The organism is Extibacter muris (assembly GCF_004345005.1).
Lineage (GTDB): Bacteria > Bacillota > Clostridia > Lachnospirales > Lachnospiraceae > Extibacter > Extibacter muris.
On sequence record NZ_SMMX01000001.1, the window covers coordinates 115,343 to 230,685 of the forward strand.

The following is a 115,343-nucleotide window of genomic DNA, read 5'->3' on the forward strand; positions in this document are numbered from 1 at the left end:
ACGAAGAAGAGATAAGGATATAACGATGCCAATAAATAAGAATAGAAAAGAAGGAAAAAAGAAAAGTTTATCACCTCAAAAAAGCAAAAATAGTGTAAATGAACTACAAATAAGAAAAACAACATCTAAAGGGAAAATTATTTATGGTGAGGAAGGTATAGAGGGTACAAGGGGAAGATTGAGTCGAAGATTCACAGTTACTAAATCAGATATAGGTTCTATGGTTTCAATAGATGGTAATATTAAAAGTTTGATGGTTCATGAAAGTGGCGAAGTTAGGATATACTTGAAAGAAGAGCGGTTAGCCAATATAGAAGTTCTTATAGGAGGTGTATATAAAGCTAATAATCCTCAATTATTTGAACGACTATATATCTTGAAAAAATATATACAAGAAAATATTGTAAAACGAGATCTACGTTTTGTGGGAGCGGGTCTTGTCACAGAATATAGTAATCGGCTAGTATTAGAGTTACAGGCGAGTGGAAGTTTTAGGATAGATGGAAAAATTTTATCAAAAATGCTTTATGATGAGACATTAAAGCAAATGGCAATATAATTAAAAAATATTCATTCATCCTCAAATATAGTTTCATTCATCTCTGGAAAATCCAATAATTCAGATACAGTCATTCCCAAACCGAGAGCCAGCTTATGCAAGGTTTTCAGTTTGGGATTTTTTGTCTTTCCAGACATGATATTTTCCACCGTAGACTGCGTAATACCGGATAAGGTAGCCAGTTTATTTATGGTGATTTTTTTCTCTTTACATAGGCGTGTAAGTCTTAAAATAATAACATCTGAATATGTCATGGGGATTCTCCTAAATGGTCTAAAAAACTACTCAAAGTATAGAATCAAACAAAAATAAATGTTAATGGTATACCGTTGAGAGTTGTATATATTAATGTTCTGCGGTTATTATTCATCCTCAAAAGCAGTCTCATTCATTTCTGGGAAGTCAAGTAGTTCAGAAACGGTCATATCCAATCCCACAGCTAATTTATGAAGTGTTTTTAATTTAGGGTTCTTTGTCTTGCCTTTCATCAGATTGTCTACGGTAGACTGTGTGATACCAGACAGTGTGGCAAGTCGGTTTATTGTGATTTCCCTTTCTGAACATAACTCTGTTAATCGTTTAATAATAGCGTCTGAATATGTCATTTTAGTCCATCTCCTTAACTTTGTACGGTTAAGACGAGTATAGGAGCTTTCAAACTGAAAGGTTAATGGTACACGGTTGACAAGGGAAATAAACTGTGATAAATTAACGGTGTAACATTAATGAGAGGGGGATGTAATGGATTTCACAAAAGAAATATTCAAGCGTGCAACTATAAGAGGGGTAGCAGACTATTTATTATATGGTCTTAGTCCAGAGGAAGATAACAGAAGCTATGAAGAAAGACTGGATGACACTTATCTTGAATATGAAAAACTGGCATTACAGTGCGATAAAGATAAACAGTTTGAGTTACTTAATCTCGCAAATGCTATGGCAAGTGAGAGCGCAAGTGTTTATGCGGAAATAGGCATACAGGCAGGTATCCTGCTTATGAAAGACATGATTCAGAATATAACTGGTAAGCAAAGAGACCATAAAGCAAATCAAGAAATAGAACAGAGGGAGAAACAAATGAGCAGAATTACAGATTTATTGAAACTGGCAGCAGACAGCATGAAAAATCGCACATTAACGGAATTGCTGGAAAAGGACACCGAATATCTGAAAAGGCTGGAAGAAGAGAAAAAGGCATTGAAGGCAGTGGATGGGCTAGAATTGACAGAAGAGCAGAGAAACGTCGTGGATACACTTATTGCCAGAAAAGAAGAACGAGAATATGATTATCACATAAATTCTTATATGGCGGATATGTTAGATGCCTATGAGGTTTTAAAGGAGTTTAATTTAACGAACGAGTAGTATGTAGTGTAGGTTTGCAAATACCTTTGCAGTCTTTCACCTTATCCTCTTGATTACTCTTCACAGGAAAGGGAAAAGCCTTGTCAAGAACTAGCCGCGTGAGCGGTGCGGAGCATTCTTGACAAGGCTTTTTGCTTTCCTGTAGCTTTCGGGAGGAGGATAAGGGAAATTAGTCAAAATCGTCTGGATAGTCTAATTCAGAAGAAATCTTTCCTTCTTCATCCGTAGCCATCGTCTTGATGATTTCTTTTGCATAAGGATTCACATGCTTATGACCTTCAATCGTTTCACCAAAAATATCAAAGCAAAGGTAATCGTCATATCTGTCCAAAAGCTTTTGAAATTTCTGGTACTGAATGAGTTTTTTCAAGGGATAAAGGTCTGCGGCACTTCGTTTCTCTGAATGAACATAATCGGAGATATATTCCTGTAGTTTTTTTAATTCATATTCAAGCCATTTCTCTTCATCCAGTGGATTGTCATATTGACCGTGGGCAAGTTCTACGTTCAGCCGCTCTTCACAATCCAGAAAACCTAGAATATCGGATTCTATATGGGAGGTGCTTTTTAGTTCTCCGGCAAGAAGTTCATTTGGGGTAACACCTAATGCTTCTGTCAATTTTTCCAATGTTTCAAAAGTGGGATAGTTAATTCCACGTTCAATCTTGGACAGACTTTGCAGATTGATTCCAATCTGGTCGGAAAGTTCCTGCTGTGTTAATCCTTTTAACTTTCGGATTAGTTGAATGTTATGTCCTAACAGTCGATAATTCATAAAAACTCCTTTCAGCCTATTAGACTTAATAAATATAAAAAAACCATAAATAATATTGACAAATAAGTGCAGTGGCGTTAATATCAAATAGAAATGATTGATTAAGCGTAACGGCGTTAATTATCTGCTTACATAAGCATTATAACATGAGGGGATTTAATTCTAAAAGCATTATTTAATCCTTTTGGAGTGGGAAACTAAGGTTCCTGCCATTCTCCGCTGTGCCGAAGGCGGAAAGCGGAGAATGGGCAGGAAGGAACGCTGCAGGCGTTCCGGCAGGGCGTAGAAGTAACACCGCCCTGCATATACAGGATTGATAATTCAAAAACAGCCAGAAATCAACGTTTGCAGATGTTTGAAAGGTGTACTAACCAGCGCACCAGAAAGGAGAGGATAGGCAATCGCAAAACGTGACAATGTGAGTATCAAGATTGATTACATCAGCATTGTATTTGATTCTGCCAGGGCAGAAGAGGTCATTCGGAGGGTGCTGGAACTCCCGATAGATATTTTTACGAAGTATCCGGCAAAGGTCAAACACAAGTCATATCAGAGCTTATATCAGACAGGAAGCATTAAAGTGTTCGGGGATTCCAAACAGACAGAAGATAATCCAGATGGGACAGGATGTTATCTTGTATTAAGCGGTATGGGATGTGACGAAATTTTCCGTATATTAGATATGCACGGTTATTCCTTTGGGGATTTATTCCGGCATTGCGAAAGGTTATATGGCAGCAAATTCCGGTTTACAAGGCTGGATATAGCAATAGATGACAGGAACGAAACGCCATTTTTTACACCAGAGCAGATAAAGCGGAAATGTGAAAGGGAAGAGTTTATTGGAAACAGCAACAGTTATCGGTTTGTAGAGAGCAGTTATACGGAGAAGGATACCGCTAAAACAGTGTATATCGGGGCGGGGAAATCCAATCTGTCCTATCGCTTCTATGACAAGGATAAGGAAGTCAGTATGAAGTATCAGAAGCCATATGAAGAGATCGGGAGCTGGAAACGGACGGAGATACAGTTGCGTGAAGATAAGGCGCATACCTTTGCTATGCTTTTTAAAGATAATCCTTTGGAATTGGGAAAACTGGCATTTGACCTCTTGGCAGGAAATTTAAGATTCATTGTACCAGACAAGAAACAGAGTAACAGAAGCCGCTGGAAAACGTGCCAGTTTTGGAATCGTTTTCTGGGGGCAGTCGAACCTTTACAATTACATACGGAAACTCCCCGGAGTACCCTTCTGGAAACCCAGAGGTGGCTTAAAGAAGGCGGCGTATTGTCTGCGGTAAAGGGATTCTGTTTTCTGGAAGAACACGAAGCATTAGGTGGTCTGGAACGGATAGAGGATATGCTGAGATATGTAAAATACAGCCCGGCACTTGGAAATAAGATGATTGGGCATTTAAGCAGGATTAATAGAGAAGATTTAATACCATACATACAGGACGATATGAAGAAAGGGGGAGTTTCTTGAAACCAGAGACTCACAGAAAATATAAGACATACACCACCGAAAATGGTGTGGAAATAAATATACCGGCAGGGAATGAAGCCGATATGGAACAACAGCAGAGTTATCAGAGGTTTATCAATGTGCTGTCTAATATTGTAACAAAATATGTGGCAGAAGAGAAGTGCGATAAGAAATAGAATCTACAACGGTCAGTTTCCCATAAGGGCTGACCGTTTTTAAAACATGAAAGGAGTACAGGAAAATGTATCAGACAAGAACAGGAAAGACATGTGTTATCTATATCCGGGTAAGCAGTGAACGACAGGTGAAAGGATATAGTCTTGATGGACAGAAACGGTATCTGACCTAATGTGCAGAGCGGCAGGGAATGAAAGTGCTGGCAGTTTATGTGGAAGAGGGAAAAAGCGGAAAGAGCATAGAGGGAAGGACAGCATTTCAGACAATGCTTGACGAGATTAAACGGGGGGCTTTGCAGACAGATTATGTACTTGTGTATAAACTATCAAGGTTTGGGAGGAACGCAAGGGATGTTTTGAATTCGCTTGAGTTTATTATGCAGTATGGCGTACATCTGATGTGCGTGGAGGATGGACTGGATTCTTCTACATCAATGGGAAAGATGATGATAACCATACTTGGGGCAGTAGCAGAATTGGAGAGGGAAAATATCATAGCACAAAGCCTGTTAGGAAGAGAAGAAAAGGCAAAATCCGGGGGATGGAATGGAGGATTTGCACCTTATGGCTATGATTTGAAAGAGGGGAAGTTAATGCCAGAGGAAGGAGAAGCAGAGGTTGTGAAGATGATTTTCGACCTGTTTTTGAATAAAGGGATGGGATATTCTACAATAGCCCGGTTTCTGAATCAGAATGGATATACAAGAGAGCCAGCCCCTAATGCGGTCAATCCTAAATTCAATGACTGGAAAGCAGACCAGATAAAGCGGATTCTGGATAACCCACTGTATACCGGCAGGATCGCATGGGGCAGGAGAAGGACGGAGAAGGTACAAGGTTCAAACAACGAACAGCGTCTTGTAAAACAGGAAGAATTTGTAATGAGTGAGAAGAAAAGCCACGAAGCGTTAGTGTCGGAAGATGATTTTCAGAAAGTACAGGAAATTCGGAAAGTGATGAAAGAAAAATCATGGGGAAATCATAACATCAGCCAGAGCAGAGCGCATTTGCTGTCCGGGATTGCACGCTGTCCGCAATGTGGTTCTGCAATGAACGTGGACTGTAACCAGTGGACTAATAAAGACGGTACGTTCCGGGAAACATTCACCTATGTATGCAGTCATTATAAACGGGCTTTAGGAACAAAACAGTGCCGGAGAAATGGAATATCAGCGGAAAGGCTAGAACGGGAGGTGCTGGAATATACGAAGAAACTTCTGCGGAATCCTAAGTTTGCCCGTGACATTAAGGCGAAAATAGGCGTTGCTGTAGATGTGACGAAGATACAGGAAGAGATAAAGAACTATGAGAAGGAGTTGAAAAGGCTGGCTAGAAGCAGGATGAATCTCGAACAGGATATAGATAATCTGTCAGACGATATGTATGCGGAAAGAAAGCGGAATGAGTTCAACCGCAGGCTGGATAAAATATACAATCAGATTTATGAAACGGAGGATAGGATAGAAGGGTGCAAAAGGAGGATTGTTATAGCAGAGCAGGAGTCTTTGAATGTGGAAATGATTTATAAGATTCTGCTGTCCTTTGATGAAATCTATGATAAAATGGATGACAGGGAGAAACGGGAGCTGATTAAATGCATGATAAAGGAAATCAAGCTGTATATGCCGGAAGAACAGAAGGAACAGGGACATGCGGTGAAGAGTATTGTGTATTCCTTCCCGATTGAAGAAGATGTGATTCAGTCTTTACGGGTGAAAGAAACACACGTTGAAACTATCGCGTTACTTCAGAAGAGCAACCGAAAATCCAAACCTGATACTTATGTGAAATTAAGTTTGGATATGGAAGATTATTACAGGATTATGGATGCAGAGGGAAACGCCCCTGGATGCAATTGCAGAGAGGGCAAAGAAATATCAGCCGAAACCGAAAATCACATATAAAATGATACAAGAGTATGTGGAAAGAAACTATGGGGTTAAAGTACATACTGCGTACATTGCAGAGGTGAAACGATCTCTGGGATTAACAAAGTATGATGCATCTAATGCCGTAGAAGAATTGAAGCAACCAAGAAAGCATCCGCCAAAAGAAAAAGTGGAAGCTATAAAAGAGGCAATTAAATACTTTGAGGTGATTTGATGGAAGAAAGTATATTCAAATTGCAGAACAGATTAATCAACTGCATAAGAAAGCTTATGATACCTATCTGCCATTAGTTGATGATGTATGTAGGCGGGATGTATCAGAAAAGGAATTATCATATTTGCTTGACTATTTGTTGGATTTTGCCTGTGATGATAAAATATTGGGTTTATATAAAAAGGTGTGCAGAAGGTATTTGTATACTTATCCGAGTTGTATTAAGTTTTATATTGATGTATATCGGGAGATGTGGGAAGATGAAAATGATTGTTCGGAAGGATTTTTAGAAAGGAACAAGGATAAGGGCGTTTGAGAACGATATGATAGCAGGAGGAATAATGGGAAAAATAATCAAGGACACAATTCATGCAAATGGAATCGATATTGGAATTTATACACAGGATTTTGAAAACCCTCGAATTCGAGGGGTTTAGAAAGCAGGCGGGAGCAAACGCATTTACAATGTCACCTAAGAAGTGGATAGAATCTACAGGAGCAATTGGCATTGTTTCAAAGGCAGGACGGTATGGCGGAACATATGCTCATAGTGATATTGCGATGTCCTTTGCAACTTGGATTTCACCTGAATTCCAGCTATATATTATGAAAGATTACAGGAGATTAAAGACAGATGAAAATAGTCGTCTATCTCTGAATTGGAATTTAAACAGAGAAATTTCCAAATTAAATTACAGGATACATACAGATGCAATTAAAGAAAATCTGATTCCACCAGAATTAACATCGGTACAGGTGGCATATACCTATGCCAATGAAGCAGATATGCTGAATGTTGTTTTATTTGGAAAGACAGCGGAACAGTGGAAAGATGAAAACACAATGGAAAAAGGTAATATGCGGGATGCGGCAACGTTAAACCAGTTATTGGTACTGGCAAATTTGGAAAGCTATAATGCTGTTTTAATTAATCAGGGTAAGAATCAGAAAGAGCGGATGGAACTGCTTCGACAGTTAGCGGTACAGCAATTGCAGACGTTGGAAGCAGTAAGCTTGAATAATTTGCCGAAATTAGAAGTGGAGATAAATAAGAATTAAATAGGCATAATGTAATGGATTTTAGTATTAGAAATATTAGTTGAATACGATAATATAAAAAATTCGGTAAATGATAAAAAGGATAATAGATAAGGAGCATCAAATATATGTTGCACTCAAACGAAAGAATGGATGTAATAACTCAATATATGACATCATATGAAGAAAAAATTAAAATGGCAAATAAAAACGGATTATTTGATGCTGCTAAAATGTTTGAGTTATTTGCTGTTGAAGTATGTAATGTTTGGTTTGGACAGAAGTTTAGCAATCTGAACGTTGAGACAGCAATCTATCCATATGTAGATTTGATATCAGAAAATAGAGAACTTTTAGTAATAATAGTCTTGATAAGATAAAAGAATATAGTGGCGCTAATCAAATTGGGAGTGTTTCATTTACTGTTAAAGATAATTTGATTACTACAAATGATATTATAACCAGAGCACCTAGATTTGCAAAGATAAGGTACAGCACATCAGTATTGAAGCAAGATAAAATTGAATATTTCATAGACTATGGAACGCATAAAATCAGCGTTCCTTTTCTATTTCCAGCCGTTCCTAGTGGACGGTAACCGCCAAATAATACCGCGGTAAAATTTAAAATTACTCCACCCTTTTGCGAGTTGGAGTAATTCACTATAATTCACATGCGATCTTTGATAGATTGGAGTTTTTCACTCCAGGGTGCCAGATCCGCCAGCTGTTCATCGGTCATCTCTTTATCTGGCCGGTGCTCCAGCAGAAATTTAAGATATCCGTAACTATTCAGCCCATGTGCCTTTGCCATCTCAACCATTGTGTAGACCACTGCGCTGGCATTCGCTCCGTCAACGGAACTGCTGAACAGCCAGTTCTTACGACCAACTGCGAAGGGGCGGATCGCATTCTCGCTGAGATTGTTCGTAAAGCTGCAGCGCTCGTCTTCCAGATAGGTCTCTGCAGTATCACGCCGGTTGAGAACGTAATTCACCGCTTTATCCATCCGGGTATTCCGGACCGGCCTCTGCTGATTGAGCCACGACCAGAAAGCCTCCAGAACAGGTTTTTCCTTCTCGAGACGCAGCTGTTTCCTTTTTTCAAAATCACTGGGATATTTTTGGTTAATGGAGTCCTCAATGGCGAATAAACGGTTGCAGTACTGGACTCCCTGTACTGCCGGCTGGCTGTAGTCATACTGCTTTCCTTTGGGGACGGCGTCGATAAAGTATCGGCGGATATGCGCCCAGCAGGAACAGCGTCTGATTCCCGGGAGATTGTTGTAGCCCTGATAGCCGTCAGTTTCCAGATATCCATGGTAGCCTTCCAGAAACTCCTTTGCATGTCTGCCGCTTCTGGTCGGGGAATAGCCATACGGGATGATCGCCGGAAGCCCGTCCTCGCCGCTGCGGAACAGCCACATGAATGACTGGGTCTGGGCCCTGCGTCCTTCCTCATTCAGCACCTGGACTCTTGTTTCATCTGCCATCGCAAACTCTCGTTTCAGAAGCTCCCGATGAAAGTAATCATACATTGGCTGAAAATAGTTCTGCGAACAGTAGATAATCCAGTTGGCAAGAGTGGTGCGGCTGATCTGGGCACCATACTGTTTCCAGTCTTTCTCCTGCCGGTAAAGGGGAAGCCCATTGGCATACTTCTGATACATGGTCCATGCAACGGCAGAAGCCGAGGCAGGGCCTTTCCCAACCAGAGCCGCCGGGACCTGGGACTTTACGATCACGGGTTTTTCCGTATCACCGAGTCCTTCCTTGCAGGATGGGCATCCGTAACTCTGTCTGTAGTATTCGATCACTTTACAGGTGGCAGGAATGAATTCCCGTTCCCGGCGGACATACTCCTCGCCGACCAGGACCATCTGCGTACCACAGACCGGGCAGATCTGCTCTTCTTCCGGGAGAGGTATCACTACTTTTTCAACCTTCAGGCCTTTGAAGAGCTCTTCATGCGTTGCCTTCTTTTTGCGGGTATGCTCCCGGATTACCGTTTCTTCTTCCAGCAGGGATGGATCCTGTTCCACTTCCGCTTCATCGAAGAGATTCTGTTGTCCCGGAATATCATCGGATCTTCTTTCGCTGGAAGAGCCGTGTTTTTAGTTGTGATACTGTATCTTTCAGCTCTCTGAGCTGGATATCTTTCGCACTGGAAGCCATCGTTTCCCTCCTCGGATTTGATACCTTTATTATACCAGAAACGGGGCTTTTGCTAAAGAAGAATGGCTCCTGAAAAACGCCGAATTCACAGGGGATTTCAGGATTTTTCTGTGCAGGATTTTTGCTGAAATCCAGATGGTTTTTTACTCTGCCTTGAGGGCTTTTGGCTGGCCAATATCAATCCCCGACATCAGCCAGTCGAACTCCCTCCAGGATAGATCCCGTACCTCAGACTGCTTTCTGGGCCATTGATAGCCGCCGCGGACAGACAACCGCTTATAGATCAGAACGAAGCCGTCAGGTTCCCGGAACAAGGCTTTGATCCTGTCCCGTCTTCTTCCACAGAAAAGGAAGAGAGTACTGGACGATGGATCCATCTTAAGCTGGTCTTCGATAACGGCGCAGAGCCCGTCAATGGATTTCCGCATATCTGTGTAGCCGCAGACGATGTAGATCTTCTCGAGCCCGGAAATGTCACCTAACATGAGAGCTCCTGGAGCAGGCGGAATGCCCTGGCCAGCAGGACAGGGTCTGCATCATTGCTGATGCGGACCGTGATATCCTTCATAGCAACTTCAATCGTATGTGAATTGTCAAGGTACGATTTTTTGCATCTGTGATGCTGTATGTCGTTCCGAAATGTAATCCGGAACAATGTCAATAGGGACCACGTCCTGTTTCGGGCGGGGGACATCAAGATGTCCGTAATTCGGTGGTGGGGCCTGATCCGCTGCCGCTTTCCGGCACCGGCTGACCCAGTTATAAAAGGTGCTTACTGCAATGTCGTTCTCACGGCACCAGTCAGCATCTGACATGCCGCTCTGGCGGCATTCATTGATAAGCCGGATTTGTTCCCTCATCGGAACACGGGCTTTGCGAGTACTAGCCATAACCTATCCTCCGTAATTGTAGTGAAATAGTCTAAATATCTTTCGACTACAATTATACGGGAAATCTTTGGATTAGGAAATCCGCAGGAATATTTGGCGCTTACTATGGAACAGTCTATATGCTCTATTTTTATCACCTATTTTTACACATTCAATATGATATGCCCAATAATTCTGGTAAATAATAAGCTGAGAGCTCAATAATTCTTTAAATGCTAATGTCATTGTTCATAGAAAAATTTATCATTTTCTTAAGGGAAGTATTAGCAGCCCTGCTCATTTTTCAAGACAATTTGTTATTCTGCTTATAGAAGTTGTCGATATAAGGCGCGATATATGAAAGAAAACAATAGCTATTATAGCAAAATATCCCTCGCTAAAATATTATCAATGCTATAATCAAGGTGTTGTGCACAAAAAAACACTAAAGGAGTCAAGAAAAAAATGAAATTAAAAAAAATAATATCTATTGGTGTTGTAGCATCTATGATAGCTTCAATGGCTGTTGGATGTTCTGGCTCGACAAAAGAAACATCTGAAAATGAACAAACTAGGGAAACAACATCTATTAAAATTTCGGCTATTAATACAGTTAGCTGGGCACCAGTATTTATCGCTGAATCAGAAAAATTCTTTGAAGAAGAAGGTCTGGATGTCGAATTTACCACACCGGGCGGTCCGAAAGGCTTCCAGGCAATGCAGGCCGGAGACTGCGAATTCAGCATGCTTTCCCAGGAGCCACTGTTGATTGCACAGGAACAGGGAATGCAATCAAAGATTATTGCTACTATGCTCAAAAGCAGAATTTACGGATTGGTATCCAAAAAAGATATTACAAACATTTCACAGTTAAAAGGCGAAGCTATTTATGGAAGTGATGCAGGATCTGCTCCATATACATTTACCTGTAGCGTACTAGAGGAGGCTGGATTAGACCCAATGAACGATGTTTCTTTTATTCAGATTGCTGATCAGAATGCGGGTATGCAGGCACTTATAAATGGTGAGGTGGCTGCTGCATTTGTAAATATGTCCAATCTCCCGGTTATGGGTGATTTTGAATACAATATACTTGCCGATACCACACAATCAGATCAGTGTGAGAAATATCTGGGATCCTCGGATTTTCCAGCAGAGATGATCTGTACTACAACTGAGTATGCAAAAGAGAATCCAGAAGTGTGCCAGAAGGTAGTTAATGCTATAGTAAAAGCGCAGGCATGGATTTCTGAACATTCAGATGACGAGGTGGCTACGTCCCTGAAGCCATCTTTTGGAGATTTAGATGAAGAGATTATTTCAGAAGAAATTGGTTGGGTAAGGGATAAGTTCTCATCAGATGGTATGATTTCAGAAGATGGTGAAAAAGCGGTTGTAGATATGTGTGTGAAATCGGGACTGATCAAAGAAGCTATTGCATATGACGATGTAGTAGATATGTCATTTGTAAAGGCTGTTAAATAATTAAATGAGGATCAGCTATGAGCTACATTGAACTTAAAAATATCGAAAAATCATTTGAAAATAAAGAAGTACTAAAAGATGTAAGCCTATCTATAGAGAAAGGTGAATTTGTCACCTTTCTCGGTTCCTCAGGGTGTGGTAAAACGACTTTGTTACGTTGCCTTGTAGGACTTGAAAATGTAGACAGTGGATCTATATATTTGGATGGGCAAGATATTACTCATGTTTCGGCGCAGATGCGAGGCGTCAGCATGATATTTCAACAATATTGTTTATTCCCCACGATGAACTTGTTTGATAACGTATCGTTTGGGCTTAGAATGAAAAAAATTCCTCGAAAGGAAATTGAGGAACGTGTAAATGATGTGATGACTATAGTCGATATGCAGGATCATCTTGATAAATATCCATATCAATTATCTGGGGGAGAGCAGCAGAGAGCAGCATTGGCGAGAGGATTGATTATGAATCCTAAGGTATTATTACTTGATGAACCTTTTAGCGCAATTGATGCTAAATTAAGAAAAGAATTGCAATTATATCTTAAAAAAATTCATCGTAAATTGAATATGACGTCTGTATTTGTAACCCATGACCAGGAAGAGGCCATGAGAATGTCGGATACAATTCATCTTTTTCACGATGGCGTATTAGAACAAACAGGAAAGCCAAATGATATCTATCTTCATCCAAACTCTGTGTACGCAGCTGGTTTTATCGGAAGCTACAATTTAATACCTGAAGAATTATTAAGCAAAACAAACAAGAAAACCTGTCGACGGTATGCAATCAGGCCAGAAGTGATTGAGATGTCTAAAAAAGTATATGTGCAAAGTGATGAATATGAATATTTAGAAGGGATTATCACAAATCAGATAGCACAAGGCTCTGTTGCCAGAACCGTAATAACAATAAATAGTAATATTGAAATTAGCGCAGACAGTATAAGTCAAGAGAATTTTTCTTATCAAATTGGTGAGTACGTGTATCTTAGAGTGCCCAAAAAAGATATAGTAAAACTTTCGAGGTAATTGAATATGGAAGAATACAAATTATTAATGGATAATTTGCATATTTTATTAAATTTGAAGCGCAAAATTGTAGGCGTAAAATTAGTTTACTCTAAGAAAGAATTTGAAGAATATGCTGGAGTAGAACTAAAAAAACCAATGGCATATTGTGTGGCAGTAAAAGCAGCAACTGAGGGACATGCTATAAAGCTATCCAGAAAAACTGGTGGATGTATGGGAAGTAATCGTGCCTTGGGATTAACTGCCTGCAGCAAGGATTTTAAGACTGGGAAATCAGGTTATCGGTTAGGATTATATAAAGACGAGTCAATTGCAGCTAGTGTGGCAAGTGTCGAGCCGATATGCGAAAATAAAACATATGGAGTGATTGTAAAGCCATTAGATATGTATGAAAAAGCTCCTGATGTAGTGTTGATATTTGCTAACACACGGGAAAGCATGAGGATTATGCAAGGATATACATATATGAAAGGTTTGGCAAAAAACCTAAGCATGTCAGGAAATCAAGCTGTTTGTGTGGAGGCGACAGTGACACCGCTAAAAACACAGGATATAAATGTATCCCTTTTGTGTTCTGGCACAAGATATAATGCAACTTGGTGTGAGGATGAATTTTTGACAGGTATTCCGTTTGACATGATCCCGGAAATCATTAGGGGATTAAAAGGAACCGTAAATGCAGTTGAAGAAGATTCTAGAAAACATGAAATTGAAGCAAGGCTTTCAAGAATAAGAAGTTTAGATTTTGAGATAAATTATGGGAAGACATATTATAAAACATGAAAAAAAGAAGAAAAATAATAATGGGTTAGCATTAGGAATAAGATGTTTTTTGATAATGATATTACTTATTATTTGGCAGCTGATTGCCGGAAATAATGTTAAAATAGCATTTTATACAAGTTATCCATCAGAAATTTTTCTGGACTTATTAGAGTTCGCAAAAACAGGAAGTATATGGAAACACATATTTACAACGGTAAAAGAAGCATATCTCGGATTGCTTTACGGTACGGTAATTGGCGTAGGATTGGGAGTTCTGTTTAGCCAGTTCCGTATATTCGGAAAAATATTCGTTCCTATCATATCTGTATTTCAGAGCATTCCGCAGTTGACGCTGGCACCACTATATATACTATGGTTTGGGCTTGGACTTACTTCAAAAGTAGTTCTAGCTGGTTTGATGGTATTCTTTAATGTATTTTTTTCAACCTATAATGCGATAAAAAACATTGATCAAAAGTTAATAGAGTCGGCGACTCTTTTGGGAGCAAATAAAACACAGATTTTATGGCACATTGTAATTCCATCGAGTATGCCTTGGATTATGTCCGGGGTAAAAATTGGATCTAACGTATGCGTGGTTGGAGCAATCATTGGAGAATATATTGGGGCATCCAGTGGTCTAGGCTGGATGGTTACATACGCTTCTTCGTTCTTCCAGATAAAGAGGGTCATGGCATGTATTTTTATATTAATGGTAATAGGTTTGATCGTGTCCTGGATATTAGAACAAATTGAAAATTATCTCCTTCGATGGAGAAATGAAACAAACTTAAACGTGAAGAAATAGCGAAAAATACCCTGTCCGAGTGTGCGAGTGAGAGTGAGAGAGGCTCGGTTTTCACGGGAGTATAAATGTACTGGCCTTGTTTGCCGATGCCGCTACAGTCCCGTCATCGCCAAGTATAATCGCTTTGATATTGGTAGCTCCACAATCCATCCCTAATACATAGTTATCTGCATTACTCAGGCCAGTTCTTATATCAATTATAAGCTGACAGGAAGAATGACATCGGATATTGACCAGGCAACCCGGACACAGTGCTTAGATATCCGGACGATGAGCTGGCCCAAAGAAATCGGAGATGTCATTGGAGTAAATTTGGATGAAATGCTGCCGGAATTAAAACTGGTAGATGAAATCATCGGCTTTGTCACAGAAGAAGCAGTGAAAGAGACCGGCCTGCGGGAAGGGATACCGGTCATCATACACATATCTGAATGAATTGGCATTGGAATCAAAGGCCGGGGCCAATGGCTTATTTTTCTTCCCGTATCTGCTGGGAGAACGGGCACCCTTGTGGAATGATTATGCCAGAGGCATGTTCATTGGTTTGGGGATGGACACGACCCGGGCAGTATTGGAAGGAACAGCTTTTGCACTCCGTCATGTTGTGGAAACTGTGAAAGAAGCGGGAGCTTCTGCAGAATGTCTGCGCATATGCGGCGGAGGGGCTAAGAGCAGGACCTGGTGCCAGATCAAGGCATCTATGCTGCATATGCCTGTTCATGTACTGGATGACAGATCAGGAGATGTTCCCGTCGGGGATGCGCTGCTCGTGGGGCGCAAAGTGGGGGTGTTCCCGGATATGACAGAAGCGGCTGAAAAGATTATAAAAGTAAAAGAGATTATCGAACCGGTAAAAGAGTGGGAAGAAGCATATGACCAGCTATATCCTTACTATGTAGAGATGTACCGGCATCTGGACCAGGATTTGAAACAATTAAAAAAGACAGTCAGCCAATTATAGGTTCACTGTCCTTTCATATGACCCTGATTTTATTCCGCGTCATCCAGTGACATAAGGGAATCGAAATCAGGGTTTGTCGTTCTCTTGTAGGATAAATAACTTGCACCGACACGCATGGTGTTCAAAAGATTGATGATCTCCTTGATGGACAGAAATTCATCATCTGCATCAGCGGTCAGCCAGGTACTGGCAGAAAGGAAATGAAGTTCAAGGAAAATCTTTACGAAATGCTCTCTAAGTGCATCATGAGGCATGCCATCTTCATCCATCATATGGTTGATATGGTCTGTAAGAGTCACTTTGATTCTTTTCACGAAATAGGTATCTCCATTTTTGCGGTCCAGCATCCTTGCCATCGGCTTGCGGAACTTCTTGCAGAAACGAAACCATTGCCGCAGCGTCTCAGGAGGCGTATAGTCGAACTTCTCCTCAAATAATTCAGGCGGCGTATGGCTGCGGATATGGCTTTTTATAAACACAGCACGGCGCTCAAGGTCCTCTAACATCGGTCTTTCGATTTCTTCCATCAGATTATAGATATCATCAAAGTACTGATAGAATGTTCCACGGGTGATTTCTGCCTTGCTGCAGATTTCTTTGACAGATATCTTATCCCACTTTTTTTCTGGAATCATATCGAGGTAACAATCTATAATTTTCTCACGGGTTTTTGAAGCCTTGCTGATTTTTGCGGGTTTGGCTGTTTTGATATCCGGAGTAGACATAGAACCCCCCTTTCTTTGTGGAAAAAGAATAAATTAAAGATACATTTTTTGAAAAAGTGTATGAATTGAACAAAAAAAATAAAAGTGTTCTATTCTTTCAAGATATTATTTTGTAAGATGATTATATCAAAAATATCCCAGGGAAATTATAGCACAGAGAACAGCAGATGTTCAATAGGTGCACTTTTTATTTTTGAAAACGGATCCGAAATTCAATTCAGAATACGAAAGGATAGAGTAGAGCATGGACACAAAAACGAAAAGAGGATATGGGAAAGGCTGGCTGCTGATTCTATATGCATTTTTAGGATACTTCACAGCGACAGCAGTAGGAAGCGCAATGAATGCTGCATCTGGAACTTTGGCAGACTTAAGAGGATGGAATGCAGCCGTACTTACAAGTTTAATATCATTAGGCAGCATTGCTAATATCGTAGCAGGATTTGTACTTGGTAAATTATCTTCTAAGTATTCAGCTAAAAAATTAAGTTTAATCTGCTTTGGAATCTATGTAGCCGTGATGCTAGGCTTAGGAGCAACATCAAACTTTATGGTATTTGCCATCTGCCTGATTCTTGCAAACGGGATTTCAAATGGTATTGGCTACCAGTTGTCACCGGTATTGATTTCAAGATGGTTTCCGAAGAGAAAAGGTATTATCATGGGACTTGTAACTATGGGTATCCCACTCTGCTCAGGCGTGGCTACAATGATCTATCAGGCAGGATATGGAGCCATGGGCTCTATTGGAGGATTCCTCCCGTTTATCATTATTGCAGTTGCGGCGGCAATCATCTTGATTGTATTTCTCTCAGATAATCCTGCAGACAGAGGATTTGCACCTGATAATGGCATTAAAGTAGAAGGAGCTAAGGAAGAAGCAGTTAACAAAGACAGCATATGGACAACTTCCAAATTGCTTCGCACACCACAGGTATGGGTTCATGGTATCACATTAGGCACTCAGCTGTTATTTGCGTCAGGCCTTATGGTGCAATTGTTCCCAAGACTTCTGGAGATTGGCTTTGATGAAGGGACAGCGAGCATGATGATGCTTGCATCAGGTCTGCTGGCACTCCCTGGGTCTTACCTCTGTGGAGTCCTGGATTCCAAGATCGGGGCACGTAAGGCAGCCTATTCCTCTTTCATATTCGGAATCCTAGCAATGGTGCTTAACTTAACCGGAACAACAGCCGGCGTGTGGATTTCTCTCGTATGTATCGGTATGGTTGTGGGAGGGGCTGCTAACTGGCCTGCATCCCTCTGCATCGAAGAGTTTGGTGACAGCTTTGCCAATGGATATGGAATTATCCAGCCGATCATACAGGTAGTCGGCGCTATCGGACCTGCTTTCTTTGCGGCATTCTATGGGATTACAGGAAGCTACCGCATTCCATATATCTGTGGAGCGGTATTGATGCTGGTGGGCCTGATTTGCTTCAAGCTGTTTGCAAAAGAAGGATTTGTGAAAGCAGAAGAGGAAAAGTGCGCAGCGAAATAAGAATTTGGCCGCGGCAGATAATTGTAGATTTAGTGGAAGGCAAAGCGGAGGCGAGGCAAGGGGCGTTTGTCCCTTGCCTCCTTTTCTGGCTTTCGGCATCTGCCCGCTGATAAATGCCTTCTGCTGCTGTATGTTTGTGAGCGGCCCAATGCATTTTATTTTGTACCTGTTTAAAAAACGTAATCGAACTTTCAGCCTTTGGATCATAATCAATGCTGGTTGCATATATTTCCAAAACCTTTCTCCAAAATACTTTTTCTGAAGAACGGATGTCACGGATACGATATAGTAACTCGTCAAAATAGTTTCCGCCCCCAAGGTTTTTAATACGGTCATCATCCAGTGCAAATCCCTTTTTCATATATTCCTTCAAAATGGAGCCGTCTGGTCACGTTTGATTTCAATTTACTGGTTTCCTAATGTTTCTTCGAGAAGAACTCTAATAATTCAGCCCTGGTACGCTCTTTTCGGAAATAGTCCAGGTTGTCATGGTCTACATAGATTTCCTGCAGCAATTTCAGAAGCAGAGGCTCCTCGGAAGGGGCAAAACAGGCCATGATGATGACACGTATCTTGCTGGAATTCCAAAGGATTTGGTGCCTTAATGTGGCAACAGAAAGCTGTGTTTTTTTCGCGGGCACCAAAGAATAGAGAAACAGTGCACCCGGCTGAAAGCCATAAGTGTAAGTCGATTCTCTTCTTAGCATATCTTCCGTGAACTTCTGTGATACCAGCCCCTCCTGAATAAAATCATCAGACATGGATTCGATGATGGAGAACTGGCTGGCTTCGCTTATGTTCTCATGCCAATATGCATCAGGCAAAAGGCTTGATAAGGATTGGGCCTGATTCTTAAATAGGAATTTGAGGCAAGTATCAGACACAAGTTTCTGAATACGTATATAGTCCTCCGGAAGCATGTCGGGAGAAATGCGCAAAACCTGTGTGGCTGGATTGTCCGTAATCTGTTTCTTGACGGTAGTCAGGACCAGATCCGTATTTCGGAAATTATGGGCACTTCTCGCATTTACCGGCAGGAGAGCGGTAATGTTCAGGTAATTGCCAAAAGCGCCAAGTGTCTTTTGCTTGATTGCCCAAATAGCGGTTAGATTCAAGTGGCAGCAGATGACCGTACGTATGCGGTTCTCCGGGTGGTTGGCCCAGTACCCTTCGATGGCTCCGGAGATGCAAAGAGCCAGATAAAGCAGCTCTGTCTCATCTAAATAGTAGCCCAGGTATTTTAAAGCAATTGGCTGTATGAGATACGCAATCTCGGATTCCATCAGAAGATTCCGGCGGAGAAGATTGGCATTACCCTGGGCATTCAAGATATGGCCGGGCATTCTCAAGTAGCGCAGATACTGTATCAGCGTAATATAAAAATCTTCGTCTGTGGAAAAATCGATATGGAACATGGAATCGATCAGCTTCAGATAGCAGTCTGTCATTTCAATCAGGAGGGAATCGAAGTGGCTCGTGATAGTATGAAACGTCAATTCCTCTGCATTTAACAGATGGCTGTTACACAAATGCTGATAAATGGCATCCTTTTCCTGGTCAGGAAACACACAGGAAAAAGCTTCTTCCATAGAGTCAAAGATATCCTTGCATAACGAGGAGATCGTATCGTCTTTATCAGCCGGTGAAGGAACTTCGGCCAATACATGTCCTGATAACATGCGGTAGTACATAATCGCGAGTGACAGATTCAGGGTAACCAGATTTGCATCCTCAATCTGAAAATGATGATGATATAACTGTCTGGCCGTTATCTGCATGATCAGATCCATAATCTCTGCATCCAGGAACTGGTAGCTGTAGTATGCATTTCCTGTGGCATTATAATCCCAGTCACTCTGGAACAGCCGATTCAGAATGGCACGGCGTTTGGACTCGTCAGGTTCAAATTCCCAGGTGTCGTCAACGTGGTTCAACTTGATATAAGGGTCGGAAAGCATATAGAGCCGTTTTAAAGTTGCAATATCATTACTTAACGTGGTTTTGCTCACATACATCTCATCTTCCAGATCATATTGATCCAAAGGCACATCTGACAGACATAATTGAAACGTCAGATAGCGGATACGGTCTTCTCTTGTCAAGAACAGATCATCCGTTTTGAACTGTTCCAGAAAGGACGGCAAATCCGGGCACTCTAAAAGATACCCCTTGCTTCGTTCTGCCGATATCCTTGCCCCGCAGGTGGTAAGCGCATGGTTTATTTCCACAATGTCACTCCGGATAGTACGGGGAGAGACGCCCAGCTGTTTGGCCAGGGCTTTCCCTGTGACATGAGAGGTCTGGTTCTGTATGAGATTGAGCAGTTTGCGCTGCCTTAAAGACAAAGTAATCGTTTCCATAATAACGCTCCTTTTTTTCCGATGTGCTTGACATTAATTCTAGCAGAAACCATTTCCTCTTTAAAGAGGAAAAAGTGGATTTGAGACAGAGCGCGAAAATAGTTACCATTGCATTAGGAACAAAATGACAGGAAAAAGGAGAAAGAAACATGGCATTTGAATTTTTTGTAAAGAGTGATATTACATTTGGCAGGAATTCTGTAAACGAGCTGCCGAAGCTCATAAAAGGGTACAAGGCTAAAAAGGTAATGCTTGTCTATGATGCAGGTGTGAAATTCGCGGGTATTGCAGATACCGTGCTACATAGCTTAAATGAGGCAGATGTGGAAATCGTGGTTTTTGATAAAGTTATCCCGAATCCGACGAACGAGATTGTTGAAAAGGCAGCCGTAATAGCCAAGGAAGAAGAGGTGGATGCCTTTGTGGCTGTCGGAGGAGGCAGCAGTATAGATCTTGCAAAAGCAATTGACGTCCTGATGACCAATCCCGGGCCAATCGGACGATATGGCGGAATCGGCATGGTGGAACATGACTTGCTCCCGCTCATCGCAATTCCGACTACAGCCGGAACTTCCAGCGAGATTACCAATGTCAGCGCCCTGATTGATACGGAAAAGGTCATCAAATATGTCGTTATCGATAATAAGCTGGTGCCCTCCAAGGTCATCATCGATCCGGAATTCACCAAAACGATGCCTGCATCCGTAACCGCTTCTACCGGCATGGATGCAATTACACATGCAGTGGAAAGCTATATCTCCAATATGGCAACTCCTCTGACCGAATACAATTCCCTGCAGGGGCTGAAAATCATCTATCACAACCTGCCCAAAGCAGTAAAAGACGGTTCCGACATGGAGGCGAGGGAGCAGATGATGTTAGGCTGTGTCATCACGGGATTCGGGTTCTCGAATGCCAACCTTGGGCTGGTACATGGAATCGCCCATACCTTGAGCGCCCATTTCCAACTGGCACACGGAATGGCAAATGCAACGGTGCTTCCATATGTAATGGCTTTTAATGCCAAGAGCTGTCCCGAGAAAATGGTGGAGCTTGCAAAGGCCATTGACCTGCCGGTTACCGGCGATATAGACACGGATAAATATCTTCTTTCTGAGGAACTTCTGAAACTGACGAAAGAGTTAGGCATAAAGACATTATCCGAGCAGGGCATTACGGAGGAAGATTTTGAAATGGTTGCAGACGATGTCCTGAATGAGCCTGTGCTTGGATTCAATCCAAGACAGAATGTTACGAAAGAAGATGTCCTGGCTATTTTAAAGAAAGCGTATTGATCAAATAGAGAGGAATACAGACATTGAATAACACACAGAAAACTAAAATCATTCTTGCGATTGTAGCAATTTCATTCATACAGGGTCTGCAATACTGTGTCTCGCCGGTATTGGGACAGATACAGGAGCATTATCTGGATATCAATGTATCACTGGTACAGATGCTGATTACCGCTCCGGCATTGCTTTCCATGATCGTTGCATTAATCTCCGGTGGCTTAGTGGTGAAGATCAGTAAGAAAAAATTGCTTCTATTTGCAGCACTTGTCGCCGGCGTCACAGGATTTCTGCCGTATCTTGCAGACAGCTTCTGGCTGTTGTTCATCTCAAGGACACTGTACGGAATCGCGCTGGGACTGGCCTGCACCTTGAATACGGCCGTTGTAGCGGAGTTCTTTGAAGGGGATGAGCGTGTATCCGTCATGGGGATACAGGCGGCAAGCATCGGCGTCGGGATGGTCATCATCACCACGTTAGGCGGAAAGTTAGGAAGCCCTGGTTTTACTTATTCTTATCTTACGAATATCATAGGATTCCTTTCTTTTCTTGTCCTTGCGGCTATGCTTCCGGATACCGGAGTTTCCAAAGTCACTCAGACAGAAAAGATACGCTTGAATAAGCGGGTGTTCCAGGTTGCATTTTTGGGGTTTTTGGAATTCTTGTTCTTGATTACATTTACAACGAATATCGCAATGCACATAAGCGGTGCACTTGCGGGAGATAGTTCCGTATCAGGGATCCTGACCGGTGTCTTTTCCGGGGCCCAGATCGTGATGGGACTGGCGCTCGGATATGTTACGAAGGTGACCGGGAACGCAACACTTCCGGTAGCGATGCTAAGCTTCGTGGCAGGAGCGGCCCTTTTGATCCTGTTTCCGTCTAACCTGCCAATTCTCCTGGCCGCAGCGGCTCTCTGCGGATTTTCCCAGGGGATGTTCATTCCACAGGCGATGGTGGACGTTGCGAATGCCGTAAGACCGGTTGCCACAGCCATGGCTTCTGCCTGCTTTACCTGTGCCATGTGCTTTGGGCAGTTGGTATCACCCAGTGTCCTGAATGCCATATCGCGGTTCATTTACGGTAAAGTAAGCACTTCCAATGTATATACGATTGCAGGAATCGGAATGGCAGCCTCAGCGGCAGCCGGATTCTTGATGATGAAGACACCAGGGTCAAAAAGTCCTGCGTTTCATGGCACCATGGAAAAGCAGAGCTTGGGACCCGCAAAACATAAGAAAGTGGAGGAAATACAATGAAAAAAACAGTAGCATTATGCACATCCATTCCGGAAAAGCAGATGGAGATGATCAAGGAACAGTGCGACATCACAATCTGCGGAGAATTAAAGCACGGCAAAGGAAACGTCACTGAGGACATGACCCGGGAAGAATGTATGGGACATGAGATCGTAGTGTTAGGAGATGAGTATGCAGGGGCAGACACTATAAAAGCCTGGGCCAAATCCGGGATGCAATTCATGGGAGTTGCGAAAGGAACACCCGCGACGGTTGATCATGATGCCATTCAGGATGCGGGACTAGAGCTGTCTTACACACCGGGAAGAAACCGTGTGGCAGTGGCGGAATTCAACATGGGTCTGATGATTGCAGCGGCACGGAACCTGACGCTTAGCTGTACCGGACTTTCTAAAGGGGAGCATACAGGCCCGGTCAAGGAGAATCTCTATGATGTACCGGATGTAAAGAACGTTACATTCGGACCATTGGATGAGAACCATCCATTTACAGATTATGGTATTGGTTTTGAATTGTACGGGAAAAAACTTGGTATCGCAGGATATGGTGCCATCGGACGTGAGGTAGCAGTAAGGGCAAAGGCATTTGGAATGGAAATCTTAGCGTACGATCCCTATATGCCGGCGGAAAAAATTGAGGCAGACGGAGCAACGGCAGTGAATCTTGATATCATGTTAGCGGAAAGTGATATGGTCAGCATCCATCTTCCGGTTCTTCCATCCACCAAAGCAATCGTGAACAAAGATTGGTTTTCTAAGATGAAGCCGACGGCTTATCTGATCAATACTGCAAGAGCCGCGGTCATCCATCAGCAGGATTTGGTAGAGGCGCTTCAGAATCAGGAAATCGGCGGTGCTGCTATCGACGTTTATTGGGAAGAGCCGGTACCGGCCAACCACCCTTTGCTCTCTATGAGGAATGTCGTATGCACCCCACATATGGCAGGACTTACAACGGACGTTGACAACTGGTCAGGAACCATGATGGGGGACGAAGTGCTTGCATACTTGAAGGATGAGCCAAGAAAATATATTTGGAAGGTAAGAAAATAAAGGAGAAAAGCCATGGCAAAGAACTGCTGTAAAGGGAAAGAAAAGTATTCACATTTATTTGAACCGATCAGAATTGGCAACATACGGTTAAAAAACAGGATCATCGCAGCGCCTACCAGCCCAAGCATGATTACAACAGAAGGTCATTTTACACCGGAGATGATTGCGTACCTGGAAGAAAAAGCAAAAGGCGGTGTCAGTGTCGTCACTTATGGAGAGGCAATCGTACATTCCGCAACCGGGAAGTCGCACAACAAACAATTGCAGTTAGATTCTTTTGGCGTCAAGCAGGGAATGGCCCAGGCCGCAAGAGCTATCCATAACTGCGGGGCTTATGCCAATATTCAGCTGTCCCACGGCGGAATGTACGGCGGTCTGGAAAGTGTAGGCGGAGACCAGGACCGCCCGTCTGTTGCCTATGGGCCAAGCAAGATGAGCATGCCGGCAGGTGAAGTAGAGGAGATGCCAAAAGAACTGATTTTTGAAATCGTAGAGTCCTATAAGACCGGTGCGAAGCTCTGTAAGGACTGTGGATTCGATATGGTTCAGTTCCATGCGGCACATGGCTGGCTGTTCTCACAATTTTTATCGCCTGTATTCAACAAGAGAACAGATGAATTCGGAGGCTCATTAGAGAACCGTGCAAGATTTATGCTGATGGCACTTGATGCTGTCAGAGAAGGGGTCGGCCCCCGTTTCCCGATTGAAATCCGCCTCTCAGGAGATGACCTTACGGAAAACGGGCTCCGGATGGAGGACTGTGTCAAAGTTGCGAAGATGGCGGAAGATAAGGTTGATTTGTTTAACGTATCCTGTGGAAACCATGAAGACCCGGAGATGTTCTGCCGGACACATCCGTCCGCATTTTATCCACGCGGGGTCAATGTCTATCTTGCCGCTGAAATCAAGAAACATGTAAAGAAACCAGTTGCATGTGTAGGGTCCCTCAATGACCCGGCGCAGATGGAGCAGATTCTTTCAGACGGGCAGGCAGATATTGTTGAAATCGGACGCGCACTTCTCGCAGACCCATATCTGGCACAGAAAGCATTGGAAGATAAGGCAGATGACATCACACCATGCCTGCGCTGTTATGAATGTTTTGGGGAGACATCCAAAAGTGAGACTGTCAAATGTACCGTCAATCCAACCATGGGACAGCAGCTTCCGGAAAAGTACGGGAGAAAAGAGCCAGAAGCCCTGAAGAAAGTCTTAATTGCAGGCGGCGGCCCGGCAGGAATGCAGGCGGCAATTACGTTAGCCGGAAGAGGGCATGATGTGACAATCGTAGAAAAATCCGGTAAATTAGGCGGAAATCTGCACCCTGCTGGAGCGCCTTATTTTAAAGAGGATATTATAAAGTTTGAGCATGTATTAGAAGAACGTGTGGCAAAATCCGGCGTAAAAGTCATTCTGAATACAGAAGTGACACCAGAGTATGTCAGGGGATTTGATCCGGATGCCTTATTTGTGGCGATTGGTTCAAACGAATTGTGTCCGCCCATTAAGGGAATAGACCTGCCACATGTCATCATGGCGATTGATGCAGAACTGCACCCGGAAAAGCTTGGAAAGAAAGTGGCGATTATGGGCGGCGGCCTTGTGGGCAGCGAAGCTGCGGTATCTTTCAGCCACGAAGGGAAAGCATGCGCCATTATCGAGATGAAGCCATCCGTTGCAGAGGAAGTGAATTCCTTCTACCGGGGCGGATTGATGGCAGAAGTAGAGAAGTCGGCAGATATCTACGTTAATACGAAAGTAAAAGAAATCAGGCCAGACGGCGTCTTATGTGAGTCACATGGAGAAGCATTTGTCGTAGAGGCCGATTCCGTTGTATGCGCACTGGGATTCCGCTCCCCGTACGAGAAGGTGGATGCGCTCTGTGAGTGCGTAGATGAATACTATATCGTAGGGGACTGCAGCAATGTGGGCCAGATCTATCAGGCGACCAATCAGGCATATTATGCAGCACTGAGAGTCTGAATTCTATCTGAAAAAGGAGGACCATACATAAATGAGCATTTTGGAACAGATTTATGCAAAGGCAAAATCAAATCCTCAGAGAGTTGCTTTCCCGGAAGCGGAAAATGAAAAGATGATGCAGGCAGCTTATGAGACAGGGAAAGAGGGGCTGGTCATACCAATCCTGGTCGGTGACGGGACAGAAATAAAAGCGTTATGCAGAGAAAGAGGATATGAGGAAGAAGTATTCGACATAATCGATATGAAGGAAGAGTCATATCGGGCGGAATTGATAGCCGCTTACGTTTCTCTTCCGGGGACGCTACTGAAGGAAAGAGCCGTGGGCAGACGTATGGAGAGTCCATTGTATTACGCGATGGTGATGCAGGCTGTCGGAGCGGTGGATGTTACATTCGCGGGAATCGATAATACCACAGGGGATGTATTGATTGCCGGGCAGACCATCATCGGATTAAAGCCGGGAATCAGCACTATTTCTAGTATCGGCCTCTGTGATATCCCGGGTTTTGAAGGAAGTGAGGGGTCGCTATTGGCAGTTGGCGACAGCGCGGTGTGTACGAATCCAACCGCAGAGCAGCTTGCGGATATTGCAGTCTCTGCCTGTGAGACCGTAAAGAGCTTACTCGACTGGGAGCCGAGATGTGCAATGATCAGCTATTCGACTCTGGGAAGCGGACAGGGCGAACTGATTGATAAAGTGGTAGAAGCACTTCACATTGCCAAGGAGAAGAGGCCGGATTTAAAGATAGACGGAGAATTCCAACTGGACGCGGCAATCAAGCCGGAGGTCGCGGCTAAGAAGGTTCTAAGAGAAAGCGATGTTGCCGGTAAAGCGAACATACTGATCTGGCCGGACTTAAATGTAGGTAACACATCGGTAAAACTGATTCAGACCTTTGGCCATGCTAATGCATACGGGCCTATGCTACAGGGCTTCAACAAAGTGGTGTGCGACTGCTCAAGAGGAGCACCGGTGTCCGAGATTAAAGGGAATATAGTAATCAGCGCGGTACGCGCAGCAGGAAGTAAGTAAGATTCAGGATGGGGGAAGGCTTTATGATCAGATGTATGGAAATGCTTTATGACATGTTTGAAACATCACAGGCAGAATGTATCAAAGGGTTTGGACATTCTCTGACAGAACGCAGCGACATGACCCGCTATGACAATATCATCTACGGGCCTGATCCAGCCTTTCATACACTGGATATCTACCGTCCTAAGAATCGGGAGGGTGAGAGGATTCCTGTTATCATCAACGTACATGGCGGCGGATGGATCTACGGGTCAAAGGAAGGGTATCAGTATTATTGCATGACATTGGCAGAGAAAGGTTATGCAGTCATCAATATGAATTACCGGCTTGCCCCAGAGTTCCATTTCCCATCGCCTGCCCTGGACTTGAATTTCCTGATACAGTGGCTGATGGAGCATGCAGAAGCCTATCAGTTGAATCTGGAGCGCATCTATGGCGTGGGAGATTCTGCAGGTGCCCATACGCTTGGGCTGTATGCTGCTATATGTACCAATGAAGAATATGCAAAGAAATTCTCCTTTGTGGTTCCTAAGAAAAATGTGTTTGCTGCAATTGCACTAAATAGTGGCGTGTATCTCTCCTGTATGGAGGAAGAGAAAACAGATCTCACGAGAATCCTGGTGTCAGAGTACCTGGGCGCCGCGAAGCCGGAAAGTATAGTGCTGTTTGACTATATGCAGTATGTGGATGAACGATATCCGGCCACATTCATCATGACTGCAGAACATGACTTCGTGAAAATGCAGAGCATACGATTTGCAGAACGTCTTTCGGAAAAATCAGTGAACTGCGTGTTTCGTCTGTATGCCAGCAGAAAGCACAAGCTGGGACATGCCTTTCATTGTGACCTCAGGCTTCCGGAAGCTCTGGCTTGTAACCAGGAAGAGACAGCCTTTTTTGAAACTCTTTTTCATGAATAAGAAAGAGGATTTCTTATGGTGGACAAGGCGAAAATAATCATTGCAGATACGCGGCAGCTCCAGGGGAAAGAAGAAGTAATCCTTCCGCAGATTGCGCCATGCTACGCGATGAAGTACAGGAGCACTAAGATATGCCGGGATGCCAGGCAGGAATTAGCGGCAGGGTATTTGCTTAGCAAGCATCTGGGAGTCACCAGGGATGAACAGCTTACATATAATGCCTGTCATAAGCCGCGGCTGGCATCGGGCACGGCATGTTTCAACCTTTCTCACAGTGGGAACCTGGTAGTGCTTGCCATTGCCGGATGTGAAGTCGGTGTTGATATAGAAAAGATTATGGATGTTCATGAAGCGACAGTAAAAAAGATGTTTTGTGAAAAGCAGCAGGAAGAGCTGCTTCAACTGGAAGGAAGAGCAAAAAATGAAAGATTCACAGAGCTGTGGACAACGTATGAGGCTATGCTCAAATTAAAAGGCACCGGGTTTGAAGACAGCTGGGATAAGATAAAAGCACCAGTTGCGTGTCATCTGCATACCACGAAAATTGATGATTATTTTCTTTCCTGTGCGACGGAAAACCAAACACATTTTGAAATACTGTTCTGGCATATCGATACCTGGCATAATACAATGAAATCAATGAAAAAACAGTAAATGGAGGAAATAAATCATGACAAGAGAAGAAGTAATCGCAAAGATGATTGAGTACGCCGCAATGGCATTTAAAGTGGATGCTGCGACGATCGATGAGAATACGGATATTGCACAGGAGCTGGGAACTGCATCTACTCAGAGGGTCGCAATGAGTGCTTCCATCGAAAACGATTTTGATGTGATGATTCCGGTGGCAAGATTCGGAAACTACAAGACAATCGGAGACTTGGCAGACTTCGTTATGGAAGAGATGTAAGGGGTGATATTGTGGTTCATAATGTAAAAATCGGTAAAAACATGAGAAGCGTGTCCATCGTTGGAATCGGCGCAACGCCATTCTTCAATGGTATAAGCAATCCTCAGTATAAAGGCCTTACCAATGGCGAGTTGTTCGGATATGCGGCATTGGATGCAATGAAAGATGCACAGGTAGAGCCGAGAGATGTACAGTATTTCTTCCACGGCTCAGCAAATCCGCATGTATTAAACGGATGTATTACACCGAACCTCCAGGTTGCCGACTGGTTCGGCATGAGAGGAAAAGGTTCCATCTCCCACTCGGAAGGATGCTGTACCGGATATATCGCACTGGAAGAGGCTGTATTTGCAGTGGCAAGCGGTGCCTATGAAGTGGTGCTTACCGGATGCAGTGAACAGGGTACCGGCATGCCTGACGGCAATACACCGGATCACATACGTACCGCTCTGACAACAGAAGTGCTGTTCCCCGATTTGGATTCTATCTTTGACCGTGCCTATGGCAGATACCTTGGCGGCGGACCGGGGATGAACCATGATGACTGGATCAACTTCTACGCAAAAGAGAACGGATTGACTCCGGACCAGGTTGACGATGTACTGAACCATCAGGCCTATCATTTCAGACGGGCAGCCGAATTGTGTCCTCGTGCGATTCGCAGGACCCCATATGAGAAGCTGGCCGAAGAGGCAGGATATGAGGATGTCTGGGATTATATGAAGTCCCCAAACAATCCAAAGATGACACAGTATCTAAGGACTTCCAGCGACTCCTGTGTAGCGGACGGCGCGGCCTGCTGTATCGTAGTGCCGACTGAAATCGCCCATCAGTTTACAGACAAGCCGATTGAAGTATTGGCAACAGGCGCCTCTGTATTAGATGCCATCGTACCGCATCTGGAGAAGAAAGCAACGGCAGAAGCAGCACGCCAGGTATATGAGGCTACAGGGCTTACCGCAGATGATATGGATCTGTTATATGTCAATGACTTTATCGGTTCCTCTGCCTTCCTTGCAGCAGAAGAGATCGGATATCTGCCGAAAGGTGAAGGCTGGAAATATGCTCTTGACGGACGGCTGGCATATGACGGAGACAAACCAATGAACACCAATGGCGGACGGACTTCTTACGGACATGCATTTGCCGCATCCGGAATGGCGGATGTATTTGAAGCAGTTGTCCAGATGCGTGGAGAGGCCGGGGAACGCCAGATTAAGAAAATGCCAAAGCATACGTTCTTAAGAGGATTCGGTGGAGCGCAGAATGTCCGTGCAACCATTTTAAGAGCGAACTTTTAAGGGAGATGGATGATGGATCAGAATAGAATCAGTACAGAAGAGTTTTGGAATCCGGAACATGTGGTAGAAAAGTTCTGGAATGGCTTAAAAGAAGGCACCATTTACGCAAAGAAGTGTAAAGAGTGCGGGGCAATCGAATTTCCGCCTCATCACGCCTGCAACGCCTGTGGCTACCATGATACAGAGTGGACGACACTTACCGGAAAAGGGATGTTAAAGACATTTGTATTTACCGGTGCATTAAATGCCAGACTCGAGCTGGAAGATATGGGATTAAAGTATGTGTGCGGGGAAGTGCAGTTTGAGGAAGGGCCGGAGATGAACGCGGTCATTCTTGGAATCAGCAAGAAGAAGGCCAGAGAGATAACAGATCATCTTCCGGTAAGGGTCCGCCCGGTATTCTATGATATGGGAAGATACACGACACTTTTCTTTGAACTTGACGAATAATCCGGAAAGGGATGGAGGACAGCAATGGACAGATTAAATGTATTGTTAGTGACCGGGCTATTGACAGCAGAACATCAGGGACGGGCCATAACAGGACGGCTAAGGGAACTGCTGGAAGCAACGGGACGCTTTCAGGTTGCGATTGTAGAGGAATTCCGCAATATCACACCGGATTATCTAGAACCGTATGATGTGATTTTCGTAGACTATGACGGGAAGACATGGCCGACCGATAAGGCAAGGCGGTTCGGGGAGAAGAGCGAACAGGCAGTGTATGAGTTCGTGTCAAAGGGAAAAGGAATTGTATTTTACCATTCGTCCATATGGGTCGACGAGGACTGGCCGGATGAATGGAGGAAACTGCTTGGCGGCTATTGCTCTATGGAACAGGGCTGCAGACGTTGTCCTAAGGATGATCACTTTGTTGAGACCATGGATGAGAATCATCCGATTACAAAAGGAATTGACAAGAAATGGATGAATGTATTCGACGACCTGTTCACGCAGCTCATCATTCATCCGGAGGCCAGGATGCATGTCCTGTCAGCAATCTATGACGATGTTGAAAATTATAGGATCCCTGGTTTCCCGCCGCCGCACCATCCGGTAGAGATTCCGGACGGTAAATTAGAGAATATGGCAGGCGTTAATGCATATACGCCGGTTATCTGGACCAATGAGTATGTCAGGGGCCGTGTGTTCGCCACTTCCATTGGACATTGGGAGGCGCTTGACCGGTTCAATTTTATCACAATGCTGGTGCGTGGCGTGGAATGGGCCGCTACAGGCGAAGTGACATTGGAGAAACCAGACAGGTCAGGAGATAACCGCTTAAAGCTGTTTCCGTACTATGATAATGCCAGGGTCAAAAAGTAATGCGTTTCATGCGGGCATGAAAAAGCATGACTTTGGGACCCGTAAAAACATGAGAAAGTAGCCCGAAAAGGAGCAAAAATGGAAACATTTAAAATCTTTACAGTCAATCCCGGATCAACATCCACGAAAATTGCGCTATTTGAAGGTGGAAAAGAATTATTTTCCGGAAATGTAAGCCACGATGCCAGGAAACTGGCAGAGTATGCAACGATTTCTGACCAGTTTGCATACCGGAAGGAGACGATTGATACCCTCCTTATAGAAAACAAGATTTCTCTTGACCAGGTGGATGCATTCGTCGGACGTGGCGGCGGCCTGCTGGCGATGGATGGGGGAACCTACGAGATTGATGACCTTGTACTGGACCATGCGACACGCGGAGCAAATGGGGTTCAGCACCCGGCCATGCTCGGGCCGCAGATTGCTTATGAATATGCGAAGTCCTATCATGCGAAAGCGTTTGTAGTAAATCCACCGGACGTAGATGAATTACAGGACTTGGCAAGAATGACAGGAATTAAGGGCGTGTATCGTGTGATTCACCTGCATGCATTGAACCTGAAAGAAACGGCAATCCGCCATGCAGCAAGTTTAGGCAGGAAATATGAAGACTGCAATTTTATCGTATGCCATATTGGAGGGGGCATTTCGGTATCTGCACATCGGAACGGAAAGATGATTGACGGCTTCGATATTGTCGGAGGGGAAGGCCCTATGGCACCGACCAGATGCGGCAGCATCAGTGTTGCCGACTTATTAAAATATGCGCAGGATAAAGACTTAAAAGACCTCCGATCACTTTGTACGAAGAATGGCGGATTCGTGAATCATACCGGCATTTCAGATGCGCTGGAACTTACGAACAGAGCCAAAGAAGGCGATAAATATGCCGAAATGTTATGGAATACCATGGTTTACCAGATTACAAAATGTATTGGCTCTATGGCTGCGGCACTCCACGGAAAGCTGGATGGTATCCTTCTTGGCGGCGGAATGGTCTATAATGAAGACCTTGTCGCACAGATCAAAGAGGCCTGTGAATGGATAGCGCCTGTTACTGCCTATCCTGGGGAATTTGAGATGGAAGCGATGGCCTCCGGGGCGGTCCGTGTGCTAAGTGGCGAGGAAGAAGTGAAAAAATATAGTGGCGTTTGCAACTTTACAGGCTTTGATTTTTGAAAATAAGAGCAAAGGAAGGTAAGAAGAGATGAAATATGAAAGAATCAGAAAAATTGTATTAGATGCAATCCTGGATGCAGTAGGCCAGGGGTTGATCAAAGGAACATCCGGCAACATTGCGCTTCGCGATGATGAAGATGATGTCGTTGCAATTACACCAAGTGGGATTGCATACAGCACTATGACAGCAGAGGATATCGCAATCGTAGATATGAACGGGAAATGGCTGGACGGACCATACAAGCCGTCCTCTGAGGTACCGATGCACACAGCTGTCATGCGCGCAAGGCCAGATGTTAAAGCAACCGTACATACACATGCGATGTTTGCAACCATTATGGCAATGGGAGATGGAGAGATCAAAGCGACAACGCCGCCCCAGTGTGAATTCGTACCAGTGAGAGTCGTGCCATTTACAATGCCTGGAAGTGATGATGTAGCTGATAAGGTAGTCGAGGCATTGGGCGAAGAGGGCAGAGCCTGCCTCATTAAGAATCACGGAATGTTCTGCTGTGGGAAAGACATGAAAGCCGCAATGTCAGCAACGGTATATACAGAGGAGATGGCAGTTACAGAATATCATGCCAGATTGCTTGGCACATATGAGCCAATGCCACAGGAAGCGGTAGATGCAATGCAGGCTTTAATTAAAGCTGATCAGGCTGTTTAGGGAGGCACCAAGGACGAGATGCACTGCTTGCCATGTTGCGCCACTTGTCCCCCTTTTATCAAGATTGACAAAAATGTATAGATGCTGTAGAATAAAGTACGAAATTCAACAGAAAAGGTGATGGAAGTCCGGCGTATCAGATGCCACATAATCAGTGGTGTGGATATGACTGGAAAAGAGTAGATAAAATCAATTCAATAGGGAACGGATCGGCTGATACTATCAGTTTAGTTTTCGTACCTAAAGTTTGATTTTATTTTACTCTTGCTTTTCTTCATCTTATGAGGATTAGCCGTAGAGTAACATCTACGGCTTTTATTTTTGCTCGAAATTTAAGGAGGATATAACAATGTATGATGGTATTAGCAAAAGATTTGAACTGCCTACGCTCTACAAAGAAACCGAAGCTGCATTTTGGGATGATGATCATATATCAAAACAAATGCTGAAAGCTCATCTGGATCCAGATTTTAATGGAGCAAGCAGAAAGCTGGACTTTATCGAAAAATCTGTTTCATGGATAAAGCAGATTATGCCTTCTCAAAGCTATCCGTCTTTGCTGGACGTTGGCTGCGGCCCCGGATTGTATGCTGAAAGATTTACGGCAGGGGGCTATATGGTAACGGGGATTGACTTCTCAAGGCGTTCTATCGGTTACGCCAGACGTTCGGCCCAAAAGGCCGGCCTGAATATCCAATATATATGCCAGGATTATTTGACGCTGGATATAGGTAAACCGTTTGATTTATCCACGATGATTTACTGTGACTATGGTGCATTATCAACTGATAATCGGAGAGTCGTTTTACAAAACATATATAGACATCTAAAGCCAGGCGGAAAGCTATTGCTAGATGTTTTCTCGATGGCTAGATATAACAGCTTTCAAGAACAACAAACCTGGGAGCTGCACAAACATGGGGGATTCTGGCGTGAGAAAGAATATGTCGAAGTAAATAAAACCTGCAAATATTCTGATAGTGTCACATTAGAACAATTCATCATTGTTTCAAGTCAAGAGATTGTCACCTACTATTTATGGAACACCTATTTCACAAAAGAGACGCTTGCAGAAGAAGTAAGAAATGTCGGCTTTAAGATATGTGGGATATATGGTGATGTTGCAGGGGGTCCGTTTAGTGAGGAAAGCCCTACTATCGCCATACTTCTTATAAAGTGACAAAATTATTCATATGGCTTTTAATCGGGCCGCCAGCTGATTTTCTCATATCCAAGCATGTCCTTGCTATAGACGGCTTCTCTTGCATGTAGTAAAATGGACTCACTAGAAAATAAAATTTCGGAGGAATGGATGTGGGGAAAAAGACGGAACAGTCTCAAAGAGTATACGATGAGATGGCGTGGGATTATGATTCTGCCCCGGAGGGAAAGTATACAAGATCTCATAAAGAGGAGATTATTAAGAAGGCTGTGCTCAGGGAAGGGGATAATATCCTGGATGTTGCCTGCGGTAACGGCAACCTGCTTGGAGAACTTTCCAAAAAGGCGAGAGTCAATGCTTTTGGTGTAGACATTTCTGAAAATATGATCGCAGCAGCCAGAGAAAGACACCCGGATTGTACCTTTGCGGTGAGTCCCTGCACACCTCTTAGTTTTGAAAACGGGAGCATGGATGTCATAACGGTGTCCTGTGCCTTCCATCATTTTGAGTCGCCACAGGCATTTGCCGATGAATGTATGCGGGTATTGAAGAAGGACGGAAGAGTATTTATTGCCGAACCATATTTTTCACCAGTAGTACGGTGGCTTGCCAATATGGTGGTGTTTCCTTTTTCAAAAACGGGCGATGTAAGAGTGTATAACCAAAAAGAACTCCGATTATTTTTTGAATCGGCTGGTTTTACTGATATGGAATCCTACTTAACAGGTACAGTGCTATTTTTCACAGCAAGAAAATGAATGTCGTTTTACCAGACTTAAAGTGGTAAAAAATTCTGGAGGCCGGGAAGAAATCGTATTTGCGTATCCGGTATATTTTAGCAAACTGCCGAAAATAGTATACGATTTCATACACGGCAACCAATCCGTATTTTCAGGAAAGAAGATATTCATTATTGCGACCATGGGATTAATCAGTGGGGATGGAGCGGGGTGTTCTGCGAGGCTGCTTGCAAAATGCGGAGCTAGTATTATCGGCGGACTTCATCTGAAAATGCCTGATTGCATCGGGGATGAAAAGGCGCTGAAAAGGACGAAGGAACAAAACCACCTGCTTGTAAAAGGAGCAGAGAATAAAATAAAGGAAGCGGCAGAAAGTCTAAAGCAGGGCACGCCTGTGAGGGAAGGGCTTGGCTTTTGGTATCATATGGCAGGCTTATTCGGCCAGAGGCTGTACTTTTATAACAAGACAAAGAAGTATTCAGATAAGCTGCATATTGACAGAGAGAAATGCATCGGGTGCGGAATATGCGTATCCGCCTGCCCTATGGAGAATATATCGCTACAGTCGGGAAAAGCCCGTCAGCAGGGAAGGTGCACCATGTGCTACCGATGCGTCAATTATTGTCCGAAGCAGGCAATTACGCTGTTCGGCAAGAAGCTGTATGAACAATGCTCGATAGAGAAATATCTGTGAATACGCCAGATATGAATACATTGTTTCATCCTTTGCAATATTCTGCACAATCCTATGGCCAGAGCGGTCTTTTATGTCCGTCCCTTCATTTGATTTCCGCCCGTCTTTTCCTGATAGTTACAGCCATTTAGCCGCCCAGTCCGCTAGCTCCCTGCCGGATACGTTTACTGGAAAGCACTTGCCGTCTAATACCTTGGCACCGGATGCAAGAGCAGCCATGTTTCTGCCGGAACTGCCCATGCCGCTTCCGCCGGATGTTGCGAAAGGGATAACGGTCTTACCGCTGAAATCACAGGATTCCATGAAAGTGTCGATAATAGACGGTTCTCTGTACCACCAGATTGGAAATCCGACGAATACGACATCGTACTGTTCCATATCTGTTATTTTAGTACGGATTGCCGGACGGCAGCTTCGGTCATTCATTTCGATGGAACTTCTGCTGTCTCTGTCCTGCCAGTCAAGATCTGCATCTGTGTAAGGCGTCTCTGCCTGAATTTCAAATATATCTGCTCCAATCTCATCTGCCAGCCTTTCTGCCAGTCTTTTTGTTACACCACTTGCGCTAAAGTACGCCACTAATGATTTGCTCATAAGAATCCTCCTTATATTGAAACGATAGTTGCGGTTATATCCGCCGTCTACAAGTTGAATATACAACTTGAAGTTCACTTCAAGTCAATAGGTATTTTGAAAATTGCCGTAAAAGATTGAACAAAAAAGGTTTTGCCAGGCAGAAATGAACCACCGGGCAAAACCCATTAGGGCGAAAGGTACCGTATATCAGGCAAAAGGAGACTGCCATACATTACGGTAATCTCCCTCGTCTATTCAAACTCTATCTTCCCATGCTTATTCTCGAACTCTGCGACATGCTTTTTCATCAAGACTTCTAATTCCCGGTTGGCAGAACGCGCATTATATTCCGCGACATAACGGAACATCTTAAGCAGCTGGGCGTCTGTCCTGACCGTAAATTTTACAATATCAGATGGCATAATAGAACCTCCAAAAAGAATTTGTGGTTATTATACCGTCTAATTGACGGCAATATTCCGAACTGACGTCTAGGTGACGGCGTAAAATGTAAAATAAAATACTATGATGCAGGCATCATATAGTCCGAAAGACGGTTGAATTATGTTGACGTCAATATGACGGCATAATATAATGTGAACATAGAAAAAGTCTCAGGATAAGAATGCTATCACAGGGCACGATAGTAGTATAAAGAACAATAAATTTTACCAGAGGAGAGTCATATGAGTAATATTAAAGAACTGGTCAAACTGGCTGCTGACAGTATGAAGAACCGGACATTGGACGAATTGCTGGAGAATGACAGAGGATTCCAGAACAGGCTTGAAGAGGAGAAAGAAGCCCTCGAAGCGGTGAAGGAGCTGGGCTTGACAGAAGAGCAGAGATCTGCGGTGGAGACCTTGGTCTCCAGGAAAGATGAAACGGAGTATGATTACCGCGTGAATGCCTATATGGCAGGTATGATCGACGCATATGAGATTTTAAAACAGTTTGACTTGACCAAGGAGTAGACACGCCGTTACCTTTACATTTGGCAAACCGATGCGATATATGATAAGATATAGGGACAGTGACCATATACGGCAGCAGAACTTTGCCGATATCGACGAGCTGTCCCGGGAGGCCGGGTTATTTGACTTCGTGCTTGCGGACCTGGGCGTCTCATCTATGCAGATTGACAATCCGGACCGGGGGTTCACGTTTAAGGCAGAAGGACCGCTGGACTTGCGCATGAATCCTCAGAAGGGGCAAAGCGCCGCCCAGAGGCTCAGGGAGATAACGCAGGAAGAGCTGGAGGGGATGCTGACGGAGAATTCCGATGAGCCTTACAGCGCTGAGATAGCGGGAGCAGTCACGAGGAAGATCAAAAGGGGAGGGGGGGCCGGGTGGCAATACTGACATTCCATTCGGGTGAAGACCGTCTGGTAAAGAAGTCGTTCAAGGAAATGGAAAGATGCGGAGCATACAAAGAGATATCGCGTGAAGTCATACGGCCGTCCCATGAGGAGTGCAGGCAGAATGGACGCGCCCGCTCGACGAAGATGCGGTGGGCAGTTTGAATTTCTGATGATGGAAGTGATGCAGTGCGGACTGAACTGGAATATGATGATACAGAAAAGGGAAATCTTCCGTGACTGTTTTGACGGATTCGATTACATAAAAGTTGCCCTATATGGTGAGGAAGATATCGAAAGGATCATGCAGACCGAAGGGATGATTAGGTCCATGCGTAAAATCGAGGCGGCAATCCACAACGCCCGCTGCTTTCAGAAGGTGCGGGAAGAGTTCGGCTCTTTCAGCGCGTACCTTTGGAGGTTTTCGGACGGGAAGACCCTCTTCTATGAGGGACATGAAAGCGGAATACTGCCGGCAAGAAACGGCCTTTCTGATGAAGTCAGCAGAGACCTGAAGAAGCGGGGATTCAAGTATCTCGGCTCCGTCACCGTATACTCCCATCTACAGGCGTGCGGCATCATCAATGACCATGTGAAAGAGTGCTTCCGGTATCAGGACACAGCAGAGCGCCTTCCGGACATTTGATAGAAAGCGCGTAAGGCCGGGGCTTAAGGATATCACATCGGTTTTAAATTCTTCTCCAGGCGTCCCGCCATCCACGCAAGGCGTCTGGAGCGTCCTGCCTCGGTTCTGGCATCCAGGTATGCTCTCGTATAAGTCTTCTGAACAGACGGGGACATTCCCTGGAAATTAGAATATGCCTGTCCATACTCTTTCAGCAGTCCGGCCACCATTGCTATCTGTACCTCCGTGACAGCAGCAGGGCCGGCCGGCTTGTCCCATCTGCCGTTTTTCTTTGCCTCTTCTATTTTCGCCCGGCCATAGTCGGTCATCAATCCACGCTGAATCAAGTCTTCCGCTAACGCCTTATTCTTGGGAGACCATTTGCTGCCGATTCTGCGTGCAGAAAAATATTTGACATAGGATACGCCGTCAACGCGTTTCATCTGTCCGTCGATCCAGCCGAACCAGAGCGCCTCTTCCAGTGCTTCGCCGGCTTTTACCGTAACCAGTTCCCTCGTCTTTCCAAACAGCAGCCAGACCCCTTCGCTTGACGTGCAGTTATCCCTAAGCCAGCATCTGAACTCCTCTCGGGTTTTAAAATGTAGTGGTTCGTTCATGATACCTCCTCCTATATTGCAAGAAGTGAAATAGTAGTCTGCTAATTATACCATGCCGCCTGACGTAAGAGAAAGCAGAATCTTCTTAAAATTCGATTGACTTGATGGGAAATAAGTGTTATATTACATATATAACAGATGTAATAGCTGCAGATGCGGCAGTGAGGTGATGACAATGGCAGTAAAAAAAGATTATTATGATATTCTTGGAATTGATAAGAAAGCAGAAGATGCTGCGATAAAGAAAGCATATAGGAAGCTGGCGAAGAAGTGCCATCCTGACACGAATGCCGGTGACGCACAGGCGGAACAGAGATTTAAGGAGATAACAGAAGCATATACGATATTAAGCGATCCAAAGAAACGTAAGCTGTATGACCAGTTCGGGCATGCCGCCTTCGACGGAAGCGGGGCAGGGGCAGGCTCCGGAGGTACCGCAGACGGCGGGGGCGCATATAGGGAGTACCATTTCGAGAACGGCAATATGGACGATATCTTTGGTGATATGTTCGGAGACATTTTCCGCAGCGGCAGATCAGGCGGCTACGCCTATGACGGCTCCGGTCCAAATGGCTTCGGGCGTTCAGGCTTCCGGGCGAAAGGTGCAGATATACGGGCAGAAGTGGCCGTTAGCTTTGATGACGCCGCCTTTGGCTGTGACAAGATCATCAGCTTACAGGATATGGAGAAAGGCGGCGGGGCGGTACAGTCTCTTCAGGTCCACATACCGGCTGGCATAGAGAGCGGCAAGAGCATCCGGCTCAGAGGCAAGGGCATGCCGGGGGTCAACGGAGGCGGATGCGGCGATCTGCTTTTAAAAGTGATGGTCGGAGAGAAATACGGGTTTGAACGGCAGGGGCAGGATGTGTATACGACAGCATCCGTACCGTTTGTGACGGCCGTCCTCGGCGGCGAATTGCGTGTGCCGACACTCTATGGCGATGTGATCTGCAAGATTCGGGAAGGGACGCAGTCAGGGACTAAGATACGGCTCAAAGGCAAAGGAATCGTATCCATGAAGAACCACGATCTCCACGGCGACCAGTATGTGACGGTACAGATCGAAGTCCCGAAGAACTTAAGCCAGGAGGCCAGACAGAAGCTGAAGGAGTTTGAACAGGCGTGCGGATCAGGTGGGCGCGGAAAGAAAAAGAACAGCGTGGCATAGCTCGTGTAACGGCGGCAGGTTGACAGAACCTTCAGTCCGGGTGTAATATTGAACTATGATTCAGTAAAGGAGCGGTCGGTTATGGCACAAGTCCTAAAAGACGATATCAGGGACAAGATATTGCAGTCGGCATTGGAAGAATTTTATATGCATGGTTTTACCGGGACGGTGATGCGTGACATTGCCCGGCAGGCACGTATCCCGACAGGGCTTATCTATTCCTATTATGCAGGCAAGGAAGCGCTGTTCGAGGAGGTGCTCCGGCCGGTACGCTACGACTGGAAGACTGTATTTAGAGAAGGGGCAGGGCAGCACGGCGGAAAATTTGACCGGCTGAACGAAAGGGAGATGGACTGCATCCGGAACCTTCTCGCCCACAGGAAAGAATTTATCATCTTGATGGATAAGAGCGCTGACACGAAGTTCTCCGATGAAAAGGAAAAATTTATCAGAGAGATCGAACAGCATTTGAAATATCTCATGAAGCATAAGGAAAGATACGATGAGACTTACATCCACATTATCGTGGATAATTTTGTGGAAGGACTGCTGCAGGTGATGTATCATTGCACTAACAAAGAACACGCGCTGTTCACGATGGAAAAGCTAATAAAGATGTATCTGTATGGAATCGGTCTATAGGAGCCGGTTCCTTTTTTTATTGAACAATATTGAATATACATTCAATATAGGGTTGTTCAGGCCATAAGACCTGTTCAGATAGATAAAATTTACGCCAGGAGGTTATAACAATGGATGAGAACAAAGCAAAAATGGAACTATTAGGAAGGGAGAGCGTGCATAAGGCGCTGCTGAAGCTTGGGATACCTACGATGGCAGGCATGCTCGTCTCTGCCCTTTACAATGCGATTGACGCGTACTTCGCGGGCGGCCTCGGCATCAGCCAGATGGGTGCCGTCTCGGTCGTATTTCCCATTGTACAGCTCATTATCGGCTTAGGAATGATGTTCGGCGCAGGGGCATCTTCCTATATCTCGCGTCTGCTCGGGAGAGAAGAATATGAGGAGGCTGACAAGGCGGCATCAACGGCGCTTGTATCTGGCATCGTCGTCGGAGCGGCCGTCATAATCGGAATCCTGTGCAATCTGGATGCCGTGCTCAGGGCGCTTGGAGCGACGGAAACCATATTGCCTTATGCAAGGGCCTACGCCAGAATATATGTGGCAGGTTCCATCATCAATGTATTTACCGTATCTATGAATAATATCCTGACGGCCCAGGGGGCGACGCGTATAACGATGGCTGCCATGCTGAGCGGCAGCATTGCCAATGTGATCCTGGACCCTGTATTCATATATGGGATGCATTGGGGAATCGAGGGGGCTGCCGCCGCTACCGTATTGTCCCTGTGCATGAATCTGGCATTTTATGTCGTGTATCTGGCCAGAAGAAAAGGCGTATTGAGGTTATCGCTGAGAAAATTCACGTGGAGCAGGCAGGTGTACGGCGAGATACTCAAGATCGGAATACCGGTTCTGGCTTTCCAGCTTTTTTCCAGCATATCCCTCGGGCTTACCAATATGGCGGCAAAACAGTATGGAGATTACGCTGTAGCAGCGATGGGCGCCGTCAGCAAAGCAGTTACGGTCGGATCGTATGTCGTGTTCGGATTCATGAAAGGATTCCAGCCCTTTGCCGGGTATAATTACGGTGCCGGACAGTATAGGCGGGTAAAAAGAGCAGTCCGGCTGTGCCTGATCTGGACCGGCGTGTTCTGTGCCGCCGCAGGCGCCTTATGCATCATATTTTCAGAACAAGTGACAGGGCTGTTCGGTGCTGATAGCCGGATGATTTCTTTCGGCAGCAGAGTGCTGGCTGTAAATGCAGTTACCTTTATGACATTCGGGCTGCAGATGGTATATGCGTCCTTGTATCTTGCGGTGGGAAGAAGTATGATCGGCAGCATCCTAAGTCTTGGCAGGCAGGGGATATTCTTCATACCATCCATATTGATTCTGCCGCGTATCATCGGCATCAACGGGCTTATCTGGGCACAGCCTGCTGCAGATCTGGCTGCTGCTGCCGTCACCGTGTGCTTTGCGGTTACGACAGACAGGAGGCTCGGGCTTTTAGAGAAAGGGGCAGGGAAGGAGTAGAAGAGACAAATGCGCGGCTATGTTGAAGGCTGCCAGCCTGACAGGCAGTTCCTTCCGCTTTGCTTTGCACAGTAGAGCGCTTTGTCAGCATCGTTCAGCAGATTCATGAACTGCTCCTCGCTGCTTACGCGCCGGCTGCTGATTCCGATGCTGACGCTGACATACCCGTCTCCTGCGACGTGTGGGATCTTCAGATTGTGGATTTCTTGCAGCAGCTTCTCTGCAAATGCAGTCACTTCCTCCCTGCCGGCTTCCTGCAGCACGACTAAGAACTCTTCTCCGCCGTAACGCACGGCAATGGATCTAAACCGACGGAAAGCCTGCGGATGACGTCCGCGACAGACTTGAGCACTACATCGCCAGCCATGTGCCCATACGTGTCGTTATATTGTTTGAAGTAGTCCACGTCCAGCATCAATGCATGAAGTTCCGTACTTCCCTTTTCCAATAGATTCTGCTTATACTGTTCCAGATATATACGGTTTGACAATTGTGTGAGGCCGTCCTGGTTGGAAAGGTATTCAAACTGCTGGTTCAGCTGCTGGAGCCTGCCATACGTATAGACATAGAATCCGCTCGAGGCAAGTGAAAATACGAAGTTCCCGATGTAGAGGAACGGAAACCGCCGCAGGAAATTCTGCGTGTATACCGGGGGGAGGATATGATGCAGCGTAGTCCATAAAAATGCAATGAGGACAGACAGGCCGATGCCGCTGAACAGGATGGCGGGCTTCATCTGCAGGATAAAGAAGCAGATGAACGGGTACAGGCAGAACCAGAGCGCGGCAAAACCTTCCACAAGTCCGCCTGCGACATAGAGCGTGAACATGCCGAGCAGTATAAAGGCCATACAGAGGGAACCCGCCAGATATCTGCCTGTTTTCTTCGTATACAGATAGATGACGATGCAGACGGCTGCACTGATGCCGGTCTCGAGGCCCAGGCGGTATTCTGCCTTTATCATATTTAAGACAGTCATAATGACAGAAATGCCCGCGCCGGCAATACAGAACAGGCGCAGCTGCGCACAGAGCCTGTCTGTCCTATTTACAAACATGTCCTTGAGCAGACCTTTGAAAAACTTCTTCAGATAATTCATGTAAGTCCCCCTTCGTTCATACAGTTATTATAAGCGCGTCCATATTATGGAAGCAGAAAAACCTTGACACGGAAATACTACAAGTGTAAGATTTAAAAAGAGCATAGAAAGATAACAAAATCAGGTATTGTTACATAACAGTTCTGAAATATCACTTTCAGGGAGGGAAGTATGCGGTACGGAAACCATACACACAAAAAAAGTAAACCTATACGGATACTATCGGCCGCTGCAGGGATAATCTTAACAGCGGGCGCCATTTCTGCCATTATATATTTCTGCTCCGACAGGGGAAAGGTGACGCCTCAGGAACTTCTGGCCGAATACATGGATCATATCCCTGAAAAGGAATATGCAAAGATGTATGCGATGCTGGATAAGGAGACGGCTGGGGATATAAGCGAAGAAGAGTTCATAACACGTAATTCCGCCATATATGAGGGGATTGGGACGAAAGATATGGCCGTCAAAGTAACGGAGTATGACAAAGACAAGAGGATGGTAAAGTACCATACCTCATTGGATACGGTGGCCGGAAACATCAGCTTTGATAACGAGGCTGCTTTTGTAAAAGAAGGAGACGGCTACCGCCTCGTCTGGGAGGACAGCCTTATCTTCCCCGGCCTCGAAGCGGACGACAAGATCAAGGTGTCTGTAACGCAGGCGGAAAGAGGGCAGATATTGGACCGGAACGACCGCGTCCTTGCAGGAAAGGGGACAGCTTCTTCCGTCGGAATCGTACCTGGCAAGCTGGAGGACAGAGAACGTGCGGTGGAAGAGATAGCAGAGCTGCTCGCTCTTGAGCCGGAGGTGATAGAGAAAAAGCTGGATGCACGATGGGTGAAGGAAGATTCTTTTGTCCCGGTCAAGACGGTCGCCAAAGCGAGCGAATTGGATCTGCTGGCAGTGGATCCGGATGACGAGGCGGCTGTGGAAGCCAGGAGGCAGGAAAAGCTCCTTGCCGTACCAGGCGTCATGATTACAGATGTGGAAGTGCGGGAATATCCCCTGAAACAAGCCGCCGCACATCTGACAGGCTATGTCCAGAGCGTAACGGCAGAAGACCTCGAGGAGCATGCCGGGGAGGGATATACATCCAACAGCGTTATCGGAAGAAGCGGTATAGAAGGGCTGTATGAGAAGGAATTGAAAGGAAATGACGGATATAGCATCAATATGGTGGATAGGGACGGGAACCTGAAGAAAGTGCTTGCGAACGTTATGGTAGAGGACGGACAGGACATAAAGCTTACGGTGGACGCTGATATCCAGTCTGCCCTGTATGAACAGTTTGCAGGAGACAAAAGCTGTTCCGCTGCCATGAACCCGTATACCGGGGAAGTGCTGGCGCTTGTCAGTACGCCTTCCTATGACAGCAACGGTTTTATAACAGGGATGACGGATGAGGAATGGACGGCGCTCAATGAGGACGAGAAGAAACCGCTGTACAACCGCTTCCGCCAGGTTTGGAGCCCCGGTTCTACGTTTAAGCCGGTCACCGCGGCAATCGGGCTGGATTCGGGGGCGATAGACCCGCAGGAAGACTTTGGGAATGAAGGGCTTAGCTGGCAGAAGGATGCATCATGGGGGTCTTATCACGTGACGACGCTCCATGAATACTCACCGGTAGTGCTGGAAAACGCGCTTATCTATTCCGATAATATCTATTTTGCAAAAGCGGCGCTGAAAATCGGGGCGGAAGAATTGCAGGAATCCCTGCAGGAAATCGGGTTCGGACAGGAACTGCCATTTGAGATATCAATGTCCGTCTCACAATATTCTAATACGGAGAAGATTGAGACAGAGATTCAGCTTGCCGACAGTGGATACGGTCAGGGACAGGTGCTCGTCAATCCGCTGCATCTTGCGGGCATCTATACGTCCTTCTGTAATGGAGGCAATATGATCAAGCCGTATCTGCGGTATGAGGAGGAGCCAAAGGAAGAGATCTGGATACATGCCGCATGTACGCCGGAAACGGCGGACCGGGTACTGGAAGGAATGAAAAAGGTCATAAATGATTCCAACGGAACCGGATATGCGGCCCACAGAGAGGATATCATCCTTGCAGGAAAGACCGGCACGGCGGAGATCAAGGTTTCAAAAGAAGATACTGCCGGAACGGAACTTGGATGGTTTGCGGTATTGACGCCGGATAAGGAGTACGAAAAGCCGATACTGGTCGTAAGCATGGTCGAAGATGTGAAAGACATCGGAGGGAGCGGCTATGTTGTCGGCAAGGACAAAGATGTACTGGATGCGTACCTGACACATTAAGATTCAGACCACTTCTGTCCGGGAAGTGGTCTGCTTTTAAATATTACGGCTGTAAGAATAAGGAGGAAGACATGGGTCTGTGATGAGGAGGGTTACCTGTTCTTTGAGCGCAACAGCCTTTCCGGTGCCGGCAGCGGCCGGGTGGCCGTACGGCTGCAGCCGCTCGATGATTCGTGCAGAGAGCTGAACCGGAAGTATCTTCTGCCGGCAGGATATCACCAGAACAATATGTTTACGACCGACTGGAATGAAGATGATTACGGGAATCTGAACCTGTATGATCTATATGAGAAGCTGTATATGATGAAGACAGGGGAGGAAGCACCTTACGAATTTGCCTTTACGGGCAGGACCTATGAAGTGCCGGAAGAGGAATTTGAAGCGGTGTTCCACGATTTCTTCCAGATAGACAGCCAGATAATCCGTCAGAGGACGACCTACCATGAAGAGACGCACACTTATCAGTACAGGCCACGGGGGCTGTATGACAAGGGAACTACACCGGATGTCCCGTTTCCTGAAGTGGTGTCATATGAAGAGAATGGAGACGGAACACTCAAGCTGACCGTCAATGCGGTCTGGCCCAAGAAAAGCCTGGAAAGAGCGTTCCGCCATGAGGTGGTCGTAAGACCGCTTAACGGGGACGGATAGCAGGTCAGCTGCGCTGCCTCGTATCAGCGCCTTTCCGATGCCTGTTCATGTCCATATAGCCAATGAGGACGGTCCACACATAAGCGCATGTCTTAGGAATCATCAGCATTCCTACAGCTGGGACGGTATCGGCAAAAAGCACGACAGGAATATAAAAAGCGAAGCTTAAGGCTATCGTCAGCCACATCAGCCGGAACGGGCTGTCGCTATGCGCTCCTGCTGATCTGTAGAAGAGGACGATGATAAGCAGCCCCATCAGGGCGAAGGGGATGTTGCGCCCGATGCCCCAGCTAAGCGGAGCATCGGCAGATGTCCAGCCGTTCTGCGGAAACAGGCAGAGTATGATGCGCACAAGTGCAAGCGCATAGACAGAGGCGGTCAGCGCCATATGCCCCTTTATGCGGTAGCGGAGCCGCCATACATAGTAGAGCAGTATATAAAATACGGTCATGGTTATTGAAGTGATGAATTTACCGATGCCGAGTACGGCAGTATATTGGTCGAGCCCCGTCGTACAAAGTGCTACGGCGCGGGGAACGAGATGAAACGCGTCACCGGCCCCGAGCGTCACAGCCATGACGCCGAAGAGCAGATACTGCTTTGTCCCCCGGCTTCTGCGGATCATAAGTATTCCGAGCGTGATTACTGTAATAAGGTAGACTGCATCGAATGATGTTTCCATAATTGCCTGCATTGTCAGGCACCTCCTTTTCGTCGTTTTCCAGATATCAATGACAGCATCATTGCGAGGCGTGTGTTCCCTTAAACTGACGCTAAGTTCGCTGCTGTACAGGGATACGGGTCAGTATATGCAGCGGGAGACGATCTCCAGCAACGTTCCGGTCATTTTTCAATACCTGCGTCAGGTTCTCTTTTATGTGCCCGAAATATTGCTGCATCGCGAGCCGTCCTTTTTCTTTCTCCCCGGCCGCGAAGCTGACGGAATGGAAGGTGAAAAATCCCGGATACCGGGCACATCCTTTCTGTACGCGATCAAACAGCCAGATCAGGCAGCCGGAGAAGGAATCGAATTCCGTATAATCGTCCATATGAAAGATATCGCGCCACACGTCTTCTACAGCGGCACTGAGCAGTTCCGCCTTGGATGGGAAGTAGTTGTACAGGGACCCCACCGCTATGCTGCAGGCATACCGTGTCAGTCAAGAAACTGCATGTCCGACAGTATGGACTGTGCCGTCCGTGAGGCGGCAGCTCCCGTGGCTTCGGAATCCCCCCGGATATTGACGGCGAAGAGACACGTACGGCCCGGAAGCTCCACCCATCCGACGAACGAGCCGTTCACATCTCTGCCGTCCACGCGCCCGGTCCCGGTCTTGCCATATAGCGCCGTGTCACCGTCTTGTGACAGAAGAAGGGCATCCTTTACCGCATCTATGCTTGACTTGTCTGCGGGAAGATCATATTCATACAGAAGCCGTAAAAGCTCGACCTGCTCGATGGCTGAGATCTTAAGGGAAGATTCCATCCAGTAGGAATCGGCGCCTCCGCTGTTATCCTCATTCCCATAGTGCATCTGCTTCAAAAAGGCATGCACGGACGCCGCGCCTGCCTGCCTGTCGATAGACTGGAAATACCAGTTTACAGAGTTGCGCATGGCTGATTCCAGATCCTGGTCCTGATTCCATTCATCAAAGGGGTGAAGCTTCCCATCCCATTCCATCCGTGTCATTCCGGGGGTGATGATACCGGTCTCCAGACCGAGCAGGGCGGCGTAGATTTTATAGGTCGAGTTGGGCGATACGCGAAGCGCCGCATTCTCCTCATCATATATGAGCCAGGAGTCTGCCGCTGTGTCATAAAGCACGAAGGTTCCGTCATATCCGCTGAAATAAGAGGACAGGTCAGGGTAGGATATCTGTGCTTCTTTTGTATTGAAATCATAGTAGTCCTTGCCGGACGCATATGTCGAAAGTGCAGGGGCGGTTCCGAAAAGGGCCAGTGCGGTAAGGCAGTATATACACAGTCCCAGTATCCGTTTTGATGCAGATTCAGGGCGGTATGAAGCGATGTTCATGACCCTTCTCCTGAGCTGCTTGGGATCCCCCCCGATGCCGGAGGCAAGGGGGAAGGGGACGAGAGATATTTTCTCGGCATAATTGATAAGCGTATGGCCATATTTTTCATAATCCGCCCTGTTCAGCATCTTGAGTACGGCAGAATCACACGCCGCTTCCCGGTCTCCCTGCATCTCTTTGAAAGCGATCCATACGAAAGGATTGAACCAGTACAGCACCTTGGCGGCATTCGTAAGATTGTTGACGAGTGCGTCCTTGTGCCTGTAGTGCTGAAGCTCATGCAGCAGCATGTACCGGATATCGTCCGGATGACCATCCGATATGAGATGGAGCGGAAGATAGATGCAGGGCTTTAGAAAGCCTGTGATGACAGGAGATGTTAAGAACGCAGTTGCACGTATCGGAATGTTCCTGCCGATCCCTGCCTCCTGCAGGCAGCTGCTGTAGAGTGCAAGAACATGGGCATTTTGGAGCGATGTTGAAGACCGTCTGATTTCGTTCAGCCGGTGAAAGGATGCAGCCAGCATGACGAGCATGGCAATCATGCCCCCGATCCATATGACAAGCAGGAGCATTACTGCGGCATCAGGGGCCTTCCGGCTCACAGAGATGCTGAAATCATTGAGCCAGTCAGAACTGGTGTCCTGCGTGACCGTACCGGCGGCTTCATAAGCAGTGGACGCACCGGATACCGGACGGGTTCCCGCCGTGGTGAACCATGTAAGCATCTGCCCGAACCGGGGCATGTCTACTGGCAGAAACGGTACGGCGAGAAGGGCCAGCAGAAGGAACCAGAGCTGGTATATCCTGCGGGCTGACAACAGCCCTTTCAATCCATGCCGGACTGCCAGGATGATGCCGACGATGGCAGCAATAAAAGCATTGCATATCAGAAAGCGGACGATGAAATCCATATCATCTCCCTCCTTTTCGGGAACGGCTGGAAAGAAGGGAACGCAGAGAATCGATATCCGATTCCGACAGCCTGTCATCCTCAATGTAGGCAGAGAGCATCGCGGTGATGTCGCCGTTATAGAAACGTTTCAGAAAAGAGCTGCTCTCTTCGTTCACATATTCCTGCTCTTTCACAAGCGGTGTATAGACGAAGACCCGGCTCTGCTTCTCATAAGTGAGGGCGCCCTTGTTCACGAGCCGCTTGATGAGGGTCTGGACTGTCTTCGGACTCCAGTCCGTATCCGCGGTCAGACGTTCTGTTATCTCGTTCGTGCTGATAGGGGAATGCTTCCATACGATCTTCATCACTTCATATTCGGCCTCGGATATCTGGGGCAGTGGTGCCATAACAACTCCTCCTTAAATCTTACGATTGTAATAGATAGATTATATCGTTTTTGCCGGGTATTGTCAATGAATGCGGGCGTCCCCGTACTGCTCCAATATGTATTTGAAATAACAGGCAGGAGATGGTAACATAGGAGCAGAACACATATATTGGAGGTCAACGTGAAAGTATTATTTGTAGACAGCTGTACGAAGGAAGGCATGAGACCTCTGACAGAAGAGGATACCGTACGGCGTGACGGACTTGTCAAGGCGGGGGAACTCAGCCACCGTATGTTCGATTATGCGAGACAGTTTGCCGGCGCGGACCGGATCCTTATCGGCGATCCGTACTGGGATCTGTCGTTTCCGTCTATGCTCAAGGTATATATCGAGCACATCTGCGTGAATGGGATTGCATTTGCGTACGAGGGAGCCAGGCAGGTTGGACGCTGTTCCGCCGAAAAACTTATGTATATACAGACAGCGGGCGGTTTCGTGGGAGAAAAGGAACCTGGAAGCATATATCTGCATGCAGTATGTGGAATGCTCGGCATCCCCGGATTCCGGTACATCTGCGCGGAAGGCATGGATATACAGGAGATAGACACGGAACGGCAATAGCGGGAGGCAGTAGAGAGGGCCGTAAAGGAGGCGGAGCAGTGGTAAAGGGCTGTATTCCTGGACAGCGATACTTTCCACCACGATGATCGGACTGGGAACAGCAAAAAGAGAGCTGGCCGATGAAAACTTTGCCCGGTTCCGCAGGGTGTTCGGCCAGTGCCAGGATGTCCGCAGGATTGGCTCTGCCGCGCTGGAGCTGGCATATACCGCCTGTGGCAGACAGGGAGGCTATTTTGAGATATATCTGAATCCCTGGGATTATGCTGCTGGTATGCTTCTAATTCAGGAGGCCGGCGGTAAAGTAACTGATTTTACGGGAAAGCCGCTTGATCCGAGAAAAGGCGGCAGCGTAGTGGGAACGAATGGATATATCCATTCAGAATTGTTACATCTACTGTGAGCGTGCGTTCCCTTTTCAAAAATTAGTGAGAATATCTCAATACTTTTAAACAGCTAATATCGTATGGACGAATAGATAAATACAGAATTATGGAGGGAAACAATTATGCTTGATATAATACCTAATGCAGAGGAAATGACTGCTTTAGTCGGACAATCCTTATATGATGTATGGAACAAGCTGTGCCTTTTAATTGATGAAAAATATGAAATGGATTGCCAGTGGAATAAAGGCGGTAAGGCATGGACTTATGAGTATAAATACCGTCGAGGCGGTAAAACACTTTGTGCGCTATATGCCAGGGAAAATTGTATAGGTTTCATGATTATCTTTGGAAAAGACGAGAGAGCAAAATTTGAAGCAGAACGAAATAATTATTCTGAACAAGTTCAAAAAATCTATGATGAAGCGCAAACCTATCATGATGGTAAATGGGTAATGTTTGAACCGACTGATACATCAATGTTTCATGATTTGATTAAATTATTAGGCATTAAAAGAAAGCCGAATAGGAAGTAGCGGCTATGGGATTAGGGTAACAGTCAAATCAGCAATTCGGAGGAAAAGACTTATGGATGAAAAATTGCCGCCAAAAGCAAGACGGATAATGGATGAAAGATTTGGGCGTGATACGTTGATAGCCCTTGCCACTATCGATGATAATATTCCTCATGTACGGACAGTAAATGCCTACTATGAAAACGGAGCATTTTATGTTATTACCCACGCGCAATCAAATAAGATGAAGCAAATAGCTGAAAATCCCAATGTCGGAATATGCGGGGAATGGTTTACCGCTCATGGAAAAGGGACAAATATAGGGTGGTTTTGCAAAGAAGATAATAAGGTGATTGCACAGAAATTGAGAGAAGTATTTTGCGAGTGGATAGATAACGGGCACAACGATTTTAACGATGAAAACACCATCATTCTGCGTGTGGAATTGACTGATGGCCTGCTGCTGTCGCATGGTACAAGATATAAGTTTTAACTTGTCATATTTTCCCACTTTGCTGGGTTAAGTGTTATCATAGCTTATCTGAATCGCTTGCAGATAGGTTGTTAAAGGAGGTTCCATGAAAGGATTTAACCGACAAAATCAATTATTTTCCCTCTGCGGTTTGAATTGCGGGCTTTGTCCCATGTTCTTGAATAAAAACTGCCCTGGTTGCGGAGGCGGTGAAGGAAATCAGTCGTGTAAAATCGCAAGGTGCAGTCTTGAGCATGGAAAAATAGAATACTGCTATGAATGTGAAAAGTATCCATGTGAAAAGTATCAACACATTGATGACTATGATTCTTTCATCACGCATAAACGGCGAAAAGCAGATTTAGAAAGAGCAAAAAACATAGGCATTGAGCAATATAATCATGAACAGCAGGAAAAAGCACAAATTCTTTCTTACCTGCTTTCTAACTATAATGACGGACGTAGAAAGACATTCTTTTGTGTGGCTGTCAATTTATTAGAACTTTCGGAGCTACAAGAAGCGATAAAACAAATACAAGCTAATGATGAATTGCCCTCACTACCATTTAAGGCACAATGCTTGTATGTGGTAGAGGTGCTTCAGAAGATTGCTGAAAGAAGAAATATAAAACTAAAACTTATCAAGAAAAAGTGATTTTTAAATTAGAATTTTCGGAGGAGGTGTTCTAATGAAAATAGAAATAGGGAAAGCGTTTCCACAGTATTTCAAACCCTCATATCCAGAGGAATTTGAATTATTTTCACATTTTGAAACAACAGCGGGAATACCAACCGTTTTATTTGCCATTACCACATGGAAAGAAAATGAAAAGCCGAATGTTTGTTTTCACGCATGGAGTTGTTTTCATGGTGATAAAACTGCTTTCTTTGCTGTTATGGGAAACCTTTATCAGCATACCCATACCTATGTAAATATCCAGAGAGAAAAGTGCTTTTGTATCAATTTTTTGCCGATAAGCTATTACGATAAGTTGTTAGATACAATTAAGAATAACGACTATGAAGCAGATGAATTTTCAGTGGGGAATTTTTCTCTTGTAAATGCCAAAACCATACACGCTCCCATGATACAGGAAGCATTTGTAAACATAGAATGTACTTTGAAAGAAACACAGGATTTAAGCGGTGCAGGTATTACTTCTATGATTATCGGACAGGTACAGCATATTTCTGTTGAGGAAGAATATGCACAGGGCTATGAAAGGCGATACGGAAAGAACGGTTTTATGATGTTAGTTCCTGCTCCACAAGACTTGAAAACAGGAGAATCTAATCAATCAGCGATTGCAACGATAAATATTGAAAAGTATGATTGAAAAATCTTGGTTTGTGAAGTAATATATAGAAAGGCAAATAGTAATTTGTCTAAATAAATCAAGATAGACATATCAGAATTTTTGGAGGAAATAAAAATGGAAACAGCACACCCATCTATGTTAGATTTATTATTGGAAACACATATTGGTCTGGAACGTCAAGGGCCAGGCAGCGTCGAAGTAATTAAACAGGCCCTCGAATTTCTTAAGCCATTGGATCAATTTTCAAAAATTGCAGATTTAGGCTGCGGAACAGGAACACAGACGTTGCTTTTAGCGAAGTATTTATCCGGTAATATTACTGGTTTAGATATATTTCCTAAGTTTATAGATAAATTGAACGAAAATGCTAGAAACGGAAATTTGGCAAGCCGGGTAACAGGCATCACTGGTTCTATGGAAAACCTGCCATTTCAAAAGAATTCTTTAGATTTAATCTGGTCGGAAGGTGCGATTGATAACATTGGTTTTGAAAAGGGTCTTTCGCACTGGCATGATTTTCTCAAAAAAGGAGGTTTTGTCGCAGTAACCTGTCCGTCTTGGCTTACAAAAGAACAGCCGACGGTTGTTCAAAAGTTTTGGACAGATGCGGGAAGCCGATGGGATTCTATCAGTGATAATATAGAAACTATGCAGAAATGTGGTTATCAGTTTATTGCGTCTTTTGCTTTGCCGGAACAATGTTGGACAGAAAATTATTTTATCCCCCGTGAGAAAGCAATTAACAACCTCTTAGAAAAATATGCTGGTAATGAAACAATGATTGAATATGCTGCACAAAACCGATATGAAACTGAACTTTATTCAAGGTATAGTCAGTATTATGGATATATTTTTTATATTGGTAGAGTTATATAATTCCAGTTTGTAAAAGTCAATAAATACAAAGATAAATCAAAATTTGAAAGTGAGATAAAAAAATGAGGAAATGTTTAAGATGTACTGTTGAAATGGTAGAAGGATTAGATATTAAAGTTGAAGGTGGTGCTTATGGTATTAAAGTAACACAACAAGGTGTTTTTAAAGATAATTTAGGAAAGTTTAAATGTGCAGTATGTCCTGAGTGTGGATATACTGAAACCTATATTGAGAATCCAGAAAGAGTAAAAAAACTAATAGTAGATAAAAAATAAGTAATTACTATCAATTCCAGTTGTGAATGCAAACAAAACGCAATTTAATAAACAACACATTAACGAAACGCTCACTTTTTGGTGGGCGTTTTCTTATGCCCTGAAAGGAGGCGATTCTTATTTGGAACATACTGACACACTTATTCACTTTTACCGGAGGCATGGCGGCGGGCGTTACGCTCATGTGCTATGTCTTTGGCAACGGTATTGGGTGCGAATGAGAAAAAGGACGGGTACCTGGAGGGAAACGGTTATCTGGTGAGCTGGTGCGTGGGACACCTTCTGGAATTGGCCCAGCCCGAAGCCTACGGGGGACAGTATGCCAAATGGCGGTATGCGGATCTGCCGATCCTGCCGGGGACCTGGAAATATGAAAGTGCCAAAGGATAAGAAAAAGCAGCTTGACCTTCTGTGCCGGCTGATGAAGGACAAACGGGAGGATTCCATGGTGTGCGCTACTGACGCCGGGCGCGAGGGTGAGCTGATCTTCCGTCTGGCCTATGAGTACGCCGGGTGCAGGAAACCGATAGAACGCCTCTGGATTTCCAGTATGGAGGACGCGGCGATCCGGGACGGCTTTGAACACCTGCGCCCCGGTAAGGATTATGACCGCCTCTATGACGCCGCGGTCTGCCGGGCCGGTGCGGACTGGCTGGTCGGGATCTACGCGACGAGGCTGTTTTCCGTCCTGTACGGCGTCACCTTAAATGTCGGGCGCGTTATGTCCCTGACGCTGGCGCTTCTGGTGCAGCGTGAAGCAGAGATTCAGGAGTTTGCCAGCGTACCCTTCTATGTCCCGGAGATCACCTTCGGCGGTTTTACCGCTTCCGGCGAAAGGCAGGAGGAACAGGCAAAAGCCGAAGCAATCCGCGTTTCCTATGACGGGCAGACGGCAACGGTCCGTTCGGTGGAGAAACAGATAAAAACGGTACAGCCTCCCCGCCTTTATGACCTGACAACCTTGCAACGGGAATGTAACCGTATTTATGGCTATACCGCCCAGCAGACCCTTGATTACCTGCAATCCCTCTATGAAAAAAACTGGCGACCTATCCCCGCACCGACAGCCAGTATTTGACCGAGGATATGCAAGCCACCGCTGCTTCCCTGGTTCTCTGGCTTCGTGACAGCCTGCCTTTTGGAAAAGGCTGCAACGGCGAGCCGGATATTGACCGCGTGCTTTATGCCACCGCACAGGCGCATAAATTTGAAGCAGTCACGGCTTCCCTTGATTGTGCGGGCCATCCCTTCACGGCGAAAGGAAAGACTGTCTTGCAGGCAGGCTGGAAAGAAATCGACCGTCTCTACCGCATGGGGCTGAAACAGAAACCGGAAGAAAAAGGCAGTGAGGACGCTGCGCTGCCGGAACTGAAAGAAAACCAGACCTTTTCCCCTGTGACTGCTTCTATCCGGGAAGGCAAAACCTCCCCGCCAAAGCACTATACGGAAGATTCGCTGCTTGCGGCTATGGAGACCGCAGGCACCGAGGATGCGCCGGAGGACAAGGTGAATTGCCCTGCAGGGCAGGGGCAAGAGAAGGTGGCCTGGGCCATGCCGAGCGCAAAGGCTTAGGCACTCCGGCCACCTGTGCGGCCACGCTGGAAAAGCTGGTGGCGGTCGGATTTGTGGAACGGAAAAAGAAACAGCTTCTCCCAACTGAAAAAGGCGTGAACCTGATTACAGTCCTGCCGGATAATATCAAATCCCCGCTGCTTACCGCGGAATGGGAATCCAGACTCAAACAGGTGGAGCGCGGCGAGATCCGTGCCGAGGCTTTTATGGAAGGAATCGCCGATATGAGCCGGGCGCTTGTCAAAGAACATACCGCACCGGAGGAACGGTTTGCCGGTCTGTTCCCCGACGCGAAAGGAACCCGGCGTGAGGCTGTCGGCACATGTCTCCGCTGCGGCGGAGCGCAGGCCGTCCGTCCGAAAGCAGATCCGGGAGACGAAGCAGCAGGAACCGTCTGCCCGGCCAAAACCGGAAAAACAGCAGGAACGATAACAGGAGGATTCATTATGGAGAAAGGAAAGACTTACGGTGTATGGGCGGTGCGCAGCGCCGCTTCGATCTTTGGGCGGGCGGAAAGCTGGTGCAAGGAGGACGGCAACCCCCTTGAATTTGCTTCCCAGGAGGCAGCCGAGGCTTACGCAAAGGAATGTAACAGTCATACGACGGCTAATGTCCACTATTTTGTAAAGGAAAAGGAGCCGGAACCTGGTGCTGTCCGAAAGGACGGAACACAGCCGGACAGGGATGCCCGCGCCCATGAGGAACAGACGCCACGAAACGCAGCGGTGGAAAAACTGAATGAGATCCCCGGCAGGCGGCTCAATACCGGGCTTCCTATAAGGCAAATATCGCCTGTAAGGAGTCAATCGAACAGGCCATTGCCGATCACTACCGGGATAACCGTCTCGGCGCGGAGGCAGTCCATCAGGTCTTGGAGCAGTTCGGCTATGACCGGATGTTTTATGTGCTTGCCAACACGATCCGGCAAAAAGACTTCGACGGGCGCATTTCCCGCAATAACAAAACATGGGCGAAAACCATTCCGGTTTATGAGAACCCGGACGGCTTTGGCTGTGACCGGAATGTTTACTTTGTGGTGGACCGCAGCCACCCCGGACTGTTGGATTTATTTCTCACCCAGGCGCGGAAAGAGTATGCGCTGTCTCAGGAGAAAAAGCCTTCTGTCCGTGACAGCCTGAATAAAAATGCCGGGCAGCAGACCAGAGCAGAGAAACCAAAGCGGCACAAGAGCCGGGAGCGATAATCAGTAAAAATGAATGAAGGGGTGATGGTATGGCGACCACAAGGCTGATGCCGCTGCATGTGGGAAAAGGTCGGGATGTATCTACGGCTATTGCGGACATCATTGACTATGTGAAAAATCCGCAGAAAACGGATTTTGGAAAATTCATTTATGGCTATGGGTGTGATTCCCGGATTGCGGATGCGGAGTTTCTTCTTTCCAAGCGGCAGTATTTGAACCTGACCGGGCGGGATCGGGGCGCGGATGACGTGATCGCCTATCACCTCCGGCAAGCCTTCAAGCCCGGAGAAGTCACGCCGGAAGAAGCGAACCAGATCGGGCGGGAGCTTGCGCTGAAGCTGACAAAGGGCAATCACGCCTTCGTGGTGTGTACCCATGTGGATAAGCACCATGTCCATAATCACATCATAATCAACTCTACGACGCTGGACTGTCAGAAGAAATTTCGCAATTTCTGGGGCTCCACCTGGGCGATCCGGCGCATGAATGACAAGCTGTGCCTGGAGCATGGATTGTCTATCGTAGAAAATCCAAAACCCAGCAGAGACCATTACGGCACATGGCTGGGCGATAAAAAACAGCCTCCCTTCCAGGAGCAGCTACGCATTGCGATTGACGCGGCTCTGGAAGAAAGGCCAGAGGACTTTTCTGAATTTTTGAAGAAGCTGGAGACAGCAGGAATTGAAGTCAATCAGGAACGAAAGCACCTTCGCTTTCGTGTGCCGGGACAGAAAAATTATACCCGCTGTGATACTCTCAAAGGAGACTATACCGAGCAGGCAATCAAAGAAAGAATCGAAGGCGCACGCACGGTAAAGCCCCGCCGTACTTTTGCACCGAAGCAGGCTCCGAAAGTCGGGCTGCTGGTGGATATAGAGGCGGCTATCCGCGCCGGGAAAGGCCCCGGCTATGAACGCTGGGCGAAAGTGTTTAATCTAAAACAGCTCTCCCAGGCGGTGATCTACCTGAAAGAGCAAGGGGATATGAGCTATGAAGATTTGCTGGAAAAAGCGGTGGCGGCTACTGCCAGCTTTAATGCACTGTCGGCACAAATCAAAGAACTGGAATCACAGATGACCGCCAATGGAGAATTACAAAAACAGATCGTAAACTATGCAAAGACGCGGGCCGTCTATGTGGAATACCACAAGGCTGGTTACAGTAAAAAATTCCGTGCGGAGCATGAGACAGATATTCTACTGCACCAGGCGGCGAAGAAATATTTTGACAGCATAGGAATTAAGAAACTGCCTTCCGTCAAATCGCTCCGGGAAGAATATGCCGGTCTGCTGGAACAGAAACGGAAAGCCTACGCTGCCTATAAGCAGGCCAGGTCTGATATGAAAGAGCTTCACAATATCAAGGCCAATGTGGACTATCTGCTGGACAAATCTTCTTCCCAGGAGCAGCAGAAAGACAAGCAAAAATCCCGGCAGTAATTCTATATTGCTAAATATATTTTCTATGATAAAATAGAACCCTACATTATAACACCAGACTTTCTGCCTATGGTATATTGAGAGAGAATGGAGGCGGGAAACAGTGAAAACATATAAAACTGCGGAAGTAGCCGCAATCATCGGAATACACCCAAATACAGTACGGTTATATGAAAAGCTGAAACTGATACCAAAGCCAGAACGGCTGCCAAATGGCTATCGCGTATTTACAGAATTTCATATAAAGCAATGTAAGCTGATACGTCTTGCCTTTCAAGTGGAAATCTTGCAGAACGGGTTAAGAAAGAAAATCGCACAGATGATTATGGTATCAGCAACAGGAGATTTTGTTACAGCCATTGCGCTTACGAAAAATTATTTGAAACAAATCAGGCAGGAACGCCACAACGCAGAAGAAGCTATTGAAATTGTAAAACAGATTTTATCCGGCAGTATTAGGGAAAATTCCCGGCAGTTGAAGCGAAAAGATGTGTCAGAACTGCTTGATATTTCTATGGATACTCTCCGAAATTGGGAAATGAACGGTCTGCTTACCGTAAAAAGAAAAGATAACGGGTATCGCGTCTATACGGATGAGGACATTCAGCGGCTAAAAATCATTCGCTCATTAAGATGTGCGAATTATTCCTTAGAAGCAATTTTGCGGCTTTTGCAGCAGCTATCCCAAAATCCCGATACAGATATTCGCGCTACATTGAACACGCCGAAACAGACAGATGACATTATTTCTGTCTGCGACAGACTGATCGTGTCGCTGTCAGAGGCAGAAAAAAATGCAGCCATTATTTTGGATATGCTGCAAGATATGAAAATCCAATTTTCTTAAACCCTACACTTTGCCACCAATGTTTTCATTGGTGGTATTCTTATTTTACGAAAGACAAAAGGAGGACATATTATGCAGACTGTAATCAATGTGGAGCAGTTGTCAAAATCTTATGGCAATCTGCCTGCAGTAGACAAACTCAGCCTATCTGTAAAACGCGGAACCGTTTACGGGCTTCTTGGCGCAAACGGCGCGGGGAAAAGCACAACGATTGAGTGTATCTTAGGCACAAAAAATTTCGACAGCGGAACGGTATCCGTCTTGGGATGTAACCCCAAAAAAGACAGACACCACCTGTTTCAGAATGTCGGCGTTCAGTTCCAGGAGGGTGATTATCAGCCGGAAATTAAAGTTTCAGAGCTATGTGAAGAAACCGCCTGTCTTTATGAAGCGCCTGCCGACTGGAAGAAACTTTGTGAACAATTTGGAATAGGGGCTAAGACTGGCAATGTGGTAAAAAGTTTGTCTGGCGGGGAGCGGCAGCGCTTATTTATCGTGCTTGCCTTAATCCCGAACCCGGAACTGGTATTCCTTGATGAACTGACTACCGGGCTTGACGCAAAAGCCCGGCGTGATGTTTGGAAAATATTATCTGAATTAAAAAGCAATGGATTAACTATCTTTTTAACTTCTCATTTCATGGATGAAGTGGAAAACCTATGTGACGAGATCTGTATTTTGAAAAAAGGAAAAGCTGTCTTTTATGGAACTGTTGAACAGGCAAAGACGGCCAGTGGGTGTGAGAACTTTGAGGACGCCTATCTTATGCTTTCCGGTGAGGAGGAAAAAGAATGAAATCATTTAGAACGCTCTTGAAAAACGAATTGAAATTAAACATCAGAAACATGAATATGGTTATCTTTGCTGTCATTATGCCGCTGATTGTCTTGATTATTCTGGGCTTCATTTACGGAACAAAACCCGCCGAAGACGGAGCGGCATACACTTTTATAGAACAATCCTTTGGCGCACTATGCAGTATCTCCATTTGTGCGGGCGGACTAATGGGCTTGCCTCTTGTCGTATCAGAATATCGGGAACGAAAAATTTTGAAGCGTTTTCAAGTTACCCCTGTCAGTCCGGCAAAATTACTTTTAGTGGAATTTTTGATTTATGTTATCTATTGCATTGTATCAATGCTTACCCTGTTTCCCGCCGCCGCACTATTATGGAAAATAAAAATACATGGTTCTTTCCTGCTGTTCTTAGGAATCTGGTTTTTGACTATGGTATCGACTTTGAGCATAGGATTGTTAGTTGGAGGGATTGCGAAAAACACGAAAAGCGCCAGTGTGATTGCCTGTATTCTGTATTTTCCCATGCTGATTTTTTCGGGAGCGACACTTCCCTTTGAAGTTATGCCCGTTACCATGCAAAAGATAATCAGTATTTTGCCGTTGACACAAGGTATTCAGTTGATGAAAGCGGCATTTCTTGGAGTGCCAGTTGAAAATGTGCTGCTTCCGGTTATTGTTATGTGTGCCGTTACACTCGTTTGTTTTGGTATCTCTGTAAGGTGTTTTAAATGGGAATAACCTTGGGTTTTCAGCGTTCCGAAGGAACGCGCAGCCGTCCCCGTCGGGGACGATCTCAGGGGTTTGGGGACATGTCACCAACAAGCATTTTAGAGGGTTTCTCGGCAACGGGAAACCCTCTAAAATACGCAATCTTACGGAAGATTGCATTGCTTGCCAGTAGTTTTAGAAACCTTGTTAAGTTGTACGGATATGGTAATGTTCACAAAAAACACATTGATATTGTTCGGTCAAACGCCTATAATGTATATTGAATATTCCATAGGAGGTTTGCTATGTTTGAATATATGACCGTACAAGAGGCGGCAAAAAAATGGGAACTGTCCGAGCGGCGGATTCAGAAACTTTGTGCAGATAGTAGAATTAACGGCGTGGTACATCTTAGCCGGGTTTGGCTGATACCTAAAGACGCAGAAAAGCCCGTTGATAAACGAAAAAAATGATATTAGGAAAATCTTAATATTTTTTTATTATATCCTTTGTGAATTAGCAAAATAGATTTGATATACTTACTCGATATTATTAAATGGGGTGAAATTTTGAGCGAAAAAAAAGACGAAAGAGGCGGTGAGCAGATGGATGGGGATTGTCGGCCTTGAGGAAGAACTGAGAGGACGGTATCCGTCGGAGCTGTCCGGGGGACAGCAGCAGAGGGTCGGTATCGCAAGGGCGCTGTCGGCTTCTCCGGACATCCTGCTGATGGATGAGCCGTTCGGAGCCGTAGACGAGATAACGAGAGGGCAATTGCAGGCAGAACTGAAGCAGATCCATGAGAAGACGGGGATTACCATACTTTTTGTGACCCATGATATATCAGAAGCATTGAAGCTTGGCACGAAAGTGCTGGTGATGGACCAGGGTAAGATACAGCAGTACGGGACACCCAGAGAGCTGCTTTGCAGTCCCGGAACGGAATTTGTCGGCAGGCTGGTGGAAAAAGAACGGCAGGATGTGTGTTCTTAGAAAGCCCTTTCTATTTTCCTTCCCAACGTGTATATTAGACATAACTTTTTAGACGGATACTGACCGGGATAAGGAGATGAGCCTATGCCTGCCGACAATCTGGCTGCTTTACTCGATGCGCTGACCGATATGAGCGTTTATGTCATTGAAGAAGAGACACACAGGCTGCTGTACTGTAATGAGCGCTGCCGGGAGACCGGACATGGAAGGGCCGTGCCAGGTGCCAAGTGCCACGATGTATGGCCTGAGATGTGTGGCTGCTGCCCGCTGGAAAGCCTGGGGGACAGGAAGTCCATCCATATCGTCTGTCCGGATCCGCTGCTCCATACGACGGTTGACGTGACAGCCAGCCGGATCATATGGGATGGAGGCATACGCGCGGTTGTAGTGACGGCGGCCCCTCACTGGTTGAAACTTGAGGAAGAACAGGATATGAAGAATATCCAGCATATGTATGCACAGAGCCTTGTGACGGTATTTGACGAGTGTATCATCGCTAATCTGACAGACGACTATTATGTCAAATGCCAGAAAGATACGCTTTGGACGGATATACCGGAACAGGGCAGTTTTGGTGTGGAAAACCGTAATTATTCGGATAAGGTCATCCATCCGGACGATCTGGAGCAGTTTAACGCATGCTTTTCCCGGGAGGCGATGCTGGAGGTGCTCGGAAGCGGCAAGAAGCGGCTTACCAGGAGGCTCAGGCGCCTGTCCCAGGACGGCAGCTTTGATGAGCTGATCGCGTTTGAACTTGCCGGTGTCCATCCGGATTACCGGGATGAGTTTATCGGGAAGTTCCGGCGCAGCGCCCTGATCAGCACGTATCTGCGCGGGGAACGGATCGTGACCATGGAGGTGCCCCATCTTGGAAAAGACGGAGAATACCACTGGAATTATACCCAGGTCGTGAGGGTGGAGAGCCCTTATACGGATGACCTGATCGAGATTACGCTCTCGAGGAATATAGATGAGGAACGGCGGATACGGGAAGAGACGATAGAGAAGGAGCGAAGGACGAAGCAGATATTGGAAGAAGCGCTGGATAAAGCGGAGAAGGCCAGCAAGGCCAAAAGCGATTTCCTTTCCAGGATGAGCCATGACATCCGGACGCCGCTGAATGCCATTATAGGCATGACGGAGCTCGCACTGATGAACACAGGTGATGAGGCGGCAGATATGATGCGGGTGGCTATAGAGAAGCGGAAGCAGATGCTGTCTGTCGATGTGGAGAAGGATATGCATTCCATGGTTTCCGCAGACGCGGGAAGGCTCGGCCAGATTCTGGAAAATGTCCTGTCCAATGCATCCAAATATACGGAAGAAGGCGGGGCCATCTCCCTTGCCGTGCGGGAGCTTAAAAGGGAAGAGAACGAGTTAGGCACCTACCAGTTCATTATCGAGGACAACGGAATCGGCATGGAACCGGAATATATAGGACATATCTTTGAACCGTTCAGCCGGGTGGACGACAGCAGGATCAGCAAAGTCACGGGAACAGGGCTTGGGATGACGATTGTCGGCAATCTGGTATCTATGATGGGCGGGGATATCCAGATCGAAAGCGAGTACGGAAGAGGGTCAAAGTTTACGATAACCCTGTATCTGGCAAAGCGTTACGGCTCCGCTTTTGCAAAACCGGCGGAGGCTTACCGGGAGAAGGAATCCTTTGCCGGGCTCAGGGTGCTGCTCGTGGAAGATAATGAGCTGAACAGGCAGATTGCGACAGAGATGCTGGAACTGCTCGGGACACAGGTGGAGGGTGTGGAAAATGGCAGACGGGCGGTAGAAGCGGTACGGACGCATCCGCCGCTCTATTATGACATTATCTTCATGGATGTACAGATGCCGGTCATGAATGGATATGAGGCTGCGAGAGAGATACGAAGCTGCGGGATGGAGCGGATTGAGGAGCTGCCGGTCATCGCGCTGACTGCCGATGCATTTGCAGAGGACGTCAGGCTTGCCCGTCAGGCCGGGATGAACGGACACCTCGCCAAGCCGGTATCGATGGAACAGCTGAAGAGGATTTTAGCGAACTGTACTGCGTGGAGGACGCGCAATGGAAAAGAGCCCGCCGGCGGTGCAGGTATGGACGAATAGCCAATTGCGGGGGAGGACAGCGTGAGACGAGAAGACAGACCAATCGGGCAGCGTATGGAAGAGGGAGCGGAACGTGCTCATACCCATTGCTCTAACCCGTATCAGGAGATGGTGGGCGATGAAAAATATCCGGACAAGATCGGGAAGCAGTCTTATGAGCATATCCAGGAACAGCTCTCCAGTCTCGAAGAAGAAATCAGGCAGAGGAACCGGCAGCTTGAGGTGATCATGTCCTCCATCGAGGGGGGTCTTAAAATCAGCAATGACGACGATACCTATTCCTTCGCATTTGTGAGCAAGGAGGCGGCCGCGTTATTCGGCTATACGGTAGAAGAATTTATGGAGGAGACAGGCGGGTCCGCAGTGGGGAATGTCTACCCTCCGGATCTTCCGAAAGCGCTGGCGGACTGCGCCGAGGCATTTCAGGACGGCAGCCTGGCTTATTCTACCAGATACAGGGTGCGCTGCAAGGACGGAAGCCTCAAATGGGTGATGGACAGCGGAAAGAAGTCGAAGGATGTAGACGGCAGATGGATGGTGAACAGCCTGTATCTTGATATAACCCGTTCTGAAGAAGACGCGCAGCGCCTGAGAGAGCAGACGGAACTTCTCACGAGCATCTACGCGACGGTGCCGTGCGGAATCATACGGTTTGTCAGGCACCGGGACAGAAGCTTCAGCCTTATCTCTCTGAGCAAAGCAGTCATAGCGCTTATGGGTTATGACAGTATAGAGTCCGGTAAAGGTGACTGGAGTGACGCCGGAAGGAGAAGACATCCTTCAGCGCACGGTGGTAGATGCCACTCAGCGTAAGATACTGCAGCAGAGGCTGGACCGGGAACATGAGATGTACCGGTGATCGTCGTGGACCTGCTGTCTATGAATGGCATAGAGACAGACTGTGCGGATAATGGAATGGAGGCTGTGGAAAAGTTCCTTGCAAAGCCTCCCGGGACGTATGCCCTCTCTGCGGCAATGTGATACAGGCCGCGGGAAACGGTTCTTACAGCTGCTGCGGCATCCTCTGCCACAGCTGGAGGCGGATGTGGACGACGAAGGGCATGCGATGCAGGCGGAGGTGGCAGACGGGGACTGTTATATAACCGTAGAACATGAGATGAGCAAGACACATTATATATCCTTCTGGCTTACGTCACGGCAAACTATGTACGTACCGGAAGAAAGTGTAGCGAAAGCTTCACGCGAGTTGTGCATATACTAGAGGCAACAGACATTTATATTGAGGATGATATGGAGATACATGTAGTAATGGAAGGAGACGATATCGACAGCATCGCGGCGGTGTACGGCGTGGATGTCTGGCAGCTCATATATGACAACCAGATCATATACCCGTACCGGCTTGCGGTCGGGCAGGCGCTGCTCGTCCAGACGGGGGCAAGGAGTCCGCAAAGGAGCATATATGTGAGCGGCTATGCGTATCCGTTTATCAGCAGATGGGTGCTTCAGCAGACATTGCCGTTCTTGTCCGATCTGCCGATATTTTCCTATGGGTTTACGGCAGAAGGGGAGCTTGTCCCTCCACTCCTGGATGAGAGGTGGATGATTCGGGAGGCGGTGAGGTATGGGACAGAGGCGGTCCTGACGCTGACGCCGCTCGGCCCGGACGGCCGCTTCAACAACAGCCTCATCAGTGCAGTCGTGTACAACGAATACGCTGCAGACTCCCTTATATCTAACCTGCTGGAGACCATGAGAGAGAAAGGGTACAGAGGCCTTGATATTGATTTCGAGTATATACTGCCCGATGACCGTAACGCTTTTACGGCGTTCGTCCAGAAGACGGCGGAAGCCATGCGCGCTGCAGGATACTGGCTTTCTATCGCCCTGGCGCCGAAGTCGTCGTCGGAACAGAGGGGCCTATTATATGAAGGCAAGGATTACCGGGCTTTGGGCGAGGCAGCAGACCATGTGCTTCTCATGACCTATGAGTGGGGATACACCTATGGGCCGCCCATGGCGGTCGCCCCGCTGCCACAGGTGCGGGACGTGGTGGAATATGCGGTGACGGAGATTCCCGCCTCGAAGATCAACCTCGGGATTCCCAACTATGGATATGACTGGCCCCTTCCGTACGAGAGGGGAGTGACACGGGCTCAGACGCTTGGGAATGTGCAGGCCGTCCAGCTCGCCATAGCCAGAGGAGCTGCCATAGAGTTTGATGAGACCGCCCGGAGCCCATACTTTAACTATGTGGAGGACGGCACGGAGCATGAGGTCTGGTTTGAAGATGTGAGAAGCCTCCAGGCCAAGTTCGGCCTGATAACAGACTATGAGCTGCGCGGCTGCGGCTACTGGCAGATCATGCAGTGGTTCAGGGCCAACTGGCTTCTGCTGCGGGACAATTTCTATATATTGAAATAACAACGATAGCAACAACTGCTAGATGGTAAGCGAAAGAAGATGGCCTTCCTGCTCAGATGACAGGATGTTCCTTGTCCCGGAGCCAGCAGACAGTATCCTCAAGGGTAGAGCGGATATCCCGCGGCGTATATCCGAGGCAGGAGGCCGCCTTGTCGTGGGAAAAGCGGTCATTGCTCTGCAAGGTATAAAGAGAGTACCTTGTATACAGAGGCCGCCTGTCCTTCCTGCGGAACCATAGTCCTATGGCGGGGCATACTGCTCTGGCCACCCATATGGGCAGAACGGGGAGGCGGCGTCCGCCTGCCGTCTCCCGCAGGATACGTATGACATCACATATCTCGTAGTGCCGGTTGGACAGAATGTAGCATTCCCCTGCACGCCCTTTTTCCAGCGCAAGCAGGCATCCGTCTGCCACATCCCGCACGTCTACAAAATCATATCCGCCTCTGCCTTGGATCTGGCATATCCGCCGCGTACTTCTTCCGGCGAAAACCGGGCCGCTTCCCGGAGCACGCCTGGATGACCCTTTTCCGGTATCGCATGGACGGAACTTACGTAGAGGAGTCTTCTTACCTTGTATTCCACGCAGAGGGAGAGGACATTTTCCGTGCCTTTGACGTTCACCCTATGCACCTGTTCCACAAGCTCCCACGATATGTCGAAGATGCCGGCTGCATGGATGACGAATACTTCTGCACCGGCAGTATTCTGGAACAGCGGGATAAGGCTCCCGGCATCCGTGACATCTCCTGCTGTATAACAGACGTCAGCAAACAGCTGCTCCGTGTCGCCGGGCAGGATGAGGCCTCTGATTTCGGAACCGGTCTTAAGCAGCAGACGTATGACGGCCCTCCCGATATGGCCGTTGGCTCCGGTGATGATGTAGATCCTTTTCATGTGGAACACCTCCTTGAGAATATGGACACGATGTTGATTATCTTTCATATATGTATTATAATATATTGCATGGTTACAGACAATCGACAGCTTTGGCCCGGATGCCGTGTAACCGGACATATGTGGCCGGCTGTGTCTGATATTGGACAGATTACAGGATAGTACAGGGAAAGGAGGCGGCAGATTGAGCAAGAACGATTACCGCGCAAGAGTGACGAGGATGCTGATCAGAAAAGCATTTACGGCTCTTCTCGGGGAGAAGCCCATCCAGAGCATCACGGTGAAGGAACTGTGCCTGAAAGCCGGTATCAACAGAGGCACGTTCTATGCCCATTACACGGATATTTATGATCTGCTTGAGAAGATGGAAGATGAGATGACGGCAGATTTCAGAAAGGCGCTGGAACCGCTTCTGAGCACCGGAGGCGGAGAGCTGACCCCGCTTCACATTACGACAGGGGTGTTCCAGTGCCTGAAGGACAACGCGGATATATGTACGGTGACGCTTGGCCCTTATGGAGATAAAGAATTTGCTGCCCGTCTGATCCAGATGGGGCAGGAGAGATGCGTGGAGACGTACACCCGCTATTTTGAGGATGCGACGCCCGGGCAGATAGAGTATTTATATGCGTTCGTCAGCGCGGGATGCATCGGCGTCCTGGAGAAGTGGCTGGCAGAAGGAATGGCGGGCAGCGCCCGGGAAATCGCGGCCATGACGGAGGATATCATGATGTCCGGGATCGGATGTCTGAAGAAGCAGGGAGCCTAGCCGGCGGTTTTACGCTCCCGCCTCCCCACCTGCCATCTGCGTCACTCCTCATTTTTCCTCCGGGCGGCTTTGCGCACATAGCGCCAGCACAGCACTGCGGCCAGCAGCAAGAGAAGGATGCGGGTCAGGTTTGAATAGGCCTTCAGGTATGACTGGATCGTATTCCAGGAAGAGCCCATAAAGGCGCCGAGCGATACGAGGAATATGTTCCAGACGGTGCTTCCGACTACCGTATAGAAGAGGAAGAGCGGCAGCTTTATGCCTGCCATGCCTGCGGGAACGGATATAAGGCTGCGTATGATCGGCACGCACCTTCCGAACAGGATAGCTTTCTGCCCATGCTTTTCAAACCAGCCGGTCGTCTTTTCCACGTCTTTTCTTTCAAAGCCAAGCCGCTTCAGCGCCTTCGTCCTAAGCAGCGCTTCCAGCCGCGGCGGCGTGAGCAGGCATCCGGCCTCGTACAGTATCATGGCCCCGGTGGTAGAGCCGAGGGTGGAGAACAGCACGACTCCGGGGATAGACATATCCGTGCAGGTAGTCATAAATCCGCCAAAGAAGAGGATGACTTCAGAGGGGATCGGTGGAAATATATTTTCTACGATGATGAGAAAACAGATGCCTAGGTAACCAAACTGGTTCATGACCTGTATAACAAATTCCTGCATATAATTGACCTGCCATTGATTAATCTATCCAATATATATGATAAGGGAAGCAAGGACAATGACAATTTCTTTTGGCAGGGAAGGGGCAGGCGGCAAAAAGCACCGTGACATTCCCGCGGGAGGATGATAATATATACTTATTGGACCGTTGATGTCCAATCGAGGTAATAGAAGCAGAAGCTTTAGGTGGACGAAGAGAGAGGTGCAAGGATGAGACAGGCCGCATTATTTTTTGATATCGACGGAACTTTGCTGAGCGAGAAGACGAGGGAGATACCTGAGAGCACGCTGGACGCGCTCCGTGCTGCAAGGAAGAACGGGCATCTTGCCTTTATCAATACAGGCAGGACTTATGGGAGCCTGCCGCCGGAAACGGTCCGGCTGCGGCTGGACGGATATTTGTGCGGATGCGGCACTTACATATTGTATAAGGATGAGGTGCTTCTTGAAAACCATATTCCGAAAGACAGGGGAATCGAGATTATCGACTGTATAAAGAGATGCAATCTGGAGGGCCTGTGCGAAGGGACGGAAGACGTATACTTCTCCAACAGGATATCTCGTTTCGAGCAGATCGAGAGCATGCGGAGATACTTTGCTCTGGCAGGCCTTGGCATCGAGCGTGCCATGGAGGAAAAGAGCTTTATATATGACAAGCTGCTTGTGTATACGGACAGCCGGAGCGATAAGCAGGCATTCCTGGACTTCATCAGTGCGGATATGGAAGCGATAGACCGTGGGCAGGGCATCTATGAGTGTGTTCAGAAGAGATACAGCAAAGCGACGTGCATACAGGTTATCATGGAACGCCTTGGGCTTGATAAGGATCAGATATACGTGTTTGGCGACAGCAGCAATGACCTGTCCATGTTTGAATTTGCAGACCACGCGGTGGCCATGGGCGTGCACGATGCTGTCCTGGAGCCGTATACGGAGCATATCACAGGGACGGTGGAAGAGGGCGGGATCAGCAGCGCCATGGAGCATTATGGACTTATATAATGTGCGGAGGCAGGCGAAGATATTCGTGCAGGCAGCGTGCGGCTTTTTGCTTTTGAACGTACTTGTATTCTGCACGGTGTTCCGCAGGCCGGATAAAAGATGGAAAAAGGAAACCTACGACTGTGCAATCGTGTGTGGCTATTACGCTGAAGAGGACGGCACGCCGTCTCCGTACATGAAGTCAAGAGTGGAAAAGGGGGTGTCTTTGCTGCGGGAAGGGAAAGCGGCCTGTCTCCTTCTGAGCGGGGGAGCGGTGGCCAATCCCCATGTGGAGGCGGAGGTCATGGAAGCGTACGCGCTTGAGCTGGGAGCCGCGCAGGACGTCCTGTATACGGAGGCACAGGCTGTAAGCACCTATCATAATATGATGTATTCCAAAGCGGTCATGGAGAAGCATGGCCTTAAGGACTGCATCATCGTTACGAATGGATGGCATCTGAGGAAAGCGGATCATTATGCGAGAAAGTTCCATCTGGACCATGTCATGTGCAAAGCGGATGACCCGGCGGAACAGACGTGGCTGTGCGGGGCCTTGTATTATATGAAGACGTGGTGGAACATGTATAGCAACCTGTTCAGAGGGTACTGGTAAGAGTAAGCATTCGTGCACGGCGGGATACGGATTTACATATATTGATGTAAAAGACAGTTTCGGGGATGATAAATGTTTTACGTGAAAGCGAAGGACGGGGTGAAGCTGGCCGTGTATGTATATAATCCGGAATGTACGGAGACCGTATTCTTACTGCACGGCTGGCCTTTATCCCACGAGATGTATGAGTATCAGATTCCGCTTCTTGTGCAGAACAACTACAGAGTGGTGCTCATGGATATCAGAGGTTTTGGAAATTCGGACTCCCCGGCATGCGGTTATGACTTCGACACGCTTGCGGATGATGTGTACAGGGTAGTCCGGGCGCTTAAGCTGTACCGTTTTGTGCTGACCGGCTTTTCCATGGGCGGCGCCATCGTGCTGCGTTATATGAAGAATTACCGTTCTTACGGCGTAAAGAAGCTGATGCTTCTTGCGGCGGCAGCGCCGTGCTGGACGAGAAGGGCCGGGTTCCCGTATGGCCTTACGAAAGAATATGTAGACGGGCTCATATGCATGGCGGAGACAGACCGTCCGCAGCTGGCGAGGAATTTCAGCCATGAGCAGCTCTTTGCCAGCTGTCAGAGCGAGGCGGTAAAGAACTGGTTCGAGCTTATCGCGCTGTCCGCGTCCGGAATCGCCACGATTGAGACGGCATATTCCCTCCGGGATGAAGACGGCAGAAAAGACCTTGACGCGGTGCGGGTGCCGACAGCTATTATCCACGGGACGAAAGATACGGTCGTATCGAACGACCTTGTGAAAATACAGCATAGATGCATCGAAGGATCTAAGCTTTATCAGCTCGATAAGAGCGGGCACGGAATCGTGTATGACCAGCTGGAGGAATTTAACTGTATATTTATAAAAGAAGTCGGAAAGCTCTAAACAGGCGGACAGCGTGCAGCGGTGAAGATTCATTTTTGGGTCGGCATGGCCGCATCCTGTCCGTATTTACCTGAGTCAAAAGCATACCGGGAAAGGCCGCAGGATATGAGGAGGAAGTTATGGGAGAACAGCTGTGCCCCGAAATCCACTATAAGAAAGACGGAGACAGGGTGGTGCTGACGGGCTGTTATGGCATAGACGGGAAATTATATCTTCCCGATGAGATAGAGGGACATATGGTATACGGGATAGGGCCTTACGCATTCTCCGAGGCCAAAGCGGAGGGGGACAGCGTATATTTGAGCCCCGAAGCCGGGTATCTCAGCGAACGGCACAGTATCTGCGCGGAAGAGGTGGAAGAGATCCGTCTTCCGGGACAAGTCCGGGAGATCGGCAGGTATGCATTTTACCGGTGCAGAAACCTGAAGAAGCTCATACTCTCCGACAGCCTGCTGGACATCGGCGGTGGAGCATTTACCGGATGCCGTCTCAGGGAAGTGGAGATACATTTTTACAAGGGAGAGAAGTCTGCCCTCAAGTCTGTCGTGGATGAGATTCGCTATACCGTGCGTGCGGCACTGTATCATCATGGGGCGGACAATAAGGTACGGATGGCACGTCTTCTCTTTCCGGAACATTATGAGGAAGCGGTTGAGAATACGCCGGCCCGGCTGCTGGTGACGCACCATCACGGCTCCGGCGGATATTACAGGCAATGCTTTTACAGCCATGAGGTGGATTATAAGAAATACGACGAGGTTCTTCCTTATGCAGTCGCGGAGGAAAAAGAAGAGACGGTGGTTGAACTTGCCTTCGGCAGGCTCATGTATCCTTACCGGCTGTCAAAGGCCGCCAGAGATGCTTACCTGCGCTATCTCCGGGGGCATATGGAGGCAGTGGGGAGATATGTGGCAGAGCACGAAGCGCTGGATGAGATCAGGTTCCTGTCCCGAGAAGGCTGCTGGACATCTGGGTCGCTTGAGGCAGCTGTAACGATAGCGTCGCAGCTCAGGTGCACGGAACTGGTCGGCGTGCTGATGGACGAGAGGCGGAAGCTGCCGGCGGGTAAGAAGAAACGATTTGAACTATAAACAGGAAAGAGGGGGCAGGCAATATGGATGACATGCAGAAGATTACAGAACAGCTCGGGGACGTGGGACGCCAGATCCTCTGCGCGTCCAGAAACGAGCTGTATATGAAGATGCGTTTTCTCGACGTGGCCCTCTGCAGCTTTTCTTATATCATGGACGACAATATAGAGACGATGGGTACGGACGGGTTCGCGATATATTTCAATCCCCGTTTTCTCGGAGGCATATACAGGGAAGAGAGGATACTCGTCAACCGTATCTACCTCCATATGGTGCTGCACGGCATCTTCCGGCATATGACAGGAAGAAAAGGAAGGGATTCCAGATACTATGACCTTGCATGCGACATTGTGGCAGAGTATATTATAGATGGAATGCGGCACCGCTGTATCTTAAGAAGGCGCTCCGTCCTGCGCAGAGAGGCATACCGCAGGCTGGAAGCAAAGATGAAGGTGCTGACGGCCGAGAAAGTGTACAGTGCCCTGACAGAGCGGGAAATGGGCGGGCAGGAGCTTATGAGGCTGGAAGAAGAGTTCAGGATTGACAGCCACAGCCGCTGGCCGGATGAGGATGACAGGAAGCAACAGCAGCAGATTCAGAACAAGTGGCAGGATATCAGCGAACAGATGGAGACGGACATGGAGACTTTCTCTAAAGCGGCTTCGGCGGAATCCGGTCGTCTCATAGACCAGGTGAAAGTGGAGAACCGACAGCGGGCCGACTACCGTCAGTTCCTGCGCAAATTTTCTGTCCTGAAGGAAGAGATGGCAGTAGATCCGGATTCATTTGATTATGTGTTCTACACATACGGACTTGAGCTGTACGGCAATATGCCGCTCATAGAACCTCAGGAATGGCGCGAAGTACAGAAGGTGGAAGAGTTCGTGATTGTCATTGACACGTCGATGTCGTGTTCCGGGGAGCTGGTGAAGAAGTTCCTGGAAGAGACTTACGCAGTGCTCAGCAAGAGTGAAAGCTTCTTCCGCAAAGTAAACATCCATATCATCCAGTGCGATGACACGGTACAGACAGATGAGAAGATAGCAGATGAGGAAGAGCTTAAGCGTTATATGGACAATCTGACCCTGTACGGCGAGGGAGGGACGGACTTCAGGCCGGCGTTCACTTATGTGGACCAGCTATTGAAGGATCAGGCTTTCAGCCGTCTGAGAGGACTTTTATACTTTACCGACGGAAGAGGGACGTATCCGTCGAAGATGCCGCCATATGAGACTGCATTTGTATTTTTCAGCGAAGATTATGAAGACACGGACGTGCCTCCTTGGGCGATGAAGCTCGTACTGGCACGGGAGGACATAGAAGGTGACAGCAAATGAATATAAAACGTGCGAAGAGAGAGGTCAAAGATTCGATAGAGGCCTATCTGAAAAAGGATGATTTCGGCGAGTATATGATACCCGCCATCCGGCAGAGGCCGATACTGCTCATGGGTCCGCCGGGTATCGGCAAGACGCAGATTATGGAACAGATTGCAAGGGAATGCGGTATCGGCCTTGTCGCCTATACGATCACCCACCACACGAGGCAGAGCGCGATTGGCCTTCCCTTTATCCAGGAAAAGGAATACGGGGGCAGGAAATATTCTGTGACCGAGTATACGATGAGCGAGATCATATCTGCGGTGTATGACAAGATTGAGCAGACGGGAATGCGAGAAGGCATCCTGTTCATCGACGAGATAAACTGTGTGTCGGAGACCCTGGCGCCGACGATGCTCCAGTTCCTCCAGTGCAAGATGTTCGGCAACCAGAAGGTGCCGGAAGGGTGGATCATCGTGGCGGCGGGGAATCCTCCGGAATATAACAAGTCGGTCCGGGACTTCGATGTGGTCACGCTGGACAGGATCAAGAAGATAGATGTGGAGGAGAACTTCGAAGTCTGGAAGGAGTATGCCTATACGGCTGAGATCCATCCGGCGGTCCTCGCGTATCTGGAATTGAAAAAGGAGCATTTCTACAGGATAGAGACGACGGTGGACGGGAAGATGTTTGCCACCGCAAGAGGATGGGAAGACCTGTCCCAGCTGATCAAGACGTATGACGTGATTGGGAAAAAAGCGGACAGGGAGGTGATATACCAGTATATCCAGCACTGGAAGATAGCAAAAGACTTTGCGAATTATCTGGAATTGTTTGAAAAATATAAGAAAGATTACGGACTCCAGAGAGTGCTTGACGGGCAGTATGGCAAGGATGTGCTGGAGCAGCTCAGATACGCGCCTTTCGACGAACGCCTGAGCGTCGTCGGAATCCTGATGGGGAAGCTTGGCGAACTGTTCCGGGACTATGTCATGGCGGACCGGTATGTGTCGCTTCTGCACGGCTATCTGCTCAGGATGAAAGAGGGAGATACGCTTGCGTCCGTCACGGCTGCCGCCCAAGAGGAGCATGACAGGCTTAGAAAGGCAGAGCAGCTTGGCAGGCGGGAAGAGGAGATATACAGAAGGATGCTTGGTACGCTGGAAGCATATGGTCAGACGGTCAGAAAGGGACATCTGCCCCAGGAAGAAGTATTCGCCCGGGTGAAGGAAGAGTTCCAGAAGGAGACCGGCATGAGGGAAGAGGCAGCCGCAAGAGCCGGCAAGGCGCTGGATTCTGCCTTTGATTTTATGGAAGATGCCTTCGGGGACAGCCAGGAGATGGTGGCCTTCATCGCGGAGCTCAATACGAATTACTACAGCATCCAGTATCTGAAGGAATATGGCTGTGATAAGTATTACCGGTATAATAAACGGCTTCTGTTTGATGAGCAGCATGAGGATATCATGAGCCGTCTGGACGAAGTGGAAGAGAATATGAATAACCTTTGAAAATAAGCGGGGATGTGATATGATAGAGGAAACTGTAACTGGAATTCTATTTGATGTGGCAAGGTAGGGGTATGGACAAAAGACACGAAATATTAATAGTAGATGATACGGAGATGAACAGGTCGCTGCTTTCGGACATGCTCGGTGACGAATATGAGATAGCGGAGGCGGTAAACGGCCTGGAAGCGGTGCAGTATCTGCAGAAAAATGAAAATGACATCGCAATCATTCTTCTGGATATCGTAATGCCGGTGATGGATGGCTTTGAAGTGCTTGCGATGATGAATAAAGGGAAATGGATCGAGCATATTCCGGTCATCATGATATCGGCGGAGACGTCGTCGGCCTATATCGACCAGGCTTATGACCTAGGCGCTACGGACTATATAAGCAGGCCGTTCGATGTTAAGACGGTCCGGCGAAGGGTCAGCAATACGATAATGCTGTATGCGAAGCAGAAGATGCTGCAGGGTATGGTGACGGATCAGATTCTGGAAAAAGAGAAGAACAACTATCTCATGGTTGAGATCCTCAGTACGATCGTCGAGTTCCGTAACGGAGAGAGCGGACTTCACGTCATGCATATCCGTATTATTACCGAGCTGCTTCTCAAGGCGCTTGTGCGCCATACGGAGGAGTATAACTTAAGCAGCGCAGCCATCGCTCTCATCACGAATGCATCCGCTCTGCATGATATCGGTAAGATATCGATATCGGAAGAGATCTTGAACAAACCCGGCAAGCTGACGAAGAAAGAATTCGAGATCATGAAGACGCATTCCGCCATCGGTGCAGAGATGCTCAGAAGCGTGCCCAACCATCAGAACGAAGGGCTTGTAAAGGCGGCGTATGAAATTTGCCGCTGGCACCACGAACGGTTTGACGGGAAGGGGTATCCTGACGGGCTGAAGGGGGAAGAGATTCCGATAGCCGCCCAGGTCGTATCGCTCGCCGACGTGTACGATGCCCTTACGAGCGTACGTGTCTATAAGCCTGCGTATGCGCATGAGAAGGCGATGGAGATGATCCTGCACGGGGAATGCGGTGCATTCAACCCTGTCCTGCTGGAATGCCTGATAGAAGAGGGCGACCATATATCCAGAGAGCTGAAGGTGCGTTCGCTTGGCAAAACGATGCACAATGAGATGAGGAATATCACATCGGAACTGCTGGAAACAGGCGGCATCACGGCTTCGGACCGCACGCTGAACCTACTGGAGCAGGAGCGGATAAAGTACCAGTTCTTTGCCGCCATGTCCCAGGAGATACAATTTGAATACAATGCAGAGACGGATATGATCATGCTGTCCGAGTGGGGGGCCAACTACCTCGGAACAGACGAGATAGCGCTACATCCTATGGAAAATGCCATGATAGACGAGATGATAGACCACGAGGATCTGTGCGAGATACGGCGGAACCTCAGAAGCGCCACTCCGGCACATCCTGTCGTCAGCGGCATATACCAGCTGCGCATCCAGGGCAGGGAGCGCTGGTGCAAGCTGATTGCACGTGCCCTCTGGAGTGATGAGGAGAAGAGGGTCTACAGCGGCTCCATCGGCAAGATGATCGATGTGCATGAGGAGCGGCTGGAGATGAACATGCTGAAGCAGGCGGCTGCGCAGGATATGCTCACCTCGCTGTACAACCACGCGAATGCCCAGAAGATTATTACTGCCATGCTGAAGGAAGATACGGACTGCAGATACGGCCTGATCCTGTTCGACCTCGACTTTTTCAAGAACGCAAACGACCAGCACGGGCATCTGTTTGGGGACCGTGTGCTGAAGTTCGTGGCGAAGAAGATACTCCAGAATATAAGGAGCGATGATATAGCGGCCAGAGTCGGCGGAGATGAATTCCTTATCTTTGCCGAGTACAGAGACGACTTCTCTTATGTCGTCAACCGCATCTTTGATTCGCTCGCGGACTATTATTATAATTTCAAGATATCCATCAGTATGGGAGTGGCCATATATCCGAAAGATGGGACTACATATGAGAAGCTGTTCCAATGTGCCGACCAGGCGCTATATTCTTCCAAGCAGGAAGGGAGGAACCAGTTTAAGTTCTATGAAGAATCCATGGAGAGCTGCCTCTCTGTCATATCTCCGATGGATAATGAGATCGATGATTAAGAGAAAGGCCCTTGGCATGCTGGCAGCGGTGCTGCTTCTGTATGGCTGTTCCGCAGACGGCTCCGGACGCAGGAGCGGCAGCACCGTGGAGACGGAAGGCGCCGTGCAGGAGGATACGTCCGCGAGTACCTATACGTTTGTCGATGTAGAGGGCACGGAGTATGAGGCGGCCCGCATCGAGGGGCTGCCTCTTAGCAGCTATGATTACGGACGGCTGAAGGAAGAGGGCGGCTTCAAGTATTATACGGATAAGGATGGGGCGAGGATATCCAGAATCGGGATTGATGTCTCTGAATTCCAGCAGCCGGTGGATTGGAACAAGGTCAGCGCCGCGGGGATAGAATTTGCCATGGTGAGGGTCGGATACCGGGGGTACGGCAGTGCCGGGACGCTTGTGGAAGATAAGATGTTCCGGTCGCATATGGACGGTGCCCTCGGAGCAGGGCTTGATGTGGGGGTCTATTTCTTTTCCCAGGCAGTATCCGGGGAAGAGACGCTTGAGGAGGCGCAGTTCGTACTGGAGCGGATCAAAGAGTATGACATTTCATATCCGGTCGTGTTTGACACGGAAGAGATAAAGGATGATACGGCCCGGACGGATGGGCTGGACAGGACACAGTTTACAGATAACTGTATCGTATTCTGCGACCGGATAGAAGAGGCAGGCTATGACAGCATGGTATATGCCAATATGAAATGGATGGCGTTCACGCTGGATCTGGAGAGGCTTGCGGACTATGACAAATGGTATGCGGATTATGAACCTGTACCCCAGTGCCCGTATGAGTTTTCCATGTGGCAGTATACAGAGGCCGGGAAGGTGCCGGGCATAGGCGGTAGCGTGGATATGAACGTATATTTTGAGAATGATTAACAGTTGGCATTTCTTGTTGACAAGACCTTGCACGGCCAGTATAATATCAACTATCGGTAAGGGAGTAGTTGGCGCTTGGGCGTAGTATTGTCAACATGCTGATGAGATACATCTGGCATTACTTTAAATAATGAGACTTATCCGTGGATACGCCACGGATAGGTCTTTTTTGCTCTAAAGGAAATTCCTTCGGGGAATACGCACTGCGGCGCCAAGGGATCATTCTTTGTTCTGATACTGAGGATAAGATAAGGAGAGATGAAAGATGGCATTGTATGAGTTGTTTATTATTGCAGTGGGGCTGTCGATGGATGCGTTCGCAGTCTCTGTCTGTAAGGGTCTCGCCATGAAAAAATGTACGTGGACGAAGGCGGGCGTCGTCGGTTTGTATTTTGGAATGTTCCAGGCGGTCATGCCGTTAGCGGGATACTTGCTCGGGGTCCAGTTCAAAGATGTCATAACATCGGTCGATCATTGGATCGCGTTTATCCTGCTCGGTATTATCGGGGTGAATATGGTACGGGAAGCACGCGGCGGGTGTGACAGCTGCGAGGATACGGATGAATCGCTTGATGTGCGCACGATGCTCATGCTGGCGGTGGCGACGAGCATCGACGCGCTTGCGGTCGGGGTTACATTTGCATTTCTCCATGTCTCGATCGCACCGGCAGTGAGTTTTATTGGCGTGATTACATTTACAATATCTGTCGCAGGTGTTAAAATAGGCAATGTATTCGGAACGAAATATAAATCCAGGGCAGAGCTGGCAGGCGGGGCAATCCTCATCCTTATGGGGATCAAAATCCTGCTGTCTCATCTGGGGATATTATAGGAGAATGTATATGAAGTGGAATCAATTTCGTTTAAAGACGACGACAGAAGCGGAAGATATCGTGAGCAGCATGCTGATGGACCTGGGCATACAGGGCGTGCAGATCGAGGACAGGATACCGCTTACGCAGGAGGACAAGGAGCAGATGTTCGTGGACATCCTTCCGGATATTCCGGAGGATGACGGGACGGCGTATCTGACCTTTTACCTCGATGAGGGGGAAGATGCGGGGACGATCCTCGGACAGGTGCGAAAAGAGCTGGAACATATGAAAAGCTATATGGACGTGGGAGCTTGCATCATAGAAGAATCACAGACCGAGGATGTAGACTGGGTGAACAACTGGAAGCAGTATTTCCATCAGTTTACGATAGATGATATCCTCGTGATTCCGTCCTGGGAAGAGGTGGAGGAGAAGGACAGCGGCAGGCTCGTCATCCATATCGATCCGGGAACTGCGTTCGGGACAGGGATGCATGAGACGACGCAGCTCTGTATCCGGCAGCTCCGGAAATATGTGGCGCCGGATACTGAGATTCTGGATGTGGGCTGTGGAAGCGGCATCCTCGGGATGCTGGCGCTCAAGTTCGGTGCCGCATATTCGGTAGGGACGGACCTGGATCCATGTGCCATCGATGCGACCCATGAGAATATGGAGGCGAACGGGATCGGGAGAGAGCAGTATGAAGTCATGATTGGAAATATCATTGGCGACAGACAGGTACAGGATAAGGTCGGCTATGGGCGGTACGATATCGTTGCGGCCAATATCCTGGCGGATGTGCTCGTTCCGCTTACGCCGGTTATCCTTCCACATCTGAAGCCTGGAGGAATCTATATAACGAGCGGCATCATCGAGGAAAAGGAAGCTGAGGTGGTAGGAGCGGTGGAGGCCGCGGGGCTTACCGTACTGGAAATCAACCATCAGGGTGAATGGGTGTCTGTCACAGCGAGAAAGAATCAGGAGAAGTAGGATGCATCATTTTTTTGTGACGCCGTCCCAGGTCAGAGACGGCGATATCTTTGTGGAGGGCCAGGACGTCAACCATCTGAAGAATGTCCTGCGCATGAAGCCGGGCGAGGCGGTGGCCGTAAGCGACGGTGATAACCGGAAATACGTATGTACCGTGGAGCGGTATGAGGAGGGGGCGGCTGTCTTGCGGATTTGTGAGGAGCAGGAGGCAGACACGGAACTGCCGTCCAGAATCTGCCTGTTCCAAGGGCTGCCGAAGCAGGACAAGATGGAGCTGATCGTACAGAAGGCCACAGAGCTCGGCGTCTCGGAGGTCGTGCCTGTCGTGACGAGGCGTTCCGTAGTGAAGCTGGATGAGAAGAAGGCCGGGAAGAAGACGCAGCGGTGGCAGAGCATTGCCGAGAGCGCTTCCAAGCAGGCCGGGCGCGGGTATATACCGAAGGTCGCCCAGGTGGCTGGCTTCAAAGAGGCACTTTTGCAGGCATCCGGCCTGGATGTACTGCTCATACCTTATGAACTGGCGGAGGACATGCGGGAGACGAAGAAGGTTATAGCTTCAATCGTCCCCGGACAGTCTGTCGGCGTGTTCATCGGACCGGAGGGCGGATTTGAGCGGGAGGAGGTCGAGGCGGCCATAGAGGCAGGAGCCAGGCCGATTACGCTCGGAAGGCGGATCTTAAGGACAGAGACGGCAGGGTTAACAACTTTGTCTGTACTCATGTTCCATCTTGAGGGGTAATGACATAATCTATTATTGAGAATAAAAAGCAGGAAGTGGAATTATGAGAGAAATATATTTGGACAATTCTGCAACTACGAAAGCTTATGAATGCGTGGGGGACCTTGTACGCAAGGTGATGTGCGATGACTATGGCAATCCATCCTCCATGCATGCGAAAGGTGTGGAAGCAGAGAAGTATATAAAGCAGGCCAAGGAAAGACTGGCGAAGCTGTGGAAAGTTCAGGAAAAGGAGATATTCTTCACATCCGGCGGGACAGAGAGCGACAACCTGGCGCTTATAGGCGCCGCGAGAGCGAACAGCCGGGCGGGGAAGCATCTGATTACCTCATCCATAGAACATCCGGCCATTATCAATACAATGCGTTTCCTTGAAGAAGAGGAAGGGTTCCGGGTGACGTTTCTGCCGGTTGACAAGTATGGAAGAATCCGCCTGGACGCTCTGAAGGAAGCTTTGTGCGATGAGACGATTCTCGTGTCGGTCATGTATGTCAACAATGAAGTCGGGTCCGTACAGCCGATTGATGATGCTGCAAGCATCGTCAAGGCGTATAACCGCAACATACTGTTCCATGTGGACGCGGTGCAGGGCTTCGGCAAGTACCGTATATACCCGAAGCGCATGAAAGTGGATATGTGTTCTATCAGCGGGCACAAGATACATGGCCCGAAGGGGACCGGGGCGCTCTATATCGGGGAGCAGGTGAAGATAAAGCCTGTCATATATGGCGGAGAGCAGCAGAAGAACATCCGCTCCGGAACGGAGAATGTGCCTGGAATAGCTGGCCTTGGGCTGGCAGCCGAGACAATTTATACGAATCTCGACGAGAAAGTGGCGTCGATGCGCAACCTGAAGGCACACTTCATCGATGGGGTCCGCAAGATTGACAATACGACGATCCACGGACTGTATGACGAGATATCCGCGCCCCATATCATCAGTGTCGGGTTTGCCGGAGTCCGCAGCGAAGTGCTGCTGCACGCGCTGGAAGAAAAGGGGATATACGTGTCATCCGGTTCCGCATGTTCTTCCAACCACCCAGGAATCAGCGGGGTGCTCAAAGGCATCGGGGCAGAACAGGAGTATCTGGACGCCACGCTCAGATTCAGCATGTCCGAGTTCACGACAGAAGAAGAGATTGACTATACGCTGGACACACTATATAATGTAGTACCAATGCTAAGGAAATATGTCAGACAATAACGAAAAATATGAAAGGGGTCAGACCCCTGCGCAGCCAGGGGTCTGACCCCTTTCGAAATTTAGAGAGGATTCAGAAAATACGATGAGATTTCATACATTTTTGTTAAAATACGGAGAAATTGGAATTAAGGGAAAAAACCGGTATTTATTTGAGGATGCCCTTGTGCGGCAGGTACGGTATGCCCTGCGTGATGTGGATGGCGAGTTCTATGTACACAAGTCCCAGGCGAGGATTTATGTGGACTGCGAAGGCGAGTATGACTATGAGGAGACGGTGGAGCATTTGAAACGGGTGTTCGGCATCGTCGGCATCTGCCCGGTCGTGCGTATGGAGGACAAGGGCTTTGACGAGCTGAAGAAGGATGTGGTTGCGTATATGGACGAGCTGTATCCGGACAAGAAGATGACGTTCAAGGTGGAGGCGAGACGGGCCAGAAAGACTTATCCAAGGACGTCCATGGAGATCAACTGTGACATCGGGGAGGCGGTTCTGGAGGCGTTTCCTGATATCCGCGTGGATGTGCATCATCCGGATGTGATGCTCAACATCGAGGTACGGGATTCTATCTATGTATATTCCAGGATCATACCGGGGCCGGGCGGAATGCCGGTAGGGACGAACGGGAAGGCGATGCTGCTTCTCTCCGGAGGTATCGACAGTCCGGTGGCGGGCTATATGATATCGAAACGGGGCGTCGGTATTGAGGCTACCTATTTCCACGCGCCACCGTACACGAGCGAGCGCGCGAAACAGAAGGTCATAGATCTGGCGAAGATCGTATCCAGATATGCAGGACCGGTGAAGCTTCATGTCGTGAACTTTACAGATATCCAGCTCTATATCTATGACCAGTGCCCCCACGATGAGCTGACGATAATCATGAGGCGGTATATGATGCGGATTGCAGAACATTTTGCACGGAAGGACGGATGCCTCGGCCTGATTACCGGGGAGAGCATCGGGCAGGTGGCCAGCCAGACGATGCAGAGTCTTGCAGCTACGAATGATGTATGTACGCTTCCGGTCTACCGGCCGGTCATCGGGTTCGACAAGCAGGAGATTGTAGACATTGCGGAAAGAATTGATACATTTGAGACGTCCATACAGCCTTTTGAGGACTGCTGCACAATCTTCGTAGCCAAGCATCCGGTGACAAAGCCCAATGTAGAGGTGATCCGGCGGTCTGAAGAAAAGCTGTCTGAAAAAATAGATGAGCTTGTAGACAGAGCGCTGGAGACGGTGGAAGTTATCGAAGTGAAATAAATGTGATAGAACGACGAAAGTGCCAAGGCACGTTCGTCCGCATGCGGCGGTCTGCAATAGCGACATCATTTACGTCCGCCGAAGTGGGCTGCCACGGAGGGATCCCTATGTATGAAAAAAGCCTGCACCGCTTCTATGAGCGGGCAGGCACATTGATTACTCTATGTTTTTATAATTTAGTCTACGATATATGGTTTCAGGATTTCTAAAACGGTATCTACATCGTTATCTGCATGGATGTTCAGGTCGATCGGCTTTGATAGATCGAGGCTGAAGATTCCCATGATTGACTTTGCATCGATGACATACCTTCCGGATACTAAATCAAAATCATAATCAAATTTGGTGATTTCATTTACAAAAGACTTTACTTTGTCGATTGAATTTAAAGAGATCTGAACTGTTTTCATTGGACGTAACCCTCCTTGGCTTTCTTTACATGTTCTATAAACATCTTAAGAGTACAAGGTATAAAAGTCAAGGAACAAACTGCCAAAGAAATTGGAAAAAATTCGTTAAAAGTTACAACAATTTGTATACTCTGCGCCGGCGCAGGACAAGTGCGCTTCTGCCGGCCGAGGGCATCAAAAGGAGTAGGAGAATCCGTATGAAAAAAGTAGCGCTGCATAATCTGGGATGCAAAGTCAATGCCTATGAGACAGAGGCGATGCAGGAACTTCTTGCGCGGCACGGATACGAGATAGTGCCGTTTGAAGAGGGGGCAGATATATACATTATCAATACATGTACCGTCACCAATATGGCTGACCGCAAATCAAGGCAGATGCTCCACCGGGCAAGGAAGATGAATCCGGATGCAGTTGTCGTGGCCGCGGGGTGCTACGTGCAGGCCCGGGGCGAGGAAGCGGACGACTGTATCGATGTCGTGATAGGAAATAACCGCAAAAAGGATCTGATACAGATTCTGAAGGAATACGAAGAAGGCAGATGGGAGACAGGAGAAGGCCTAGTGGACATCAGCCACACCGATGAGTATGAGAATCTGAACCTAAGCAGGACTGCGGAACATACGAGGGCTTACATCAAAGTACAGGATGGGTGCAACCAGTTCTGTTCTTACTGTATCATACCATACGCGAGAGGACGTGTCAGGAGCAGAAAGCGGGATAGCGTGCTGGCAGAAGTGAAGAGACTTGCAGAAAGCGGCTATAAAGAGGTGGTGCTTACCGGGATACATCTCAGCTCCTATGGAGTGGACACGGGAGATACGCTCCTGGCGCTGATCGAGGCTGTACATGAGACGGAGGGGCTCAGGCGTATACGGCTTGGCTCCCTGGAACCGAGGATTATAACCGAGGAGCTTGTCCAGGCACTTGCCGGGCTTCCAAAATTCTGCCCTCACTTCCACCTGTCGCTGCAGAGCGGCTGCAATGACACGCTGAGGCGCATGAACCGCCGCTACACGGCAGAAGAGTATTATGAGAAATGTGCAATGCTTCGGAATTATTTCCATCATCCTGCACTGACGACGGATGTGATCGTCGGCTTTCCGGGCGAGACGGATGCAGAGTTTGAAGCGTCCAGGGCTTTCATCGACAAGGTGGATTTCTACGAGACACATGTATTCAAGTATTCCAGAAGGGAAGGAACGAAGGCTGCTGCTATGGAGAACCAGGTGCCGGATGAGGTAAAGGCGGCACGGAGCAGCGTACTGCTCGAACTGAGCCGCAGAAAACAGGCAGCCTATGAAGAAAAGCTCATTGGAACGACGGCAGAAGTGCTGGTGGAAGAGACTGTCATGCGCGGTGGAGAGCTTTATGTGACGGGACATACGAAGGAATATGTCAAAATTGGACGAAAAGGGTCAGAAAATCTTACGAATAAGGTCATAAATGTAGAAATTGAGAGCCCTTTGCAAATAATTCATTGAATTTTCGGGTGCTATGGTTTAGAATGAAATAGAAGTATTTTTGGAGGACGTGAGTATATGAAGGATTTAAGTAACACCCAGTTTTTTCAGGTAGAAAGCGGTCCACAGATTCAAGCAAAAGATATTCTTGAGATTGTGTACAAAGCATTAAGTGAAAAAGGTTATAATCCTGTCAATCAGATCGTTGGATATATTATGTCAGGAGACCCGACATATATTACAAGCCATAACGGTGCGAGAAGCCTGATTATGAAGATGGAACGGGACGAACTCGTAGAAGAGATGCTTAAGACGTATATCGAGCACAACGGATGGGTATAATGTCTATGAGAATTATGGGACTGGATTACGGCGAGAAGACTGTCGGCGTGGCTGTCAGCGACCCCTTGGGGCTTACGGCCCAGGGTATTGAGACGATTTTTCGCAAGGAAGAGAACAAGCTGCGCAGGACATGTGCCCGGATAGAGGAGCTTATCCGAGAGTATGAAGTGGAGCGTATCGTGCTTGGGCTTCCGAAGCATATGAATAATGATATTGGAAAACGTGCGGAACAGTCATTGAAGTTTGGTGAGATGCTTAAAAAGCGGACCGGCCTTGAGGTCGTGATGTGGGATGAGCGTCTGACTACGGTAGAAGCGGAACGGACTTTAATTGAAAATAAGGTAAGACGTGAGGACCGCAAGAAGTATATCGATAAGATTGCGGCTGTTTTTATATTGCAGGGATATCTGGATTCCATATATGTGGGACAAGAATAGTCTGTGTGAGGTGTTTTTATGGAGAAAATCAAGTTCATGTCTGAAGAAATGCAGGAAGAAGCAGAATTTTTTGTGCTGGAACAGACAAAAGTCAATGGAGTTTCATACATTCTTGTGACTGATTCGGAAGAAGATGATGCAGAATGTCTGATATTAAAAGATACATCAGAGGAAGACGGTTCAGACAGCATCTATGAAATCGTAGAAGATGATGTGGAGATTGGCGCTGTATCAAAAGTGTTTGAGGAGCTGCTGGAAGATGTTGTTATTGAAAGGTAGTATACTATGTCAGTCAGTCAAGAAAAATTTAAGGAATTACTGAAAGAAAAGGGTCTTAAGGTAACCAATCAAAGGTTGCTTGTATTAGAGGTGCTCGCAGAACATCGTGATAAACACATGGCTGCGGAAGACATTTACGAACTGGTGAAGGAAGACTATCCTGATATAGGATTGGCGACTATTTACCGGACAGTGCAGTTGTTGCTGGAAATGCAATTGGTGGATCGTATCAATCTGGATGATGGATGTGCGCGTTATGAAATTGGCGAGCTTTTTCTCGGGGAAGCCAAACATCACCATCATCACCTGATATGCAAGACTTGTGGAAAGGTACTGCCCTTCAAAGATGACCTCCTGGAAGAACTGGAGGGCCATATAGAAGAGGCGACGGGATTTCACGTGTTAGACCACGAATTAAAGTTCTATGGACAATGCAAAGAATGCCTGGATAGGCAAGATAGTACGGAAAAGCACGTGGAGGTGTAAATTTGAAAAAAGAAAACAATGGAAAACTGCGTATCATTCCACTCGGAGGATTGGAAAAGATTGGAATGAACATTACTGCCTTTGAGTATGAAGACAGTATTATTGTCGTGGACTGCGGTCTGGCATTCCCGGAGGATGACATGCTCGGAATCGATCTCGTCATCCCGGATGTCACTTATCTGAAAGACAATATCCAGAAAGTGAAGGGATTCGTAATCACCCATGGCCATGAGGACCATATCGGTGCGTTGTCTTATGTATTGAAGGAGATGAATCTTCCGATATATGCGACGAAGCTTACGATGGGGATTATAGAGAAGAAGTTTACAGAGCACAACCTGCTCAGAAGCACGAGAAGAAAAGTGGTAAAGCACGGACAGTCCATCAACCTTGGACAGTTCAGGATTGAATTTATCAAGACGAACCACAGCATCCAGGATGCGGCGGCTCTGGCGATATACTCACCGGCCGGCATCGTGGTGCATACCGGCGATTTTAAGGTGGATTATACGCCAGTGTTCGGCGATGCCATCGACCTGCAGCGGTTTGCGGAGATTGGAAAGAAAGGCGTGCTGGCGCTCATGTCAGACAGCACGAATGCAGAGCGCCCTGGATTTACCCAGTCTGAGCGCACGGTGGGACATGCCTTTGACCATATATTTGCGGAGCACCAGAATACGAGGATAATCATAGCCACGTTTGCATCCAATGTAGACCGTGTGCAGCAGATTATCAATTCGGCTTGCAAGTATGACAGGAAGGTCGTGGTGGAAGGCCGCAGCATGGTCAATATCATCGCTGTCGCCCAGGAGCTAGGCTACTTGAGCGTGCCGGACAAGACGCTCATAGAGATTGACCAGCTTCGCAACTATCCGCCTGAGAAGACGGTCCTCATCACGACAGGAAGCCAGGGAGAGTCCATGGCGGCACTGTCCAGGATGGCGGCGGACGTGCACAAGAAAGTGACGATCATGCCGGGTGATACGGTAATCTTCAGTTCTAATCCGATACCGGGTAATGAGAAGTCCGTATCAAAGGTCATCAATGAGCTGTCCGCTAAAGGTGCGAACGTCATCTTCCAGGATGCCCATGTATCTGGACATGCCTGCCAGGAAGAGCTGAAACTGATCTATTCGCTCGTAAAACCAAAATATGCAATCCCGGTGCACGGCGAGTACCGCCATCTGAAAGCAAATGCAGCGATTGCCCAGACGCTCGGCATTCCGAAGGACAACATCTTTATCCTGCAGTCAGGAGAGGTGCTTGAGCTGAACAGCAAAGAAGCCAAAGTGGCGGATAAGGTCCACACGGGAGAAATCCTCGTGGACGGCCTCGGAGTAGGAGATGTCGGCAACATCGTGCTACGGGACAGGCAGCATCTGGCGGAGGATGGTATCCTTATCGTAGTGCTGACACTGGAAAAAGGCAGCAATCAGCTGATGGCCGGACCGGATATCGTATCCCGCGGCTTCGTGTATGTGCGTGAGTCGGAAAAACTTATGGAAGAAGCGAGAAAAGTAGTTACCAATGCGGTAGAGGACTGCCTGGCACATCAGAAGAACGCAGACTGGAGCAAGATAAAGCTCGTAATCCGCGACACGATGAATGAATATATCTGGAAGAAAACAAAGAGAAGGCCAATGATACTTCCAATTATAATGGATGTGTAAAGTGCGTTTTGGGACGTGATCTTTTTCAAAAGGGTTACGTCCCAAATTGAACTTTGTGGTGTACCAAAATGGATGAAGGGGTGTACCTGAATGATTGTCGACGAACGTATGGTTACGTATATCCGCAGCCTGGAGATGCCGGAAGTTCCGCTGCTGGAAGAGATTGAACAGGAGGCTGTGGATACTTTCGTGCCGGTTATCCGAAAGGAGACGCAGAGCTTCCTGAAGGTGATTATTACCATGTGCCGGCCGAAACGGATCCTTGAAGTGGGGACGGCAGTAGGCTTTTCTGCGCTACTCATGAGCGAGTATGCGCCTGAGGATTGCCATATCACCACTATAGAGAACTATAAGAAGCGGATTCCGATTGCACGCGGCAATTTCAGGCGTGCACGGCAGGAGGACAGGATTACGCTGATAGAAGGGGATGCACTGGAAGTGATGAAGGGGCTCGAGGGACCGTTTGATTTTATTTTCATGGATGCGGCAAAGGGGCAGTACATCCATTATATGCCGGAGGCTGTCCGCCTGCTTACGGACGGAGGAGTCCTGATGTCCGATAATGTACTGCAGGACGGCGATATCATCGAGTCACGGTTCGCGGTGGAGAGGCGCAACCGTACGATACACAGCCGCATGCGGGAATATTTATATGAATTAAAGCACAGAGAAGATCTGCTCACATCAATCCTCCCCCTTGGAGACGGTGTGGCGCTGAGCATAAAACGAGGAGAGAAGAGAGATGGCCAGACATCCTGAATTGTTGATTCCGGCGAGCAGCCTGGAAGTGTTGAAGACAGCAGTAATATTTGGAGCGGATGCGGTATATATCGGAGGTGAAGCCTTTGGACTCAGGGCCAAGGCGAAGAATTTCTCCATGGAAGACATGAGAGAGGGCATCCGTTTCGCCCACGCCCACGATGTAAAAGTATACGTGACGGCTAATATACTCGCACATAATGAGGATCTGCCCGGAGTGCGGGAATATTTTAAAGAGCTGAAGGAAATAGGTCCGGATGCATTCATTATCGCCGACCCGGCGGTCTTTGAGATTGCAGGCGAGATATGTCCTGAAATAGAGCGGCATATAAGCACGCAGGCGAACAACACGAATTACGGGACGTACCTGTTCTGGTGGAAACAGGGGGCGAAGCGTGTCGTGTCGGCACGAGAGCTTTCGCTTGCTGAAATCAAAGAGATACGGGAACATATTCCAGAGGAGATGGAGATAGAGAGCTTCGTGCACGGGGCAATGTGCATCTCTTATTCAGGCCGCTGCCTTCTGAGCAATTATTTTACAGGGCGCGACGCCAACAGGGGAGCCTGCACACATCCGTGCAGGTGGAAATATTTTATCATGGAAGAGACGCGTCCGGGCGAGTATATGCCTGTGTATGAAAATGAGCGGGGCACGTACATTTTCAATTCCAAAGATCTGTGCATGATTGAACATATCCCGGAATTGATTGATGCCGGCATCGACAGCCTCAAGATAGAAGGCCGGATGAAAACCGCGCTGTATGTGGCCACGGTAGCACGGACTTACCGGAAAGCGCTCGACGATTATGCGGAGGATCCTAAGCTGTACCGGAAAAACATGCCATGGTACCTTGACCAGATATCCAACTGCACATACCGGCAGTTTACGACCGGGTTCTACTTTGGCAAACCGGGCGATGAGAGCCAGATATATGACAGCAACACTTATGTGAAGGAATATACGTATCTTGGCATCATAAGCGGCGGAAAGGACGGGATGTACCGTATCGAGCAGCGGAACAAATTCTCTGTAGGCGAGGTGGTTGAGATTATGAAGCCGAACGGGGAAAATGTGGAGGTCACGGTCAGGCGGCTCGTAGATGAAGAGGGAAATGAACAGGAAAGCGCGCCTCATCCTAAACAGGTACTGTACGTGGATTTGGGAAGCAGAGCGGATATGTATGACATATTAAGAAGAGCAGAACCATAAAAAGTAAATCTGTATCGCCGGCCTGCCTTATAGGGATTCCCTATAAGACGGGCTTTTTATTTGCCTTTTTTATTGGCGGCATTTGACGTGCGGTGATAGGATAACTGTAGGATGCATTTACATTCTGATTAAAATCGAAGAAGAAATATAGGAGGATAAAATGGAGATAATCAAGGAATTGCCGGAAGTATTTGAGGAATTTGCCGAACAGCGTAAAAATTCTTTTTTAGGGGTGAAGGAGCTAAAGGATAAAGGAGTGCCGATTGTAGGCGCCTATTGTACATATTTTCCACAGGAAATCGCCATGGCGATGGGGGCGGCAACCGTGGGCCTGTGCTCCACGTCAGATGAGACGATACCAGAGGCGGAGAAGGACCTGCCGAAGAACTTATGCCCGCTCATCAAGTCCAGCTATGGATTTGCGAAGACGGATAAATGTCCTTTCTTTTACTTTTCTGATGTAGTCGTCGGTGAGACGACGTGTGACGGCAAGAAGAAAATGTATGAATACATGAAAGAGTTCAAGGACGTGTTCTTGATGGAACTGCCGAATACCCAGGGGGAAGAGGCGCTTAAGCTGTGGAAAAGCGAAATCATCCGATTCAAGGAATATCTGGAAGCGAAGTTCGAGACAGAGATAACTGAAGAGCAGATTCGGGATGCGGTGAAGGTGAATAACGCCGGAAGGCGTTCTCTGAAGAAGCTCTATGAAGTGATGAGGAACGATCCTGCTCCCATAAAAGGCCAGGACTTGTTCAAGGTCCTGTACGGCAGCACCTTCAAGTTCGACCGCTCTGCCATTCCGGGCGAGGTTGACGCATTAGTGGATAAAATCAATAAAGAATACGCCGAAGGAAAGATGGAGGGGAAGAAGCCCCGCATCCTCGTGACAGGATGTCCAATCGGCGGTGCGTCCGAAAAGGTGATCAAGGCGATTGAAGAAAATGGAGGAATCGTAGTGACATATGAGAACTGTACCGGTGCAAAGTCCATCGATAAGCTCGTCGACGAGGACAACCCGGATATCTACGATGCACTGGCCAGAAGATATCTGAATATCGGCTGCTCTGTCATGACACCAAATCCAAATCGCCTGGAACTGCTCGGAAGGCTCATCGATGAATACAGAGTCGACGGCGTGGTGGAGATGGTGCTCCAGGCCTGCCACACATACAATGTAGAGACGCTCGGCATCAGAAGGTTCGTAAATGAAAAGAAGAACATACCATATATCAGTGTAGAGACAGATTATTCACAGGCAGATATCGGCCAGCTGAATACAAGGATCGCCGCATTCATCGAAATGCTGTAGGCATGACAAGAAATGAAACGACCGCCCGGAGGCGGTCTTTTAAAATGTCTGAATATTGTCTGAATTTTGAAAGGGGTCAGACCCCTGTGGCGACAGGGGTCTGACCCCTTTCGTCATTATTTGCAGGAACAGCCGGGACTTTTATTTTCTGACGAAAGACCCTGCTGCCGACGACGCCTGCCAGACATCCGCCGATGACAGCGAATGCTAAGGCACCGATGACATGTGTTGCAGGATTGAATGCGAACGGCGCTAAAAGTCCCGGAATCGGAGATGCTGTCCCTGGTGCATTATTCACAATATGGAACACTGCTGCTGATATCCCGGCGAATCCTCCGCCGAAGAAATTAGAGCAGTAGATAGGAAGCGGATTGGATGTTATGATATCTGCCTGTGTGAGCGGTTCCAGCATGACGGCTATGACGTTGCTCCTGTCTCCAAGCTTCAGCCGTGAGAAGATAAGCCCGTTGGTGAAAGAGCCTCCTACACACGCAATGGCGGCTATACCCATCGCCAGCCCGTCAAGGCCGAGCATGGCAGTCAGTGCCATAGAGCTCAGAGGTGACGTGCATATCATCTTGATGATGCCGCCGAGCAGGAATCCCATGACGATGGGAGACTGTTCCGTGGCAGCGGATATCGTGCCGCCGATAGTTGCAAGTGTAGCGTTGACGGCGGGGTTGACGGCTATGACGATGAGGCGTGCAGCAGGTGCGATCAGGAGCGCGCCCCCGATAAGGTTCAGCCCCTCAGGCAGCTTCTTTTCAATAACCGGAGCTATGAGCCCGATGATGTAGCCTGCGATAAATCCCGGAAGAATGCCATATCCTCCGACGGCCACGCCGGCGACAATTGCCAGTACGGGATTAGCCCCCATGCAGATCGGTACCATGGCGGCAGCGGCCACACCGCCCAGCCCCCCGGCCGTTTCTCCAAGACTGCGGAAAAAGTCCAAGCCGAGCAGATCTCCGGTGATATATTTATGAACGGCTTCTACCAGAAACGTTGCGATAGCGGCGTTGGCCATGCCGGACATGGCGAGCTGCCCCTTAGGCATCTTCAGGCTGAAGAGCGAGAAACCGGCAAGAGTGACGAGCAATAATCCTATTCCCGATACGATTGTAAACATACTTTTTACCTCTCAATTCGTAATGATGATTTTATTTATAATTCCGTTCTCTTATTGATGAAACCAATATACAAGCCGGGTTTCAAAAAGTTACAGATGGTATCAAAATTGACATAAAAAAAACAGTACCACACAGAATTTTGTGATAATTAACAAAATACCCATAATGATACTGTTAATTGTGCCCATAGATTAATCCTACTGGTTCTGGCTGTATACGACAAGCGCATTCAGGAAGTTCTTGATCTTAACATTGCCATGCCGGTCGCTCTTTCCCCGGATATAGTCCATCTCCCTGCGCACCTGTTCAAAATTGTAAAGTGTATTGGAATATTCTGTAAAAATGTCATTGCCATAATCCTCGATGCCAAGATGGGCAAGGTTTACCATCCCTGTGTTGGCTGCCCGCCGGATACGCTGTTCCATGGACTTCGGTGAATCACTGAACCTCCCGCACAGCTCCCCGAGCGTCATGTCGTTGATCTGGCCATCGTGCTCCAGCAGATATTCCACCGCCATGACGATATCCCGGCTTCCAATATCTCCGCTGATGCCAAGACGCTGAAGGATATTCGTCAGCACCGTTCTCGAAGCAGCGGCGGAAGATGTCGTCCGTTCCGGTTCAGGAGAGTTGGATGACATCTCATCCATAAATATGTTCTGCATCTTCTGTATCGTCCGCTGCATGGAAAGCTGCCGGCTCACCTTTGCTATGACATTTTCCACCTCTACGCTGTTCACCGGCTTCTGTATGAAGTATTCGACACCTGCTTCATACGCCGAGCCTATCATATCCTTGGAAGACACCTGGGACAGCATGATAAATGCCGTCTCTGAGAGGAACTCGTCCGCTTTTCTGACAAAAGTGATGCCGTCCATGTCAGCCATGAGCAGATCCACGATGATAATGTCGGGGGCAAGCAGACGCACGTCTTCCAGCGCATCACAGCCGCTTAACGATGTCCCGCACACGGTGCCGAGATTCCGGGTGGTGATAATCAGCTTCAGTATATTCAGTATGTTCCTGTCATCATCGATCAAGTAAAATTTCATCTATACGACCACCTTCATTTTTTCTTGAGGAATTCTAATGGTAAATGTAGTGCTTCCGGGAATGGATGAGAGTGCAAGCGTTCCTCCGAACTGGCCCTCGACCAGATCTTTGACGAGATTCAGCCCAAGTCCCCGGTTCACCTCACCAGTAGAAAAGTTTATCTTGGTCGAAAAGCCGGCCTTGAATATATCAGCCTGGTCTTCCTCACGGACACCGGGTCCGTCATCCGTAACAGTAAAGATGAACATGTCCTCCTCTGCCTGTTCTTTCACATATATATGTACTTCATCCTTTTCAGCCGCTTCCAGCGCATTGACGAACAGGTTCCGGAAGATGGACATAAGGGCATAGTGCCGGTTCGTGTAGACCCGGTCGCGGCAGTCCGTTTCCATCGTCAGCTTCTTCTTATGCTCTGCAGCAGACCGTATCATCGTATCCTTCAGAAGTTCCAGCAGCTCATCCAGGTACATGCCGTCCCCCTCCAGCTCTTCATCGAGCGTCTCTGAGATTCCCCTCATGATGAGCAGATATTCCTTCTTGACCTCGTGGATGTCTTTGGCTACCTTAAGCGCAGATCTGGCGAGCGGGCTGCTCTCGTCCCTCTCCTTCAACCGTTCGTAAAGGCGGTAGGAAGTGTTCATCGTATCTTCGATAAGCGTGGTGTTCTTCTTCATCCACATGACCTCGCCGTCCAGCTTGGAGATAAGCAGGACAAGCCGTTTGTAGCGTTCCTCATGCTCCTGCTTGAGCAGAAGCAGCCTGTAATGTGCAAACACGGTCAGGACACACCATATTACGGCAGTGCGGGCGGCGGCAGCCAGCAGTATGCTTGCCTGAGCCTTCGGTGTAAATGCTTCGAGACGGATGCGGAACAGAAGCTCTATCAGATTGGCACCGTAATCTATGGCAAAGAGCGGCAGGATAGCCCGGTTCCGGTCAAGACGGCTGCCCCCGAGACTGCGGGTGTAAAGATAGAAAGCCAGCCCGTAACAGAGATAGAAGATAACTTCCGGATAATAAGACCGAACCGCCCCTGACAGACGGCCATTCTGCAGCCAGACGAGCAGCAGCCTGGATGCAAATACTCCCACGGCCCCGAACACGGTTACCGGTATGACCGGGAAAGACTGCGCGATAAATAAAAACGCCGGAAAGCATATGACGGCGACAGACAGTTTGAAATCCGTGATAAACAGGTTGATATTAAGCTGCGCTGCCACTGTTATGGCCATGCTGAAGAAGATAATGCTTCCAAAATACTTTTTCATGATATACCTCTCTCCTATCTAATATAGCGTCTTCCAGCCCCTTTGTATAGGAAAATTTTATATGGAAAAGCACAAAAGCTTCTGCTTTCACATAGACTATATCAAATACGCCAAGAGGTGCTTTCCTTGAAATCTTTTCCCCAACCCCTCACTGCCTCGGAAGAAAGATATTACATGCAAAAATATACGGAGGGAGACCTTGAAGCAAAACATGTTCTCATAGAACGGAACCTGCGCCTCGTTGCTCATATCGTTAAGAAGTACCAGTCACTGGAAGAAGACAACGAAGACCTGCTCTCGATCGGCACAATCGGACTCATAAAAGCTGTGGTGACCTTTAACCCCGATAAAAGCGTCCGCCTCGGAACTTATGCGGCCCGTTGTATCGAAAATGAGATTTTGATGTATCTCCGTTCAAAAAAGAAGTCATCCAAAGAAGTATCACTCTACGAACCGATAGGTACAGACCGCGAAGGAAATGAAATCCAGCTGTTTGACATAATCGAGACCGACGAGGATGATGCGCACAGGAAAGTCGCACTGAAGGATGATATACGGCTTCTTTATGAGAAGGTGGAAGGAGAGCTCTCACAGAGGGAGCGTCTTGTGCTGAAGATGAGATATGGCCTGTATAATGAAGAAGAGTATACGCAGCGGGAGATAGCCAGACGCTTAGGCATCTCTCGTTCTTATGTGTCAAGGATTGAGAAAAGTGCAATAGAAAAGCTGCGCGAGTATTTTTAATGCCCGCGCAGCTTTTCTATTGCACTTTTTAGAGTCCTATTGACATCATCCGCCTTATTCGTTATGATAGTTCTACATTTTCCGGGGCATTCTGGCCCCGGAAGGCAAATCCGGCCAGCATCGGCCACTGACCCAGCAAAAAGCAATATGAACAATGAAAAGGAGAATGCAAATGAGTTTCAGTACAGTACTGTCTGCGGCCATAGAAGGGCTTTCGGTTGAATTCGTCCATGTGGAAGCAGACATCAGCAACGGCCTCCCTATGTTCCATATGGTAGGCTACCTGTCATCAGAGGTGAAAGAAGCGTCTGAGCGGGTGCGCACTGCTGTGCGCAATACCGGAATAGAACTTCCGGCGAAAAAGATAGTCATCAACCTGTCGCCTGCAGACGTGAAGAAAAGAGGTGCGGCGTTCGACCTGCCGATTGCCGCCGCTATCCTGGCGTCACTGACGCTTGTGCCGGAAGAAAGCCTTGCACGTACGCTCATCATCGGCGAACTGAGCCTGGATGGCCGGCTGAGGGAGGTGGCAGGCATCCTTCCGATCGTGATGGCGGCACGGAAAGCCGGGTGCCACACGTGCATCCTCCCGAAAGCCAACGCGGCAGAAGCGTCCCTTGTAGATGGCATCCGGATAATCGGGGCCGAATGGCTGAAAGAAGTGTGTGGCTATCTCAACGGCTTACATGAGCCGGAACCGGAGCAGTACAAGGTGCCGCATGGCCTGCGCGGCCCTGCCAGGCCGCAGCCTGACTACAGGGAGATATACGGACAGGAAGCTGTGAAGCGGGCCGTAGAGGTTGCTGTAGCAGGAGGCCACAATATCCTCCTGGTCGGACCTCCGGGAAGTGGAAAGTCGATGATAGCCAGGAGGATACCGACGATACTCCCCCCATTGACACTGGAAGAGAGCCTTGAGATTACAAAGGTATATAGCATCATGGGTCTGGTGGACAAGGAGCATCCCCTCGTGGCAGAGCGTCCGTACAGAAGCGTACATCATACGGTTACGAGGAGTGCCCTCATCGGGGGAGGAATGATACCGACCCCGGGCGAAATCAGCCTGGCGCACGGCGGGGTACTGTTTCTGGACGAGCTGACAGAATTCCAGAAGCCGGTGCTGGAAGTGCTGCGGCAGCCGCTGGAGGAGAAAACGATACGGATTACGAGGAAGCATGGAAGCTACGTATTCCCCGCGGATTTCATCCTCGTTGCCGCTTTGAATCCTTGCCCGTGCGGGAACTACCCGGATCTGGAGCGATGCACCTGCACGCCGGGACAGATACAGCACTACCTTGCCAAGATCAGCCAGCCGTTCCTGGACAGAATCGATATATGCGTGGAGGCTCCGAGAGTCGATTACCGAAGCTTGAAGGCGGAAGATGAGGGGGAAAGCTCGCAGGCGATAAGAGAGCGCGTATGCCTGGCAAGAGAGCGCCAGAAAAACCGGTATCATACACTAGGATCGGTGGCCAACGCCTCCCTGCCTGCCAAAGAGCTGAAGAATTACTGCAGCCTAGGGCATGAAGAAGAATCTGTCATAGCACAGGCATTTGAAAGGATGGGGCTCACGGCCAGAACGTACCATAAGACCATACGGGTGGCCCGAACGATAGCCGACCTGGCAGGAGCCGATAATATCAGTGCGGCGCATATCAAAGAGGCAATCGGATACCGGATGATGAATAAAAAGTACTGGGGGAGGTAAATGTATGGAAATGGCTTATGAATACTGGCTTGCATGCATCAGGCACGTGCCCGCCCGTAAAAAAATAATGCTTCGTTCCGAATATACGGATGCAAGTCAGATATATTATATAGAAGAAACGAGACTCTATTTTACAGAGTATCTAAGTACGAAAGAAGCGGAGGCCGTCATAGCCTCCCGCAGAATATGGGATGTGGAGAAGAATTATAGGGAATTATGCGATAAAAGCATTAGCCTTGTTCCCTATTTCCACAAAGGATATCCCGGACGGCTTAAGGAAACGGCAGACCCGCCCTATGCGTTATATGTAAAAGGGCGGCTTCCCGACCCTGCAAGACCTGCGGCAGCCATCGTTGGCGCTAGGAGATGCAGTGCATATGGCACTGGGCAGACAGAAAGATTTGCCAGCAGGCTGGCTCAGGCAGGCGTAGAGATTATCAGCGGAATGGCACTCGGCATCGACGGAACCGGACAGAGGGCGGCGCTGGATGCCGGCGGCAGCACTTACGCCGTACTCGGCTGCGGAGCAGATCTATGCTACCCGCGGGAACATATAGGACTCTATATGGACATCCAGAAGCATGGGGGCATCCTCTCGGAGCATCCCCCGCAGACACAGCCGCTGCGCGCCTACTTTCCGAAACGGAACAGGATCATCAGCGCCCTGGCTGATATCGTGCTTGTCATGGAGGCAAGAGAGAAGAGCGGCTCCCTTATCACAGCCGATGCTGCACTGGAACAGGGAAAGGACATCTATGTCCTTCCGGGGCCTGTGACAAGCCCGTTAAGCCGTGGATGCAACAATCTGATCAGGCAGGGCGCGGGCATCCTTTCTTCCCCCGATGAGCTGCTTGCAGATATGGGAATACCTGTCAGCAGCTTTGGCCTAAAATCTGACAAAAATGAAAAAATGCTTGAAAGTCCCGAAAATATGGTGTATAGTTGTCTCGGTTTATGTCCGAAGAGCATGGGCCAGCTCGCAGAGGAGACCGGATTAGCCCCCGGGGAGCTTCTGGAGCGTCTGGTTACATTGGAATTGAAGGGATATATCAAGGAAATATCTAAGAATTATTATGTGAGATCAAACAGATGAAAATAAAACGGACGGCTAGTTAATAATGGAGGAAGCAATATATGGCACGTAATCTTGTAATCGTGGAGTCACCTGCCAAGGTGAAGACAATTAAAAAGTTTTTGGGGAGCAATTATGCGGTAACCGCATCGAACGGTCATGTGCGGGATCTGCCGAAGAGCCAGCTCGGCGTGGACCCGGAAAATGACTATGAGCCCAAATATATCACCATCAGAGGTAAGGGAGAGATTCTTGCCAACTTGAGAAAAGAAGTCAAGAAGGCCGATAAGATATATCTTGCGACCGACCCCGATCGTGAGGGGGAGGCCATCTCATGGCACCTGAAGCAGGCACTGAAGCTTGAAAATAAAAAAGTGTACCGTATCAGTTTTAACGAGATTACCAAAAGTGCAGTCAAAGCTTCCTTGAAAAATGCAAGGGAAATCGACATGGATCTGGTGGATGCGCAGCAGGCCCGGCGTGTGCTCGACCGTGTCGTGGGTTACAAGATAAGCCCTCTTCTTTGGGCCAAGGTAAAGAGAGGGTTAAGCGCGGGCCGCGTACAGTCGGTTGCGCTCAGAATCATCGCCGACAGGGAAGAAGAGATCAATGCGTTCATCCCTGAGGAATACTGGACCCTTGACGCGAACTTGAACGTAGAAGGTGAAAAGAAGCTTCTGACAGCCAAATTCTACGGTACGAAAGACAAGAAGATGACGATCGGATCCAAAGAAGAGCTGGACAGGATACTGGCAGAAGTAGAGAAAGCGGACTATTCCGTCGCAGATATCAAAAAAGGGGAACGTGTGAAAAAAGCGCCGGTACCTTTTACGACGAGTACGCTCCAGCAGGAAGCCTCGAAAGCGCTGAACTTTGCGACACAGAAGACGATGAGGATTGCGCAGCAGCTCTATGAGGGGATAGACATCAAAGGAAACGGAACCGTCGGCCTGATCACATATCTGCGTACAGATTCCACGAGAATATCGGATGAGGCAGACGAAAGCGCAAGAGCGTATATCGGTGAGCATTACGGAACAGAATATGTAGCAGCAGGCAGCGCAAAAGGAAAAGACGATAAAAAGATTCAGGACGCCCATGAGGCTATCCGTCCTTCCGACGTGACAAGGACGCCTGCAGCCATGAAAGAATCGCTTACAAGAGACCAGTTCCGCCTCTACCAGCTCGTATGGAAACGTTTTGTCGCCAGCAGGATGCAGCCGGCAAGATATGAGACGACATCTGTTAAGATCGCCGCGGGAGATTACCGTTTTACCGTAGCAGCCTCGAAGATCGCGTTTGAGGGGTTCCGTTCCGTATATACGGAGGCGGACGAGGAGAAAGAGACAGGGAACGTGCTGCTCAGAGGCCTTGATATGGACACGAAGCTTACGAAAGAAAGTTTAGACACAAAGCAGCATTTTACACAGCCGCCGGCACACTATACGGAGGCGGGGCTTGTGAAGACGCTGGAGGAGCTGGGAATCGGCCGTCCAAGTACGTATGCGCCTACAATCTCCACCATCATCGCCAGACGATATGTGGCAAAAGAAAATAAGAACCTCTATATCACAGAACTTGGCGAAGTCGTGAACAACATGATGAAACAGTCATTTCCGAGTATCGTAGATGTCAACTTTACCGCCAATATGGAAAGCCTGCTGGACGGAGTGGCGGAAGGCAAGGTGAAGTGGAAGACGATTATTGAGAATTTTTATCCAGATTTGGAAGACGCGGTGAATCTTGCAGAGGAAGAGCTTGAGAAGGTCAAGATTGAGGATGAAGTGACGGATGTCATCTGCGACCAGTGCGGCCGCAACATGGTAATAAAATATGGTCCACACGGCCGGTTCCTTGCCTGCCCGGGCTTCCCGGACTGCAGGAATACGAAGCCTTATCTGGAGAAGGTAGGGGTTCCGTGCCCTGTGTGCGGCAAGGATGTGGTCATCCGCAAGACGAAGAAGGGAAGGAAATACTATGGATGCGAGGACAATCCTGACTGCGAATTCATGTCATGGCAGAAACCGTCCACGAAGAAGTGCCCTCGGTGCGGAAGCTACATGGTCGAAAAGGGGAATAAACTGCTCTGCAGCAGTGAACAATGTGGATATGTAGAAAATAAGGAAAATAATAAAAAATAATTAGGAAATTGATTGAAAAAAAATGAATTGTATGATAATATAGCATTCAAAGGATGGAGGAATGTGAATGAGTGTACAATTGTTAGATAAAACCAGAAAAATCAATAAATTACTTCATAATAATAATTCCAGCAAAGTAGTATTTAACGATATATGTGAAGTGCTCACAGAGATATTAGAATCTAACGTGCTGGTGGTGAGCAAGAAAGGCAAGATTCTTGGGGGAAGCAGGGCGGACGGCGTGCCGGTCATCAGGGAACTGATTGAACAGGAAGTCGGCAAGCATATTGATGAGATGTTAAATGAACGTCTTCTGAGCATACTTTCCACGAAGGAGAATGTAAACCTTCAGACGCTCGGCTTTTCGGAAGATGCCGTAAAGGGCTACCAGGCCATCATAACCCCTATCGATATTGCGGGCGAGAGGCTCGGCACATTATTTATCTATAAGAAGGATGAAGTATACGAGATAGACGATATCATCCTGAGCGAATACGGAACGACGGTAGTCGGTCTTGAGATGTTGCGGTCGGTCAATGAAGAGAGTGCCGAGGAGACGAGGAAGGAGCATATCGTCCAGTCTGCAATCAGCACGCTCTCATATTCCGAGCTGGAGGCGATTATCCATATCTTTGAGGAACTGGATGGCACCGAAGGCATCCTGGTGGCGAGCAAGATTGCCGACAGGGTCGGAATCACAAGGTCAGTCATCGTCAACGCGCTGCGCAAGTTTGAGAGTGCAGGCGTCATAGAGTCACGGTCATCCGGTATGAAGGGCACGTATATCAAAGTGGTGAACGACTATGTGTTTACAGAGCTTGAACGGATCAAGGCTGAGCGAATGAAATAATATAGGAATAAAAGGGTATCGGGAAACTGATACCCTTATTTTGAAGGGAGCAGTTAATATGTACGAGGGAAGGCCTGTGGACATGCAGATGGAGCGGATGATACTCGATGAGGGCTTTTTTGATCCGACGATATATCAATGCGAGATCATAACGTATAAACCGGAGGAAGAACGGATATATTTATTATCGAAACGGACGGAGCTGCCGGTATTTTCCCTGGACGGAATCTACAGATGTACGATAGCGGCGGAGGAAGGGCTCGTCGAGTGCAGCGGCAGCATAACGGAACGCTACTGGAACAAGCTTGGACAGGTGATGGTATTCCGGCTCAGGAACGGATTTTATAAAAAAGTTGTAAACTAAATATAAAGTGTGTTGACAAAATAAAAAGAGAGTGCTATTTTATATCTAGAGTCTTTTAGCACTCTCTTTTCGTGAGTGCTGACAAAATAGATAACAATAAGGAGGAGTAAATATGAAATTAGTACCATTAGGAGACAGAGTTGTATTGAAACAATTAGTTGCAGAAGAGACTACAAAGTCAGGTATCGTATTACCGGGCCAGTCAAAAGAGAAACCGCAGCAGGCGGAAGTAGTAGCTGTAGGGCCTGGTGGGGTAGTGGACGGCAAGGAAGTCCAGATGAACGTAGAAGAAGGGCAGCAGGTTATTTATTCCAAATATGCCGGCACGACAGTCGAAGTTGATGAAGAAGAGTTCATTATCGTAAAGCAGGATGACATCCTGGCAATACTTAAGTAGCAGCTTTTGAGTAGGAAATATTAATATAATTTAGGAGGCAGATAATTATGGCAAAGGAAATTAAATACGGCGCTGAAGCAAGAGCAGCATTAGAATCAGGAGTAAACCAGCTGGCAGATACGGTAAGGGTAACGCTTGGACCAAAAGGACGCAACGTAGTGCTCGACAAATCTTTCGGGGCACCGCTGATAACAAACGATGGCGTTACGATTGCCAAGGAGATCGAGCTGGAAGACGCATTTGAGAATATGGGGGCTCAGCTCATCAAAGAAGTGGCATCCAAGACGAACGACGTGGCAGGTGACGGAACGACGACAGCTACCGTGCTTGCACAGGCGATGGTACACGAAGGAATCAAGAACCTGGCGGCCGGAGCCAATCCGATCATTCTCCGCAAAGGCATGAAGAAAGCTACGGACGTAGCAGTAGAAGCCATTGCAGGCATGTCCAGCAAGATCAAAGACAAAGAGCAGATTGCCAAGGTTGCCGCTATCTCCGCAGGAGACCAGGAGGTAGGCGAGATGGTAGCAGACGCGATGGAGAAGGTATCCAACGACGGCGTCATCACGATTGAAGAGTCCAAGACGATGAAGACAGAGCTTGACCTCGTGGAAGGTATGCAGTTTGACCGCGGATACATTTCCGCATATATGGCAACAGATATGGATAAGATGGAAGCAAACCTGGAAGATCCATACATCCTCATTACAGACAAGAAGATATCCAATATCCAGGAGATTCTTCCGCTGCTTGAACAGATTGTACAGTCCGGCTCAAGGCTTCTTATCATCGCAGAGGATATCGAAGGTGAAGCGCTCACCACATTGATCGTGAACAAACTGCGCGGTACATTCAATGTCGCAGCTGTCAAGGCTCCGGGATATGGAGACAGAAGAAAAGAGATGCTGCAGGACATCGCGATCCTCACAGGCGGACAGGTGATATCAGAAGAGCTTGGCCTTGACCTGAAAGAGACGACAATGGATCAGCTTGGACGTGCGAAATCCGTCAAAGTGCAGAAAGAAAATACGGTTATCGTTGACGGCATGGGCGAAAAAGATAAGATTACAGACAGAGTGTCTCAGATTAAGAAGCAGATTGAAGAGACGACATCTGACTTTGACAGAGAAAAATTACAGGAAAGACTCGCAAAGCTGGCAGGCGGCGTTGCAGTTATCCGTGTAGGGGCAGCGACAGAGACAGAGATGAAGGAAGCGAAGCTCCGTATGGAAGATGCCCTGGCAGCAACAAGGGCGGCTGTAGAGGAAGGCATTATCGCAGGCGGCGGTTCCGCATACATCCATGCAGCCAAAGAAGTGGAAGCGCTTGCGCAGAAGCTTACCGGCGATGAGAAGACAGGCGCTAACGTCGTATTGAAATCACTGGAAGCTCCACTGTTCCACATTGCGGCAAATGCAGGGCTGGAAGGTTCTGTAATTATCAACAAGGTTAATGAATCTAAATCAGGAACAGGATTTGACGTACTGACAGAAGAGTATGTAGACATGGTAGAAAACGGCATCCTGGATCCTGCGAAGGTAACGAGAAGTGCGCTTCAGAACGCTACAAGCGTTGCTTCCACACTGCTTACGACAGAATCAGTAGTCGCCAACATCAAAGAAGATGTACCTCCTATGCCGGCAGGCGGCGCGGGCGGCATGGGAATGATGTAATCACCGGCATCTCCTAAAGTATGAAAATTTTGAAAACTCCTCTCACGGGGAGTTTTCTTTTTGCCATAGCGTCAGTTTACAAGGGCACACACGGTTTTGAACTGGCATTTTGTGATTCTGCCACGTTATTCTCAATCAGCGTGCAGCCAGCACGCATCAATCGTCTGCCTTGCATAATCACAAAATGGCAATTCAAAACTCTATGACCTCGTCCGAAGCTTTTGGCTTATCTGCAAGGAAACGGAATGAGGCGTACTGGACGTACGCCGATTGACGTTAACGCCGCAAATAAGCCAAAAACTACGGTGCGAGGCGTGTGTGCCCTTGTAAACTGACGCTAATATGTGTTACAATAATTACACCTATTAATTTGGAGGATTTGCAGATGAGCGATTATTATACGGAACAACTTGTAAAGAAAAGGGCGGATATGAAGGATGTGTTTATCAAAGCGCTGCTTGTGGCGCTCACCATCGTATCAGTTCTTATCGTATTCCTGTTCCCTTTCGGGATTATCCTACCTGTGGGAATGATCGTGCTTGATGTATTCATGTTCAGAAGGATGAATGTGGAATACGAATACTTGTATGTGAACGGAGATCTGGATATTGACAAGATTATGAACAAGGCGAAGCGAAAGAGAGTATTCTCCGCGCATGTCAGCGATTTGGAACTTCTGGCGCCTGTAAAGGATCTGGAACTGCGGCAGCACGCGGACGCAAAGCCATTCGATTTCAGCTCGAGGAACGAAGGGGCGCGCCTTTACGCCTTGGTCGTCATCGACAGGGGACAGAAGAAGAAAGTGATATTTGAGCCTAATGATACGATTATAGAAGGATTTAAGATGCTGGCACCGAGGAAGGTCGCCCTGTAGCATGTTCCGCAAAATAAAATAAAAAGCGGTTGACAAGTGCGGGCATCATTGGTTATTATAGCAGTTAAATCATAACAACAGACGGAAGAAAGAGAGGATAAGAATATCATGGGAAAAATTATTGGAGAAGGTATTACATTTGATGATGTTCTGCTCGTACCAAGCTATTCAGAAGTGATTCCAAACCAAGTTGATCTGTCAACATACCTGACGAAGAATATCAAGCTGAACATACCGATGATGAGCGCAGGCATGGATACGGTTACGGAGCACCGTATGGCGATTGCTATGGCGAGGCAGGGCGGAATCGGTATCATCCATAAGAATATGCCTATCGAGCGGCAGGCCGAGGAAGTGGACAAGGTAAAGCGGTCTGAAAATGGGGTAATTACGGATCCTTTCTACCTGTCACCGGAGCATACGCTGGCAGATGCCAATGACCTCATGTCCAAGTTCCGGATTTCCGGCGTGCCGATAACAGAGGGGAAAAAGCTGGTCGGCATTATTACGAACCGTGATTTGAAATTTGAAGAAGACTTCTCAAAGAAGATTAAGGAATCCATGACATCGGAAGGGCTTATCACTGCGCCGGAAGGCATCACGCTGAACGAGGCGAAGAAGATTCTGGCGAAGGCACGGAAAGAGAAGCTTCCGATCGTAGACGAAGATTTTAACCTGAAAGGGCTTATTACGATAAAAGACATCGAAAAGCAGATAAAATATCCTCTGTCTGCCAAAGATGAACAGGGACGCCTGCTCTGCGGCGCTGCGGTAGGCATTACCGCCAACTGTATCGACCGTGTGCAGGAGCTTGTAAATGCCAAGGTCGACGTGATTGTCATGGATTCGGCTCATGGCCATTCGGCCAATGTTCTGAAGACTGTGGATATGGTGAAGACAAAGTTCCCGGATCTTCAGGTAATCGCCGGAAATGTTGCTACCGGAGAGGGTGCCGGAGCGCTTATCAAAGCCGGGGTAGATGCGGTCAAAGTTGGTATCGGCCCAGGCTCCATCTGTACGACCCGTATCGTGGCAGGCATCGGCGTGCCGCAGATTACGGCAGTTATGAATAGCTATGAAGTCGCGGACAAGTATGGTATCCCGATCATTGCCGACGGCGGCATCAAATACTCCGGCGATATGACGAAGGCAATCGCCGCCGGAGCCAATGTTTGTATGATGGGCAGCATCTTTGCCGGATGTGATGAGAGTCCCGGAACGTTCGAGCTGTTCCAGGGAAGAAAATATAAAGTGTACCGTGGCATGGGCTCCATCGCGGCTATGGAAAACGGCAGCAAAGACCGTTACTTCCAGACAGACGCCAAGAAACTCGTACCGGAAGGCGTGGAAGGACGTGTCGCATACAAAGGCACGGTCGAGGACACGGTATTCCAGCTTATGGGCGGCCTGCGCTCAGGCATGGGCTACTGCGGAACAGGCACCATCGAAGATCTGAAGACGAAGGCACAGTTTGTGAAGATATCAGCGGCATCCTTAAAAGAGAGCCACCCCCATGACATACACATCACGAAAGAAGCGCCGAACTATAGCGTAGATGAGTAAATAGGAGTTTAGTAAACCAGACCGCGGGCAGGGAGCCGGGTGGCATCTGCTCCGATGCGTCCGAGGCTCCGACTAGCCCACGGCCTCCTAGCTTTGCGGCAGAGTCGCTGATAGCAGCTCCTCTCCCACAAACCAAGGATTCCGGGACGGATTCTCCGCCTCTTCCGCTTACACCTGCGCATCTCCCACCCGGCTCCCCGCCCGCTATCTACTTCACTTAACAAGGGCGACGGCGGTTGTGTGGCGTTACTGGCCAGCGGATGGCCGCTGGCTGCGTGAGATGAATGATAAAATATAACAAGCTTAACATGTGCAGCATAGAGAACAAATTGGTCATTGTCGAGCATTAGCAGCGAGGCGTGCACGCCGTTGCTGCAAGAAGAGCCGGAACCAGGCAGGGGATGTCATCTCATACACATCCCCGTACCTGATTCCGGCTCTTCTTCATTACGATTACTTTCAACTAAGGTTATCAACCTGCTTAGCCCCTTTTCACTATGCTGACACAGCCAAAGCCCTTCCATCAGCCGGCAGCGTCACACAGCCGCTCCCGCCCGTGCCAGTAAAGTAGATAGCCGATGGGGAGGTATGGGACAGATGCGAAGGTCTAAGCGGGAGGGACGGAGAATCCTCACCAGATTCCTTGGCCCGTGGGATGAGAGCCGCTATCGGCGAACATTCCACAGGCTTAGGAATCTGTGTGATAGTCGCAGTTCCCGGACGCATCGGAGCATCTGCCCCATACCTCCCCAGCGGCGTCTACATTACTAAACCCCCATTTACTGTCCGTCAGTGCTGGACATGGAACTTAAAGAACGGTATCATTAGGATAGTCAAATACCTCGTAGCAAGCTGCCGGGCATTTGACCCTCGCGGCAGTCGCCAAGACCAAGCGGGCTTGGATTTGGCTCGTTGCTCGCGGGAATAGATTGACAGGAGGGTTTTGCGATGGTACGGGATTTTGGTATTACGGAAAAAGGAGAAAAAGCGAGCTTATACGAACTCAGGAACGCGAATGGCATGACGGTCTGCGTGAGCGATTACGGCGCGGCTGTCGTATCGGTATATGTGCCGGGACGGGACGGCCAGGTGAGAGATGTTGTCCTCGGATATGATTGTGCACGTGACTATGAAGCGGGGGGCCAGTCGTTCGGGGCGACCGTCGGGAGGGTTGCCAACCGCATCGGGGGCGCGCAGTTCACGCTGAACGGCCAGACGTATGCGCTTGTAAAGAATGACAATGGCAATAACCTGCACAGCGGGCCAGATACATACAACCATCGTCTGTGGGAAGTGGAAGAGGCGGATGACAGGCATGTCGTACTTCGTCTGTTCAGCCCGGATGGGGACCAGGGGTATCCGGGCGGCCTGGATATAACGGTGACATACAGTCTGGATGACAGGAACGAGCTGAAGATTCATTATGAGGCAGATGCGGAAGCGGATACGATAGTGAACATGACAAACCATAGTTATTTCAATCTGAACGGACATGCCTCGGGAGACGTACTGGGGCAGGAGCTGTGGCTGGATGCGGATGCCTATACGCGTGCAGACAAGGAGTCTATCCCTACAGGCGAGATAAGTCAAGTGGCAGGAACGCCTATGGATTTCCGTGCCCGTAAGCCGGTCGGGCGGGATATACAGGCAGATTTTGAAGCACTGAATCTTGCCGGAGGCTATGACCACAACTGGGTTCTGAACGGCGGCGGTTTCCGCAAGGCGGGCAGCTTTTCCTGCCGGGAGAGCGGCATCAGCATGGACATCTATACGGATATGCCGGGGATGCAGGTGTACAGCGGCAATTTTCTCGACAAGGAACCTGGGAAAGAAGGGGCTCTGTATGGAAAGCGCCAGGGCATATGTTTTGAGACGCAGTATTTCCCCGATGCGGTCAATAAGGACAATTTTGCTAGCCCGGTAGTGAGGGCCAGAGAAAAGGCCGTGTCTGATACGTCTTATGTATTTGCGTTTTAAGATTCAGAAAATTATAAGTATTTTTTCATAAAATATTTCTCCTTCCTGTGATAGAATGATATAGGATGATTGGAGAGATGATATGGACAGAAGAATAGCGGAAGCAAGGCGCAGAAGGATGATCCAGCGTAACGTACGGCTCGGAATACTCGTGCTTGTCGTGCTCATCGTGCTGGTGGGGATACTCAGGATTGTAAAGCCGGCCTGGTTCACAGATGATTACATAGAGCTTAAGGGCAGTGATATCGATGCTTCCCGTCCGGACCTGGACGTGGAGCTGCTCACTGAGAACCCCTATTCACGGCCCGGAACGAAGACGGACAAGATTAAGGGAATCGTCGTGCATTATACGGCCAATCCTGGCGCTACCGCTATGGATAACCGGAACTATTTTGAAGGGCTCAAGGACAGCCATGAGACGAAGGTAAGCAGTAATTTTATAGTAGGCCTGGAAGGAGAGATCGTCCAGTGCGTCCCGACTTGGGAAGTTGCCTATGCATCCAACAGCAGGAATAATGATACGGTGTCTATCGAATGCTGCCATCCGGATGAGTCGGGAAAGTTCAATGATGAGACATATAAGTCTATGGTGCAGCTCTGTGCGTGGCTTTGCAAGAAGTTTGACCTGGACAGCGAAGACGTCATCCGCCACTACGATGTGACGGGGAAGAACTGCCCGAAATACTTCGTGGAAAATGAAGATGCATGGAAGCAGTTCCGGGCTGATGTGCAGGCGGCCATCGAGAAATAAAGAATCAAAAATAATCTGAAAATGCGTTGACATTTTATTATGTATTGCTATAATGGGAAGTAGCTGGTACACAGCGATTAACATGAGAAAAGCAGAGAAGGAAAAGAGTAATCTATCGGAACCATGCAGAGAGAAAAACATTTGGTGGAAGTTTTTTATGGCAGAAGGCAGACGAAAACCATTCCTGAGCTGTGGTGCTGAACCGACAGTAAGCACCGTCGTACTCCTGCGTTAAGGGATAGGACTTGTGAGAGTCTGAAGTGAAAAGTTAAGGTGGAACCGTGCAGCAATCAGATGCACCCTTAAACGGACAGCGTAAGCAGTCTGTTTTGGGTGCTTTTCTTATGTTAGAGGAAATATTGACTGCACAAAGCAAAATATATTTCCTAAAGCAAAATAAAAAGAGAATCGAAAGGAGCGTAACAAGATGAAAGTAAGCATGAGAGACGGATCCGTGCAGGATCTGACATTTGCAGATGAAGTGGGACAGGAGGCGTTCCGCCACACGACATCCCATATCCTGGCCCAGGCCGTAAAGCGCTTGTACCCGGATACGAAGCTGGCAATCGGGCCGGCAATCAAAGACGGCTATTATTATGATTTTGAATTCAGCTTTCCATTTACGACAGAACATCTGGCAGAGGTAGAGAAGGAGATGCGCAGGATCGTCAAGGAGTCGCTGCCGCTTGAGAGAAGTGTGGTGAGCCGTGAAGAAGCGTTGAAGATGATGGAAGAAAGAGGAGAGACTTATAAGACAGAGATGATCCAGGATCTCCCGGACGAGGAAGAGATCAGCCTTTACCGGCAGGGAGAGTTCGTAGACTTCTGCGCAGGCCCCCATGTGTCCAACACGAGCGTCATCAAAGCATTCAAACTCCAGAGCGTGGCAGGGGCATACTGGCACGGCGATGAGAATAACCAGATGCTCACGAGAATCTATGGGACATCCTTCCCGAAAGCGGACGAGCTGGAGGCTTATCTTAAGAGGATGGAAGAGGCACGTCTGCGCGACCACAGAAAGCTTGGAAAAGAATTGGGATTGTTCGCGATCATGGATGAAGGCCCCGGCTTTCCATTTTTCCTGCCCAAGGGGATGGTACTCAAGAACCTGCTTATCGATTACTGGAGGCAGCTGCATCTAAGAGAAGGATACGTTGAGATTTCCACACCTATCATCTTGTCCAGACACCTGTGGGAGAATTCCGGACACTGGGACCACTATAAAGACAATATGTACACGACAGTCATCGACGAAGAAGACTATGCGGTCAAGCCGATGAACTGTCCGGGGGGGATGCTCGTGTACAAAGTGGAACCCCGTTCCTACAAGGACCTGCCGATGCGGGTAGGCGAGCTCGGGCTTGTACACCGGCACGAGAAGTCCGGACAGCTGCACGGGCTCATGCGCGTGCGCTGCTTTACCCAGGACGATGCCCATATCTTCATGACAGAGGATCAGATAAGGGATGAGATCAAAGGGGTGGCAAGGCTGATTGACGAAGTGTACTCCAAGTTCGGATTCAAATACCATGTGGAACTGTCTACGAGGCCGGAGAACAGCATGGGAAGCGATGCAGACTGGGAGATGGCCACAGAAGGCTTAAGAGGTGCACTGGAAGAGCTTGGAGTCGATTATGTGGTTAACGAAGGCGATGGCGCGTTCTATGGCCCTAAGATCGACTTCCATCTGGAAGATTCCATCGGCCGGACATGGCAGTGCGGAACCATCCAGCTCGACTTCCAGATGCCGCAGAGGTTCGAGCTTGAGTATACCGGTGCAGACGGTGAAAAGCACAGGCCGATCATGATACACCGGGTTGCTTTCGGTTCCATCGAACGGTTTATCGGTATCCTTATCGAGCATTACGCAGGCAAGTTCCCGACATGGCTTGCACCGGTACAGGTCAAGATTCTGCCCGTATCAGACAAGTTTGCCGATTATGCACAGAAGGTGACGGACGAGCTGAAAGAAGCAGGATTCCGTGTGGAACTCGACGGCAGAAGCGAGAAGCTCGGCTATAAGATCCGGGAGGCGCAGATGCAGAAAGTACCTTACATGGTAATCGTGGGAGAAAAAGAAGTTGCCGAGAATGTCGTATCCGTCAGAAAACGCGACGAGGGCGATATCGGAAGCATGGAGCTCAAGGCATTTGCAGACAAAGTGCTGGAAGATAAATAAGAAAAAATAAGGTTCATGCTTATGGGGACAGGTTAAAATGAAATGGGGACGGGGTTTTTTGAGAAAAACCCCGTCCCCATTTCATTTTAACCTGTCCCCGGTTCGTTTTATAAATATCCAAGCTGTTCTAACGTGTTGAGGACCATATGCCTGCCGGCGTCGGTCCCGTCGATAATCCTTCTGGCACGGACGGAGTCTCCGATGTTAAGAAGTCCGATATCCCAGCCTTCAAAGGCTCTGGTGAGCGCATCCCAGATGGGGGCATGGGCTTTCATGCCGAGGCAGACGAAGCCGTAATCGAATGGTAGTTCAGCTTCTTTTCCGCCTTGCTCCACGATGAAGGAGTGGGGATTGACTTTCTTAAGCGCGGTGCTTACGAGCTGCTTCACCTTATGCTTCTCCATGCACTCTTTCATGGAAGCGATGGAGGAAGCGTCCAGGCCGTTGCCGATGGAGGGCATCATCTCTATGATGGTCGTGTCTGCGCCGCGGGGGGCGAAGAATTCTACTACGTCAAGCCCGACGGCTCCGCCACCGATTACGATGACGCTCTTGCCGGACATGTCTTCCGGATAGCGGTCGATATTGCGGATGAGATCCAGAATTGAATATACATCCGATTCTCTGTCCGCAAGGTTTTCATGCAGGCCGTCGATCGGCGGGAGGAGCGGGACGGAGCCGGTCGCGTTGACCACGAGGTCAGGCCGGAAGGATCTGATGATATCGGCAGTGGCGTCCACCCCGGTTTTGATGGTCAGGTTATCAAGCCCTGCCGCACGGTGCCTGAGATAATCAGGGAAGTCGGCAAGCCGCCTTTTGGCGGGAATCTTAGAGATTTCCACAGAAAGCCCGCCTATGTGGTCCTGTTTTTCCAGAAGCGTAACGCTGCAGCCTGCCTCGGCCGCGGTACAGGCAGCTTCCAGTCCGGCCGTCCCTGCACCGGCTACGACAACATTGCACGGCCTTGTCACTTTCTTCCTCTTATAAGAATCGCCTCCTGTCACATCGGGGTTTATCGTACAGCGCAGCGGCCGGTTGCCGCCGATGCGGTTGCCGACACAGCCCACATTGCAGGAAATGCATTTGCGGATGCTGGATACGTCGCCCCGCCTTGCTTTGCTGCACCAGTCAGGATCCGCGATAAGGCCGCGCCCGATACCGATAAGGTCCGCATCTCCCTTAGCCAGTAAGTCTTCCGCAGCCTGTGGGCTCCGGATGTTGCCGATTGCGATGGTCGGTTTGAGGAACTTCTCCCGGACCGCCCTGGCCATATAAGAGCGCCAGCCGTCCGCCAGGTAATTCGCGTCAATCTGGTACTGGATGGACGGATTCAGTGCAGCCGAAGTATCAAAGATATCTACGCCGTCATTCAGGTATTCCAGATATTCGAGGCAGCCGTCTATCGTATTGCCGCCCTCCACGAGTTCATCGACGCTGAGCCGGAGGGAGACAGGAACATGAGGACCGACAGCGGAGCGGACCTCATCGATGACCATCCGGCAGAAACGGGCCCGGTTCTTGGCGCAGCCACCGAACTCGTCTGTCCGGTCGTTCATGGTCGGCGAAAGGAACTGGCTGATCAGGTAGGAGTGCCCTGCATGGATTTCTACAAGGTCAAATCCTGCGTTGACCGCCCGCTTTGCGGCGGCGCCGTAGTCAGCGGCGATGCTTTCCAATTCTTCTCTCGACAGCGGCCTGGGACATTCGCCGCCTGGTTTGGATGGCAGAACGGAAGAGGAGACAGGCTGCATGCCCGTGCGGGCGGACATGGCGGAAGCGCCCGCATGGTTGAGCTGGATTCCCATACATGCTCCGTGCCTGTGGCAGGCTTCCGTCAGCTTGAAAAGCCGGGGAATATAGCAGTCTTTGTCAATACGCAGCTGTGTCGTACCGTTGGATCCTTCCGGATATTTTACACAGATATTTTCCACGAGGATAAGCCCGGTACCGCCTTTGGCCCGAAGCTCATAATAAGCGATGTGCTCATCGCTCATGCTGCCGTCGTGTTCCGCCAAGTTGCTGCCCATAGGCATCATGGCAACACGGTTTTTCATCGTCATCCCTCTGACGGAGAGTGGGGAAAACAAGTGCTTAAAGTTATTATTCATCTTAACATCCTCCATTGCTTAACATATCGTCCAACACGGTTCTATAGTTTGATTATAAGATATTGTTAAAGATAAAACAAATTCATGTTTTTGTATTGTTTGATAGATATGTTCTATGGATTGTGGTATGATTGTAAAAAATAGACAAAGGAGGCAGATTATGAATTTGAATCAATTGCACTACTTTGTGACACTTGCACATATGGAGCATTATACAAATGCAGCCCAAAAGCTGTCGATTACGCAGCCCAGCCTGAGCCATGCCATATCATCGCTGGAAGAAGAACTCGGAACAAGCCTGTTTGAACGGCAGGGAAGGAATGTGGGCCTCACCAAATACGGCAGGCTGTTTATGGAATACGCCGAGGAGGCGCTCGATATACTGGATGCGGGGATAAAGAAGACGAAGGCCATGACGAGCGAGAAGAGCGGCAAAGTCGACATCGGTTACATATACACGCAGGGAAGCGAGTTTATCCCCGAGCTGGTATCCGGCTTTCTGGAGGCAAACAGGGACAAACAGGTAGACTTTGGCTTCAGCAATGGTATCACGAAGGAAATCGTACAGGGCGTAAAGGAAGAAAAATATGACATCGGCTTCTGTTCCATGGTATCAGGGGAAAAAGAGCTGGAATTTATCCCCGTGTCGCAGGAGAAGCTTGTTGCGGCCGTGCCGCCGGGCCATCCGCTGGCCGGCAGGAAGAAAGCGAGCTTTGAGGAGATTGCCTCTTACCCTCAGATCTTCTTCAACAAAGGGAGCGGTCTGCGCGGCGTCATCAGCCAGATATTCAGAGATTACGGAATGAAGCCGGATATCGTCTATACCGTGGACGAGGACAGTGCCATGGTCGGGCTTGTGGCGAGAGGGTTCGGCGTCTGTATCGTGCCGGATGCGGCTACGGTACGTAGTATGAAGGCATCCTTCCTGGAGATAGAGAATCTGGACTACCGGCGGTTTATCTATATGGTGACGCTGAAAAACAAGTACCAGGCCCCTATCGCCAGGCTGTTCGCGGATTATGTCAAAGACTATTACAGCCTGAAAAAATAAAGTATAATTGTTGCGCGGTTCCGGGAAAGTTGATATAATATACCGGTGTGAAAACGGATTAGTATAAAACAGGAGAGAAAGAATAATATGAATGATTTAGAGATGTACAGAGAGCAGCTGGCATTGTGTGATGATAAGCTCATTGACGCACTGGTAGAGCGGAACGCGGTCATAGAGAAGATCATGGCATACAAAGAAAAGTATGGAATGCCTATCCTGCAGCCCCAGCAGGAAGCGAAGCAGAAGCAGCGCCTGGAGGAAAAGCTGGCTGACAGCAAGTATAAAGACGAGATATATGATGTATTCCGCTGTATACTGAAGAACAGCAAGAGAATCCAGGCAAGGAAGCTGTTTGATTACAATATCGTGCTCATCGGATTTATGGGTGCAGGCAAGACGACGGTTTCCGATTATCTGAGCACGATGTTCGCGATGGAGATAATAGAGATGGATCAGGTGATTGCAGACAGGGAGGAAATGAGCATTCCGGATATATTCGCTACATACGGGGAAGAATATTTCAGAAATCTGGAGACCAACCTGCTCATAGAGATGCAGTCGAGAAAGAATACCGTAATCTCCTGCGGAGGCGGAGCCGCGCTCAGAGAGCGCAATGTAGCCGAGATGAAGAAAAACGGCAGGGTCGTACTATTGACGGCCAGCCCTGAGACGATATACGAGCGTGTGAAAGACAGCGACGACAGGCCGGTGCTTAACGGGCGCAAGAACGTGGAAGGGATATCAGAGCTGATGGAGCAGCGCCGTGAAAAATACGAGGCGGCTGCGGACATCGTAATCAATACGGACAATAAGAACGTGCTTCAGATATGTGAAGAGCTTGTGCAGCGCGTTACAGAAATGGAAGATAAATAATGTTTGATAGATTTTATCCGGACAGATATGTGGCATCTACCTACGTCATAGATTTTGAAAAACTGTACAGCGAAGGCGTCAGGGGACTTATCTTTGACATTGATAATACGCTGGTACCCCATGGCGCGCCGGCGGACGAACGGGCAGAGGAGCTGTTCGCGAGGCTTAAGCGTATCGGCTTCAACTGCTGCCTCATCTCGAACAACCAGGAGCCGAGGGTCAGGATGTTCAATAAGAATATCCAGGTGGACTATGTGTATAATGCCCATAAGCCGTCCACGAAGAACTACGTGAAGGCCATGGAGATCATGGGAACTGGGACGGCTGATACGGTCTTTATCGGCGACCAGCTTTTCACCGATGTATGGGGAGCGAAGAGAGCTGGCATACCGAGCATACTCGTGAAGCCGATACATCCGAAAG

120 protein-coding genes, 7 pseudogenes and 1 other annotated feature (2 of these 128 running past the window's edge) are annotated in these 115,343 nt (G+C 48.1%); of the genes and pseudogenes, 100 read left to right on the forward strand and 27 right to left on the reverse strand.

Annotation, left to right across the window (positions count from 1 at the left end; translation table 11 throughout):
* Nucleotides 1-559, forward strand: partial view of a hypothetical protein gene (locus tag E1963_RS00520; RefSeq protein ID WP_132273899.1) — the 3' portion only. Its footprint begins 302 nt before the window's first position; 559 of the gene's 861 nt are visible here — the last part of the coding sequence; its start codon lies beyond the left edge, outside the window; it ends in the stop codon at nt 557-559.
* Between the two features lie 11 nt (nt 560-570).
* On the opposite strand, the gene E1963_RS00525 is transcribed toward E1963_RS00520, so the two are convergent.
* Both E1963_RS00525 and E1963_RS00530 read right to left on the reverse strand, forming a co-directional pair.
* Nucleotides 571-813, reverse strand: a complete 243-nt coding sequence (locus E1963_RS00525) for a helix-turn-helix domain-containing protein (protein ID WP_132273901.1) — start codon at nt 811-813, stop codon at nt 571-573.
* 108 nt (nt 814-921) lie between these two features.
* Entirely contained in the window at nt 922-1,164 is a 243-nt protein-coding gene (locus E1963_RS00530; protein WP_132273904.1) for a helix-turn-helix domain-containing protein, read from the reverse strand.
* Between the two features lie 136 nt (nt 1,165-1,300).
* Here E1963_RS00530 and E1963_RS00535 point away from each other — a divergent pair, with 136 nt between their 5' ends.
* On the forward strand, nt 1,301-1,924 hold the full coding sequence (locus E1963_RS00535; protein WP_132273907.1) for a hypothetical protein: 624 nt from the start codon (nt 1,301-1,303) through the stop codon (nt 1,922-1,924).
* A 169-nt stretch (nt 1,925-2,093) separates the two neighbouring features.
* Here E1963_RS00535 and E1963_RS00540 read toward each other — a convergent pair whose 3' ends face one another.
* Nucleotides 2,094-2,699: a helix-turn-helix domain-containing protein gene (locus E1963_RS00540; protein WP_132273910.1), complete on the reverse strand. Its 606-nt coding sequence runs from the start codon at nt 2,697-2,699 to the stop codon at nt 2,094-2,096.
* A gap of 430 nt (nt 2,700-3,129) precedes the next feature.
* On the opposite strand from E1963_RS00540, the gene E1963_RS00545 reads away from it, so the two are divergent.
* From E1963_RS00545 to E1963_RS00580, 7 genes and pseudogenes are all read left to right on the forward strand, one after another.
* Nucleotides 3,130-4,185 carry a replication initiation factor domain-containing protein gene (locus E1963_RS00545; protein WP_279230680.1) on the forward strand — a complete coding sequence of 352 codons (1,056 nt, stop codon included), beginning with the start codon at nt 3,130-3,132 and terminating at the stop codon, nt 4,183-4,185.
* Nucleotides 4,182-4,361, forward strand: a complete 180-nt coding sequence (locus E1963_RS00550; RefSeq protein ID WP_132273915.1) for a hypothetical protein — start codon at nt 4,182-4,184, stop codon at nt 4,359-4,361. Before E1963_RS00545 ends, E1963_RS00550 begins: the two co-directional genes overlap by 4 nt.
* 188 nt (nt 4,362-4,549) lie before the next feature.
* Nucleotides 4,550-5,302 (forward strand): annotated as a pseudogene (locus tag E1963_RS21645) (recombinase family protein); the annotation flags it as partial.
* 15 nt (nt 5,303-5,317) lie between these two features.
* Nucleotides 5,318-6,265, forward strand: coding sequence for a recombinase zinc ribbon domain-containing protein (locus E1963_RS21650; RefSeq protein ID WP_330570646.1), 948 nt, complete (start codon nt 5,318-5,320; stop codon nt 6,263-6,265).
* 1 nt (nt 6,266) lies between these two features.
* Entirely contained in the window at nt 6,267-6,464 is a 198-nt protein-coding gene (locus E1963_RS00565) for a hypothetical protein (RefSeq protein ID WP_243117502.1), read from the forward strand.
* A 408-nt stretch (nt 6,465-6,872) separates the two neighbouring features.
* Nucleotides 6,873-7,523, forward strand: coding sequence for a KilA-N domain-containing protein (locus tag E1963_RS00575; protein WP_330570647.1), 651 nt, complete (start codon nt 6,873-6,875; stop codon nt 7,521-7,523).
* Between the two features lie 128 nt (nt 7,524-7,651).
* Nucleotides 7,652-7,882 carry an SMEK domain-containing protein gene (locus tag E1963_RS00580; RefSeq protein ID WP_207669398.1) on the forward strand — a complete coding sequence of 77 codons (231 nt, stop codon included), beginning with the start codon at nt 7,652-7,654 and terminating at the stop codon, nt 7,880-7,882.
* A 289-nt stretch (nt 7,883-8,171) separates the two neighbouring features.
* Here the strand turns inward: E1963_RS00580 and tnpC are convergent.
* From tnpC to tnpA, 3 genes and pseudogenes are all read right to left on the reverse strand, one after another.
* Nucleotides 8,172-9,608: pseudogene (gene tnpC, locus E1963_RS00585) on the reverse strand (IS66 family transposase); the annotation flags it as partial.
* A 210-nt stretch (nt 9,609-9,818) separates the two neighbouring features.
* Nucleotides 9,819-10,160, reverse strand: a complete 342-nt coding sequence (gene tnpB, locus E1963_RS00590; RefSeq protein WP_132273927.1) for an IS66 family insertion sequence element accessory protein TnpB — start codon at nt 10,158-10,160, stop codon at nt 9,819-9,821.
* A 108-nt stretch (nt 10,161-10,268) separates the two neighbouring features.
* Nucleotides 10,269-10,565: an IS66 family insertion sequence element accessory protein TnpA gene (tnpA, locus tag E1963_RS00595; RefSeq protein ID WP_132273930.1), complete on the reverse strand. Its 297-nt coding sequence runs from the start codon at nt 10,563-10,565 to the stop codon at nt 10,269-10,271.
* Between the two features lie 444 nt (nt 10,566-11,009).
* Here tnpA and E1963_RS00600 point away from each other — a divergent pair, with 444 nt between their 5' ends.
* The 6 genes from E1963_RS00600 to E1963_RS00620 all read left to right on the forward strand — a co-directional run bounded on the left by E1963_RS00600 (nt 11,010) and on the right by E1963_RS00620 (nt 15,594).
* Entirely contained in the window at nt 11,010-12,029 is a 1,020-nt protein-coding gene (locus tag E1963_RS00600; RefSeq protein ID WP_132273932.1) for an ABC transporter substrate-binding protein, read from the forward strand.
* A gap of 17 nt (nt 12,030-12,046) precedes the next feature.
* Entirely contained in the window at nt 12,047-13,060 is a 1,014-nt protein-coding gene (locus E1963_RS00605; RefSeq protein ID WP_132273935.1) for an ABC transporter ATP-binding protein, read from the forward strand.
* Between the two features lie 6 nt (nt 13,061-13,066).
* Nucleotides 13,067-13,843, forward strand: a complete 777-nt coding sequence (locus E1963_RS00610; RefSeq protein ID WP_132273938.1) for a DUF169 domain-containing protein — start codon at nt 13,067-13,069, stop codon at nt 13,841-13,843.
* Nucleotides 13,818-14,633, forward strand: a complete 816-nt coding sequence (locus E1963_RS00615) for an ABC transporter permease (protein ID WP_243117504.1) — start codon at nt 13,818-13,820, stop codon at nt 14,631-14,633. Before E1963_RS00610 ends, E1963_RS00615 begins: the two co-directional genes overlap by 26 nt.
* 216 nt (nt 14,634-14,849) lie before the next feature.
* Entirely contained in the window at nt 14,850-15,068 is a 219-nt protein-coding gene (locus tag E1963_RS20320; RefSeq protein ID WP_243117505.1) for an FGGY family carbohydrate kinase, read from the forward strand.
* Between the two features lies 1 nt (nt 15,069).
* Entirely contained in the window at nt 15,070-15,594 is a 525-nt protein-coding gene (locus E1963_RS00620; protein ID WP_243117506.1) for a xylulokinase, read from the forward strand.
* Nucleotides 15,595-15,623: 29 nt separating this feature from the next.
* Here the strand turns inward: E1963_RS00620 and E1963_RS00625 are convergent, their stop codons facing one another.
* Nucleotides 15,624-16,229 carry a TetR/AcrR family transcriptional regulator gene (locus E1963_RS00625; RefSeq protein ID WP_243117507.1) on the reverse strand — a complete coding sequence of 202 codons (606 nt, stop codon included), beginning with the start codon at nt 16,227-16,229 and terminating at the stop codon, nt 15,624-15,626.
* Between the two features lie 334 nt (nt 16,230-16,563).
* Here E1963_RS00625 and E1963_RS00630 point away from each other — a divergent pair, with 334 nt between their 5' ends.
* Entirely contained in the window at nt 16,564-17,820 is a 1,257-nt protein-coding gene (locus tag E1963_RS00630) for an MFS transporter (RefSeq protein WP_132273943.1), read from the forward strand.
* Between the two features lie 91 nt (nt 17,821-17,911).
* Here E1963_RS00630 and rhuM read toward each other — a convergent pair.
* A pseudogene (rhuM, locus tag E1963_RS22455) lies at nt 17,912-18,199 on the reverse strand (RhuM family protein); the annotation flags it as partial.
* A 37-nt stretch (nt 18,200-18,236) separates the two neighbouring features.
* The gene (locus E1963_RS00640; RefSeq protein ID WP_132273946.1) at nt 18,237-20,180 is read right to left on the reverse strand and encodes a BglG family transcription antiterminator; all 1,944 of its coding nucleotides are present in this window, start codon (nt 20,178-20,180) and stop codon (nt 18,237-18,239) included.
* A 149-nt stretch (nt 20,181-20,329) separates the two neighbouring features.
* On the opposite strand from E1963_RS00640, the gene E1963_RS00645 reads away from it, so the two are divergent.
* The 16 genes from E1963_RS00645 (at nt 20,330) to E1963_RS00720 (ending at nt 35,704) form a co-directional block, all read left to right on the forward strand.
* Nucleotides 20,330-21,475, forward strand: a complete 1,146-nt coding sequence (locus tag E1963_RS00645) for an iron-containing alcohol dehydrogenase family protein (protein ID WP_132273948.1) — start codon at nt 20,330-20,332, stop codon at nt 21,473-21,475.
* 23 nt (nt 21,476-21,498) lie between these two features.
* Nucleotides 21,499-22,731, forward strand: coding sequence for an MFS transporter (locus E1963_RS00650; protein WP_132273951.1), 1,233 nt, complete (start codon nt 21,499-21,501; stop codon nt 22,729-22,731).
* A complete protein-coding gene (locus tag E1963_RS00655; RefSeq protein WP_132273954.1) occupies nt 22,728-23,783 on the forward strand; it encodes an NAD(P)-dependent oxidoreductase in 1,056 nt (351 codons plus the stop codon). The genes E1963_RS00650 and E1963_RS00655 overlap by 4 nt, the downstream gene beginning before the upstream one ends.
* Before the next feature lie 12 nt (nt 23,784-23,795).
* Entirely contained in the window at nt 23,796-25,766 is a 1,971-nt protein-coding gene (locus tag E1963_RS00660) for an oxidoreductase (protein ID WP_132273956.1), read from the forward strand.
* A 31-nt stretch (nt 25,767-25,797) separates the two neighbouring features.
* Nucleotides 25,798-26,799: a phosphate acyltransferase gene (locus E1963_RS00665; protein WP_132273959.1), complete on the forward strand. Its 1,002-nt coding sequence runs from the start codon at nt 25,798-25,800 to the stop codon at nt 26,797-26,799.
* Between the two features lie 23 nt (nt 26,800-26,822).
* On the forward strand, nt 26,823-27,722 hold the full coding sequence (locus E1963_RS00670) for an alpha/beta hydrolase (RefSeq protein WP_167482079.1): 900 nt from the start codon (nt 26,823-26,825) through the stop codon (nt 27,720-27,722).
* 15 nt (nt 27,723-27,737) lie between these two features.
* Complete coding sequence (locus E1963_RS00675; protein WP_132273965.1) at nt 27,738-28,376, forward strand: 4'-phosphopantetheinyl transferase family protein; 639 nt, start codon at nt 27,738-27,740, stop codon at nt 28,374-28,376.
* 16 nt (nt 28,377-28,392) lie between these two features.
* On the forward strand, nt 28,393-28,632 hold the full coding sequence (locus tag E1963_RS00680; RefSeq protein ID WP_132273968.1) for an acyl carrier protein: 240 nt from the start codon (nt 28,393-28,395) through the stop codon (nt 28,630-28,632).
* 11 nt (nt 28,633-28,643) lie between these two features.
* Nucleotides 28,644-29,933 (forward strand): thiolase family protein, encoded by a 1,290-nt coding sequence (locus E1963_RS00685; protein ID WP_132273970.1) that lies wholly within the window; start codon nt 28,644-28,646, stop codon nt 29,931-29,933.
* A 12-nt stretch (nt 29,934-29,945) separates the two neighbouring features.
* Nucleotides 29,946-30,383 carry a Zn-ribbon domain-containing OB-fold protein gene (locus E1963_RS00690; RefSeq protein WP_132273973.1) on the forward strand — a complete coding sequence of 146 codons (438 nt, stop codon included), beginning with the start codon at nt 29,946-29,948 and terminating at the stop codon, nt 30,381-30,383.
* A 24-nt stretch (nt 30,384-30,407) separates the two neighbouring features.
* Entirely contained in the window at nt 30,408-31,259 is an 852-nt protein-coding gene (locus E1963_RS00695; RefSeq protein WP_132273976.1) for a ThuA domain-containing protein, read from the forward strand.
* 78 nt (nt 31,260-31,337) lie between these two features.
* Entirely contained in the window at nt 31,338-32,438 is a 1,101-nt protein-coding gene (gene buk, locus E1963_RS00700; RefSeq protein ID WP_132273978.1) for a butyrate kinase, read from the forward strand.
* 28 nt (nt 32,439-32,466) lie between these two features.
* Nucleotides 32,467-33,108, forward strand: coding sequence for a class II aldolase/adducin family protein (locus tag E1963_RS00705; RefSeq protein WP_132273981.1), 642 nt, complete (start codon nt 32,467-32,469; stop codon nt 33,106-33,108).
* Nucleotides 33,109-33,457: 349 nt separating this feature from the next.
* Complete coding sequence (locus tag E1963_RS00710; RefSeq protein WP_132273983.1) at nt 33,458-34,288, forward strand: class I SAM-dependent methyltransferase; 831 nt, start codon at nt 33,458-33,460, stop codon at nt 34,286-34,288.
* Between the two features lie 128 nt (nt 34,289-34,416).
* Nucleotides 34,417-35,028 carry a class I SAM-dependent methyltransferase gene (locus E1963_RS00715; RefSeq protein ID WP_243117508.1) on the forward strand — a complete coding sequence of 204 codons (612 nt, stop codon included), beginning with the start codon at nt 34,417-34,419 and terminating at the stop codon, nt 35,026-35,028.
* A 22-nt stretch (nt 35,029-35,050) separates the two neighbouring features.
* Nucleotides 35,051-35,704, forward strand: coding sequence for an EFR1 family ferrodoxin (locus E1963_RS00720; RefSeq protein WP_132273989.1), 654 nt, complete (start codon nt 35,051-35,053; stop codon nt 35,702-35,704).
* A 117-nt stretch (nt 35,705-35,821) separates the two neighbouring features.
* On the opposite strand, the gene E1963_RS00725 is transcribed toward E1963_RS00720, so the two are convergent.
* Both E1963_RS00725 and E1963_RS19530 read right to left on the reverse strand, forming a co-directional pair.
* A complete protein-coding gene (locus E1963_RS00725) occupies nt 35,822-36,298 on the reverse strand; it encodes a flavodoxin (RefSeq protein WP_132273991.1) in 477 nt (158 codons plus the stop codon).
* Nucleotides 36,299-36,531: 233 nt separating this feature from the next.
* Nucleotides 36,532-36,702, reverse strand: coding sequence for a hypothetical protein (locus E1963_RS19530; protein WP_167482080.1), 171 nt, complete (start codon nt 36,700-36,702; stop codon nt 36,532-36,534).
* A 264-nt stretch (nt 36,703-36,966) separates the two neighbouring features.
* Here E1963_RS19530 and E1963_RS00730 point away from each other — a divergent pair, with 264 nt between their 5' ends.
* The 3 genes and pseudogenes from E1963_RS00730 (at nt 36,967) to E1963_RS00740 (ending at nt 38,284) form a co-directional block, all read left to right on the forward strand.
* Nucleotides 36,967-37,254, forward strand: a complete 288-nt coding sequence (locus E1963_RS00730) for a hypothetical protein (RefSeq protein ID WP_132273994.1) — start codon at nt 36,967-36,969, stop codon at nt 37,252-37,254.
* A 67-nt stretch (nt 37,255-37,321) separates the two neighbouring features.
* Nucleotides 37,322-37,803 (forward strand): annotated as a pseudogene (gene mraW / locus E1963_RS22460) (16S rRNA (cytosine(1402)-N(4))-methyltransferase); the annotation flags it as partial.
* Nucleotides 37,763-38,284, forward strand: coding sequence for a DNA-3-methyladenine glycosylase I (locus E1963_RS00740; RefSeq protein ID WP_315974340.1), 522 nt, complete (start codon nt 37,763-37,765; stop codon nt 38,282-38,284). The pseudogene mraW and the gene E1963_RS00740, both read left to right, overlap by 41 nt.
* A gap of 32 nt (nt 38,285-38,316) precedes the next feature.
* Here the strand turns inward: E1963_RS00740 and E1963_RS00745 are convergent, their stop codons facing one another.
* The gene (locus tag E1963_RS00745) at nt 38,317-38,880 is read right to left on the reverse strand and encodes a YdeI/OmpD-associated family protein (RefSeq protein WP_132273996.1); all 564 of its coding nucleotides are present in this window, start codon (nt 38,878-38,880) and stop codon (nt 38,317-38,319) included.
* A gap of 175 nt (nt 38,881-39,055) precedes the next feature.
* Between E1963_RS00745 and E1963_RS00750 the strand changes: the two genes are divergently transcribed.
* From E1963_RS00750 to E1963_RS00760, 3 genes are all read left to right on the forward strand, one after another.
* Entirely contained in the window at nt 39,056-40,048 is a 993-nt protein-coding gene (locus E1963_RS00750) for a DnaJ C-terminal domain-containing protein (RefSeq protein ID WP_132273999.1), read from the forward strand.
* 81 nt (nt 40,049-40,129) lie between these two features.
* The gene (locus tag E1963_RS00755) at nt 40,130-40,690 is read left to right on the forward strand and encodes a TetR/AcrR family transcriptional regulator (RefSeq protein WP_132274001.1); all 561 of its coding nucleotides are present in this window, start codon (nt 40,130-40,132) and stop codon (nt 40,688-40,690) included.
* A gap of 110 nt (nt 40,691-40,800) precedes the next feature.
* The gene (locus tag E1963_RS00760) at nt 40,801-42,165 is read left to right on the forward strand and encodes an MATE family efflux transporter (protein ID WP_132274004.1); all 1,365 of its coding nucleotides are present in this window, start codon (nt 40,801-40,803) and stop codon (nt 42,163-42,165) included.
* Nucleotides 42,166-42,182: 17 nt separating this feature from the next.
* Here the strand turns inward: E1963_RS00760 and E1963_RS21195 are convergent, their stop codons facing one another.
* Both E1963_RS21195 and E1963_RS21200 read right to left on the reverse strand, forming a co-directional pair.
* Complete coding sequence (locus tag E1963_RS21195; RefSeq protein ID WP_167482081.1) at nt 42,183-42,458, reverse strand: GGDEF domain-containing protein; 276 nt, start codon at nt 42,456-42,458, stop codon at nt 42,183-42,185.
* Nucleotides 42,431-43,264 (reverse strand): GGDEF domain-containing protein, encoded by an 834-nt coding sequence (locus E1963_RS21200; protein ID WP_132274009.1) that lies wholly within the window; start codon nt 43,262-43,264, stop codon nt 42,431-42,433. Before E1963_RS21200 ends, E1963_RS21195 begins: the two co-directional genes overlap by 28 nt.
* A gap of 171 nt (nt 43,265-43,435) precedes the next feature.
* Between E1963_RS21200 and E1963_RS00775 the strand changes: the two genes are divergently transcribed.
* Nucleotides 43,436-45,541 (forward strand): penicillin-binding transpeptidase domain-containing protein, encoded by a 2,106-nt coding sequence (locus E1963_RS00775; protein ID WP_132274012.1) that lies wholly within the window; start codon nt 43,436-43,438, stop codon nt 45,539-45,541.
* 57 nt (nt 45,542-45,598) lie between these two features.
* Nucleotides 45,599-46,192 carry a DUF6070 family protein gene (locus E1963_RS00780; protein ID WP_262200761.1) on the forward strand — a complete coding sequence of 198 codons (594 nt, stop codon included), beginning with the start codon at nt 45,599-45,601 and terminating at the stop codon, nt 46,190-46,192.
* 4 nt (nt 46,193-46,196) lie between these two features.
* Here the strand turns inward: E1963_RS00780 and E1963_RS00785 are convergent, their stop codons facing one another.
* The 4 genes from E1963_RS00785 to E1963_RS00800 form a co-directional block, all read right to left on the reverse strand.
* Nucleotides 46,197-46,886 carry a hypothetical protein gene (locus E1963_RS00785; protein ID WP_132274017.1) on the reverse strand — a complete coding sequence of 230 codons (690 nt, stop codon included), beginning with the start codon at nt 46,884-46,886 and terminating at the stop codon, nt 46,197-46,199.
* A gap of 79 nt (nt 46,887-46,965) precedes the next feature.
* On the reverse strand, nt 46,966-47,325 hold the full coding sequence (locus E1963_RS00790) for a TetR/AcrR family transcriptional regulator (protein WP_243117509.1): 360 nt from the start codon (nt 47,323-47,325) through the stop codon (nt 46,966-46,968).
* 23 nt (nt 47,326-47,348) lie between these two features.
* The gene (locus E1963_RS00795; RefSeq protein WP_132274023.1) at nt 47,349-49,142 is read right to left on the reverse strand and encodes a BlaR1 family beta-lactam sensor/signal transducer; all 1,794 of its coding nucleotides are present in this window, start codon (nt 49,140-49,142) and stop codon (nt 47,349-47,351) included.
* Nucleotide 49,143: 1 nt separating this feature from the next.
* Nucleotides 49,144-49,530 carry a BlaI/MecI/CopY family transcriptional regulator gene (locus E1963_RS00800; RefSeq protein ID WP_132274026.1) on the reverse strand — a complete coding sequence of 129 codons (387 nt, stop codon included), beginning with the start codon at nt 49,528-49,530 and terminating at the stop codon, nt 49,144-49,146.
* Between the two features lie 162 nt (nt 49,531-49,692).
* Here E1963_RS00800 and E1963_RS00805 point away from each other — a divergent pair, with 162 nt between their 5' ends.
* The 21 genes and pseudogenes from E1963_RS00805 (at nt 49,693) to E1963_RS00905 (ending at nt 66,021) form a co-directional block, all read left to right on the forward strand.
* Nucleotides 49,693-50,133: an NAD(P)H-dependent oxidoreductase gene (locus tag E1963_RS00805; RefSeq protein ID WP_132274029.1), complete on the forward strand. Its 441-nt coding sequence runs from the start codon at nt 49,693-49,695 to the stop codon at nt 50,131-50,133.
* Nucleotides 50,134-50,203: 70 nt separating this feature from the next.
* Nucleotides 50,204-50,533: pseudogene (locus E1963_RS00810) on the forward strand (inositol monophosphatase family protein); the annotation flags it as partial.
* Between the two features lie 105 nt (nt 50,534-50,638).
* Nucleotides 50,639-51,052, forward strand: coding sequence for a DUF3788 domain-containing protein (locus E1963_RS00815; RefSeq protein ID WP_132274032.1), 414 nt, complete (start codon nt 50,639-50,641; stop codon nt 51,050-51,052).
* Between the two features lie 52 nt (nt 51,053-51,104).
* Nucleotides 51,105-51,524: a pyridoxamine 5'-phosphate oxidase family protein gene (locus E1963_RS00820; protein ID WP_132274035.1), complete on the forward strand. Its 420-nt coding sequence runs from the start codon at nt 51,105-51,107 to the stop codon at nt 51,522-51,524.
* A gap of 85 nt (nt 51,525-51,609) precedes the next feature.
* Nucleotides 51,610-52,158, forward strand: a complete 549-nt coding sequence (locus E1963_RS00825; protein ID WP_132274038.1) for a DUF3795 domain-containing protein — start codon at nt 51,610-51,612, stop codon at nt 52,156-52,158.
* A 34-nt stretch (nt 52,159-52,192) separates the two neighbouring features.
* A complete protein-coding gene (locus tag E1963_RS00830) occupies nt 52,193-52,840 on the forward strand; it encodes a flavin reductase family protein (protein ID WP_132274040.1) in 648 nt (215 codons plus the stop codon).
* A gap of 96 nt (nt 52,841-52,936) precedes the next feature.
* Nucleotides 52,937-53,698 (forward strand): class I SAM-dependent methyltransferase, encoded by a 762-nt coding sequence (locus E1963_RS00835; RefSeq protein ID WP_132274043.1) that lies wholly within the window; start codon nt 52,937-52,939, stop codon nt 53,696-53,698.
* 92 nt (nt 53,699-53,790) lie between these two features.
* Nucleotides 53,791-53,973 (forward strand): nucleic acid-binding protein, encoded by a 183-nt coding sequence (locus E1963_RS00840; protein ID WP_243117510.1) that lies wholly within the window; start codon nt 53,791-53,793, stop codon nt 53,971-53,973.
* A 189-nt stretch (nt 53,974-54,162) separates the two neighbouring features.
* Nucleotides 54,163-55,886, forward strand: a pseudogene (locus E1963_RS22465) (DNA topoisomerase); the annotation flags it as partial.
* Between the two features lie 464 nt (nt 55,887-56,350).
* Nucleotides 56,351-56,749: a DUF3849 domain-containing protein gene (locus tag E1963_RS00860; RefSeq protein WP_243117528.1), complete on the forward strand. Its 399-nt coding sequence runs from the start codon at nt 56,351-56,353 to the stop codon at nt 56,747-56,749.
* Nucleotides 56,750-56,778: 29 nt separating this feature from the next.
* Nucleotides 56,779-58,188, forward strand: coding sequence for a relaxase/mobilization nuclease domain-containing protein (locus E1963_RS00865; protein WP_132274049.1), 1,410 nt, complete (start codon nt 56,779-56,781; stop codon nt 58,186-58,188).
* Nucleotides 58,189-58,291: 103 nt separating this feature from the next.
* Nucleotides 58,292-59,035, forward strand: a complete 744-nt coding sequence (locus E1963_RS00870) for a MerR family transcriptional regulator (protein ID WP_132274051.1) — start codon at nt 58,292-58,294, stop codon at nt 59,033-59,035.
* Nucleotides 59,036-59,107: 72 nt separating this feature from the next.
* Nucleotides 59,108-59,830 carry an ABC transporter ATP-binding protein gene (locus E1963_RS00875; RefSeq protein WP_132274054.1) on the forward strand — a complete coding sequence of 241 codons (723 nt, stop codon included), beginning with the start codon at nt 59,108-59,110 and terminating at the stop codon, nt 59,828-59,830.
* Nucleotides 59,827-60,570 (forward strand): ABC transporter permease, encoded by a 744-nt coding sequence (locus E1963_RS00880; RefSeq protein ID WP_132274057.1) that lies wholly within the window; start codon nt 59,827-59,829, stop codon nt 60,568-60,570. The genes E1963_RS00875 and E1963_RS00880 overlap by 4 nt, the downstream gene beginning before the upstream one ends.
* Before the next feature lie 275 nt (nt 60,571-60,845).
* Entirely contained in the window at nt 60,846-61,013 is a 168-nt protein-coding gene (locus E1963_RS00885; protein ID WP_132274060.1) for a MerR family transcriptional regulator, read from the forward strand.
* Nucleotides 61,014-61,116: 103 nt separating this feature from the next.
* Nucleotides 61,117-61,533: pseudogene (locus E1963_RS00890) on the forward strand (ATP-binding cassette domain-containing protein); the annotation flags it as partial.
* 84 nt (nt 61,534-61,617) lie between these two features.
* Entirely contained in the window at nt 61,618-63,636 is a 2,019-nt protein-coding gene (locus E1963_RS00895; protein ID WP_132274063.1) for an ATP-binding protein, read from the forward strand.
* 21 nt (nt 63,637-63,657) lie between these two features.
* Entirely contained in the window at nt 63,658-64,449 is a 792-nt protein-coding gene (locus E1963_RS00900) for a PAS domain-containing protein (protein WP_243117511.1), read from the forward strand.
* Nucleotides 64,450-64,491: 42 nt separating this feature from the next.
* Nucleotides 64,492-64,617: a hypothetical protein gene (locus E1963_RS21205; RefSeq protein WP_262200732.1), complete on the forward strand. Its 126-nt coding sequence runs from the start codon at nt 64,492-64,494 to the stop codon at nt 64,615-64,617.
* Nucleotides 64,595-64,858, forward strand: coding sequence for a hypothetical protein (locus E1963_RS19380; protein ID WP_145964146.1), 264 nt, complete (start codon nt 64,595-64,597; stop codon nt 64,856-64,858). The genes E1963_RS21205 and E1963_RS19380 overlap by 23 nt, the downstream gene beginning before the upstream one ends.
* Nucleotides 64,859-64,887: 29 nt before the next feature.
* The gene (locus E1963_RS00905) at nt 64,888-66,021 is read left to right on the forward strand and encodes a glycosyl hydrolase family 18 protein (RefSeq protein WP_132274066.1); all 1,134 of its coding nucleotides are present in this window, start codon (nt 64,888-64,890) and stop codon (nt 66,019-66,021) included.
* Nucleotides 66,022-66,073: 52 nt separating this feature from the next.
* Here E1963_RS00905 and E1963_RS20330 read toward each other — a convergent pair whose 3' ends face one another.
* Together E1963_RS20330 and E1963_RS20335 are read right to left on the reverse strand one after the other, a co-directional pair.
* Nucleotides 66,074-66,436: a Rossmann-fold NAD(P)-binding domain-containing protein gene (locus E1963_RS20330; RefSeq protein WP_243117512.1), complete on the reverse strand. Its 363-nt coding sequence runs from the start codon at nt 66,434-66,436 to the stop codon at nt 66,074-66,076.
* 11 nt (nt 66,437-66,447) lie between these two features.
* On the reverse strand, nt 66,448-66,918 hold the full coding sequence (locus tag E1963_RS20335) for an NAD-dependent epimerase/dehydratase family protein (protein ID WP_243117513.1): 471 nt from the start codon (nt 66,916-66,918) through the stop codon (nt 66,448-66,450).
* Between the two features lie 184 nt (nt 66,919-67,102).
* Between E1963_RS20335 and E1963_RS00915 the strand changes: the two genes are divergently transcribed.
* Entirely contained in the window at nt 67,103-67,687 is a 585-nt protein-coding gene (locus tag E1963_RS00915; RefSeq protein WP_243117514.1) for a TetR/AcrR family transcriptional regulator, read from the forward strand.
* 41 nt (nt 67,688-67,728) lie between these two features.
* On the opposite strand, the gene E1963_RS00920 is transcribed toward E1963_RS00915, so the two are convergent.
* Nucleotides 67,729-68,352, reverse strand: a complete 624-nt coding sequence (locus tag E1963_RS00920; protein WP_132274068.1) for a DedA family protein — start codon at nt 68,350-68,352, stop codon at nt 67,729-67,731.
* 210 nt (nt 68,353-68,562) lie between these two features.
* On the opposite strand from E1963_RS00920, the gene E1963_RS00925 reads away from it, so the two are divergent.
* The 13 genes from E1963_RS00925 (at nt 68,563) to thiI (ending at nt 82,779) form a co-directional block, all read left to right on the forward strand.
* Nucleotides 68,563-69,354, forward strand: coding sequence for a Cof-type HAD-IIB family hydrolase (locus tag E1963_RS00925; RefSeq protein ID WP_132274503.1), 792 nt, complete (start codon nt 68,563-68,565; stop codon nt 69,352-69,354).
* The gene (locus E1963_RS00930) at nt 69,341-69,946 is read left to right on the forward strand and encodes a YdcF family protein (RefSeq protein WP_132274071.1); all 606 of its coding nucleotides are present in this window, start codon (nt 69,341-69,343) and stop codon (nt 69,944-69,946) included. Before E1963_RS00925 ends, E1963_RS00930 begins: the two co-directional genes overlap by 14 nt.
* 72 nt (nt 69,947-70,018) lie before the next feature.
* The gene (locus tag E1963_RS00935; RefSeq protein ID WP_132274073.1) at nt 70,019-70,834 is read left to right on the forward strand and encodes an alpha/beta fold hydrolase; all 816 of its coding nucleotides are present in this window, start codon (nt 70,019-70,021) and stop codon (nt 70,832-70,834) included.
* Nucleotides 70,835-70,953: 119 nt separating this feature from the next.
* On the forward strand, nt 70,954-71,925 hold the full coding sequence (locus E1963_RS00940) for a leucine-rich repeat protein (RefSeq protein ID WP_132274076.1): 972 nt from the start codon (nt 70,954-70,956) through the stop codon (nt 71,923-71,925).
* A gap of 32 nt (nt 71,926-71,957) precedes the next feature.
* The gene (locus E1963_RS00945) at nt 71,958-73,262 is read left to right on the forward strand and encodes a vWA domain-containing protein (protein ID WP_132274506.1); all 1,305 of its coding nucleotides are present in this window, start codon (nt 71,958-71,960) and stop codon (nt 73,260-73,262) included.
* Nucleotides 73,259-74,755, forward strand: a complete 1,497-nt coding sequence (locus E1963_RS00950; protein ID WP_132274079.1) for an AAA family ATPase — start codon at nt 73,259-73,261, stop codon at nt 74,753-74,755. The genes E1963_RS00945 and E1963_RS00950 overlap by 4 nt, the downstream gene beginning before the upstream one ends.
* Nucleotides 74,756-74,826: 71 nt before the next feature.
* Complete coding sequence (locus E1963_RS00955; RefSeq protein ID WP_132274082.1) at nt 74,827-76,893, forward strand: GGDEF/HDGYP domain-containing response regulator; 2,067 nt, start codon at nt 74,827-74,829, stop codon at nt 76,891-76,893.
* Nucleotides 76,886-77,767: a glycoside hydrolase family 25 protein gene (locus E1963_RS00960; protein WP_132274085.1), complete on the forward strand. Its 882-nt coding sequence runs from the start codon at nt 76,886-76,888 to the stop codon at nt 77,765-77,767. Before E1963_RS00955 ends, E1963_RS00960 begins: the two co-directional genes overlap by 8 nt.
* A gap of 265 nt (nt 77,768-78,032) precedes the next feature.
* A complete protein-coding gene (locus tag E1963_RS00965; RefSeq protein WP_132274088.1) occupies nt 78,033-78,599 on the forward strand; it encodes a manganese efflux pump MntP in 567 nt (188 codons plus the stop codon).
* Between the two features lie 10 nt (nt 78,600-78,609).
* A complete protein-coding gene (gene prmA / locus E1963_RS00970) occupies nt 78,610-79,572 on the forward strand; it encodes a 50S ribosomal protein L11 methyltransferase (protein WP_132274091.1) in 963 nt (320 codons plus the stop codon).
* 1 nt (nt 79,573) lies between these two features.
* The gene (locus E1963_RS00975; RefSeq protein WP_132274093.1) at nt 79,574-80,311 is read left to right on the forward strand and encodes a 16S rRNA (uracil(1498)-N(3))-methyltransferase; all 738 of its coding nucleotides are present in this window, start codon (nt 79,574-79,576) and stop codon (nt 80,309-80,311) included.
* Between the two features lie 43 nt (nt 80,312-80,354).
* Entirely contained in the window at nt 80,355-81,515 is a 1,161-nt protein-coding gene (locus tag E1963_RS00980; RefSeq protein WP_132274096.1) for a cysteine desulfurase family protein, read from the forward strand.
* Between the two features lie 82 nt (nt 81,516-81,597).
* On the forward strand, nt 81,598-82,779 hold the full coding sequence (gene thiI, locus E1963_RS00985; protein WP_132274099.1) for a tRNA uracil 4-sulfurtransferase ThiI: 1,182 nt from the start codon (nt 81,598-81,600) through the stop codon (nt 82,777-82,779).
* A gap of 176 nt (nt 82,780-82,955) precedes the next feature.
* On the opposite strand, the gene E1963_RS00990 is transcribed toward thiI, so the two are convergent.
* Nucleotides 82,956-83,189, reverse strand: a complete 234-nt coding sequence (locus E1963_RS00990) for an HPr family phosphocarrier protein (RefSeq protein ID WP_049727516.1) — start codon at nt 83,187-83,189, stop codon at nt 82,956-82,958.
* Nucleotides 83,190-83,386: 197 nt separating this feature from the next.
* Between E1963_RS00990 and mtaB the strand changes: the two genes are divergently transcribed.
* The 9 genes from mtaB to E1963_RS01035 all read left to right on the forward strand — a co-directional run bounded on the left by mtaB (nt 83,387) and on the right by E1963_RS01035 (nt 91,144).
* Nucleotides 83,387-84,670: a tRNA (N(6)-L-threonylcarbamoyladenosine(37)-C(2))-methylthiotransferase MtaB gene (gene mtaB / locus E1963_RS00995; protein ID WP_132274101.1), complete on the forward strand. Its 1,284-nt coding sequence runs from the start codon at nt 83,387-83,389 to the stop codon at nt 84,668-84,670.
* A gap of 57 nt (nt 84,671-84,727) precedes the next feature.
* A complete protein-coding gene (locus E1963_RS01000) occupies nt 84,728-84,991 on the forward strand; it encodes an IreB family regulatory phosphoprotein (protein WP_006442140.1) in 264 nt (87 codons plus the stop codon).
* A gap of 5 nt (nt 84,992-84,996) precedes the next feature.
* Nucleotides 84,997-85,428, forward strand: a complete 432-nt coding sequence (gene ruvX / locus E1963_RS01005; RefSeq protein WP_066581550.1) for a Holliday junction resolvase RuvX — start codon at nt 84,997-84,999, stop codon at nt 85,426-85,428.
* Nucleotides 85,429-85,446: 18 nt separating this feature from the next.
* Nucleotides 85,447-85,707, forward strand: a complete 261-nt coding sequence (locus tag E1963_RS01010; RefSeq protein ID WP_066577981.1) for a DUF1292 domain-containing protein — start codon at nt 85,447-85,449, stop codon at nt 85,705-85,707.
* A gap of 6 nt (nt 85,708-85,713) precedes the next feature.
* On the forward strand, nt 85,714-86,193 hold the full coding sequence (locus E1963_RS01015; RefSeq protein WP_132274104.1) for a Fur family transcriptional regulator: 480 nt from the start codon (nt 85,714-85,716) through the stop codon (nt 86,191-86,193).
* A 2-nt stretch (nt 86,194-86,195) separates the two neighbouring features.
* Nucleotides 86,196-87,863 carry a ribonuclease J gene (locus E1963_RS01020; protein ID WP_132274107.1) on the forward strand — a complete coding sequence of 556 codons (1,668 nt, stop codon included), beginning with the start codon at nt 86,196-86,198 and terminating at the stop codon, nt 87,861-87,863.
* A 90-nt stretch (nt 87,864-87,953) separates the two neighbouring features.
* Entirely contained in the window at nt 87,954-88,622 is a 669-nt protein-coding gene (locus E1963_RS01025; protein WP_132274110.1) for an O-methyltransferase, read from the forward strand.
* Nucleotides 88,606-89,832, forward strand: a complete 1,227-nt coding sequence (locus E1963_RS01030) for a peptidase U32 family protein (RefSeq protein WP_132274113.1) — start codon at nt 88,606-88,608, stop codon at nt 89,830-89,832. The genes E1963_RS01025 and E1963_RS01030 overlap by 17 nt, the downstream gene beginning before the upstream one ends.
* 160 nt (nt 89,833-89,992) lie before the next feature.
* Nucleotides 89,993-91,144: a double-cubane-cluster-containing anaerobic reductase gene (locus tag E1963_RS01035; RefSeq protein WP_132274115.1), complete on the forward strand. Its 1,152-nt coding sequence runs from the start codon at nt 89,993-89,995 to the stop codon at nt 91,142-91,144.
* Between the two features lie 76 nt (nt 91,145-91,220).
* Here E1963_RS01035 and E1963_RS01040 read toward each other — a convergent pair whose 3' ends face one another.
* The 3 genes from E1963_RS01040 to E1963_RS01050 all read right to left on the reverse strand — a co-directional run bounded on the left by E1963_RS01040 (nt 91,221) and on the right by E1963_RS01050 (nt 94,595).
* Nucleotides 91,221-92,273: a PTS sugar transporter subunit IIC gene (locus tag E1963_RS01040; RefSeq protein ID WP_132274118.1), complete on the reverse strand. Its 1,053-nt coding sequence runs from the start codon at nt 92,271-92,273 to the stop codon at nt 91,221-91,223.
* 198 nt (nt 92,274-92,471) lie between these two features.
* Entirely contained in the window at nt 92,472-93,326 is an 855-nt protein-coding gene (locus E1963_RS01045; RefSeq protein WP_132274120.1) for a DNA-binding domain-containing protein, read from the reverse strand.
* A complete protein-coding gene (locus E1963_RS01050) occupies nt 93,327-94,595 on the reverse strand; it encodes a sensor histidine kinase (protein ID WP_132274123.1) in 1,269 nt (422 codons plus the stop codon).
* Between the two features lie 174 nt (nt 94,596-94,769).
* On the opposite strand from E1963_RS01050, the gene sigK reads away from it, so the two are divergent.
* The 10 genes from sigK (at nt 94,770) to guaB (ending at nt 105,981) form a co-directional block, all read left to right on the forward strand.
* A complete protein-coding gene (gene sigK / locus E1963_RS01055) occupies nt 94,770-95,339 on the forward strand; it encodes an RNA polymerase sporulation sigma factor SigK (RefSeq protein ID WP_049727527.1) in 570 nt (189 codons plus the stop codon).
* Between the two features lie 172 nt (nt 95,340-95,511).
* Nucleotides 95,512-97,047, forward strand: a complete 1,536-nt coding sequence (locus E1963_RS01060) for a YifB family Mg chelatase-like AAA ATPase (RefSeq protein WP_132274126.1) — start codon at nt 95,512-95,514, stop codon at nt 97,045-97,047.
* Nucleotides 97,048-97,057: 10 nt separating this feature from the next.
* Complete coding sequence (gene dprA, locus E1963_RS01065) at nt 97,058-98,140, forward strand: DNA-processing protein DprA (RefSeq protein ID WP_132274509.1); 1,083 nt, start codon at nt 97,058-97,060, stop codon at nt 98,138-98,140.
* A 41-nt stretch (nt 98,141-98,181) separates the two neighbouring features.
* Nucleotides 98,182-100,260 (forward strand): type I DNA topoisomerase, encoded by a 2,079-nt coding sequence (gene topA, locus E1963_RS01070; RefSeq protein WP_132274129.1) that lies wholly within the window; start codon nt 98,182-98,184, stop codon nt 100,258-100,260.
* A gap of 67 nt (nt 100,261-100,327) precedes the next feature.
* Nucleotides 100,328-101,110: a GTP-sensing pleiotropic transcriptional regulator CodY gene (gene codY, locus E1963_RS01075; protein WP_066577917.1), complete on the forward strand. Its 783-nt coding sequence runs from the start codon at nt 100,328-100,330 to the stop codon at nt 101,108-101,110.
* A gap of 58 nt (nt 101,111-101,168) precedes the next feature.
* Nucleotides 101,169-101,474, forward strand: a complete 306-nt coding sequence (locus E1963_RS01080) for a hypothetical protein (protein WP_132274132.1) — start codon at nt 101,169-101,171, stop codon at nt 101,472-101,474.
* A gap of 112 nt (nt 101,475-101,586) precedes the next feature.
* A complete protein-coding gene (locus E1963_RS01085) occupies nt 101,587-101,871 on the forward strand; it encodes a co-chaperone GroES (RefSeq protein WP_049727532.1) in 285 nt (94 codons plus the stop codon).
* Nucleotides 101,872-101,918: 47 nt separating this feature from the next.
* Nucleotides 101,919-103,544, forward strand: coding sequence for a chaperonin GroEL (groL, locus tag E1963_RS01090; protein ID WP_132274135.1), 1,626 nt, complete (start codon nt 101,919-101,921; stop codon nt 103,542-103,544).
* 385 nt (nt 103,545-103,929) lie between these two features.
* A complete protein-coding gene (locus E1963_RS01095) occupies nt 103,930-104,418 on the forward strand; it encodes a DUF6106 family protein (RefSeq protein WP_132274138.1) in 489 nt (162 codons plus the stop codon).
* A 108-nt stretch (nt 104,419-104,526) separates the two neighbouring features.
* The gene (gene guaB / locus E1963_RS01100) at nt 104,527-105,981 is read left to right on the forward strand and encodes an IMP dehydrogenase (RefSeq protein ID WP_132274141.1); all 1,455 of its coding nucleotides are present in this window, start codon (nt 104,527-104,529) and stop codon (nt 105,979-105,981) included.
* Nucleotides 105,982-106,476: 495 nt separating this feature from the next.
* Here guaB and E1963_RS01105 read toward each other — a convergent pair whose 3' ends face one another.
* A complete protein-coding gene (locus tag E1963_RS01105; protein WP_132274144.1) occupies nt 106,477-106,707 on the reverse strand; it encodes a hypothetical protein in 231 nt (76 codons plus the stop codon).
* A 222-nt stretch (nt 106,708-106,929) separates the two neighbouring features.
* Between E1963_RS01105 and E1963_RS01110 the strand changes: the two genes are divergently transcribed.
* The 3 genes from E1963_RS01110 (at nt 106,930) to thrS (ending at nt 110,888) form a co-directional block, all read left to right on the forward strand.
* Nucleotides 106,930-107,958, forward strand: a complete 1,029-nt coding sequence (locus E1963_RS01110) for an aldose epimerase family protein (protein ID WP_132274146.1) — start codon at nt 106,930-106,932, stop codon at nt 107,956-107,958.
* A gap of 82 nt (nt 107,959-108,040) precedes the next feature.
* Nucleotides 108,041-108,709 carry a peptidoglycan recognition protein family protein gene (locus tag E1963_RS01115; protein WP_132274149.1) on the forward strand — a complete coding sequence of 223 codons (669 nt, stop codon included), beginning with the start codon at nt 108,041-108,043 and terminating at the stop codon, nt 108,707-108,709.
* An 85-nt stretch (nt 108,710-108,794) separates the two neighbouring features.
* Nucleotides 108,795-109,016, forward strand: a binding site (T-box leader).
* A 120-nt stretch (nt 109,017-109,136) separates the two neighbouring features.
* Nucleotides 109,137-110,888, forward strand: a complete 1,752-nt coding sequence (gene thrS / locus E1963_RS01120) for a threonine--tRNA ligase (RefSeq protein ID WP_132274152.1) — start codon at nt 109,137-109,139, stop codon at nt 110,886-110,888.
* Between the two features lie 107 nt (nt 110,889-110,995).
* Here thrS and E1963_RS01125 read toward each other — a convergent pair whose 3' ends face one another.
* Nucleotides 110,996-112,996, reverse strand: a complete 2,001-nt coding sequence (locus tag E1963_RS01125) for an NAD(P)/FAD-dependent oxidoreductase (RefSeq protein WP_132274155.1) — start codon at nt 112,994-112,996, stop codon at nt 110,996-110,998.
* A 160-nt stretch (nt 112,997-113,156) separates the two neighbouring features.
* Here E1963_RS01125 and E1963_RS01130 point away from each other — a divergent pair, with 160 nt between their 5' ends.
* From E1963_RS01130 to E1963_RS01140, 3 genes are all read left to right on the forward strand, one after another.
* Nucleotides 113,157-114,047 (forward strand): LysR family transcriptional regulator, encoded by an 891-nt coding sequence (locus tag E1963_RS01130; RefSeq protein WP_167482082.1) that lies wholly within the window; start codon nt 113,157-113,159, stop codon nt 114,045-114,047.
* Nucleotides 114,048-114,134: 87 nt separating this feature from the next.
* Nucleotides 114,135-114,920 (forward strand): shikimate kinase, encoded by a 786-nt coding sequence (locus E1963_RS01135; protein ID WP_049727541.1) that lies wholly within the window; start codon nt 114,135-114,137, stop codon nt 114,918-114,920.
* Nucleotides 114,920-115,343, forward strand: the 5' portion of a protein-coding gene (locus tag E1963_RS01140; protein WP_132274160.1) for a YqeG family HAD IIIA-type phosphatase. 77 nt of this gene lie beyond the right edge of the window; only the first 424 of its 501 coding nucleotides appear in the window; the start codon lies at nt 114,920-114,922; the stop codon falls past the right edge of the window. Before E1963_RS01135 ends, E1963_RS01140 begins: the two co-directional genes overlap by 1 nt.

Excerpts from the sequence above, each read along its gene's own strand:
- E1963_RS00690 (WP_132273973.1), top strand. The coding sequence starts at position 29,946 with ATGGATCAGAATAGAATCAGTACAGAAGAGTTTTGGAATCCGGAACAT.
- E1963_RS00815 (WP_132274032.1), top strand. The coding sequence starts at position 50,639 with ATGCTTGATATAATACCTAATGCAGAGGAAATGACTGCTTTAGTCGGA.
- E1963_RS00835 (WP_132274043.1), top strand. The coding sequence starts at position 52,937 with ATGGAAACAGCACACCCATCTATGTTAGATTTATTATTGGAAACACAT.
- E1963_RS20335 (WP_243117513.1), bottom strand. The coding sequence starts at position 66,918 with ATGAAAAGGATCTACATCATCACCGGAGCCAACGGCCATATCGGGAGG.
- groL (WP_132274135.1), top strand. The coding sequence starts at position 101,919 with ATGGCAAAGGAAATTAAATACGGCGCTGAAGCAAGAGCAGCATTAGAA.
- E1963_RS00945 (WP_132274506.1), top strand. The coding sequence starts at position 71,958 with ATGCAGAAGATTACAGAACAGCTCGGGGACGTGGGACGCCAGATCCTC.
- E1963_RS21200 (WP_132274009.1), bottom strand. The coding sequence starts at position 43,264 with ATGAATTATCTGAAGAAGTTTTTCAAAGGTCTGCTCAAGGACATGTTT.
- E1963_RS00795 (WP_132274023.1), bottom strand. The coding sequence starts at position 49,142 with ATGGATTTCATCGTCCGCTTTCTGATATGCAATGCTTTTATTGCTGCC.
- E1963_RS01105 (WP_132274144.1), bottom strand. The coding sequence starts at position 106,707 with ATGCGTCCGGGAACTGCGACTATCACACAGATTCCTAAGCCTGTGGAA.
- E1963_RS00730 (WP_132273994.1), top strand. The coding sequence starts at position 36,967 with ATGAGTAATATTAAAGAACTGGTCAAACTGGCTGCTGACAGTATGAAG.
- dprA (WP_132274509.1), top strand. The coding sequence starts at position 97,058 with ATGGCTTATGAATACTGGCTTGCATGCATCAGGCACGTGCCCGCCCGT.
- E1963_RS00725 (WP_132273991.1), bottom strand. The coding sequence starts at position 36,298 with ATGAGCAAATCATTAGTGGCGTACTTTAGCGCAAGTGGTGTAACAAAA.
- E1963_RS00895 (WP_132274063.1), top strand. The coding sequence starts at position 61,618 with ATGCCTGCCGACAATCTGGCTGCTTTACTCGATGCGCTGACCGATATG.
- ruvX (WP_066581550.1), top strand. The coding sequence starts at position 84,997 with ATGAGAATTATGGGACTGGATTACGGCGAGAAGACTGTCGGCGTGGCT.
- E1963_RS01045 (WP_132274120.1), bottom strand. The coding sequence starts at position 93,326 with ATGAAATTTTACTTGATCGATGATGACAGGAACATACTGAATATACTG.
- E1963_RS00825 (WP_132274038.1), top strand. The coding sequence starts at position 51,610 with ATGAAAGGATTTAACCGACAAAATCAATTATTTTCCCTCTGCGGTTTG.
- E1963_RS00865 (WP_132274049.1), top strand. The coding sequence starts at position 56,779 with ATGGCGACCACAAGGCTGATGCCGCTGCATGTGGGAAAAGGTCGGGAT.
- thrS (WP_132274152.1), top strand. The coding sequence starts at position 109,137 with ATGAAAGTAAGCATGAGAGACGGATCCGTGCAGGATCTGACATTTGCA.
- E1963_RS00935 (WP_132274073.1), top strand. The coding sequence starts at position 70,019 with ATGTTTTACGTGAAAGCGAAGGACGGGGTGAAGCTGGCCGTGTATGTA.
- E1963_RS00710 (WP_132273983.1), top strand. The coding sequence starts at position 33,458 with ATGTATGATGGTATTAGCAAAAGATTTGAACTGCCTACGCTCTACAAA.
- E1963_RS00695 (WP_132273976.1), top strand. The coding sequence starts at position 30,408 with ATGGACAGATTAAATGTATTGTTAGTGACCGGGCTATTGACAGCAGAA.
- buk (WP_132273978.1), top strand. The coding sequence starts at position 31,338 with ATGGAAACATTTAAAATCTTTACAGTCAATCCCGGATCAACATCCACG.
- E1963_RS00925 (WP_132274503.1), top strand. The coding sequence starts at position 68,563 with ATGAGACAGGCCGCATTATTTTTTGATATCGACGGAACTTTGCTGAGC.
- E1963_RS00980 (WP_132274096.1), top strand. The coding sequence starts at position 80,355 with ATGAGAGAAATATATTTGGACAATTCTGCAACTACGAAAGCTTATGAA.
- thiI (WP_132274099.1), top strand. The coding sequence starts at position 81,598 with ATGAGATTTCATACATTTTTGTTAAAATACGGAGAAATTGGAATTAAG.
- E1963_RS01080 (WP_132274132.1), top strand. The coding sequence starts at position 101,169 with ATGTACGAGGGAAGGCCTGTGGACATGCAGATGGAGCGGATGATACTC.
- codY (WP_066577917.1), top strand. The coding sequence starts at position 100,328 with ATGAGTGTACAATTGTTAGATAAAACCAGAAAAATCAATAAATTACTT.
- E1963_RS00660 (WP_132273956.1), top strand. The coding sequence starts at position 23,796 with ATGGCAAAGAACTGCTGTAAAGGGAAAGAAAAGTATTCACATTTATTT.
- E1963_RS20320 (WP_243117505.1), top strand. The coding sequence starts at position 14,850 with ATGACATCGGATATTGACCAGGCAACCCGGACACAGTGCTTAGATATC.
- E1963_RS00625 (WP_243117507.1), bottom strand. The coding sequence starts at position 16,229 with ATGATTCCAGAAAAAAAGTGGGATAAGATATCTGTCAAAGAAATCTGC.
- E1963_RS00640 (WP_132273946.1), bottom strand. The coding sequence starts at position 20,180 with ATGGAAACGATTACTTTGTCTTTAAGGCAGCGCAAACTGCTCAATCTC.
- E1963_RS00755 (WP_132274001.1), top strand. The coding sequence starts at position 40,130 with ATGGCACAAGTCCTAAAAGACGATATCAGGGACAAGATATTGCAGTCG.
- E1963_RS00940 (WP_132274076.1), top strand. The coding sequence starts at position 70,954 with ATGGGAGAACAGCTGTGCCCCGAAATCCACTATAAGAAAGACGGAGAC.
- E1963_RS00740 (WP_315974340.1), top strand. The coding sequence starts at position 37,763 with ATGGACGCGCCCGCTCGACGAAGATGCGGTGGGCAGTTTGAATTTCTG.
- E1963_RS01015 (WP_132274104.1), top strand. The coding sequence starts at position 85,714 with ATGTCAGTCAGTCAAGAAAAATTTAAGGAATTACTGAAAGAAAAGGGT.
- E1963_RS00670 (WP_167482079.1), top strand. The coding sequence starts at position 26,823 with ATGATCAGATGTATGGAAATGCTTTATGACATGTTTGAAACATCACAG.
- E1963_RS01000 (WP_006442140.1), top strand. The coding sequence starts at position 84,728 with ATGAAGGATTTAAGTAACACCCAGTTTTTTCAGGTAGAAAGCGGTCCA.
- E1963_RS00905 (WP_132274066.1), top strand. The coding sequence starts at position 64,888 with ATGGAGATACATGTAGTAATGGAAGGAGACGATATCGACAGCATCGCG.
- E1963_RS00840 (WP_243117510.1), top strand. The coding sequence starts at position 53,791 with ATGGTAGAAGGATTAGATATTAAAGTTGAAGGTGGTGCTTATGGTATT.
- E1963_RS00715 (WP_243117508.1), top strand. The coding sequence starts at position 34,417 with ATGGATGTGGGGAAAAAGACGGAACAGTCTCAAAGAGTATACGATGAG.
- E1963_RS00530 (WP_132273904.1), bottom strand. The coding sequence starts at position 1,164 with ATGACATATTCAGACGCTATTATTAAACGATTAACAGAGTTATGTTCA.
- E1963_RS00565 (WP_243117502.1), top strand. The coding sequence starts at position 6,267 with ATGATACAAGAGTATGTGGAAAGAAACTATGGGGTTAAAGTACATACT.
- E1963_RS01085 (WP_049727532.1), top strand. The coding sequence starts at position 101,587 with ATGAAATTAGTACCATTAGGAGACAGAGTTGTATTGAAACAATTAGTT.
- E1963_RS00600 (WP_132273932.1), top strand. The coding sequence starts at position 11,010 with ATGAAATTAAAAAAAATAATATCTATTGGTGTTGTAGCATCTATGATA.
- E1963_RS00540 (WP_132273910.1), bottom strand. The coding sequence starts at position 2,699 with ATGAATTATCGACTGTTAGGACATAACATTCAACTAATCCGAAAGTTA.
- E1963_RS00750 (WP_132273999.1), top strand. The coding sequence starts at position 39,056 with ATGGCAGTAAAAAAAGATTATTATGATATTCTTGGAATTGATAAGAAA.
- E1963_RS00950 (WP_132274079.1), top strand. The coding sequence starts at position 73,259 with ATGAATATAAAACGTGCGAAGAGAGAGGTCAAAGATTCGATAGAGGCC.
- E1963_RS00675 (WP_132273965.1), top strand. The coding sequence starts at position 27,738 with ATGGTGGACAAGGCGAAAATAATCATTGCAGATACGCGGCAGCTCCAG.
- E1963_RS00610 (WP_132273938.1), top strand. The coding sequence starts at position 13,067 with ATGGAAGAATACAAATTATTAATGGATAATTTGCATATTTTATTAAAT.
- E1963_RS00760 (WP_132274004.1), top strand. The coding sequence starts at position 40,801 with ATGGATGAGAACAAAGCAAAAATGGAACTATTAGGAAGGGAGAGCGTG.
- E1963_RS00830 (WP_132274040.1), top strand. The coding sequence starts at position 52,193 with ATGAAAATAGAAATAGGGAAAGCGTTTCCACAGTATTTCAAACCCTCA.
- topA (WP_132274129.1), top strand. The coding sequence starts at position 98,182 with ATGGCACGTAATCTTGTAATCGTGGAGTCACCTGCCAAGGTGAAGACA.
- E1963_RS00775 (WP_132274012.1), top strand. The coding sequence starts at position 43,436 with ATGCGGTACGGAAACCATACACACAAAAAAAGTAAACCTATACGGATA.
- E1963_RS00615 (WP_243117504.1), top strand. The coding sequence starts at position 13,818 with ATGGGAAGACATATTATAAAACATGAAAAAAAGAAGAAAAATAATAAT.
- E1963_RS00820 (WP_132274035.1), top strand. The coding sequence starts at position 51,105 with ATGGATGAAAAATTGCCGCCAAAAGCAAGACGGATAATGGATGAAAGA.
- E1963_RS00525 (WP_132273901.1), bottom strand. The coding sequence starts at position 813 with ATGACATATTCAGATGTTATTATTTTAAGACTTACACGCCTATGTAAA.
- E1963_RS01010 (WP_066577981.1), top strand. The coding sequence starts at position 85,447 with ATGGAGAAAATCAAGTTCATGTCTGAAGAAATGCAGGAAGAAGCAGAA.
- E1963_RS19530 (WP_167482080.1), bottom strand. The coding sequence starts at position 36,702 with ATGCCATCTGATATTGTAAAATTTACGGTCAGGACAGACGCCCAGCTG.
- sigK (WP_049727527.1), top strand. The coding sequence starts at position 94,770 with ATGCAAAAATATACGGAGGGAGACCTTGAAGCAAAACATGTTCTCATA.
- E1963_RS01035 (WP_132274115.1), top strand. The coding sequence starts at position 89,993 with ATGGAGATAATCAAGGAATTGCCGGAAGTATTTGAGGAATTTGCCGAA.
- E1963_RS00880 (WP_132274057.1), top strand. The coding sequence starts at position 59,827 with ATGAAATCATTTAGAACGCTCTTGAAAAACGAATTGAAATTAAACATC.
- tnpB (WP_132273927.1), bottom strand. The coding sequence starts at position 10,160 with ATGTTAGGTGACATTTCCGGGCTCGAGAAGATCTACATCGTCTGCGGC.
- E1963_RS00920 (WP_132274068.1), bottom strand. The coding sequence starts at position 68,352 with ATGCAGGAATTTGTTATACAGGTCATGAACCAGTTTGGTTACCTAGGC.
- E1963_RS00930 (WP_132274071.1), top strand. The coding sequence starts at position 69,341 with ATGGACTTATATAATGTGCGGAGGCAGGCGAAGATATTCGTGCAGGCA.
- mtaB (WP_132274101.1), top strand. The coding sequence starts at position 83,387 with ATGAAAAAAGTAGCGCTGCATAATCTGGGATGCAAAGTCAATGCCTAT.
- E1963_RS00975 (WP_132274093.1), top strand. The coding sequence starts at position 79,574 with ATGCATCATTTTTTTGTGACGCCGTCCCAGGTCAGAGACGGCGATATC.
- E1963_RS00535 (WP_132273907.1), top strand. The coding sequence starts at position 1,301 with ATGGATTTCACAAAAGAAATATTCAAGCGTGCAACTATAAGAGGGGTA.
- E1963_RS01040 (WP_132274118.1), bottom strand. The coding sequence starts at position 92,273 with ATGTTTACAATCGTATCGGGAATAGGATTATTGCTCGTCACTCTTGCC.
- E1963_RS00705 (WP_132273981.1), top strand. The coding sequence starts at position 32,467 with ATGAAATATGAAAGAATCAGAAAAATTGTATTAGATGCAATCCTGGAT.
- guaB (WP_132274141.1), top strand. The coding sequence starts at position 104,527 with ATGGGAAAAATTATTGGAGAAGGTATTACATTTGATGATGTTCTGCTC.
- E1963_RS01110 (WP_132274146.1), top strand. The coding sequence starts at position 106,930 with ATGGTACGGGATTTTGGTATTACGGAAAAAGGAGAAAAAGCGAGCTTA.
- E1963_RS00960 (WP_132274085.1), top strand. The coding sequence starts at position 76,886 with ATGATTAAGAGAAAGGCCCTTGGCATGCTGGCAGCGGTGCTGCTTCTG.
- E1963_RS01050 (WP_132274123.1), bottom strand. The coding sequence starts at position 94,595 with ATGAAAAAGTATTTTGGAAGCATTATCTTCTTCAGCATGGCCATAACA.
- E1963_RS00990 (WP_049727516.1), bottom strand. The coding sequence starts at position 83,189 with ATGAAAACAGTTCAGATCTCTTTAAATTCAATCGACAAAGTAAAGTCT.
- E1963_RS00630 (WP_132273943.1), top strand. The coding sequence starts at position 16,564 with ATGGACACAAAAACGAAAAGAGGATATGGGAAAGGCTGGCTGCTGATT.
- tnpA (WP_132273930.1), bottom strand. The coding sequence starts at position 10,565 with ATGGCTAGTACTCGCAAAGCCCGTGTTCCGATGAGGGAACAAATCCGG.
- E1963_RS01115 (WP_132274149.1), top strand. The coding sequence starts at position 108,041 with ATGGACAGAAGAATAGCGGAAGCAAGGCGCAGAAGGATGATCCAGCGT.
- E1963_RS00655 (WP_132273954.1), top strand. The coding sequence starts at position 22,728 with ATGAAAAAAACAGTAGCATTATGCACATCCATTCCGGAAAAGCAGATG.
- E1963_RS01025 (WP_132274110.1), top strand. The coding sequence starts at position 87,954 with ATGATTGTCGACGAACGTATGGTTACGTATATCCGCAGCCTGGAGATG.
- E1963_RS00665 (WP_132273959.1), top strand. The coding sequence starts at position 25,798 with ATGAGCATTTTGGAACAGATTTATGCAAAGGCAAAATCAAATCCTCAG.
- E1963_RS00965 (WP_132274088.1), top strand. The coding sequence starts at position 78,033 with ATGGCATTGTATGAGTTGTTTATTATTGCAGTGGGGCTGTCGATGGAT.
- E1963_RS01125 (WP_132274155.1), bottom strand. The coding sequence starts at position 112,996 with ATGAATAATAACTTTAAGCACTTGTTTTCCCCACTCTCCGTCAGAGGG.
- E1963_RS19380 (WP_145964146.1), top strand. The coding sequence starts at position 64,595 with ATGCCCTCTCTGCGGCAATGTGATACAGGCCGCGGGAAACGGTTCTTA.
- E1963_RS01130 (WP_167482082.1), top strand. The coding sequence starts at position 113,157 with ATGAATTTGAATCAATTGCACTACTTTGTGACACTTGCACATATGGAG.
- E1963_RS00875 (WP_132274054.1), top strand. The coding sequence starts at position 59,108 with ATGCAGACTGTAATCAATGTGGAGCAGTTGTCAAAATCTTATGGCAAT.
- E1963_RS01135 (WP_049727541.1), top strand. The coding sequence starts at position 114,135 with ATGAATGATTTAGAGATGTACAGAGAGCAGCTGGCATTGTGTGATGAT.
- E1963_RS21650 (WP_330570646.1), top strand. The coding sequence starts at position 5,318 with ATGAAAGAAAAATCATGGGGAAATCATAACATCAGCCAGAGCAGAGCG.
- E1963_RS00680 (WP_132273968.1), top strand. The coding sequence starts at position 28,393 with ATGACAAGAGAAGAAGTAATCGCAAAGATGATTGAGTACGCCGCAATG.
- E1963_RS00785 (WP_132274017.1), bottom strand. The coding sequence starts at position 46,886 with ATGCAGGCAATTATGGAAACATCATTCGATGCAGTCTACCTTATTACA.
- E1963_RS00580 (WP_207669398.1), top strand. The coding sequence starts at position 7,652 with ATGGATGTAATAACTCAATATATGACATCATATGAAGAAAAAATTAAA.
- E1963_RS00885 (WP_132274060.1), top strand. The coding sequence starts at position 60,846 with ATGTTTGAATATATGACCGTACAAGAGGCGGCAAAAAAATGGGAACTG.
- prmA (WP_132274091.1), top strand. The coding sequence starts at position 78,610 with ATGAAGTGGAATCAATTTCGTTTAAAGACGACGACAGAAGCGGAAGAT.
- E1963_RS01060 (WP_132274126.1), top strand. The coding sequence starts at position 95,512 with ATGAGTTTCAGTACAGTACTGTCTGCGGCCATAGAAGGGCTTTCGGTT.
- E1963_RS00645 (WP_132273948.1), top strand. The coding sequence starts at position 20,330 with ATGGCATTTGAATTTTTTGTAAAGAGTGATATTACATTTGGCAGGAAT.
- E1963_RS01095 (WP_132274138.1), top strand. The coding sequence starts at position 103,930 with ATGAGCGATTATTATACGGAACAACTTGTAAAGAAAAGGGCGGATATG.
- E1963_RS00800 (WP_132274026.1), bottom strand. The coding sequence starts at position 49,530 with ATGGCACCACTGCCCCAGATATCCGAGGCCGAATATGAAGTGATGAAG.
- E1963_RS01030 (WP_132274113.1), top strand. The coding sequence starts at position 88,606 with ATGGCCAGACATCCTGAATTGTTGATTCCGGCGAGCAGCCTGGAAGTG.
- E1963_RS00955 (WP_132274082.1), top strand. The coding sequence starts at position 74,827 with ATGGACAAAAGACACGAAATATTAATAGTAGATGATACGGAGATGAAC.
- E1963_RS00745 (WP_132273996.1), bottom strand. The coding sequence starts at position 38,880 with ATGAACGAACCACTACATTTTAAAACCCGAGAGGAGTTCAGATGCTGG.
- E1963_RS00605 (WP_132273935.1), top strand. The coding sequence starts at position 12,047 with ATGAGCTACATTGAACTTAAAAATATCGAAAAATCATTTGAAAATAAA.